We start from the raw sequence: 113,492 nt of genomic DNA on the forward strand, positions 1-113,492 counted from the left end.
GCTCAAAAACCCGCACCCCCCCCACACCGGTCGTCAAAAGAACCATCCCCCACGCCGACAAATTCAAAGAAGGGATTTCCCTCAATCCCCCCGCAACTCCCATCCTGTCCCGTAAACTCCGCGCAAAAGCGCAGCCAAGAATCCGCGCACCAAGGGGATCCGGGGCAATTCCCCCGGCAGATTCAACAAGCACCAGGCCATTCATGTTTGCCGACCTGAAGCACCTCTCGCACCACGCCGCCTGGCGCCGTCAGCTGGAAATGCTGCTCGAATCCGCCGGCGAAGGCATCTACGGCATTGATCTGCGCGGCCGCTGCATCTTCATCAACAGCGCCGGCGCCGACATGCTCGGCTACACCCCAGACGAGCTCGTCGGCCGCAACATGCACTACCTCATCCACCATTCCCACGCCGACCGCACCCTGATGCCGGTCCACGACTGCCGCATCTTCAAAGCCTTCCGCGACGGCCGCGGCGAACGCGCCGACGACGAAGTGCTCTGGCGGCGCGACGGCTCGTGCTTTGACGCCCAATACGCCTCGTACCCCATCCGCAATGATCAGGAAGTCGTAGGCGCCGTCGTCACCTTCTCCGACATCACCGCCCGCAAAGGCATCGAACGCGAACTGCAAAACACCCAGGCCCTGCTCGAACGCCGCGTCGGCGAACGCACCGCTGAACTCAGCGCCGCGCACGAATCCCTGCGCCGCCTGTCCTCCCACCTGAGCACCCTGCGCGAAGAAGAACGCGCCCACATCGCCCGCAACATCCACGACGACCTCGGCGCCTCCTTCACCGCCCTGCAGTTGGACTTGAACTGGCTGCGTCGCCAGCTAAGCGCCACCCCCGCCCTGCAGGCGCACCTGGACCGCATGCTCGACGTCACCCAGACTGCCATGGGCGCCACCCGCCGCATCCTCAACGACCTGCGCCCCGTCGTCCTGGATCACCTGGGCCTTTGGGCCGCCTTGGAAGCCCTGCTGCAAGACCTGCAAACCCGCAGCGGCCTCCAATGCCGCTACCTCTGCCCCCCCGACACCGAAACCCTGCGCCTGGACCGCAACGCCGAAATCGCCATCTACCGCATCGTCCAGGAACTGCTCACCAACGTGCAGCGGCACGCCCGCGCCCGCAGCGTCAGCGTCAGCGCCGCCTGGGGCGCCGACGGCCTTGTTCTCACTGTCGAAGACGACGGCGTCGGCATGCAACTGCCCGAAGACCGCCACACCTTCGGCATTCTCGGCATGCGCGAGCGCGCCCGCGCCATCGGCGGCGACCTTGCGCTCGACAGCGCCCCCGGCGCCGGCATGCGCGCCCGCCTGCGCCTGAACCCGCTGGCCGCATGAAGGAAACTCTGCCATGCCCCTGAACTTGCTCATCGTCGACGACCACCTCATCATCCGCCGTGGCCTCGCCCGCATCCTGGAAGAAGACCCGCGCGTCGCCCTCGTGCACGAAGCCGCCGACGGCCCCGCCGCCCTGCGCGCGCTGCGCCAAGCCCATTACGACGCCATCGTCCTGGATGTTGCCCTGGGCGAACGCGACGGCCTGGATGTGCTGAAAAGCGTACGCGCCGACCACCCCGGACTCGGCGTCGTCATGCTGTCCGTCTACCCCGAATCCCAGTTTGCCGTCCGCGCCCTGCGCGCCGGCGCCCACGCTTACCTGAACAAAGGCTGCGAACCCGAAGAACTGCTCGCCGCGCTGACCAACGCCGCCGCCGGCAAGATGTACGTCACCCCCACCGTCGCCGAACTGCTCGCCCACACGGTGCGTCAGGACAGCTCCCGCCCGCCGCACGAACTCCTGTCCAACCGCGAGTTTCAAGTGCTGCAACTGCTTGTCGCCGGCCGCTCCGTCTCGGCCATCGGCGAACAGCTCGCCCTGTCCGTCAACACCATCTCCACCTACCGCAGCCGCATCTTCGAAAAGCTCAACGTCCGCACCCTGGTGGAACTGGTCTCCTACGCCAACACGCACCAGTTGGGTGCGATCTGAGCGCTTGCGCACTACCGCGGCGCACCGCGCGCACCACGTAGTAAGCCCCCTACACGCGTTTCGTTGAACCGGCGATACCGGCTGCCGCCGGGCAGCCCCATGATGGCTCCATTCCCGATCGAAGGAGCCACCATGTCCCTCTTCAGCAACCCATTCGACGCCAACAGCCGCCTTGCCTGCGGCTGCGGCCGCCATGCCTCGCAGGCCGAACACGAGCGCGCCGCGCAGGCCGCCGTGGATGGCGACACCACCGGCAACGCCGTCGAACAGGCCGTCATGCGCGCCCTGTTCCCGCAGGATGCGCTGCGCCGCCGCTTCCTGCGCGCCGTCGGCAGCGGCACCGCCATGGCCGCCATCGCGTCGATCTTTCCGCTGGCCGCCGCCAAGGAAGCCTTCGCGCAGACCGCCGGACCGCTGGAGAAACAGAAGCTCAAGGTTGGCTTCATCCCCATCACCTGCGCCACGCCAATCATCATGGCCCACCCCATGGGCTTCTATGGCAAGCAGGGCCTGGACGTAGAAGTCGTCAAGACCGCCGGCTGGGCGCTCATCCGCGACAAGGCCATGTCCGGCGAATTCGACGCCGCCCACATGCTGTCGCCCATGCCGCTCGCCATCTCGATGGGAGTCGGCGCCAGCCGCGCCGTCCCGTGGACCATGCCCGCCGTCGAGAACATCAACGGCCAGGCCATCACGCTGTCCATGAAACACAAGGACCGGCGCGACCCGAAGGACTGGAAAGGCTTCAAGTTCGCCGTCCCCTTCGACTACTCCATGCACAACTACCTGTTGCGCTACTACCTCGCCGAGCATGGCCTGGATCCTGACACCGACGTCCAGATCCGCTCCGTGCCGCCGCCCGAAATGGTCGCCAACCTGCGTGCCGACAACATCGACGGATTCCTGGCGCCCGATCCTGTCAATCAGCGCGCGGTCTACGACGGCGTCGGCTTCATCCATACCCTGTCCAAGGCCATCTGGGACGGCCACCCCTGCTGCGCGTTCTCCGCCAGCAAGGAGTTCGTCACCACCATGCCCAACACCTACCAGGCCCTGCTGAAAGCCATCATCGAAGCCACGGCGTACGCCCGCAATCCCGCCAACCGCAAGGAAATCGCCACCGCCATCGCCGCGCCGAATTACCTGAACCAGCCCGTCACGGTGGTCGAACAGGTGTTGACCGGCACCTACGCCGACGGCTTGGGCAAGGTGCTGACCGATCCCAACCGCATCGACTTCGATCCCATGCCCTGGCAGTCGTTCGCCGTGTGGATCCTGACGCAGATGAAGCGCTGGGGCCAGGTCAAGGGCGACGTCGACTATCAGAAGATCGCCAGCGACGTCTTCCTGGCGACCGACGCCGTGCGCCTGATGCGCGAGGCCGGGCTGACCCCGCCCGCGGAAACCGGCAAGACCTTCAGCGTCATGGGCAAGCCCTTTGACCCGAGCCAGCCCGAGGCCTACCTCGCCAGCTTCAAGATCCGGAGGACCTGATGGGGTCCGTGCAACACTGGCGGGCCACGTTCCTGTCCATCGCCCTGTTCCTGGCGTTCCTGCTGCTGTGGCACGCCGCCACCCGCTCCGATGCGGGCGAGGCGACGGTGGACCCGGCCTACGCCGCGCTGGTCGGCAATGCCGCGGCCAGCGGGTCCAAGACGCCGTTTCCCGGCCCTGCCGAAGTCGGCGCGCAGTTGTGGCAGCACCTGAAGGATCCCTTCTATGACCGCGGGCCGAACGACAAGGGCATCGGCATCCAGCTTGGCTACTCCGTGGCGCGCGTGCTGACCGGCTTTGGTCTTGCCGCGCTGGTGGCGATACCGCTGGGATTCCTGATCGGCATGTCCCGAACGGTGTACCGCGCGTTCGACCCGTTCATCCAGGTGCTCAAGCCGATCTCGCCGCTGGCCTGGATGCCGCTGGCGCTCTACACGATCAAGGACGCCAACACCTCCGCCGTCTTCGTGATCTTCATCTGCTCGCTATGGCCCATGCTGGTGAACACCGCGTTCGGCGTGGGCGCCGTGCGGCAGGACTGGCTGAACGTGGCGCGCACGCTGGAAGTGTCGCGCCTGCGCACGGCGCTGCAGGTCATCCTGCCCGCCGCCGCGCCCACCATCATGACCGGCATGCGCATCTCGGTCGGCATTGCGTGGCTGGTCATCGTGGCGGCCGAGATGCTGATCGGCGGCACCGGCATCGGCTACTTCGTCTGGAACGAGTGGAACAACCTGTCCATCTCCAACATCATCTGCGCCATCGTCTTCATTGGACTGATCGGCATGCTGCTGGACAACCTGCTGGCGCGCGCCGCCCGGCTGGTGAGCTATCGGGAGTAACGCGCATGAGCCAATCTTTCCTGCAGGTCCAAGGGCTGGGCAAGCGTTACCCCGGACGCGATGGCCGTCCGCAGCCGCCCGTGTTCGAGAACATCGACTTCCAGATCGACAAGGGCCAGTTCGTCTGCGTCATCGGCCACTCCGGCTGCGGCAAGACCACCATCCTGAACGTGCTGGCCGGCATCGACGACAGCAATGAAGGCATCGTCATCATGGACGGCCGCCAGATCGCGGGGCCGTCGCTGGAGCGTGGCGTCGTGTTCCAGGCGCACGCGCTGCTGCCGTGGCTGACGGCGCTGCAGAACGTGGAATTCGGCGTGCGCTCGCGCTGGCCGGCCTACAGCCGCGAACAGGTGCGCGTGCACAGCCAGCGCTACCTGGACATGGTCGGGCTGGGCCACGCGGCCGGCAAGAAGCCCTGCGAACTGTCCGGCGGCATGAAACAGCGCGTCGGCATCGCCCGCGCCTTTGCCATCCAGCCCAAGATGCTGCTGCTGGACGAACCCTTTGGCGCGCTTGACGCGCTGACGCGCGGCGCCATCCAGGATGAGCTGCGCGCCATCGTCCAGGAAACCCGCCAGACCGTCTTCATGATCACGCACGATGTGGACGAAGCCATCCTGCTGTCCGACCGCATCCTGCTCATGAGCGCGGGCCCGTACGCCCGCATCGCCGAATCCGTCACTGTGGACCTGCCGCGCGACCGCACGCGCGCAAGCCTGCATCACGAACCTCGTTATTACGACATCCGCAACCATCTCGTCGACTTCCTGGTCGACAAGGCCATCCACAAGGAGTGAATCACCATGATGTCCCGCGCTGAAGTCACCGAACTCGTCGTCACCCGCAAGCTGGAAAAAAAGCTCTCGTGGGGCGCCATCGCCGAAGCCGTCGGCCAGAGCAAGGAATGGACCACCGCCGCGCTGCTGGGCCAGATGACCATGACCGAGGAGCAGGCGCTGGCCGCTGCCCGCGTGCTGGATTTGCCGGCGGACGCCGTCGTGCAGCTTCAGGTCGTGCCCTACAAGGGCTCGCTGCCGTCCACGGTTCCGACCGATCCGCTGATCTACCGCTTCTATGAACTGATCAACGTCTACGGCACCACCTTCAAGGCGCTCATCAATGAAGAGTTCGGCGACGGCATCATGAGCGCCATCGACTTCAAGATGGACCTGTCGCGCGAGGCCGACCCCAAGGGCGACCGCGTGCAGATCGTGATGAGCGGCAAGTTCCTGCCGTACAAGACGTACTGATGCGGGTAAGGCGGGACGCGTCCCGCCCTTGGCTAGCCTTCGGCGGCCAGCTCTTCCCAGCCCAGTTCACGGGTGCGCTCCAGCGTCACCGTGACCTGGGCCGCCGCTTCGCGCACCGCCTCGATGAGGTCCTTCCCGTTCAGCAGCCGCGACGCGACGCCCGCCATGAACACGTCGCCCGTGCCGTGTACCGACGGCGGAATCGCGATCTCCGGGTGCGTCACCACGGTGGCGTCGTCGCGCGTCACGGCCACCAGTTGCAGCGTGCCGGGCGCGGCGGCCATCGGCGCGGCGCTGGTCGCGACGATCCATTGCGGCCCGCGCGCGATGAGCTCGCGCGCCGCGGCCACGACTTCATCCACCGACGACAGCGGCCGCCCGACCAGCAATTCCAGTTCGAAATGATTGGGCGTCATGCCCTCGGCCAACGGCACCAGCAGATCCCGGTACTGCGCGACCAGCCCTTCGTTCACGTAGAGCCCGTCATTGCGGTCGCCCATCACGGGATCGATGAACACCCGCAGTTCCGGACGCGATGCCCGCACGGCCGACAGCCATTGCGCCAGCAGGTTCGCCTGCCCCGGCTGCCCCAGATATCCGCAGACCACCGCGCGCGCCACCTGGCTTACGCGCCGTTCGTCCAATCCCTGCAGCAAGCCCTCGAACCAGTCCAGCGGCACCGCCCCGCCATGCAGCGTCGGATAGTGCGGCGTGTTGCTCAGGATGACGGTCGGCAGCGCGATCGCGCGCAGTCCCGCCTTGCGGAACACCGGCATCGCGGCGTTGTTGCCGACATAGCCATAGACAACTTGGGATTGAATCGAGACGACATCCACCTGCGCGGTGCGGGCGGGCAGCGCTGCGCCTGGGGCGGGGGCAGCGGTAGTTGCGGTCATGAGGATTGCTCCTGGGTATGGGCCGAAGGCTTCAGGCCATCCGAGTAATGAAATAGATCTTCTTGACGAACTGGTCCACTTCCCAGCGGCCCGTATAGCCTTCGGGCATGACGAATGCCTCGCCCACCGTCAGTTCATGCACCGTGCCGTCCGGGTCCACGAGGCGCGCCGCGCCTTCGACGATGTAGCCAAATTCGATGTAGCCCGTGGTGTTGGACTGGAAGGAGCCAGCCGTGCTTTCCCACACGCCGGCCTCTGCCTTGCCCGCGTTGCCTTCAAAGGCGGTCACGGTGCGAAAGGCCGCATCGCCCGACAGCGGACGGCGCGGCTTGCCGGGCACGGGGTTCTTCATGGGGCCGGCGTCGATGCGGACGAGCCGCGATTGATCGTTTTTCATCGGGGTTCCTGTGTCTTCCAAAAGCAATTCGATACGCCGCTCGCTCAGTGCGCCGCCACCACCAGCACTTCGGCCATGGCGCGGCTGACGGTGCGCATGCGGTGCGGCAATTCGGAGTCGAAATAAACGGAGTCGCCGGTTTCCAGGCGGAACTGGCGTTCGCCCACGTGGACCTCGATGGCGCCCTTGAGAACCAGCAGGAATTCCTCGCCCGGGTGCGGAAAGACCGCGGCGGCGTCCGGAAACTCGCGCGGCGGATGCACCACGAACGGCTCCATCGCCTTGACCTTGCGGCGGCCGGCCAACGACTCGTAATGATATTCGCTGCCCAGCCCGCGCCGCTGCAGGGCCTCGCGGTCAGCCACGCGCACCACGCTTACCACCTCGTCCTGCGCGGCGTCGTCGGCGCCGACCAGTTGCGACACGCCCACGCCATAGGCCTCGGCCAGGCGCAGCACCGTCGAGATGGAGGGCTCGCTCAGGCCCCGCTCCAGCTTGGAGAGATAGCTCTTGGTCAGTCCCGTGCGCTGCGCAAGCTGTTCCAGGGACAAGCTTTGCTGGCGGCGCAAGGTGCGTAGGCGGTGCGGCAGGTCGATCATGGGGCGGAAAGGCGCAAATACAACCGGTAAGAATGCCCGAAACGGGCGCTTCCGTCGAGCGCCCCCGCCCCATGCGCGTCAGCTCAGCACATTGGCGTGCGTCCGCAGCGCCCGGCGCGCGTAGTACGAAAAGCCCACCTGCGACCGCTTCGGCGTCAGGATCCAGTCGTGCGCCTCGTGTCCCAGTTCGGGCGGAATCGGCTGGATCTTGCCGGCGGCCATCGCCAGCAACTGCATGCGCGCCGCGCGCTCGAACTGCAGCGCCAGTACGCAGGCCTCTTCCACCGACCCGGCCGCGATCAGCATGCCGTGGTGCGACAACAGGATGGCGCGCTTGTCGCCCAGCGCTTTGGAAATGATCACGCCTTCCTCGTTGCCCACCGGCACGCCAGGCCAATCCTTCAGGAAGGCCACGTCGCCGTAAAGCGGACAGTTGTCCATGTGCGAGACCTCCAGCGGGACCTCCAGCATCGACAACGACGCCACATGCAGCGGATGCGTGTGGATGATGCAGTTCACGTCGGGACGCGCGCGGTAGATCCAGGAATGGAAGCGGTTCGCCGGATTGGGCATGCCGCCGCCTTCCTGCACCACCAGGTCCTCGTCGACCAGCAGCAGATTGCTTGCCGTGATCTCGTCGAAGCCCAGGCCCAGGCGCTGCGTGAAATATCGGTTGGGTTCGGGCGCGCGCGCGGTGATCTGACCCGCCAGGCCAGAATCATGCCCGCCGTCGAACAGAATGCGGCAGGTCAACGCCAGCCGCTCGCGCAGCGTCCATTGTGGGGTCTCGAACTGGCGCTGCATCTCAGCCTGCGCGCGCGCGATCAGTTCATCCTTTCCCAGGTGCATCGTATCGGCCATCATGTCTCCGTCATGCCGTTTCGATCAACGGCGTAAATCCCGGCAGACTGCGCATGCGCGCCAGCCAGGCAGTGATGTGCGCAAAGCCGGACAGGTCGTAACCGCCCTCGCCCGCCATGCTCGTGTAAGGGTACAGCGCGATATCCGCGATGGTCGGCGCGGTACCCACCAAGTAGTCGCGGCCCGCCAAATGCGCGTCCATCAGCGCGGCGGCCTTCATGCCGGCCGCGCGCCACGCCACCATCGCCGGGTCGTCCGCCTTCGCCGTTTGGCGTAGATGGATCAACAGGCGCGGCTGCGCGAAGGCGTGCATGTGCTGGGTCTGCTCGAAGCTCAGCCAGCTCGACACCTGCGCCTGCGCCAGCCGGTCTTCCGGCAGCCAAGGCGTGCCCATGCCCAGATACCAGAGAATGGCCTGCGATTCCGCCAGCCATTGTCCCTCTGGCGTCAGCAGCGCGGGCACCTGCCGCCATGGGTTGATGCGCGCGAAGGCGTCGGTTTCCAGGTCGCCCTGGACGATGTCGAACGTTTGCCGCTTGACCGGCAGGCCCATCAGCCCGCAGGCCAGCCGGATCTTCCAGGCATTGCCCGATCGCAGCGTATCCGCCAGCTCCAGCGGCTTGCCCGCCAGCGGGTGCGTTACCCGAATATTCATGCGTGGCTCCATTTCATGTGCGCGGTTGCTAATCCATTCTGATGTTGGCGCGCTTCACGATCTCGGCCCACTTGCTCTTTTCGCCGCCGATGAAGCGCTGGTACTCGTCGGGCGTGCCCGTATAAAGCTGCGTACCCTGTGCCGCCAGCTTTTCCTTCAGCTCTGGCGACGCGAGTGTTTTCTGCAACGCCGCGTTCAGTGCGGCCATGACCTCGGGCGGCGTGCCCGCCGGCGCAAAGAACGCGTTCCACGAACTGATTTGCAGGCCCGCATCGCCCGCCTCGGTGCTGGCGGGCACGGCCGGAGCAGACGGCAGCCGCTTGTCGGACGCCACTGCCAACGCGCGCAATTTGCCCGACGCCACATGGGGCATGATGACCGGACTGGCGTCCATCACCACGTCCACCTGCTCGCCGATCGCCGCGTTCACCGCCTCGCTGCCGCTCTTGAACGGCACGTGGACGATATCGACGCCAGCCGTCAGCTTCAGCAATTCCAATCCGAGGTGCGGCGAACTGGCGTTTCCTGCCGAACCGAAATTCAGCTTGGCCGGATTGGCCTTGGCGTATTTGACGAACTCAGCAAACGACGCGGCGGGCACGCCCGCCCGCACGGCCAGTAGATACGGCGACCCGGACACCATGCCCACCGGCGAAAACTTGTCCGCGTCGTAGCTGAGCTTGGCGTAGATCAGCGGATTCACGACCTGCGTGCCCACCGTCCCCATGAAGATCGTGTAGCCATCGGCCGGCGCCGCGGCCGCCACCTGCGCCGCGATCACGCCACCCGCGCCGGGCCGGTTCTCGATCACGATCCCCTGCCCCAACACGTCCCCCATTCCCTTGCCCACCTGCCGGGCGACGATATCCGTGATGCCGCCAGCGCCAAACGGCACCACCAGCCGGATCGGCCGGTCAGGATATGCGGCCTGCGCGCCTCCTGACATACCTGCGGTTATCGCCAGCGCGGCTACCAAGCTCAAGACCTTCATGCCATTCCCCTTGTGTGCGCCGTCGTGGCGCTATGACACAAAGTGTCCTATAGAGCATTGATTTTCCGCAAGAGGAATTTGATTAGGGAAATCCTTGAGCAGCAGGAATAGAGTTCGCCCTTTTTTGTTGAAGTTCGCGTTTCGGCTTTGATGGGCATCACCGGCTATTTCGCGCCCATCTTCTCTTATTCTTCGCGGATGGACGGCCTGCAGGCTGAAGAAAGGCGAACTTTGCAATAAACGCTATTGAACTAGCGCGACAATCCAAGCCGGCAGATTTGGGGCATGCCCGTACGGGCATTGGGGAAGAGACACGGGCGTTTCGAGCACTCCTGCTATAGGTTGGGAGCTGTAAAAGAAGAAAGCCGTGCGTTGTGTGGACGGCCCGGGGGCCCTGTGGTCAGTGGCCGCTTCCGGCCAGAAGCGGTCTGTCGCCGTAGCGGGCTCCAGACTAAGAACGACCATCGCAAGTGCTTCAAGCGACGGCCGTTGTAGGCTGAGTGCGGTGCGGCCGGTCAGCGACATATTCCGCTATCCACCAGCCGCTTCGGTCGATTCGACCGACACAGTGCGACCTCCTGCAGGTCTGCCCCTTCTCGCAAGGCGTTATGGTTGTGTCCTGTGTCCGTACCTACCCTGCGCCAGATTTGATCTGAGGATCCGTAGAGACTGCAGCGCCCCCAAACGTTCAATCCTGGCCGCACGAGCTGAACGGCAAGCTGGATGAACTTCTCGAACAAATGTTCAACCTGGATGCACTTTATGGCTAGAAAACCAACTGAGGTATTCGGGTCCGTTATCGCACCGAATGGCCAGGGGGTTTCCCCGCCAGCCGATGATCTGCTTGAGCGTGCGGATCACGCGCTCGGACGGCAACGAGAAGTCAACCTCAATGCCCAGTGCCTCGCGGTTGAAGTCGTCGATCACCTTGAACACGCGGATTTCAGTTCGAGTTCGCGATAGATCCGGTACACGCGCTTATGGTTCCAGCCGAAGCATCGCACATGGCGCAGATACAGGAAGCACAGACCAAAGCCCCAATTGCGGTGGTTGTCAGTTGGGGCCGCTCCTGAGTTGGCCGTAGCTGAGCTGGTCCGCGGCGTAGCAATCGCACGCCACCTGCTCCAGGCCTGGCCTGTTCAGGATCTCGATGTTTCCGCGGCGATACGCGATCAGCTTGCGGTGCTGAAGGGCCGAGGCCGCCACCGTTACGCCGACCCGCCGCACACCCAGCATATAAGCCAGGTATTCATGAGTGAGGTGAAAGCTGCCCGAATGCGCGCGGTCTTGCGTCATCAGCAACCAGCGCGCAAGCCTGCCCTCGAGGACATGGGAATGCATGCAGACCGCGGTCTGGGCGAGCTGCTGCAGGATTACCACGGTATAGCGGCCGATCAGGCCGCGCAGCGCTGCGCTGGCGTCCAACTCCTGCCGGAACAGATTCGCTTTCATGCGCAAGGCGGACCCGGCGCCCTGCACGACGGCGCGCAATTGCGAGGTATCGGCGCCCAATGAAACGTCGACGCTCCACATTCCTTCATTGCCGACCAGGCCCACCTCCAGGGAAGCTCCGTGCTTCTGCGGCAGAATCAGGGAGATATAGCTCCCGCGCGGAAAGTAGACGTCGTTGATGCGGTCGCCGGGCTGAAGCAGGCATTGCCCGAAGTCCAGGTCAACGGACTCGAAGCGATCCAGCAAACGGGGCCGCTCCCGGCTGGGCAACGCGGCGAGCAGGCGGTTGGGAACATCGGCGATCGCGGGGCGCGGCAAGTTCTGCTCCTGGTTCCATCTCAGGCGCGGACCGCGCCGCCAGTTTGACTCAGCAGGCGCTGATACTCCTGCCGCACGACCATATAGCATTCGCAGACACGCGCCTCCAGCGCTGCGCGATCCAACACGGTGATATGGCCGCGGCGATACCGGATCAGACCGGCCTCCTGCAGGTGGCCGGCCGCCTCGGTGACGCCTTCGCGCCGCACACCCAGCATGTTGGCGATCAGTTCCTGCGTCATGGCGAGTTCGTCGGATTGCAGTCGGTCCAGGCTGAGCAGCAGCCAGCGGCAAAGCTGCTGGTCCAGCGAATGATGTCGGTTGCACACCGCTGTCTGGGCCATTTGCGTGAGCAGCGCCTGGGTGTATCGAAGCAGCAGGTGCTGCATGGCCCCACCTCGGTCGAACTCGTCTTTCAGCGCCTGACCCTTCAACTGATAGGCGGACCCCGCGCTTTGGACTATCGCGCGGCTGGGCGTGGTTTCTCCGCCCATGAACAAGGAAATGCCAACGATGCCTTCATTGCCGACCACGGCAATTTCGGTGGAGGCGCCATCTTCCATGACGCACAGCAGCGAGACAATGCAGTCGATCGGGAAGCAGACATGCCGCATTCGGCCGCCCGGTTCGTACAAGGCTTTTCCCAACGGCAGGGAGACGCGTTCCAGAAGCGGAAACAATCGTTCCATCTCCTGCAGGGGCAACGCCGCCAATAGTTGATTCTGGGGGGGATCGCGTGAATCAGGCATGAAGAGTCCCTCCAACAAGCCCAGTTGCAACGGCCCTATCCGGGGCCGCAATCCGAAAATCCTCCGGCACACTTTGCCCACTCGGCAGGGGCAATCGCCACGCGCTATGTGCGGTGGCGAACGGAGTCCTGCCCAGAGTAGCGCACTATTGGTCGCTGGCCCCGCTACGCGGCCCGGCGCGGCCAGGTCAGGAATCCATCCCTGCGCTGACCCTGTCACGCTATGGGAAGCCCAGACTCAAGTCCGTTCGCTGGCGCACATAGCGCCGGCGGCCTTGGCATCCAGGTATTTCTGCACCAACGCGCGCGTGGAGCTGTCCAGCCCCTGTGCGTGGGCCTGCCCGGCCCCAAGCGCTTGCGCGATATGCGCGGCTAGCGTCTTGCCTAGCTCCACGCCCCATTGATCGAAGGAGTCGATGTCCCAGATTACGCCCTGAGTGAACGCGCTGTGCTCATAGAGCGCGACAAGCGCGCCCAATGTCCGGGGCGTGAGCTTCGCGGCCAGGAGCGTATTGCTGGGGCGGTTCCCCTGCACCTGCCGGTGCTTCCCTCGAGCCTGCGCGTCGCCAGGGCCGCCCCCCTCGTCCAGAGGGCGTCCGAAGGCCAGGGCCTGGGCCTGGGCGTACATGTTCGCCAGCAGTTCTTCATGGCCGCCCGCCGATGACGGCAGCGGCGAAAGGAATCCGATGAAGTCGCAGGGCACGATCTGGGTGCCCTGATGCAACAACTGATGGAACGAATGCTGGCCATTGGTCCCGCAGGCCCCCCAGTAGACCGGACTGGTTATGCTGCCGACCGGGGCTCCGTCTTGGGTTACGGACTTGCCGTTGCTTTCCATCATCAATTGCTGGACATAGGAGGGGAAACGTCTCAGATCATGGGCATAAGGCAGAATCGCAACGGATCGCGCCCCGAGAAAGTTGTTGTTCCACACGCCCATCAAACCAAGCAGAATGGGAAGATTCTGTTTCATCGGCGCGGACAGGAAATGGGTGTCCATGTCGTGGAAGCCGGCCAGCATCTCGCGGAAGGCGGCGGGCCCGATGGCGGTCAGCAGCGCCAGGCCCATGGCGGAACACAATGAATAGCGGCCGTTGACCCATTCCCAAACGTCGAATACATGCTCCGGCGCGAAACCGGCCTCGATGGCGGCGTCGCGATTGCCCGTTACCGCCACGAAATGCGCCCGCAGCGCGCCCTCGTCCTGGATGTCTTCCAGGCACCAGGCTCGCGCGGCGGCCGCGTTTCGCAAGGTTTCGGGTGTGTGGAACGTTTTCGAGCAGACGATGAACAGCGTTTCGCGGGGGTCCAGATCACGTGTTGCCAGAAAGAAGTCGGCGCCGTCCATGTTGGACACGAAACGGAACTGCATGTCCCGCCGTCCGTAGTGCTGTAGGGCCGCGCAGGCCATTCCTACGCCGATCGCGGAGCCGCCTATGCCCAGGTTCACGATATTTCTGATATTTTTGCCGGTCCCGCCGAACCAGGTGCCGCTGCGCACCTTGCCGGCGAAATTTTCCATGCGGCGCAATACGCGCTGAACGTCAGGCACCACATCCCTGCCATCCACCCGCACGCTGGCATCGGCCGGCATGCGCAATGCGACGTGCAATGCCGCGCGGCCTTCGCTGGAATTGACCGGATCGCCGTTGAACATGGCGTCTATCTTCGCCGGCAGACGGCTCGCGCAGGCCAGGCGCAACAACAGCTCGAGCGTCCTGCGGGTGATCCGGTTCTTGGAGTAATCCAGGTACCAGCCGGCGGCTTCCTCGCTGAAGCGCTGCCCGCGCTCCGGGTCAAGCTGGAACAGGTCTCGAAGGTGCCGCGGGCGCACTTCGTCCAAGTGCTCGGCCAGCGTCTGCCAAGTGTGGGAGAGCGACACGTCGCTCGGGCCGCCCGTTGCTCGTCTGACCATTGCGCTGTTCCTCCAAGCCGCACGACCGGCCCCACAAGAATGCGGGGCTCGGGTCGCTTATGCCACAGGCTGTGAAGGGAGTCCGTGCGGTAGCGTACAGAGCCTGCGGTCGTGCTTGGTCAATCTATGGCCATGAAACCCATTGATTGGCCCTCGCTCGAAGCCGCGCCCGAGTGGATAGACCTGTTTACCCGAAGCAAGGCCACGCCGCACTCCGCCGAAAGCGAGCCGCCGTTGCGCGCGGAGTTGTTCAGCGCCCTGCAGATGGAGCAGCACGGCCAGGCCTTGGCCGGCGCGCATCTGGTGGGTACATCGCGACCGCCGGACACTTTGCTGCCGCGGTTGACTGAAAACCAGAAGTTGCTGGCCCAGGCCTGCGCGCTGCTGATGGAGTCCATGCGGCAGAACCGCCGGATCACGCCGGCCGACGAATGGCTGCTGGACAATTTCTACCTGATCGAAGAGCAGATCCGGCTGGCCAAGCGGCACTTGCCCAAGGGCTACAGCCGCAGTCTGCCAAAACTGGACGCGGGCCCCTCCAAAGGGCTGCCGCGGGTGTACGACATTGCGTTGGAGATGATTTCCCATAGCGACGCGCGGATCGATGCCACGGGCATCCAGGCGTTCGTGGCCGCCTATCAATCAATTGCGCCGCTGCAACTGGGGGAATTGTGGGCGGTTCCCATCATGATTCGCCTGGCCCTGATCGAGAACCTGCGCCGCGTCGCCATCCGCCTAGCGTACGCGAACATGAACCGCGGGCTGGCGGACACGTGGGCCGACACCATGCGCAAATCTGCCGAGGAGGATCCCACCGGTCTGATACTTGTCATCGCGAACATGGCGCGATCGAATCCCCCCATAGACGGTTCGTTCGTCGCGGAACTGGTCAGACGGCTCCAAGGGCACGGCCCGGCGCTGGCGCTGCCCCTGACGTGGTTCGAACAGCGGCTTGCCCAGTCAAACCTGACCATTGAACAAATGGTCCTCGCCGAGAATCAGCAGCAGGCCGCCGACCAGGTGTCGATCAGCAACAGCATCGGCAGCCTGCGCACTTTGTCGAAGACGAACTGGAACGACTTCGTGGAAGCCGTCAGCATCGTGGACCGGACCCTGAGCCAGGATCCCGCCAACGTCTACCGGAGCATGGACTTTCCCACCCGAGACCACTACCGCCATCGAGTGGAGCGGATGGCGCGCAATTCTGACCATGCCGAAACCGAGATCGCCGCCATGGCGATCGACCTGGCCGCCGCAGCGGCGGCCGATCCGACCCCTGGCGTCGATCCGCGTCGCGGGCACGTGGGCTTCTACCTGATCGACCAGGGCCAGGACGAGCTGGCAAAACAGGCCAAGGTTAGATCCAGCATGGCGGAAAGGCTGGCCCGCATCTCCCCCCGCGCCGCGCTGCGCCTGTATGCGGGCGCCATCATCCTCCTGACGGGCGCGGTCAGCGCGCTGCTGCTGACGATGGCCCATGGGGCGGGAGCTGGCCCCTGGGCCATGGCGTGCTTCGCCTTGCTGTCCGTGCTGGCCGCCAGCCATCTCGCCGTGGCGATCGTCAACTGGTCCTTGACATGGCTGGTGCGCCCCCAGCGCCTGCCGCGCATGGATTACGCCAAGCGAATCCCCGACGATGCCCGCTGCCTGGTCGCCGTCCCCACGATGCTGATCGACCTGGATGACGCGGATACGCTCGCCGAAGCGCTGGAGATCCGCTTCCTGGCGAATCCCGGGGACAACCTGAGCTTCTGCCTGCTGACGGATTTCGCGGATGCCGCGTCGGAGCATCTGCCGTCGGACGCCCTGCTGCTGGAGCGCGCCAAGGCGCAGGTCCAGGCCCTGAACAAGAAATATCGGACGCTCGGACGCAGCCCGTTCTACCTCTGCCACCGCCCCCGCCGCTGGAACGAACAGGAACGGATCTGGATGGCCTACGAAAGAAAAAGAGGAAAGCTGGCCGATCTGAACGGCCTGCTTCGCGGCCAGGGCGCTGACGCATTTTCCTGCGTGGTGGGCGACTTGGCGGCGCTCGCCGGCACCAGGTACGTCATCACGCTGGACACCGACACCGACTTGCCTCGGGAAACCGCCTGGAAGCTGGTTGGCGCGATGGCCCATCCGCTCAATCAGGCGCAGTTCGACCCAGCGACGCGTCGGGTAACGCGCGGCTACGGCATCCTGCAGCCCCGGGTGACGGTAAGCCTGAACGACCTGTCGGCGTCGCCGTATGCACGCCTCAATGGTGGCGATCCGGGCATCGATCCCTATACCAACACAGTCTCGGACGTTTACCAGGACATCTTCAAAGAGGGGTCCTTCATCGGCAAGGGCATCTACGACGTGGACGCCTTCGATGCGGCATTGAAGGACTGCTTCCCGGACAACCGGATCCTGAGCCACGACCTGCTGGAAGGCTGCTATGCACGCTCGGGCCTGCTAAGCGACGTCCAGCTATTCGAAGGGCAGCCCGCCCGCTACGTCGCGGACGTCAGCCGCCGGCACCGTTGGATACGGGGAGACTGGCAGTTGCTGGGCTGGCTGTTCGGCCGCGCGCCCGCAGCCCCGGGCGCGGAACGCGGACCGCCCCTGCCTGCGCTGGCGCGCGCGAAGATCCTGGACAATCTGCGCCGCAGCTTGGTCCCGGCCAGTCTTGTGCTTTTGCTGGCGCTGGGCTGGATGCTGTTGCCGACCCCGTACCTGTGGACCGTCGCCTGCGTGATTATCCTGTTCCTGCCCGCCCTGTTCGCCTCCGCCTTGAGCGGGGTAAGGAAAGAAGAAGACGTCGAGCTGTCACGGCATCTGGTCGGCTGGTTGGCGCCCACGCTGCAGCAATTCACGCGGGCGGCGTTTTCCTTGACCAGTCTGGCTCACGAAGCCTTGTACAGCCTGGACGCGGTCATCAGGACGCTGTACCGGCTGATTTCGCGCCGGCGGTTGCTGGAATGGAAGGCGTCAAGCATCACCAACCAGGACAGCGGGACGCGTTCCGGTCCGTTCCTGCTTTCCGTCTGGGGCTCGCCCGTGCTCGCCGCCGCCATCGGCGCAGGTGTGATGCTGCTGAACCCATCGGCCTGGGTGGCTTCCTTGCCGGTGCTGGCACTATGGGTGGCGATGCCTGCCATCGCGTGGCGCTTGAGCCGCCCGCCGGTGCTTGCCCGGATCGACTTGTCTCTCGACCAAAACCAGTTCCTGAGAATGCTGGCGCGCAAGACCTGGTCATTCTTCGACGGCCACGGCGGCGCGGAAGACAACTGGCTGATACCCGACAACATCCAGGACCAGCCGTCCCCGGCCATCGCCCACCGCACCTCGCCCACCAACCTGGGGCTGGCGCTGCTGGCCAACCTGGCCGCTTACGACTTCGGTTACCTGCAGGCGGGCCGTCTGCTGGAAAAGACGCAGGCGTCGCTGGGCACCATGGCGACGCTAGAGCGCTATCTGGGCCACTTCTACAACTGGTACGACACTGTCACGCTGAAGCCGCTCGCCCCGCTCTACATTTCGACAGTGGACAGCGGCAACCTTGCCGGCCACCTGCTCACCTTGCGCCCCGGCCTGCTGGAACTGGCGCATGCGTCCATCCTGCATCCCCGAACATTCGAGGGTTGCGCCGACGCATTCGCGGTCTTGCGGGAAGCCGTCCCGACCGACGATTCGCCCGAATTGGAGGCGCTGGCCGACGCACTGGCGTCCGCCACCCTGGCAGGTCCCGCGACATTGGGGCAAGCCAGGCAACATCTCGACCGGCTATGCCAACTGGCCGCCGGCCTGACCGCACGCTACGCGGCGCCGGAATTCGCGCAGGCGCTGTGGCACGGCGAGGCGTTGTTGCGCCAATGCGAGGCCGCGCGCGATGAGCTGGCTCTGCTTGCACCCTGGCGAGCCTCGCCCGCCGGCGTCGGATGGGGAGACATGCCCGAATTGAACGCCGTGCCGACCTTGCAGCAGGTCGCGGGTCAGGCCACGGGATTGCTGCCCGCCTTGCGCGCGCGGCTGTCGCTGCCGGAGACTTCCTCCGACGAGCGGGCATGGCTGCTGGAGACCGAGCTTTCCGTGGTCGTGGCGAGCGAGCGGGCCCGCGAACGCCTCGCCTTGATTGCCCTGCTGGCCGACACGCTGGCCGAGATGGCGGTGGCCGATTACGGGTTCCTGTACGACAAGGGCAGCCGCCTGCTGGCCATCGGCTACAACCTGACCGAGCGCAGGCGCGACGAGGGCCTGTACGACCTGCTGGCCTCCGAGGCCCGCCTTTGCAGCTTCGTGGCAATCGCGCAAGGCCAGCTCCCGCAGGAAACGTGGTTTGCCCTGGGCAGGCAGCTCAGCAGCGCCGCGGGCGGCACCGTGCTGTTGTCGTGGAGCGGCTCGATGTTCGAATACCTGATGCCGCGGCTCGTCATGCCGTCCTACGCGCATACTCTGCTGGAGCAGACCTGCAAGTCGGCCGTTCGCGCCCAGATCGAGTACGGCGACAAGCTCGGCATTCCCTGGGGCATGTCCGAAAGCGCGTACAACCTGTTCGACATCGGCATGAATTACCAGTATCGGGCGTTCGGCGTGCCGGGCCTCGGTCTGAAGCGGGGGCTTGCGGATGACGTGGTGGTGGCTCCGTACGCATCCATTCTGGCGCTGATGGTGTCACCCGACGAGGCGTGCAGGAACCTGCAGCGCCTGGCCAAGGAGAACCTGCTGGGTCGCTACGGGTTCTACGAGGCCATCGACTACACGCCTCGCCGCCTGCCGCCGGGCAAGACCGGCGCCATCATTTATGCCTACATGGCGCACCACCAGGGAATGGGGTTCCTATCGATCGCGAGCGTGCTGCTGGGACGCACGATGCAAGCGCGCTTTGAAGCCGATCCGTCCTTCCAGGCCACTCTGCTCCTGCTGCAGGAGCGGATCCCTCGCGCGGCGGCGGCCCACACCAAGGCCGTGGAACTATCGGTCATCCGCAGCACCGCGTCGGGACTGCCAGAGGCATCGGTGCGCGTGTTGGATACCGCCGACACCGCCATTCCCGAGGTGCAGCTCCTGTCCAACGGACGCTATCACGTCATGGTCACCAACAGCGGCGCGGGCTCGAGCCGTTGGAGAGACCTGGCCGTGACCCGCTGGCGCGAAGACGGTACCTGCGACAACTGGGGCACGTTCTGCTACCTAAAGGACAAGGACAGCGGCGCCATTTGGTCCACGTCGCACCAGCCTACCCTGACGCGGCCGAACCACTACGAAGTCATCTTCTCCGAGGGACGGGCAGAATTCCGCCGCACCGACCATCAGATCGACACGCACACCGAAATCGTCGTGTCGCCGGAAGACGATATCGAGCTGCGGCGCTGCCACCTGACGAACCGGAGCCGCGAACGGCGGACCATAGAAATCACCTGCTATGCCGAGATCGTCATCGCGCCGCCCATGGCGGACGAACTGCATCCGGCGTTCAGCAATCTCTTTGTGCAGACCGAGATCGTTCCGTCCGAACGCGCCATCCTGTGCTCGCGCCGGGGCCGCAGCCCGGCGGACAATCCGCCAAGAATGTTCCAGCTTCTGGCGATCCATGGCGGCAATCCTGGTACGGCGTCCTATGAAACCGACCGGTCCATCTTCCTGGGCCGAGGCCGCTCGGCGGCTGATCCCCAGGCGCTGGAGGGCGACGCGCCGTTGACGAACAGCCAGGGGTCGGTGCTGGACCCGATCTCCGCGATTCGCTGCGAGATCACCCTGGAGGCGGAGGAATCCGCGGTGATCGATCTGGTGCAGGGCGTGGGCGACAGCCGCAGCGCCTGCATGAACCTGATCAGCAAATACCGGGATCGCCACCTGGCCGACCGGGCCCTGGAACTGGCGTGGACGCACGCGCAGGTACTCGTGCGCCAATTGAACGCCACCGAGGCGGATGCCCAGCTCTATGCGCGGCTTGCCAACGCCATCGTCTACCAGAACCCGGCCATGCGCGCGGAGGCGGCGACGCTGCTGAAGAATCGCCGCGGACAATCGGGTCTGTGGGGATACGCCATCTCGGGCGACCTGCCCATCGTGCTGCTCCGGATCAAGGATCCGGCAAACTTCGAGCTGGTTCGCCAACTGGTCCAGGCGCATGCCTACTGGCGGCAGAAGGGCGTGGCGGTGGATCTGGTGATCTGGAACGAGGATACGGGCAGCTACCGCCAGGCGCTTCAGGACCGCATGATGGGTCTGATCTCCGCGGGCGTGGAGGCGCACATCATCGACCGCCCGGGCGGTATCTTTGTGCGCCCCGGCGACCAGATATCGGAAGAGGACCGCACGCTGCTGCTGGCGGTGTCGCGCATATCGCTCAGCGACGCGCTGGGTACGCTGGCGAACCAGGTGAACCGCCTGGGCCTGCCGGAGATCCGCACTCCGCCCATGGTGATCTCGACGCCGCCCCTGCCGCCTGCCGCGCAAGCGGCCGCCGCGCAGGAGCAGTCCGAGCTACTACATCACAACGGGCTGGGCGGTTTCACGCCCGACGGAGAGGAATACGTGATCACCACAAGCCGGGGCCAGCGCACGCCGGCGCCCTGGGTGAACGTCATTGCCAATGCCGGCTTCGGCACGGTCGTGTCCGAAAGCGGACAGGCCTATAGCTGGAGCGATAACGCCCACGAGTACCGCCTCACTCCCTGGCACAACGACGCGGTTAGCGACGCCTGCGGAGAAGCCTTCTACCTGCGCGACGAGATCAGCGGCCACTGCTGGTCCCCTGCGCCCTATCCGGCGGGCGGCGAGTCCGCCTACGTCACGCGCCACGGCTTTGGCTACACAGTGTTCGAACACTGGGAAGACGGCATCGAATCTGAACTGTGCGTCCATGTCGCCCAGGATGCACCGGTGAAGTTCTACGCGTTGACGCTGCGCAACCGGTCGGGGCGGCGCCGTCGCCTGTCGGCAACCGGCTACGTGGAATGGGTGCTTGGCGACCTGCGCGCAAAGACCTCCATGCACGTCACGACCGAGATCGATCCCGACACCGGTTCACTGCTGGCACGCAACAGTTTCAATACGGATTTTGCCAGGCACATCGCGTGGTTCGACACCAGCAGCGCGAGCCGGACCATGACCGGCGACCGCAAGGAGTTCATCGGCAGGAACGGCACCCTGCGCCACCCGCAAGCGTTGCGCCGCAGCCGGCTCTCGGGCAGGACGGGCGCGGGACTCGATCCCTGCGCGGCCATCCAAGTCCCCGCCACGCTGGAGGACGGTCAGGACGTGCGAATCCTCTTTCACCTCGGCGCGTCGGCGCAGGGTATCGAACAAGTCAGGCAACTGGTGCGCCAATACAGCGAGCCGGGCGCGGCCGGAAGCGAACTCCAGGCGGTCAGGCGGTATTGGCGGGACACGCTGGGTGTCGTGCGAATCGACACCCCGGACGCGGCCGTGAATACGCTGGCCAATGGCTGGCTGCTCTACCAGACGTTGGCCTGCAGGCTGTGGGCGCGCAGCGGCCACTACCAGTCGGGTGGCGCCTACGGCTTTCGCGACCAACTGCAAGACGTCATGGCGCTGGTGCTCGCCCGCCCTGCCCTGGCACGCGATCACCTGCTGCGCTGCGCGGCCCAGCAGTTCGTGCAGGGGGACGTGCAGCATTGGTGGCATCCGCCCACGAACCGCGGCGTGCGCACGCGCTGCTCGGATGACTACCTGTGGCTGCCGTTTGCCACCTGCCACTATGTGAAGGTGACGGGGGACACAGGTGTGCTGGCTGAAGAAGTGGGCTTCATTGAGGGCCGCCTGCTTAACCCCGGCGAGTCTTCCAACTACGACCACCCCATTGCGTCCAGGGAGTCCGCAAGCCTGTACGCGCACTGCGCCCTTGCCTTGTCGCACGCCTTGAGCGCCGGCGGCGCGCATGGCTTGCCGCTGATCGGCTCCTGCGACTGGAACGACGGCATGGACAAAGTCGGAGAAGCCGGGCGCGGCGAAAGCGTCTGGCTCGGCTTCTTCCTTTACGACACGCTGACGCGGTTCGCGCCAGTGGCCCGTGCGCAGGAAGACCTGGCGTTCGCCGCGCACTGCGAATCGGAAGCCGCGCGGCTCCGCTTGTGTCTTGAAGCGTCCGGCTGGGACGGCGGGTGGTACAGGCGGGCCTATTTCGACGACGGCAGCCCCTTGGGGTCCGCCGAGAATCCGGAATGCCAGATCGACGCCATCTCCCAAAGCTGGGCCGTGCTGTCGGACGCCGCCCGGGAGGACCGAGCCCGCCTGGCCATGCAGGCCGTGGACGACCGGCTCATCGACAACGCCCGCGGACTGATACGACTGCTGGATCCGCCTTTTGATTCCTCTGGCCTGAATCCCGGCTACATCCGAGGCTATGTGCCTGGCGTGCGCGAGAACGGCGGCCAGTACACCCACGCCGCCATCTGGACCGCCATGGCATTCTGCGGCCTTGGCGAAGATGCGCAAATCGGTGACCTGCTGACGATGCTAAACCCCATCAGCCATTCCGACTCCCCCGCAAAAGCTGCCGTCTACAAGGTGGAGCCTTATGTCATGGCCGCCGATATCTACACCACGCCCGGGCAACGAGGCCGTGGCGGCTGGACCTGGTACACCGGCTCATCGGGCCTGATGTACCGCCTGATCCTGGAATCGGTGCTGGGGATGCGCCGGCGCGGCGCATCCATGAGCTTTCACCCCTGCCTGCCCGCAGACTGGAACGCCTTCAAGCTGCACTACCGGCACGGGGCTACGGTGTACTCCGTGACCGCCCTGCGCGGACAGTCCGAGAATGGCGCGGGGTACGTGACGCTTGATGGAGTGCTGCAGAAATCGGGTGAAATCCCCTTGCTGGACGACGGAAGGGATCGCGAGGTCATGATCGTGTTACAGGCGTGATCTCCCCGCCGTTGCACCGTAGAGCGCACCAATAGATACCTATTAGTGTGTTGTGGAAGATGCCACGTGCCTGCCTGGATACCGTGAGGCGTTCAAAACGGTTGATGGCTCAATCAATTGGGAATGGCCGCTCTATTCCGGGACATGTCGCGCGCGCAAAACGACAGGCCGCTTAGGGCTCCAATCCCGCCACCGGCAAAGCGAACAGCACGATCCCCGGATTCGCCACGACAAACCCCGTGCCCGCCAGGAAGATCACGGGCGACAGCGCGCGCGCCATGTCCGCGCTACCTTGCGAATCTTGCACCGTAATGCGATACGACTGGTCCAGCGCCGTCTCCGTGGATCCGCCCGCCTGCGCCGCACCCGGCGTCGCCGGCCGGGCAAGATAGCGTTTGCCCTTGAGGTGGTGGGTGTAATAGACCATCCCTTCCTTTGTGGTCTGAAAGTGCATGGCCAGCGCCTGCTCCCGATCACGCGGCGTCGCGTTGTCCTTCAGTTGCAAGCGCACGTAGCCCCACGTGAAGCCGTCGGCCCCGACATAAAAGTTACGCGGAATCCCTGCGGTCAGGCGGGTGCGAAAGTCGGCTTTCATCGCCTGCGCCATCGCGGGCGGCATGTCGAACAGATAGTGATACTGCGGGCCCAGCACCGCAAACGTCTTGCCGTCCGACGACACCATCAAAGTGGAGACGTTTTCGGTGTAGGTCTTGGTCGACGCGCAGCCCGCCATCAGAAGGGCAAGCGCGGAGAGAAGCAGCGTGGTCAGAAAGCGTTGCATGGATCCATTGGTGCGTGTATTACCCGAGCACTACACGAACCAGCGCAACGTGTAGGCGTTGTACTCATCGCGTCAGATTGTAGACGCCAAAATCAAGCTGGTTTGTGCATTGCGCTCACCTGCGCGCTGACAGTCGAACAAGGTAAGAAATGGGACGAATGATTCGATGACTTCCATAGTCTGGCTCCGCTCGCCGGCCGACTGGCGCGGGGCGGTATAAATCCGTCACCGCGTTCATCACGATGTTCAAGAAGGCGCCGGGGAAGTATGCCTATCCCGAGGCAAGAAAAACAGCACCAACAACGAGCATGCTCCGGCGCAAAGGAACGCGATATCGTACCTGCCGCTGATCGCCACCGTCGCCGCGAAAGCAGCCGGCGCCACGATGTTCACCAAACTGACCAATATCGAGGCGCCCGCAGCAGTTTCCGCGATTTGGTGGGCCGGCGAGCGCCGGGCAACCTCCGCAATTTGCACACCGTTCCAACTTGCCGCGGAACAGCCAGCGACAAAGGCTAGAACCATGAGAGACCACAGCGGCCATTGCGCAGTGGTAAATCCCAAGAGAATTGTCGTGCCTGCAGAGAACAGGGCAGCAATCGACAGGCTTCCCGTGGCCGAACCCAAGCGGTCCGAGAGCCAACCCAACGCAATTCTGCCGACGACCCCGCCTACCTGCATCACGGCAAATATCGCACCCGCCAAGCTCAAGGAAAAGCCCAGCCTGTCCACCAGATAAACCACGGTGAATGCGAACCAGCAGCTTTGGGATACGGCAAACAGGCTGCCCACAATCGACATCTTCAACAAGCCGGGATTGTTTCCTAGCGACGCCAACGGCACGCTGAGCATGCGTAACGAGTGCAGCGTAGGCACGATGGATGTCCGCCGCCTCTTCGCCGAACCTCTCACATCCAAGATCTCGCTCAATCGCCAGGTCAGCGCGGTTGGTACCAATACAATCACCGCACAGACAATGAGGGCCAAACGCCAACCGATAAGGGCGATCACTACGGGAATGCACAGCCCCGCGATCATTCCGCCCAGAGGAACTCCCGCCTGCTTGACCGAGAACATGAGATTGCGCATCTCCGGCGGCGAGAATCTCTGCAGCACCTCACTGCCCGCCGGGTTCGCAGCCCCGTTGCTCATACCCATGGCAAAGCAGGCCACCAGGGCTACGGCCATGCTCGGGTAATAGAAAAGTCCCATGCTTGCCGTTCCCAAGACCAGCGCAAGCTGCAGACTGCGCGTTCCTCCAATTTGCCGAAGCATGGACGAGCCGACAACGAGAATCATCAGGCCGCCTAAAGCGTTGCTCGCAGTCAGGTAACCGATGGAACTACCGCTCCATCCGAACTCTTCGGACATTGCAGTGGCAACGATCGGGATGAGGCGTGAAAGAAACGCGGAGACAGTCTGTAGCGTAAAAATGGCGACTACAGGCATGACCCATGCGGTGGAAGAGCTCTTCATGGCGGTGGGACCCAAGATGGTGACGAGGGTGATCTCTCGTTAAAGCCAGGCGAAATGATACCTACTGCGCGGCGTCTGATTCGCCGATGGGACCGTCGCCCGTGACTATCTGCATGTTCAGGGCGACCTCAAAGCCCGCCCCCGGCCGAGATGGTCCGGGCCTGGTCGTCGAACTTGGCGCTCGCGGAATCGTTCGCAAACCCAGGTCGAGCCCGGAAGCCCCCCGAAGCACCAAGATAAGGCTGCGTGCCAGGCTTCGCGATAATTGGCCAGACACGAGAAATCCATCATTGATTTCGTCTTAAATCTGTGTAGCCTTTCGAAGTAGCAACCAAGCCGCACCGCTTTGCCAGATCGCTAGCCAGCGTCTATTGCGTCTTCCGGGATGCTCGCTGGTTTGCCCGTCCGCATGTCACTCGTACGTATTTCCTTAAATACCAGAGGGCGAAAATGGTTGAACCCCAAACCCTGGCGGAGCGGAAAACGGTAGGCCGGCAGGCGCGGCGCCGAGCGAAGCGATCTCAACATGCGCAGATCGGCAACACGGCGCGTGATCCCATCGAGTTTCTGAAAGCCAATAGTGCTGGCCGCGTCGAGGCACTGATTCCATTGCGTTATGGGCGCATGGCGGTGTCGCCGTTCACCTTCTTTCGAGGCAGCGCGATCCTCCAGGCCCACGACCTTGCGGGGACCGTCGATTCCGGCATCGTCTTTCCGATCTGCGGTGACGCCCATCTGATGAACTTCGGTGGCTTTGCAACACCGGAACGACAACTTGTCTTCGATCTGAATGACTTCGACGAAGCCGCGACGGGTCCATGGGAGTGGGACGTAAAGCGCCTTGCGGCGAGCTTGGCGATCGCCGGTCAACATGCGGGCGCTAAAAAAGGCACGATCAGCGACTTCATACACACGGCCGTCCTCGAATACGCTGCGCGCATGCGCGAGTACTCCAGCTTCAGCGCCCTCGAAATGTGGCACGAAATCCTTTCGTTCGAACGGTTGCGGGACAGTGCAGCAACGGACGAGGGGCGCAAACTCATCGACAAGACGATTGCAAAGGCCGGAACCCGTACCCACGACAGCGTATTGAGCAAAATGGCCGTGCAGCGCGACGGCGCCTGGACAATTCAAGATGCCCCGCCCGCCTTGTTCCATCCGGCGGGCCCGGCCTCGTTGCTCGGCCCCGCCAGCAACTGGACCGATACACATGCCTGGCGAGGCAAGCTGGCCAAGGCATTCGAGGCTTATACCGAGACGCTATCTGCCGACCAGCGCACCTTGCTACGGCACTACACGCTGAACGACATCGCCTTCAAGGTCGTCGGTGTAGGCAGCGTGGGAACTTTCTGCCTGGTGATGCTGTTCATCGATGGGCATGGGAAACCCTTGTTCCTGCAAGTCAAGGAAGCGCGCAATTCGGTGATCGCCGACTACTACCCCGCGTCAGGGGAGAAGCACCAGGGCGAGCGCGTGGTGGTCGGACAGCGGCTGCTGCAAGGCGCAAGTGATGCCTTTCTTGGCTGGACGTCCGGGCCTGCTGGCCGGAACTTCTATTTCCGGCAGTTGCGTGACATGAAGGTGTCGGCGGAGATCGAGCGTATGAGCAATACCTTGCTCCTGGGCTATTCCCGCTTTTGTGGCTGGGCGATGGCGCGAGCCCACGCCAAAGCCGGCGGGAAGGCCGTTGAGATTTCTGCCTATCTGGGGCGTGGAGAGGGCTTTTCCGACGCGCTGAACAAATACGCATTGGCTTATGCAGATCAGAATGAAGCGGACTATACGGCCTTCATTCGTGCGTGCCGCTCTGGAAAGCTGGAAGCCAGAAGCGACGAAGACATGGCAGCGGATTTCCGCATTTGAAGTCTTCTTTCAGACGCCCTACCCGCAGGCACGCATTTCGCTATCGCTCAGCGTATCGGGAAGTACATACCAGCCAAGGTTCCATTCGCGCCGCAATAGGGCGGACCCGATGCACCCGCGCCGGGCGGCTGCTCCTCGACGACCAGCCCATCACCCTGGCGCTTCAGGTTCAGAACCCAACCCTTGGTGTCGACGCTCTTGACCTGCAGGCGCTCGCCCTTGGCCTTGCCGGAGGCTTCCACGTTGCACGACCAGCTTCCGGTGCGAGGCTGGTCGGCCGAACCTTCATACAGGATGTCGCCGTCGGGCTTCTTCCAGAGCGTGATCTCGCCCGAGATGTTGCGCCATCTGCCGGTAAAGCCCTTGCGTTCGCCCAAGTCCAGCGAGGCGAGGAACGCGTCTCGATGTTTCATGCGGGTCGCGATTTCCTCGACGGGCTTGTTTTTGTCGAACGGCTTCTCGAAGGCGTCGTCGCGCACCTTGGTGAAATCGCGTTGGTCGCGCAACAACGCTTCGGCCGTCGCGGAGTCCAGGGATTTGCGCGCTTCGTTGTAGCGCTTGGCGATGCTTGCATCGAGCGCCGCGAGTTGCGGATTGGCGCAGATGGCTTTTTCTGCTCCCGTGCGTGCCTTGGCGCAGTCAAACGAAGGCGAGACCTCCGTCGCCGCCGCGGCGGACAGGGAAAGTGCGCACAGCACAGCGGCGCAGGCGGCGGGGAGTATCGTTTTGGTCAGCATGGTGTCGTGGATGATAGCGAGAATTTGCCCTGCCCGTCATCACTTCCCACAAGCGGAAAACGCTCATCGAGCCATCCCGTGATACCGCCGCGCATCACCTTCACCGGCCGCCCCAACTGAGCAAGCCGTATTGCGCCCCGTGTCGCGCCATTGCAATGCGGACCCGCGCAGTACGTCACGAAAATCGTGTCCATCGGATAGCTGGCCAACTTCGACTCGACGATTTTTCCATGCGGCAGATTTACCGCGCCTGGCACATGGCCCTGCGCGAACAGCGCAGGGCTACGCACGTCCAGCAGCACAAAGCCCGGTGTTCCGCCAGCGAACGCGCTGGAGACATCTGAACAATCGGTCTCGAATTGCAGCTCCGCGCGAAAGTGGGCGAGCGCGGATGCGCTGTCTGCGGCGGGGATGGCGGTGACGGGATTGGTGGTCGGCATAAGAGAACCTTGAACAATAGGCCTAAGGAAGAGATTCGCCCGGAAAGATCGATCCAGGAGCCTCATTCTGACGTCGCACCGCGATCCGGATAAGTGGCGTAAATGCCATTAACCGGTAACATCACGCCATGCACAAACATCTCGTCGTCGCGCTGGCCTATGACCGGCTGTGTACTTTCGAATTCGGCTGCGTGACCGAGCTGTTTGCGCTCGAGCGTCCGGAGCTTGGCGTCGATTGGTATCGCTTTGCAGTCTGCGCAAGCGAGCCCGGCCCGCTGCGTGCGGCAGGGGGCATCACGGTTGCCGCGCCCTACACCCTCAAGCTGCTCGATCAGGCGGACACGATCGTGGTCCCCGGCTGGCGCGATGCGGACGAAATGCCGCCATCGCCGTTGCTGAAGAAGCTCCGCAAGGCGTACGAGCGGGGCGCGAGGCTCTGCTCGATTTGTTCCGGTGTGTTCGTGCTGGCGGCGGCGGGGGTGCTCGACGGGAAAACTGTCACCACCCACTGGCGATACGCCGCAAAGCTGCAGCAACGCTACCCGCAAGTGCGGGTCGAGCCGGATGCGCTGTATGTCGATGAAGGACAGATCATCACGTCGGCAGGCTCGGCAGCCGGTCTGGACATGTTGCTTCACCTCGTGCGACGCGATTACGGGGGAGCCGTGGCAAACCGGGTCGCGCAGCGGCTCGTGGTGGCGCCGCATCGGGAGGGTGGTCAGGCGCAATTCGTGCCGCGCCCCATGCCGCATGACGAAAGCGGGCGCGTGGCCAAGCTGATGGACTGGATGCGCCGACATCCCGCTTTGCCGCACACCTTGCGCTCACTGGCAGAGCACGCCGCCATGAGCCCGCGCACGCTGCAACGGCAGTTTCATGACGCGACGGGCATGGCGCCGTATGAATGGCTTGTCCGGGAACGGGTGGCGGCCGCCCGGGACATGCTCGAAGCCAAAACGCCCTTGCCGATTGGCCGCATTGCCGAACTGGCCGGGTTCGGCTCGGAAGAGTCCATGCGCAGGCACTTCCGGCGCATCGTACTGACGAGTCCGACCGCTTACCGGGACAAGTTCGGCAACGGCGTGTAGGCGGTTTCGGGAAGACCGCTCAACTCTTGGCAGCCGTCGGCCCTACCAGCGGATCGTATACGGCCTGTCCCCCAGCCCCCACACGCCGTCTTTCCGTTCCAGCATGATGTGCCGGGTTTCCCACTCGTCCGGCTGATCCTTCGAGGGAAAGCCGCTTATCTGAGGATAGAACGCGGGGTCCGCCGCCCAATCCGCGGTGGCGCGATCCAGCCGCCATTCGAACTTCACCGCCGACACCGCGTTGGGGTTTTCGTCGAACGGATTCTTGCCCGGCTTGGTGTAGTTAAGAATCTTGCCGACCTGCAGGCCAGGGGCGCAGAACTTCGCGGTGTAGAGCAGTTTGGAACCGAAGAGGGCTTGGCCGTCGGTATAGTACGCGCGGCCCTTTTCGGTCAGCGCCATGTGGCTAGTGGCGTCGTCGGGATCCTCATCCGGTTTTGGAGGTGAACCGTCGCCATCGGCGCTGACGCGCTTGACCGTGATGAGTTCGTGCTTGATCAGCGCTTGCACGATTTTGTCCTGCTCTTGCAGAAAGACAGTGTAGACATCGGTCGGCAAGGGCCGCACACCCACCACGTTGACGCAGGCGCTGCCTGGCGCATTGGTGGGCGTCGCCATGGCGTCGACCAGGATGTTGTGTATCTTGCTTTCGGTCAGGCCTGGGCCCAGCGGGGATTCCTTCCAGGCATAAAACCCCACGGCTGCGACGATCGCCAGACCCAAGGCCCAGACCTTGCGCGGAATTCGGCGGCGTTTGGGCGTGCGCGACTGCTGATTCATTCCCTTCCTTGCGGCTGGTGGTCTCGCGATAGTAACGCGGGACGCAGGGGGCTTGCAGCGCGCCCGGCCGCGTCCCGCGGGTGGACCCATTCCGCCGTCAGGGCTCGTACTTCGAGATCTTCGTGCCCTCGAGCGATACGCCTGCCATCAGGCCTCCGTTGTTCATCACGAAGCCAACAATCGGCTGCTTCGCGGTGTTCGTGTCGATGCGTCCGTTAGCGCCAATATTGACGATCGCCACCGTGGCATCGGCGCCAACGGTCCAGCCGCTGCTGTTGCGAAACTTGTTCAAGGCGTCATCCGTCATGAACAGCAGGACCATGGCCTTCGATTGCGCACCCGCTTGAAAGCCGATCGACCCGGATGTGGTGTGGTAGTAGCCTACCGCCGACTGCCCCACGCGCAGCACACCTTTGCCATGCTCGGCGCCGACAATGAAACTTCCGCTGAGCACATCCGGGAAAATCAGCACGCCCCTGGCACGAGCGACCAGTTCCCTGGACGACGGTGCGGCTTCGTAAAGCTTGGACAGGGTCGCGTTGGCCGCGTTGTTCAACGCTTCCCGCGTATCGGTTTTCGGCGCGGCGGACGGCTTGGACGGCGGCGTCGTGGTACAGCCGCCAAAAACAAGGCCAGCCGCAACGATGGTGAAGAGGGCCATACCTGTCCGGCAGACGGCAGAATATTTATGAGACATGACGTTCTCCTTTTGTGGTGTGTCGCACGGGAAACTAGGCAAGACATGAAGAAAGCAAGGGGAAAACCGGCGCCGGGAAGGACGCGCGGGCCACGCGATCGCTACGGTATGACCATGCGCGTTCAGGGTGCGACCTGATAGCCGCGCTGCTGCATGCAAGCGGCATAGGCCGACGATGCGTTCGTAGTCTGCTGCGCCTGGTCCGCGCGATCCTGACGCCGGTCCTGGCGTTGGCGCGACCCGCCCACCACCATGCCCGCTGCGGCGGCGTCCTTCGCCTGGTTCTGTCGGTACGCCTGCTTGGTGTCGTCATCCATGCGGTCATACACCTCTTCGTGCTGGCGGCCACGCGCGCCCGCGACGGCAGCGCCCGCTGCGGCACCGGCTGCGGCGCCGCGGGCTCGTCCGCCCGCCGACGGCGTGTCGGCGCCCGCCGCGCTCGTCGTGTTGGCCGACTGCGCCTGGCACGCGGCGATGTCCTGCTGGGTCAGTTCGGGAGTCTGACCTTTGAGCGGCGTAACGGTCTGGGCGGTCGTTGACAGGCAGACGCCTGAGAGCACGATCGCCATACAAGGGAAAATCGACTTGTTCATGAGAATCTCCAGGTCCACATCGCCCGGGTCGCCAGCGCTCATGTCCCGTTTGGCGGACACCAGCACCAGCCCGGCTTTCAGGCTTCCAAAGGTGGAAAGCTCCGTGTCATGCAGTTCAGGGGTACAAGTTCGAACAGCCGTAGACGAGCAGCGTGTTTCGCGGGCCCAGCGCGAAGCACGAAACCAACTCAAACGGGAAAAGGCGGGGTAGATGAGACGTATCGCGGATATTCATTGCGGCCTCCGATGCATAAGACAACGGTCAATGAAGATGCCTCTTGCGCAGCTCCTAAAGAGCGGCAAGTGCCGAATTGCGATTCGTCACATGGGACTTGTTCTGGTCAGGCGCCAGGCGCAGCGCACCATGATTGATGCGACAACTACCCCTTGCGGGTGATCGTCCCAATAGTCTCAAAGATGCTGATTCTGCAGATGAATATACTGCGCCGAATAAAAAACGACACCATCGTTTTTACAGTGACGGAAGACACCTCGGCCGGTTGGTGGTCGCCTTGCGGCTGGCGGTCGGGCGATAGTAGGGCTGCCGCGCGGCAGCCCCGGTTTCAATGGCGGATTTCCGCCAGAAACTTCTGCGCGCGGGCAGTCTGCGGCCTGTTGAAGAACGCGTCCGGCGTTCCGGTTTCCACAATGCGCCCGGCGTCCATGAACCACACGCGATCCGCGACTTCCCGGGCGAAACCCATCTCGTGCGTGACACACACCATGGTCATGCCGTCCTTGGCCAGGCCCTTCATCACTTGCAGGACCTCGCCGACCATTTCCGGGTCCAGGGCGCTGGTCGGTTCGTCGAACAGCATGACGGGCGGGCTCATGGCCAGCGCGCGGGCAATGGCCACGCGCTGCTGCTGACCGCCGGACAATTGCGCGGGGAAGGCGTCCGCCTTGTGGGCAAGCCCCACCCGTTCCAACAGTTGCATGGCGCGCTCGCGGGCTTCGGGGCGGCGGGCGCGCTTGAGCTGCAGCGGCGCCAGCATCAGGTTGTCCATCACGGACAGATGCGGAAAGAGATTGAACTGCTGGAACACAAAGCCGATATGGCTGCGCAGCGCGTCCAAGTGCACGTCCTTGCCGTAAATGTCCTTGCCGTCGACTTCAATGACGCCCTTCTGGATGGGCTCCAGCCGGTTGACGGTGCGGATCAGCGTGGATTTACCCGAGCCGGACGGCCCGCACACCACGACGACCTCGCCTTTGCCGACCTGCGCCGTCACGTCGGCCAGGGCCTGATATTCGCCATACCACTTCTGCACTTCGGAAAATCGGATCATGTCGGCACCACTTTCTGGGTAGGCGCAAGTCCGGCGCGCCGTCGGCCAATACGGCGTTCGGTCAGGTGCACCAGGGAACTCAGGCCAAAATTCAGGACGAAATAGGTCAGCGCAAGCAGCCCGAACACTTCGAACGGCTTGGTCAGCAACACGCTGTTGATCTGGTTGGCGGCGTAGGTCAGCTCCTGCACGCTGATCACATAGGCCAGCGAGGTTTCCTTCACCGTGGAGACAAACTGGCTCAGCATGCTGGGCAGCATGTTGTAGAGCGCCTGCGGCAGGATGACGCGACGCATGGTCTGCATGTAGGACAGGCCCAGCGCCCGGCTGGCTTCCTGCTGCCCTGGCGGCAACGCCTGGATGCCGGCGCGGATGATTTCGGCCAGATAGGCGCTTTCGTAGCAGACCAGCGCCACCACCATCGTGGTTGTGCCGGCGACGGGGCGGCCGATGATGATGGGCACGAAGAAGTAGGCCCAGAAGATGAACATCAGCAGCGGCAGGCCGCGAACCAGGTAGACCACGGCCGACGAGGGCCAGTAGAAGATCCGGTATGGGCTGATTCGCCCCAGCGCCAGCAGCACGCCGCAGGGTAGCGCCAGGGCGAGGCTGATGGCAGCCAGACCCAGGGTGGCGGCCAGTCCGCCGATCGGACCATGCGGATACTGGCCGATCAGAAGCAGCAGCCAATTGTCTTTGAGGATGTCCCACATGGTCAGCGCACTCCCAGCGGACGGTAGCGTCGTTGCAGGATCGCGCCGCCGCCCATGATCAGGAACGAGAGCACGAGATAGATGGCCGTCACCGCCGCATAGGCCTCGAACGTGCGAAACGTGTTGTTCTCGATCTCGCGCCCGGCCGCCGTCAGCTCGGTGACGCCGATGGCCATCGCCAGGCTGGTGTTCTTGAGCAGCAGCAAGGTCTGGTTGAGCAACGGCGGGATCGCAATGCGGAAGGCCTGCGGAAGCACCACCTTGCGCATGGTCTTCAGGAAACTCAGGCCCAACGCCCGCGCGGCCTCGACCTGCCCGGGCGGGATACCGCGCACCGCGCTGCGCAGATCTTCACAGACGTAGGCCGACATCACCAGCCCGATAGCGATGCAGGAAAGGATGAACTCGCTGCCATGACTGTTGAGCCAGTCCGTGACAGGGGCCGGCAGCAGCGCGGGGACGCCGAAATACCAGAACATGATGTGCACCAGCATGGGCACGTTGCGGTGGAACGCGACATACGTCGCGATCAAACCATTGGCAACGGGCGAGCCCGTCAGGCGGATCACCGCCAGCAGGCTGCCCACGAAGAACGCCAGAATCCAGGAAAGCCCGGCCAGCGCCAAGGTGGTGATCAACCCCCTGAGCAGCCAGTCCGGGTACTCGCCTTGAAAAATGGCGCCGAAGTCGAAGATGTAATGCATCGAACCAGGCTCCAGCGCGCGCGGCGCATCAACCCTTGATGGCTTCGATATGGAAGTCGCGCTTGATGTTGAACTGGGTGCCGGTGCCGAACCACTTATCGAAGGTCTTAGCGGCCTGTCCGGAAGCCTCCATACCGTCCAGCACCTTGTTCACCTGATTCAGCATCGCCGTGTCGCCCTTGCGCACGCCGACGCCCCACGGTTCGATGAACAGCGCGGGCTCCAGGATCTTGACCGGCACGGCGCTCGAGGCGGCCTGGTTCTGCAGCTTGACCAGCATCAGTTCCGAACCGACGAAGCCGCTCACCTTGCCCTGCTGCAACGCCAGGAACGCGCCGCTGGGATCCTTGAAAGTGACGGGTTCGACGTTCGGGATGTTCTTGCGCGCGCCCTGCTCCGACGACGATCCGCGCACGGCGCTGACCCGCTTGCCGGCGAGATCGGCGGGCGCTTTCAGATCCTTGTCCGATTCACGCGACAGGATCTTCTGCGGGCTGACGAAATGCTGGTGCGAGTAATCGATCTGCTTGGCGCGCTCCGGCGTCCAGCCCAGATTGGCTGCCACCACGTCGACGCGGCCGGCGATCAGTTCGGGGATACGTGCTTCGACGGCGATCAGCTTGAGCTCGAGCGGCACGCCCAGGCTGTCGGCCAGCGCCTGGCACACGTCGACTTCATAGCCGACGATGCCGCGGGTCTTCGGATCCTGGAAGCTGAACGGCTCGGCCGTGCCCATGGTGCCGCAGATGAATTTGCCGCGTGCCTTGATGTCCTGAAGCGTGTCGGCATTGGCAGCGGGAGCAAGCGTCGCGGCCAGGCCAACGATGGCGACGAAGGAGGAGATGAACGTCTTCATGGAATTCCCTTGATATGTAGGTATGGATGCTGCAAAAAAGCCGGTGTCAGGCCAGCCGCGCGCACGCGTCGCTGATCCGGCGGCAACCCTCTTCGATGTTTTCCATCGACGTCGCGAAGCTCAGCCGCAGATACGGCGACAAGCCGTACGCCGTGCCGTCCAGGCAGGCCACGCCAGCCTCGTCCAGCAGGTACATCACAACGTCGAGATCGCTGCCCAGCTTGTGGCCGGCAGGCGTGGTCTTTCCCATCAAGCCTTCGACTGAGGGATAGACGTAGAACGCGCCCTCCGGCACCGGGCAACGGATGCCAGGCACCGCGTTCAGCAGCGCCACGATGCGGTCGCGCCGATCATGGAACAACGCGTTGGCGTCATGAACGCACTGCTGATCGGCGGTCAGCGCGACGCGCGCGGCCGATTGGCTGATCGCGCTGACGCAGCTCGTGCTTTGCGAGATCAGCGTGGCCATGGCCTTGATCAGCGCCTTCGGGCCGCCCGCGTAACCCAGACGCCAGCCCGTCATCGCGTAGGCTTTCGAGACGCCGTTGATGGTCAGCGTGCGCGCGGCCAGCTCCGGTACCACTGCCGCGGGCGACACATGCCGCGCGCCGCCATAGGACAGGTGTTCGTAGATCTCGTCGGTCAGAAGCCAAACATGCTGATGCCGTGCCAGCACCTGCGCCAACGCGCGCAACTCGTCCGCGCTGTACATGGCGCCGGTGGGGTTGCTGGGCGTGTTCAGCAAGACCCACTTCGTGCGCGGCGTGATGGCGCGCTCCAAGGCGGCCGGGGTCAGCTTGAAGCCGTCCGACTCGGGACAGATCACCACGACCGGCGTGCCGTCATTGACCAAGACCATGTCGGGATAGGAGACCCAGTACGGCGCCGGAATGATCACCTCGTCGCCGGCCTGCACGGTGGCGGCCAGCGCGGTGAAGATCAGCTGCTTGGCGCCCACGCCGATGATGAGTTCGTCCGTGCCGTACTCCAGGCCGTTCTCGCGCTGAAATTTGGCGCGCACGGCGTCAAGCAGCGGCTTGGCGCCGACAGAAGCCGTATAGCGGATATCGCCGCTGTTGAGCGCGTCTATGCCTGCCTGGACAATATGGCCCGGCGTGGGCAGGTCGGGCTCGCCCACCGTGAAGTCCACGATGTCGCGGCCCTGGGCGCGCAGTTGGTCGACCCGGCTCTTGGCCACCATGCTGGGCGACGGTTTGATGGCGCGGGTGCGTCCGGCCAGGAAATCCGCGGTTACGGCGCTCATGCGAGCCCCCGCGCGGCAAACGCAGCCTGCATCCAGCTCTGGCTTTTCTCGCCGGTGGCGATTTCCGCCATGATGCGCGCTTCCTTGTCGGCATGCGCACGGGCGGCGGCGATCAGGGCCTCGGCGTCCGACGCCGCGAAGCTGACCAGCCCGTCCTCGTCGCCCACCAGGATGTCCCCCGGGTTGACGACTTGCCCGCCGATCGAGACCGGGACGTTGACCTCGCCGGGGCCGTCCTTGTAGGGGCCGCGGTGGATGTGGCCGCGCGCATAGCAAGGGAAGCTGTCGGCTTCGAAGGCAGCAACGTCACGGATCGCGCCGTCCACCACGACGCCCGCGCAGCCATGAACCTGCAGATAGCGCTTCATGATTTCGCCGAGCACGGCATTGGACAGATCGCCGCCGGCGTCCACCACCAGTACGTGGCCCGGCTGGATCTGCATCATGGCCTTGTAGATCAGCAGGTTGTCGCCGGGGCGGGTCTTGACCGTCAACGCGGTGCCGACCAGCTTGCCGCTTCCGTTGTAGCGGCGCAGTCCGCAGATGCCTTCGCGGCGTGCAAGGTTGTCGCTGAGGTGCGGGGTGACGATGCCTGCAAGCGCTTCGCGTATGGAAGCGGGCGCAACGGGAGGTGCGGGCAATTGGCGCGCGCCGGTGGAAATGGAAGCCATGTCGGTCTGCTTGTCCTAAGTCGAAGGACGCTCCGTATTTCGCGCTGTCGCTAGCGAGGCGGGGCGGCCGGTAATGAATCAGACCGAATGGTGCGAGCTTTTGCGATTCCGAAAAAGGGATTAAATTTCAGCGAACTTCATCACTTCTTAGAATATAGGGGTTACCCCCTATCGGAACTTTCGGAATGAACCTCATGCCCTGCTGCACGCCCGCATGCTGACTTTCAAACAGATCGAAGCGCTTTACTGGACCGTGCGGCTGGGGACTTTTTCTGCCTCGGCGCAGAAGCTGCACACCACGCAATCGGCCATCACCAAGCGCATCCAGGAACTCGAAGCCGACTTCGACATCGCCCTCTTCGACCGGTCAGGCCACCGGGCCGAGCTGACGGCGCGGGGGCATGAGATCTACGCCTTGGCCGAGCAGATGCTGGGTCACCGCGACCGCTTGCTGGCTCGCCTGAAGGGCCAGCACACGCTGACGGGCACCTTCCGGTTCGGCATCACCGAGATCACCGCGATGACGTGGCTGCCCGCCCTCATCCGTCTGCTGCGCGTGCACTATCCGCGCATCACGCTGGAACCGCACATCGACCTGGGCGCCGATCTGCTCAAGCGTCTGCAGGCCGGGCAACTGGACATGGCCTTTCTTCACGGTGAGTTCGCCGAACCGAATTTGCAGGTCGTCGCGCTGCAGCGCCTGGAATTTGCCTGGATGGGCAGTCCCGACCTGATCGACGCCAGCCGCATCTACACGCCGGCCGAAATTGCCCGGCTGCCGCTGCTGCGCCAGAGCCGCGAGTCCGGGCTGAACATGATCTACGACGGCTGGCTGCGCCCGCACACGGCGGCGAGCAACATCTTCACGATCAACAGTCTCATCGCGATGGCCGGTTTGACCGCCGCCGGGTTCGGCGTGAGCTGCCTGCCACGCGACTACTTCGCGGACATGGTCAGCGCGCGGCAACTCGTCATCGCGCGCACCACGGTCGCGCCGCCTCAGTCGGTGTACAGCGCGATGTTCCGCCGGGATGCGGATGTGGCGTTTTGCGAGAGCGTGGCGGAATTGGCGGAAAGCTGCTGCGAGTTTTCAACGGGCTGGCGTTTGCGTTAAGGCGGGAAAATGGCCGCATGCGCGGCCGCTTCAACCGGGGTCGCGCTGGATCAATCGACCTTTGCGCCCGACTGCCGCACCAGCTCCGCCGCCGCCGGCATCTGCTCTTTCACGAACGCCCAGAACTCGTCCGGCGTATTCGGTTTTCCGGGAAACGCGCCCTGCTCGACGAACTGCTTCTGCATCTCGGGCTTGGCGATTGCCTTGTTCAAGGCCGCATTCAACGTTTCCAGCACCGGCTTCGGCGTGCCCGCCGGGGCGACAAGACCGTACCAGTTATCCGTGTAGAGCTTCGTGCCCTCTTCTTCAAAGGTCGGAACATCCGGCATGGCGGGATGGCGCTCCCTTGCCGCCACGGCCACTGCGCGCAGCTTGCCGCTTCGCACGTACGGAACAGGCCCTGTCGTAATGGCAAAGTCCATGCGGCCGGCCATCAGATCGACCAGCATCGGGCCGGAACCCTTGAACGGAATATGCGTGATATCGAGGCCGGTGAGCTTGATGAACTGGGCCGCGGCCAGATGCTGGGACGAGCCCGAGCCGCCGGATCCATAGTTCAGCTTTCCAGGCTGCGCCTTGGCCGCCGCGATGATGTCCGGGACCGATTTGAACGGCGAGTCATTCGGGACCAGCAGCGTGCCCGGGGATGTGTTGATCTGGCCGATTGGCGCGAAGTCCTCGATCGGCCGGTAGGGCAGCTTGGAGAACAGCGCGGAATTGAAGCCATGGGACGCGGAAGTGGCGAGCATGATCGTGTAGCCGTCGGGCTTGGCTTCGGCGACGAGCTTGGACGCAATGTTGCTGCCCGCGCCCGGGCGGTTGTCAACGATGACCGCCTGCTTCAATGTCGCCGCCATTTCGGCGGCGACAAGCCTGGCAAGCACGTCCGCGGATCCTCCCGCGGCCCAGCCCACAATCAGGGTGATGGGGCGCTCCGGAAAGGCGCCTTGGGCGAGGACGGGAAGGTGCGCACCCGCCAGACTCGCAAGGGCGAGGCAGAGCAGGCGGCGCCGGGTGGCGGCCGAGGTCTTCATGGTTTGTCTCCTGGTGGTTTTTTTTGGGGGTGGTAAGAATCGTGGCGCTATGGCGATCTTCCATCGACGACGATGACGTCCGGGGGCAGCGGCTGGCCTTGGAGCGCAGCCACCACGCACTGCGCGGCGCGTCTGTTGGCGCGCGCCAGTCCTTCACGGCTCGAGCCGCCGGTGTGCTGCGTGCAAATGACATTCGGCAGCGCCAGCAACTCGCGGGTGACCGCCTCAAGCGACGCGTCACGTTCCGATCCGATGACATCGAGCCCCGCGCCAGCAAGCCTTCCGCGCCGTAGCGCCGCCAACAATGCCCCATCCTCGACCAGTTCGCCGCGTGCGGTGTTGATGAGTATCGCGTCGGGCTTCATGCGGACCAGGGCGTGCTCGTTGATCAGGTGCCGGGTGGAATCGGTCAGCGGGGCGTGCAGGCTGATGAAGTCGCTGTTTGCCAGGACAGTATCCAGCGTAGCCAGTTGCACGCCGTGCAGGTCCGCTTCATCTTGACGCAGGTAGGGGTCATGCGCGATGACGCGCACGTCGAACCCTGCCAGCCTGCGTGCCACCAGCCGCGCGATACGCCCCATGCCGATCAATCCAACCGTCTTTCCCGACAGCTCCGTCCCCACGAGAACGCCCTTCTCGCCGGACTGCATGCGCCGGTGCGACTCGACGTAGCGTCGCCCCACGGCGAGCATCAATCCGACAGCGTGGTCGGCCACGGTCGCTTCATTGCTGCCGGGTGTGATGGTCAGTAGCCTGCGGTGCGCCTTCACGGCGGCGGCATCGATCGTGTCGTACCCAACGCCCCGCCGCGCGAGCACTTGCAGTTTGGGGTAGCGCGCCAGGAGGTCCGACGAAACCGGGGGGATTCCCATGATCCAGGCGCGGCAACGTGCGAGCGCATCGTGCATATCGCCCGTGATCACCGAATCGACCGCGTCAGGCGCAATGCCGCCCGTAAGCACTTGCAGACCCGCATCGCGCAGGATGTCCGCCGCCTTGTCATCAAAGAAGCGCGCGGTCACGAGAACACAGGTTGTTGGAATCACGGCATCTCTCGTTGGTGCTAGGAACGCAGCCAGCGCCGCGCGCGCTCGACGATGGGGCGATCGATCATTCGACCGTCCAGCGTCACCACCGCAAGCCCTTGGGCATTGGCCTCGTCATCTGCCGAGAGCACCCTGCGCGCCCAAGCGAGTTCATCCTCGGACGGGCCAAACCCAACGTTGGCCACAGGCACTTGCCGGGGATGTATGCAGGCTGTGCCACTGAAGCCGACATTGCGCGCAAGCCGGATCAGACTGGCGAACGCCGCCATGTCGTTGATTTCCGCGATGCTGCCGGGCAGGCCCCAGCACGCCAGCCGGTATGCGCGTGCGCAACACGTCACGGCCTGCGCCGCCCACAAGAGGGACTGCGGATCCGCTGGCACGCCCATCTCGGTTGCGTAGTCCTCGGCGCCGAACCCCAGCGCCGCCACCCTGGGGTGCGACGTGGCGATGCGTTGCGCCTGCATCACGCCCAGCGGCGTTTCAATGAGGGCGGCGATGGGAAGGCCGGCAGCATCCGGCGCCTGACGCCCATCGATACATGCCGCAAGCGCCTGCACGTCTTCCGGCGACTCGACCTTTGGCAGCAATATGCCGTGCAACCGCGATAGCGGCAGTGCGTCAATGTCCAGCGCAAACAGATCCCTGGACGCATTCACGCGAACCATTACGGGAATCACGTCGGCCAGCGCCTCGATGGCGCGCCGGGCCATGACGCGCGCCTCGCCTTTCAGCGCGCCGGGGACGCCATCTTCGAGATCAATGATGATCGCATCGGCGCCGCGCGCCGCCGCCTTGGCCCACAGATGCTCCGAGGTGGCGGGAACGAATAGCAGGGAACGCACGTCATTCAGTTGCACTTGATTGCTCCGCGCGCTGAGAGTTCTTCGATATGCGCGTCGTCCAAGCCCGCCTCCCGCAGGACTTGCGCCGAGTGCTGTCCCAACAGCGGTGCGGCATGCCTGATCTGGCCGGGCGTGTTGACAAGGCGCGGCATGACGTTCTGCATGAACGTGCCGCCGGCTTGAGATGGCGTCACGTAGCAGGCGCGATCGACCACGTGGGGATCGGCAGCAAGCGCGGCGGCGTCATGAATCGGCCCCGCAGTCACGCCTTGAGCGCGCAGATGCGCCAGGCATTCGTCGCGGTCAAATTTGGCGATGGCATCGGCGATGAGGGCATCGAGCTCTGCATCATTGGCGAGGCGCGCGGCATTGGTGGCGAAGCGCGCCTGCCCGGCGAGATCGCCGCGGCCGATGGCCTCCAGCACCCGGCGAGCCATGGCGTCCGTGGATCCCGACAACGCCACCCAACCGCCGTCCTTGCACTGATACACCCCGCGGGGAGACGCGATTTTCACGGAAGGTCCCGTCACCCGGCCGGTAGCCGAATATGTGGTGACGTCGGGACCCATGATGGCAAGCATCGGCTCAAGCAGGGAGAGGTCCACCACCTGCCCCTGCCCGCCTTTTACTTCGACCTCGCGGACCGCCGCCACGGTCGCAAACGCGCCAGCCAGGCCGGCCACCATGTCGGCCAGCGCCAGGTTGGGCAGCTGGGGAACGCCATCGACAGCGTGCTTATGCGCAAACCCGCAAAAACCTTCGAGCAGGCTGCCGAATCCCGGCAGATCCCGATACGGCCCCGTCTGGCCCCAACCGGAAATGCGCACGATCACGAGCTGACGGTTGATGTCGTGCAACGACGCCGGCGCCAGTCCCATGGCCTCCAAGGTACCGGGCCGGAAGCTCTCGATCAGCACCTGCGCGCCTGCCACAAGCCTGCGCAACAATTCGATGGCCTCATGATCACGCAGGTCCAAGGCGAGGCTCTTCTTGTTGCGGCCATACACCTGCCACCAGGCGTCCAGGAAGGCGCCATCGCCCAGATCTTCACGCCAATGTCGCAACGTATCGCCTTCGCGTGCGGACTCCACTTTGATGACGTCGGCGCCGAAATCTGCCAGTTGCATGGACAGCATGTTTCCCGCAACCAGCCGTGAAAGATCCACGACCCGTACGCCGGACAGCGGGCCCGCCGAAGCGCTATTGGGTGGGGTAGTCGAATTGCGTTCCATAGAATCGGGCAGAAGCTGTTGATGGGCGGGCGGCTGGCATGAACGATGCGGGCGCGCCGACTTGCACGTGCGCGGCAACGCGGCCCTTTAGAATGCAACCACCGTTCAGCCTTGATCCATCCTAACGTAGACTATGTGCTATGGCAAATAATGATATAGCAAGGAAAACCCTACCCGCTTCCGGACCGAAGCGTAAGCCGGCGTCCAAAAAGGACGTGGATTCGCACCGGCCCGAGGTGCTCATCACCTATCGCGTTTCCGTCCTGGCGCAAACGCTCTCGCGCCTGGTTGATGCGTCGGTTCGCGCGAATCTGGATCTGACAAGCCGCCAGTGGCGCGTGCTGGTGGTGTTGAGCCGGCTAGGAGGTTCGTCCGCGTCCGGGGCAATCGCACGGATGGCCAGCTTCGACCACAGCCAGGTCAGCCGGGTCACGATGGAGCTGGCCGAGAAAGGCTTGCTGACCATGTCGAACGATCCGGATGACCGCCGCAAGCAGATCCTTACCTTGACGCCGGATGGGATCGAGCAGCTCCGGCTCGGCCTGCCTCATTCCCTGGAACGGGAAGCGCGGCTACGAGGCCGCTTGACTGAAGACGAGTACGCCAGCTTCATGAAGGTGCTCGGCGTGCTGGAGGACGAGGCAAACAACCTCCTGGAAGAGGTCAAGCGTGGCGGCTGACATCCCTTCCGCGAGCAGATCCGCTTGCCGGCCATGCACGAGCGAACGCGCCCGGGCGTAGTCGACCGGAACAATCTCGCCCGGGCTACAGCATCCTTTTTTCGACGTGCGAATAGCCAAAGTTGTAGAAGCTGCCAACCCGGGACAGCATCTCGGGTTCTTTATCCCGCTCTGCCCAGATGCGCGCCAACCGCAGCGTGTCCAGCTTGGTGACTTGAATATCCACACAGATCAAGGAGATCGCATTGGTGCTGAATTCAGGCTGGCCGCGCGGCGGCGCGCGATTCGTTGCGATAGACTCCCGGCTTGTTTGGCATTGAATCAGCAGGAGTTCACGCAATGAGCAGCATTTTCCCAGACGATATGTGGGCGGTCGGCGAAGCCCGGATCAACGGTCTTCCGGTTGTCATTCGTTTTCGTACCGGGCTGCCGCCCGAGTCCGATCGCCAGGTCAACGACAACCTGATCATCATCACCTGGGCGTATCAGGGCATCGAGACCGGCATGCCGAATGACGAAGACAAGCAGCGCACCAACGCGTTTGAAGAAGCCATCGAAAAGGGCTTCGAGAATTCGGACGCGGGTGTGCAGGTGGCTTGCCTGACCGGCAATCATCAGAAGGAATGGCGTTACTACACGCCGAATGTCGAAGCCTTCCTGGAAGCGTTCAACACGTGCCTGGCGGGGCATCCGGCCTATCCGATCGAACTGCGCATGTTCAAGGATCCGGACTGGAATGCCTTGTCTGGATTGCAGCCCGAAGGGTCGGACCAACTGCATTGATGGTCGCGGGCGTCGGTCAAGCGCTGCGGCAGGAGCCACAGCGCGATCGTTCTACTCTGTTTGCGCCGCTTCACTCAGCGATTTCAGCACGGTCCAGCCGGACTCGATGTGCTTGCGCATGGCCAGCATGGCGGCCGAGGCGTCGCCAGAAGCGAAGGCCTGCAGGATTTCCTCGTGTTCACGCACGGCGTCCGCGCCACGCCCCGAGGCCGAGTTGATCAGGTCGAAGGGATAGCGCGCCCAAAGGATCTGCACGAAGTGCAAGGTCTGCGGCAATTGGGCGATGTCGTAGAGCTGGCGGTGGAAGCGGTAGTTGATGCCGCGCGCGGTGGCACGGTCGCCGCTTGCAAAGGACTTGGCGAAGTCGTCGGCCAGGATGCGCAGTTCGGAGATGTCGTCGGTGGTGATGCGTTCGATGGCAGCGCGCACAAGCTGTGATTCGAGCAGCAGACGCAGTTGCAGGATCTCGGCCGACGCGCCGGCGTCGAACGGCACTACGCGCGCGCCCCGGTAGGAATCGCCGCTGATGTAGCCCTCGGCCTCGAGCAGCTTCAGCGCCTCGCGCACGGGCGTGATGCTCAGACGCAATTGCTCGGCGATCTCGGCCTGCTTCAAGCGCGAACCCCGGGGAAAGACGCCCGAGATGATGCGCTCTCGCAGGTAGTCAGCGACCTGTTCCTCTTTTGTTCGGTATTCCATCGATTAAGCCTGAGTGGCCCGGACGAGCCGGATAAACCTGCTTGCAGGCCGCGAAGCCCCTGTGGGCCCGATTCTACCCGTTAAGTCATGGCTGCACCCGCCGCTTCGGCCACGATGCGGCGCGCCTGTTCGACCACCGGTCTGTCGATCATTTTTCCGTCCACGGCCGTGGCAGCCCCGCCGCTGACGGCGTCGGCGGCCAGCACCCGCTCCGCCCATTCCCGCTCGGCCTCGGTCGGCAGCCAGGCGGCATTGACGTGCGGCACCTGGCGGGGATGTATGCAGAGTTTTGCGCCGAAGCCCAGTTGGCACGATCGGACCGCGTCTAACCGCATCTGCGCCGGATCGGTGAACTCCAGGCTGACGCCGTCGATGGGCGGCGGCAGGCCGGCATGACGGGATGCCAGCACGATCGCGGTGCGCACGGGCGTCATGGCTTCACCCTCATCCGCAATGCCGCTATCCATGGCGAAGTCCACACTGCCAAAAGCAATACGCGCGAGGCCCGGCATGTGCGCCAACGCGGGCAGATCCATGTGGCCCCTTACAGTTTCCAGCAGCGCGATGATCCGTCGCCCCGGCAGGACCCTGAGCGCCGCCGCGAGCGTGGCGGCATCCGCCTTGGGCAGCATGACACCTGCGCCGGGCAGCCCGCGTAGCGCGGCCATGTCGCATTCGTGCCAAGGCGAGTCGGCGGGATTGATGCGCACCCAGGCCTGGCTGCCCCGAGCAAGCCAGGCGGCCACCTCTGCGCGAGCCCGGTCCTTGGCGGCCGGTGCAACGGCGTCCTCCAGATCCAGGATGACTTCGTGCGCGCCGCTGGCGACGGCGCGGTCGTAGCGCTCGGGACGGTCTCCCGGCACGAAAAGCAGGCTGCGGACAGGAGGCTTCACGGCTGGCTCACTCGAAGACGACGTCGTTGGAGTTGGTGGTCCGGCAAAAGCGTTGCAGGCTCTTGATCGCGTTGTCGTGCTCTTCGGCGGTCAGGCCGCAGCAGCAGTCTTCCAGCACGATCATTTCGTAATCGCGGTCGTGGCCCTCGCGAACGGTGGCCTGCACCACGGCGTTGGTGGAGATGCCCGAGCAATAGATCCGCTTGATGCCGTTCGCGCGCAGGATGGCTTCCAGGCTGGTGCTGTAGAAGGGGCTGACGCGGTGCTTGACGATATCGAAGTCGCCGGGCTGGTGGCCCAGGTCGGGGTGCACCTGGGTGCCCCACTCGCCCAGCTTGAAGATGCCGTTCTTGCGCGCACCGGAAAAGATCGGCGAGTTGGGCGGGCATTCGCGGTAGTCGGGCGAAAAGCCCACGCGCACGAAACCAATGGGCAGACCGGCAGCACGCGCCTTGTCCACCGCGCGCCGCGTGTTTTGCAGGATACCGCGGCTACGCACCTGCTCGCCGTAGCCGGCGCGGCCGTTGGGTCCGTCGGCGTGGACGAGATCGTTCTCCATGTCCAGCACCAGGAAGATGGCGTCTTTCATCGGGCTTTCCTCAAGGTTGTTGTCGGGGGTTGCGGGTGGCGTGGACAGCCGCGCCATGCCGGTGCGTGGCGCGAGGGCGCAGTGGCGCGGTCACAGGATTACCTCCCGCGCCTGCAGATCGGCGCGCTGGGCAGCGTCCAGTCCAAGGAGTTCGCCGAACACGTAATCCTCGTCCTGGCCCAGGGCGGGCGTCAAGCGCCGGATTCCGATCTGGTCGGCTTTGCTGAAGCGGGCCGGCGCGCCCACGGCCAGACGGGCCGGGATGCCAGGCGCCTCGACGGAAGAGACGGCGCCGCGCGCCTGCAGATGCGGATCCGACGCGATGTCCTGCATGGTCCAGGACACGTGCGCGCTGATGCCGGCCTGCTGCAAGCGTTCGGCGGTGGCGTCGGCGTCGCAGGTCGCAAGCCACTGCGTGACGAGGCGGTCGACGTCCTCGCGATGCCTGATCCGCGAAGCCGCGTCGGGATACCGGTCGGCGCCGCCCTCCCCGCCCAGCAGGCGCGCAAGGGTGCGCCACGCTTCGTCCGTCCGCACGGCCAGCGTCAGCCATCGGTCGGGATGCGCGGTGGGATAGACGCCGTGGGGCGACATGGCCAGATCTGCGTTGCCCGGACGTTGCGGCGTGATGCCGAGACTGGCCAGGACCAGCGCATCGCCGATCATGGCCGAGGCGACCTCGCGCGCGGCCAGGTCGACATGCTGCGCCTGTCCGGTTCGACGTCGCTGGTTCAAGGCGGCGATCGTTGCCAGCGCGGCGTGCACGCCCGCCGCGTGATCCATCACGTGCCGCATCTCCACCGGCGGGCCATCGCTATAGCCGCTCATCCAGCCCAGTCCGCCCCACGCGCCAAAGAGCGGCGCATAGCCGGCAAAGTGCGAATCCGGCCCGCTCTGGCCGCAGGAAGACAGAGACAGCAGCACGAGATCGGATTTGACCTCACGCAGCGCGTCAAAGCTCAATCCCAGACGCTTCATGACGCCGGGCCGGAAGCTTTCCGCGGCGACATCGGACAGCGCAACGATCCGCTTGGCCAGCGCCACAGCTTCAGGCTGCTTCAGGTTCAGACGCACCGACAGCTTGTTGGCCGACACCTGGTCAAACGTGGCGGCGGACATGCGGCCGTAGACAGCGTGCGGTTTACGAAAGGCGTCCGGGCGCGTGAGGCTCTCGATCTTGATGCACTCGGCGCCCAGTTGCGAGAGCAGGTGCGTGCAGAATGGGCCGGCCGCGTGGATCGTGAAATCGGCGATGCGCACGCCAGCCAGCGGCGCTCGGAGCGCGCGGGTGGACGGCGCCCCCGCGTTTTCAGATTGCGTCATGCGGATACCTCCTGCGCCATCTCGTCCAGGACCGGGACGCGCCCCGGTCTGGGCAAGGGCGTGCAACGGAATTGAAAGGGCGCGACCAGAATGCTGGCCGCTAGGCCACTGGCCAGTTCGGCCGGCGCGAACAGGCCGCGCGCAGCCTCCTGTTCACCGCTCACCACCTCGGCTGGCAGGCGGTACTTGGCAGCGGGGACTCCCAGCTCCTGCGCGCGCCGCACGATGTCGTCGACAGGATGACGCGCCATCCATTCGCGCACATGGGCGTTGATCTCGTCCCCGCGGCGGCTGCGCTCCAGCGGGTCGCGCAGGCCGGGATCAGCCGCCCAGTCCGGGCTGCCCAGCAGTTGCACCAACGCGGCCCACTGCCTGTCCTCCAATGTCAGCAGTTCGATGTAGCCGTCCTGCGCCTCGAAGACGCCACCGTAGCGGAAGCGGCGGCTGGTGCGATGTTCCAGCGAGCCGTCGCCCAATCGCTGCAAGGCGAACGCGCCCACGGACAGCACGGCGTCCTGCACCGACACATCCACGTATTGCCCGCCGTTCGCCGGCACGGCCCACCAGGCCGACAGCGCGCAGAAGGCCGCCATCGCCCCGCCCTGGTAGCCGCCGAAATGGCCGTAGATCTTCAAGGGCGGCCGGTCGGGAAACAACTCGTGAGACAGGCCATTGGGAAGCAGAAAGCCTTCGCCACCCGCGTGCAGCAGATTGACTTCCTCGCCTTCCCATTCGGCCTTTGGGCCGTCCGCCCCAAACGGCAGCACACTGACATGCACGAGGTTCGGCCAGCGGCGGCCTACGTCGCGCGGCGCCAGGTCCAACGATTCGCGCTCGCGCACGGGTGTGTCGTCAATCAGGATGTCCGCCTGCGCCAGTTGCTGCGCGAGCAGCGCCCGTCCCGGCGGCGACGCCAGGTCCGCCGCCAGGCTGCGCTTGCCCACGGCCAGATACGCGAAAAGCGCGCTCTCGCCGTCGCCGGTCATCGGCGGCGCCTGCCGCAACCGCGATCCGCCTGGCGGCTCCAGCATCACGACCTGCGCGCCCAGGGCAGCAAGCATTCGACCGGCGTACGCGGCCGCCACCGTGTTTGAACGCTCCAGGACGCGGCATCCGGTGAGGGGCAGCGAGGCGGTTTGTGGCGTTTCGTTGGACTGCATAGGGCTGTCTCGTCAGGGTTGCGGCCGCGGGCCGATCAGCGCGTCACGGGCAGTTCGAGGTCGACGCCCGATCCGTCCAGGAAGGCCGGCAGCCGGACGTCGCGCGATGGCAAGGCCACTGTGGCAATTCCCGGAGTGGTCAGCTCGCCCCGTTGGTTCTCCGCCGCCAATTCGATGTCGACCAGGCCGGTCTTGTCCTTGACGTATTTGCGCACCACCTTGCCCTTGCAGAACGTCGTGTCGCCCATGATGTTGAAGCGCCGCATCTCCGTGCGCACGCGCTTGATCACGCCGGCGTCGCCCATCCAGTTCGTGACCAGCGAGCACATCCAGGACGAGCGCTGGGGACCGTAGTCGTAGGTGCCCGGCACGCCGACCTCCTTCGCCACCGATTCCCGGTGATGGCCGATGCCGGTGTACTCAACGCCGCCACCCGCCTCGGGGTTGCGGAAGAAGTGGCCCGGATGCTTGACCGCGGCCTGGAGCACGACGCCATGAGTGTGACCGCGGCCGCAACCGACCAGGAATCCCATCGTGTCCATCAACGACAGCGGACCGCGCGCAATCGTCGGCAATTCCTCGCCCTCCTGCACATCCTCCCAATAACGCACATTGGCGCCGCGGATGTTCTTGGGCTCGTCCAGCACCATCATGTCGATGCGATCGCGTTCTTCGTCCGTGTATTCGTGCTGCACGATCTCCTTGTATTTGCCGGTTTCGCGCGCAGCCTTGCGTTCGTGGCGCGTGCACGTGCCCAAGGCGCGGGCAACCAATTCGCCGCGCTGGTTGTAGTAGCTGGCCTCCACGTACTGCAGCACCAGGCGGCCGGAAAACTTGCTCTCTTTTTCTTCCACGCCTACCACGCGCTCGATCGCGGTGATGCGGTCGCCGGGGCGTACATGACGGAAAAGTTCCCAGTCGTTACCCGCATAGAAACCGTGCACGCCCGGCAGTCCCCAGCGCGTGCGGCCCAGCCAGCCGAACGCCATGGGAAACATCGGATGGCCGAGCAGCGTGCCGTAGCGCGTGCCCGAGGCGTAGCCGGAATCGCGATACAGCGGATTCAGGTCGCCGATGCCGTTGCACCAATTGCGCAGGGTGTCCGCGGTCGCGTCCTGCAGGTACGGCCCTTCGGGCCGCAGATGCAGGCCGATCATGGCGCGGGCGGCGGTGACTGCCTCGTCCGTGATGCGGCCCTCGGCGGGCGCGTTTCCGACATCGGCTTGGGGAAGGCTCATGACGTTGCTCACTTTGATGCTCCTCGACTTTTGAATGCAGAATGCATTCTTTAAGAACCGAAAAAAAGGGGCGCACGTGGCGCAGGGGTTGAACTGCTATTCAATGCGGATGCCGGCGGCCCTGATGATGTCGCCCCACTTCTTGCGTTCGTCCTCGACGAAGGCATCCAGCTGCGCGGGCGGCATTACCAGCGGCTCGACGCCAATGTCGAGCATCTTGCGGCGCATATCCGGCTGTTCCAGAACCTGACGTATGTGTTCGCCGAGTTCCCGCACGATCGTGGGTGGCGTGCCCCGCGGCGCAAACAATGCATCCCAGGCAACGACGTCGAAACCCTGCACGCCCTGCTCCGCGACGGACTGAACGCCGGGCAGCATCTCGCTGCCCTTGAGCGACGTGATGGCCACCGCGCGCAGCTTTCCGCTGGCCAGATGCGGCCTTGCGGCGGTCACGGTGTCGATGACCAGCGGGATCTGGCGGCCCATGGTGTCGGTGAGGGACTGGCCCGAAGCCTTGTACTTGACCGCGAACAGCGGCGCCCGGGCCGACTTCACGAATTCCGCGAACACCACTTGCGCGGTGGTGCTGGGCAAACCCACGTTCAGCGCGTTGGGCTTGGCGCGCGCGCGTTCGATCAGCGCGGGCACGCTGTTGACAGGCAGATCCGCGTCGGACGTGCAAATCACCATGGGCAGCAGTCCGATCATGGCCACGCCGGAAAAGTCGGCGGCGGCGTCATAGCCCGGATTGGCGTACAGGAATTCGTTGGCCGCATTGGTGGCGTTGGTGCCGAACAGGAACGTGTAACCGTCGGCAGGCGCGCGTGCCGCGGCGGCAGAGCCGATATTGCCGCCCGCGCCGGCGCGATTCTCGATCACGACGGGCTGGTTCAGGCGCTTGCCCACTTGCTGGAACACCAGGCGGGCCAGCACGTCCGCCCCCTGCCCCGCTGCATACGGGACGATGATGCGGATGGGCTTGTCGGGCCAGGCCTGCGCGGCGCCCGCCTGCGGCAGCGCGCATAGCGCTGCCGCGCCCAGCATCGCCTTCAGGGCCGCGCGGCGGCCAAGGTCTCTCATGCGCTTCATCGATGCGTCCTTTCGAAGAAATGTCATGGTGATTCAACCGTTGAGCGCCAGGCCGGCGCGAGGCCAGCGCGCAGCGAACAACTGTCCGCGGCCCGACAACGTGATGTAGGCGCTGCGGCGGTCGGGGCCGCCGAAACAAATGTTGGTGCAATAGCCCTCCGGGGCCTCGTGAAACTCCAGCAGCTCACCGCCGGGTGAAAACACGCTGATGCCGCCTCGCACCAGCGTCGCCACGCAGATGTTGCCGTTCTCTTCCAGAGCCAGCGAATCGAAGCGCTGATAGCCCGCCAGGCCGTGCACCAATCTGCCGCCGTTGGGCGACGGCCAGGGCGCTGTCCCGAGGACACCGCGCTCGGCCCCGCCATTCAGGATCGGATACGACCACAGCCGGCTGGTCTCCGTTTCCGCCACGTAGAGCACGCTGCCGTCCGGCGCCAGGCCCACGCCGTTCGGCGTCAGCACCGGATGCGCGGCGCGGCGGATATGGGCGCCATCAGCGCGGGCGTAGTACACCGCGCCACGCAGGATCCGATCCTCGAACGTCTTGCCGAAGTCCGTGAACCAGAAGCCGCCGTGCGCATCGAAAACGATATCGTTGGGCCCGTGCAGCGGCACGCCATCGCAGTGCGTATAGAGCGTCCGGACCGCGCCGGTCGACAGGTCCACGCGCTGGATGCTGCCGCCCGCATACCCGGCTGCCGGGCCCGTCGGACGCGTGAAGCCGTCATCGGTGCGCCAGCTGAAGCCGCCGTTGTTGCACACATAGAGGTGGCCGTCCGGGCCCAGCGCGGCGCCGTTCGGCCCACCGCCCAGGTCGGCCACCTTGCGCAGCTCGCCATTGGGAAGGACGCGCGTAAGGCGTCCCGCCGCAATTTCAACCACCAGTACGCTGCCGTCGGCCATCGCGACGGGACCTTCCGGAAATTCGAGCCCCGAGGCAATGACCTCGCCTTGCAGTTTCAAGTGTTCCATCGAGTTCCCCGGTTATGCGTGAGAGGCCGCTGCCCCGGCCGGCTGCGCCTGCGCGCGTGCACCGAGGTAGGCGTCGATGGCGCGTTGCCGTCCTTCCCGGCTGCGCAGCGCCTGCTCGTCCAGTTCGCCGACGATGTGCCCGTGCCGCAGCACCCAGGCGCGTTCCGCGAGCTTGGCCGCGACATGAAAGCTTTGCTCCACCAACAGCGCAGCCAGCTTCTGCTCGCGCTGAATGGCAGCGAGCCGTTCGTACACGCGGGCGACCAGCAGTGGCGCCAAGCCGAGCGACGGCTCATCAAGCAACAACAGGCGCGGCCCGGACATCAGCCCGCGACCGATCGCCAGCATCTGCTGCTCGCCGCCGCTGAGCAGGCCAGCGGGCGCGTTGCGCCGCCCGGCTATTTCGGGGAAGAAGTCCATGATCATCTGTTCGCGCCGGGCACGCGTGCGCGCATCCACGAAGTACGAACCCAGGACAAGGTTCTCGCCGACCGTCAGGTCCGTCACGATCGCACGTCCTTCCGGCACATAGACGATGCCTCGCCGGAAGCGCTGCGCGGCAGACAGGCCGCTGATATCGTCGCCGTCCAGGCGGATCCGCCCCTGCGCGGGCTCCAGTCCGGCGATAGCGCGCAACGTGCTTGACTTGCCCGCCCCGTTCGCCCCCAGCAGCGCGACGACGGACGCAGCGCCCACCGTCAGCCCGATGCCGTGCACGACCGGACCGGCGCCATAGCGCACGGTCAGCCCTTCCACCGCCAGCAACGTCGTCGCCGCGTCACGCATCTTCATCTCCCAGGTAGACCCGCACGACGTCGGGATTGCCCCGCACGGCTTGCGGGTTGCCGGACGCCAGCAGCCGCCCGACGTTCAGCACGTGAATCGTGTCGCACACATCCATGATCAGATCCATGTCGTGTTCGACGACGACCAGCACCAAGCCTGGCGCGCGCAGTCGCTTCAAGGCGCGGGACAGATCGTGCGTCTCGATGGAATTCAGGCCGGCCGCGGGCTCGTCCAGCAGCAAGACCCGCGGGTCACCCGCAATGGCGCGGGCGATTTCGGCCAGCCGCAGCACGCCCGGCGGAAGCTGCGCGGGGTATTCCTCGGCCACATGCCGCACGCCCAGTCTTTCCAGCGCGGCCAGCGCGCGGTCACGGTTCAGGCCGCGCTCGGCCCGGCCGCGCGGCAGCGGCAGGAAGGCGGCCAGCCATCCCGCCGACGACTGCCGGTCCAGGCCGATCATCACGTTCTCGGCCACCGTCAATTCGGGGCACAGCGCCACATGCTGGAAGCTGCGCGAGAACCCCAGTGCGGCGCGCCCGGTGGGCGGCACGCCCTCCAGCCGGCGCGCGCCCAGCCGGATGCTTCCCTGCTGCGGGGAATACAGCCCGGTCAGGCAGTTGAAGAAGCTGGTCTTGCCGGCGCCGTTCGGTCCGATCAGTCCGGTGATCTCCCCGGCCTCCAGGCGCAATCCGATGTGCTGCAGGACCTGGATGCCGCCGAATGCCAGCGACAGGTCTTCCACCACCAGCGGATCGCAATCCAGCGTGGCGTGTGCGCTCATGGGTTGCCTCCGTGCAGCCGGGCGCGCACCGTGGCGGGCAGCGCGTTGACGCCGAGCACCACCGCCAGCAGCGCCGAGCCGTAGAGGATGGGCACCCAGTCGCCCGCGCCGGCGAGCAGCAGCGGCATCAGGGTCAGGAACAGGCCGCCCAGCAGGCTCCCCAGGATCGACATCGAATACAGACTCACCACCGAGCCGACCAACAGGAAGATCGATGTCCAAAGCGTGAAGCTGTTGGGCGACACGGTGGAGGAACTGAACGACAGCAAGGCGCCGGCGATGGCCGCGATGCCGCCGCTCAATGCCATGCACGACAGCCGCGCCCAACTCCTGCGCACGCCAAAGGACTCGGCCGCGTGTGGCGACGCGCGAATCAGCAGCAGCGCCATGGCCTGCCGCGAGCGGCGGAAGTGGCGCAGTAGCAGCGCCACGGCCACCAGCCCGGCCAGCGGCAGGTAGTAGCGCTGCGCCTCCTTGGCGATGCCGGGCAAGGCATCCAGTTTCACGTACACGCCTTCGTAGCCGCCCGTGACCGACGAGAAATGCAGCAGCACCTCGGGCAAAGCCAGGGCCAGCGCCATCGTCGCAACGGCGAGGTAGATGCCCGATAGATACCGCGAGGGATAGGCGAAGACGATTCCAAGGAAAGCGCCGGCGACTGCCGCGGCCGGCAGGCTGGCCAGCAGCGACACACCCAGGTATTTCTCCATCAGCGCCACCGTATAGGCGCCCGCCGCGACGAAGACACCGTGGCCGATGGACACCTCGCCGCCGTAACGGACCAGAAAGCTCACCGAGATGATGGCAATGGCGTTGGCAAAGCACAGGCCGAGGGTGTAGGTCCAGTACCCGCCCGCCACGAGGGGGAGCAGCGCCAGGCCCAGCACACCGGTCACGCCGAGGCCGGCCATCAGGCGCCGGGGCGCCGCAGCCGGGGCGGCCGGCTTCGCGTCCGCCGCGAGACGGTTGGTTGACATGATCACGCTAGACACGGGCACCTCCCCGGATCGCCATCACGCCCTTCGGGAACACGTTGAGCACCAGCAGGATCGTGAGCAGCAGATAGGTGTTGTTGAACTCGGCCGATACATAGAAGGACAGCAGGTTCATGATGGCGCCGATCAGGATGCCGCCCAGCACCGCCCCTGGCAGGCTGTTGAAGCCGCCCACGACGGCCGCGGCGAACGCCTGCAACATGAACGAGGACACGCTGGTCGACGACAGGAAGGTGGTGGGCACGATCAGCAGCGACGCGATCAGTCCCAGCACGCCTGCGGTCACCCACGAGAACAGATGCACCCGCCGCAGATTCAGCCCGCACACCCGGCTGGCAAAGGGGTTGGCGGACACAGCGCGAAATGCGATGCCGATGCGGGTGCGCTCGATCAGCAGGTAAAGCAGGCCAATGGCCAGCCCGGTGGCGCCCAGCACGGCCAGGTCATAGGCCGTGACGTGGACCGGCCCGATCTGGCTGCGCCACGCGGGCAGCGGCAGGTCCAGCGACACGACGTTGGAACCGAACAGGAGCTGGGTTGCGCCCTGAGCGACCAGGCCCACGCCCAGCGTCGCGATAGTGCTGGTCAGGTCAGATTTGAAGACGAGCGGCGCGATCAGGAAGTAGCTGACCGCCATTACCGCCACCATGATCACCAGCGTCAATACCACGGCTGCACCCCAAGCCATGTTCGCGAAAATGCCCGCCGTGAACCCGAACACCAGAAACGCAGCCAGGCCCGCCAGATTGCCATGGGCGAAGTTCACGACGTTGGAGCTTTTGTAGATCAGCACAATGCCGATCGCGCCCATGGCGTAGAGGCAGCCGCTGACCACGCCCGCCCAGATCAGGCCGATGAAGTCATCCATGGGCGCGACCCCGCTGCGCGAGTGGGGCCGCGTCCACCGCCGCACCCTCGTCGATGAGTTCGATCACCGACGGAAAATACCTTCCGCCCCATCCGCCGCCAGCGCTCGCCGCGTAATAGCGCTGCGCCAGTTCGGTGACGCGCGCCGCAAGACCTGTCTGCGCGGCCAGTTCCAGCACATAGCTCAGGTCCTTGAGCACGTATTCCGGCGGAAACGACTTCTCCGGAAACTCGCGAGGCAGCATGGCCTTGCGGCCGTGATTGCGCAGCACGAAGCTGTCACCCGATCCCTTGGACACCGCATCCAGCAGCACCGCGGGCTGCACCCCCGCGCGCTCGCCCAGCACCATCATCTCGGCAAGCGCCACCGTGTTCTCGAACACCAGCGCATTGTTGATCAGCTTGACTACCTGGCCGCAACCCACTTCGCCGCAGCGGGTCACGTCCGAGCCGATATAGCGCAGCAGCGGCTCGATGCGCGCGTAAAGCGCTTCGTCCGCGCCGGCCATGATGCTCAGTTCTCCGCGCTGTGCCGCTTCGCGGGTGCGTGCGACCGGCGCATCGGCAAACGCGACGCCGCGCTCGGCAAGCCGCGCGGCGACGGCGCGGGCGGACGCGACGGTGGTGGTGCTGAGATCGACGATCACGGCAGGGCGACGCGCGCCGTCCGCCAACCCGCCCTCGCCCAGGCACACTTCTTCCACCTGCGGTCCGCCGGGCAAAGACAGAAAGACCACGTCGGCACGCCCGGCCACCTCGGCGATCGATTCCGCACGGCGCGCGCCGGTCCCTTCCAGCAGGGCGTGGGCCTGCGGGCTCATATCGAAGGCGATGACCTCGCCGGAGTGCTTGACGGCCATGTTGCGGCACATCGGGCCGCCCATCACGCCCAGGCCGATAAAGCCGATCACGGGTACGGAATCTGGATTCATGCTTGGCTCCTGTCAGCAATGACCGTTGTCAATCCATCCACATGCCACCGCTGATATCCAGCGACGTGCCCGTGATCCAGTTCGACGCGGGCGAGCAAAGGAACAGCGCCGCCTGCGCAATGTCGTCGGCGTTGCCGTAGCGGCCGAGCGGAACGGTGCCGTTCGCGGATGGCGCGCCGCCGCTCGTGACGCTGGCCCACATGGCGGTCTCGACCGGTCCCGGGGCCAGCGTGTTGGCGTAGACGCCGTGCGGGGCGCCTGCCTTGGCGATCCAACGCATCATGCCGTGTACGGCGGCCTTGGACGCGACATAGGCGGGGCCGGACGCCACGCCCCCGTTCTTGGCGGCGATCGAGCCGGCGGCCAGGATCTTGCCGAAGCCCTGCTTGCACATCAGCGGGAACAGCTTGCGCGCCGGATTGACCACGCCGCGCACATTGACTGACATCACCGCATCCCATTCGTCGTCGGTGCTTTCCCCCAGCGGCGTGCGGGCGATGATGCCGGCGCACAGCACCAGGATGTCCACCTTGCCGTACTCGGCCAGGACCGCGTCGATGACCTGGTCAGTCTCGGCGCGGGACGTCACGTCGTAACGGCGGTAATCGATGCCGCCCCCAAGCTCCTGCGCGTCGACGCGGTCCGTGGCAACCACGCGCGCGCCCGCCTGCCGGAAGGCCTTGGCGATTGCCTGCCCCATGGCGCCCGCGCCGCCCGTGATCAACGCTACCTGGCCCTCGAGATTCGCGGGACCGCTCAAATGCTGTGCCATCTTCTCTTGTCTCCTGTCGTTGTTCATCCGTGGCCGCGCCACCTGTCAGCGCAACACCGCCGTGGCGGACATCGCCAATTCACCGCCGGGTCCGCGCGCCCACAGCGCTAACGTTCCGTCTTCCTGCATGTGACCTTCGATGCGAAAGGCGCGTGATACGAACAGCGGGCTGACGCCGCGAAACTCAAAGCGGGCCAGTTGCCGTCCTTCCCCTTGGTCCAGTGCAAGCTGCTGCAGTAGCGTCGCCGTCAGCGGGCCATGCACGACCAGATCGGGATAGCCCTCTTCATCGCGGGCGTATGCCTGGTCGTAATGGATGCGATGGCCGTTGAAGGTCAGCGCGGAATAGCGGAACAGCAGCGTCGTGTCGGGGCGCACCTCACGGCCCCAACGGCCTTCAGCCTCGTGCCGCGCGGGCGCCGCGGCCGACGAGCCCGGCGGCGGCGCTTCGCGATAGACGATGTCCTGTTCCTCGACAATGCACGTCGTCCCCTCGCTTTGCGTCGTGTGCTCCACCGTCACGAACCACAGAGAGCCGCGCTTGCCAACCTTGTTCTCGATCTTGGCGATGCGGCTGCGCCGCGTGGCTTCCGATCCGATCGGCAAGTCCGCGGGGTATGCGATCCGGCTGCCCGCCCACATGCGGCGCGGCAGTTCAATGGGCGGTAGAAAGCCGCCGCGCCGCGGATGCCCATCGGCGCCCAGCCCGCTGCGTCGCGCTGCCGGGTTGAAGAACAGCCATTGCCAGCCGGGTGGCAGCGGCTCGCCCACACCGGGCGCGCGCGCCAGGTCCAACGTAGCCGCCATGGCCTGCACGGCCGCCGCGTCGATGCGCTGCGTATGCGTCTCTTCGCGGCCAATCCATTCGTCAAATGCGTTGCTCACGCGGGCACTCCTTCAATGTGTACCGGCCTAGGCCGGTTTTGCGTCGAAGACGTCGGCCGGATAGGGCTTGAAGTCCCGCACCAGTTTGAAGCTGCCGCCGGACACGGCCTGGATGATCCCCTCCTGACGCGCGCCGCGGTGGTCGCCCGGCTTGAACGTGACCCGCCGCGCCCCGCCGACGGTCTGGTCCGTCATGGTCTCCATCACGTCCACCATGTTCGCGCGTGTCAAGGGCTTGCCGCTGGCCAGCAGCATCTGGAAGCCCTTGGCGAAAAGCGCGGCGTTGCTCCAGCCGTTCAGGCCGAAGACGCCGATGGGATCGTTCGGGTAGAGCTTGGCGACGGTTTCGCGGTAGGCCTTGATGTTGGCGTCGTCCGCATCAACGGGCATCAGCCACGACGAGAAATAGGCGCCGTCCAGCAGCGGGCCGGCCAGCTTGTACGTGGTGGGATCGGCGGTGAAGAATGGCGCCATCCATTTGCCCTGGTAACCCAGCCGGTCGGCGGTCTTGAGCGCGGCAGCCAGGTTGGCGTTCGACCCGAACAGGATCACGACGTCCGCCTTCGCGTTGGCGATCCGGCGCACGTGCGGCGTGAAGTCGGTGCTGCGCACCTCAAAGGGAATTGATTCGGCGGCCTGCTTGTTGTTGGCGGCCATGAGCATGTCGAAGCCGCGCTTGGCGGACCGGCCCAGTTCGTCGTTCTCCCATAGCAACGCGACGCGGCCGGCGTTCAGGCCCGTGAAGGCATATTCCAGGTTGGACGCCGCGGACCAGCCGTAATCGGGCAACAGCGGAAACACCAGCCGTTCGGCAAAAAGCGCCGTTGCGCCGCCGATGGGGCCGATCATCGGCAGCCCCACTTCCTTGGCGTAGGGAATCACCGCCACCGATTGGGCGGTGCCCACCGGCGCAGCCAAGGCGAAGATCTTGTTCTCTTCCACCAGCCGGCGCGTGACGGCCACGCTGCGTGCAGGTTCGTAGCCATCGTCATAGGTGACGAATTTGATCTTCCAGCCGTTCAGCGCGTCGGTTTCATTAACCCATTTGAAGCAGGCGTCCGCGGCGCGGGAAAGAATTGCATAGAACGGGACGGGACCGGTAATGGGGGTGAAGGCGCCGACGGTGACCGTCTTGCTGGCCGCGTCGATGCCGGGCGATGCGGACTGCGCGCGCGCCCAGCTCGGAAGCGAAATCGACGCTGCCGCGGCGCAGCCCGAAAGGAATGTCCTTCTGTGCACGGTTGTCTCCTGGTGGATCTTTAGGTGCCGCCGTCTGCTGTGCGACTAAGAATGCATTCTATATATTTGTGCGGGCTGAAAAATACGGGCTTTCCCTAGCAAAAACGCTTCGCCAGCCCAAACTTTCAACATATAGAATGCATTCTTTCACGAACCACGCCAGGAGACACCATGCACACTCCACCCCTTGCGGGCCGCCGCGTCATTGAATTGGGCACCATGCTGGCCGCCCCGTTTGCGTCCCATATCCTTGCCCAACTGGGCGCCGAAGTGATCAAGGTCGAGCCGGCGCGCGGCGATCCCACGCGCAGCCTGGTTCGGGGCGGCCCCAGCGGTACGTTCATTGCCTACAGCCACGGCAAGAAGAGCGTGTGCCTGGACCTGGCGCATCTCGATGGCCACGCCGCCTTTCTCAGGATGCTGGAAACCGCCGATGCGTTCGTGCACAACCTGGCGCCCAAGGCGGCTCGCAAGCTGAAACTCACCAAGGCCGAATGCCAGGCCATCAATCCCCGTCTGATCTATTGCCACATCCGCGGCTACGCCGAGGGCCCGCAGGCCGACGACCTGGCCTCCAACCCGGTTGCCGAGGCGTCGACGGGCGTCATGGAAGCCAACCGCATCAATGGCCGTCCCAGCCGGCTGGGCCCGTCCTACCACGACCAGTTCGCGGGCGCCTATGCCGTCATCGGCATCCTGGCGCGCATGCTGCAACCCGAAGCCGCGCAGGAAGGCGGCCACGTGGAAATCGGCTTGTACGAGACCGGCCTGCACGTCGCTTCGCGAGACCTTGTTGGCGTGCAGCTCAAGACCCAGTTGCTGGGTCGGCCAGAGCGCGAACCGCACGGCGAATTCAGCATGCCGGGTTATGGCGCCTACCTGACCGCCGACGAACGCTGGATGTACCTGCTGATGCTCACCGACGCACACTGGCTCAAGTTCTGCCAAGCCATGGCGCTGCCGGAGGCGGCGGACGCCTCGCTGGCTGCGCTGAAGGATCGTAAGAAGGCGCGCGAGCGCGTCGAGGACATCGTGCGAACCGCCATCGGCGCGCATACGTTCGACGACGCTACCGCGCGGCTTCGGATGGCTGGGGTGGGCAGCACGGAAGTCCTGCCGCTGGAGCGCGTGCTGGACGCGGACCAGGCGCGCCAGCCGGGCAAGCTGCGCAACGTCCGATACCGCGACTTGGCTTTCGACGTGCCGGAATTTCCTCGTCTGCATGCTGCCGACGACGGCGTGGCGACCCTGCCGCCGCCGGACCTGGGCGAACACACGCGGGACGTGCTGATGGCAGCGGGCCTGACCGGCGAAGAATGCGGCGCGCTGATCGACAGCGGCGCCGCTTGCGCCGGCCAGCCGGGCGATTTTGCCTGGGCGCCGGTACGCAAGCAGGCGTGAGGCGCGTATAAAGCGCGTTGCACGCCGGACCGAACAGGGCGCGACAGACCGCCCGACCAGAATCGAGGAGACTGCAAATGCTGAAGCTCAAGATTATGCCGGGCCTGTTCAAGGCCGCCATCGCCGGCATGCTGTGCGCCGCCGCTCCCGCCATTGCCGCGGACTATCCCGACCGTCCCATACGGCTGATCGTGGGCTTTCCGCCGGGCGGAGGTGCCGACTTCGTGGCCCGCCAAGTCGCGCAGCGCCTGGGCGATGCGCTCAAGGCCACCGTGGTCGTCGACAACAAGGCCGGCGCCAACGGCACCATCGCCGCGGCCGAAGTCGCGCGGGCCGCGCCGGACGGCTACACCCTGCTGCTGGGCGTCACGGCGTCCCAGTCCATCAGTCCGGCGCTCTCGCCTAAGCTGCCCTATGACCCGCTGCGCGATTTCACCCCGATCACGCAGGTGGGCTATACGCCCCTGGTGCTGGTCGTAAACCCGAAGCTCCCTGCCAGGAATCTGGACGAATTCCTGCAGTACGCGAAGAGCCGCAGTACGCCGGTCCCCTACGGCTCCGCCGGCATCGGCAACATCACGCACATGGCGGCCGAACTCTTCGTGCAATCGTCGGGCGTGCCGAACTTCCAGCACGTTCCCTACAAAGGCAGCAGCCAGGTCATCACCGACCTCATCGGCGGCCGTGTCGAGGCGTACTTCGACACCCTGCCTTCTTCGCTGCCGCTGATCCAGAGCGGCCAGTTGCACGCCCTTGCCGTCACGGGCCCCGCGCGGTCGAACACCGCCCGCGACATCCCCACCGTCCAGGAAGCCGGCGTGTCGGGATTCCAGACCACCACCTGGTTTGGCGTACTGGCACCGCCGAAGCTGGACCCCGCGCTAGCCGATCGGCTTTATGAGGCCATCAAACGCGGCATGCAGGCGCCCGAGGCACGGCAAGCGCTCGTCACGCGCGGCGTGGAACCGGTATTGGACACACCGGCGCAATTCAGCGCCGAACTGCAGGAAGACCTGCAGCGCTGGCGCGAGGTTGCGCGCAAGGCGGATATCAAGTTGGAGTAAGGGTCAGGCGCGCAGGCGTCCTGATCTGGCGGCGCAAACAGCGGGGCCGGTCCCATGCCGCATCCCGCCGGCCCGGCTGACGCGTCGCTCCAAGGCTTTAAGGCGCGGCCGGTTTGATGTTCTGGTTATGCCGGAAGAGGTTGTGCGGATCGTAGCGGGTCTTCACCTGGACCAGGCGGTCGAAGTTTTCGCCATAGGCCGCGCCCACCCTTGCCGTCTCGTCCTGCGTCAGGAAATTCACATACACGCCGCCTTGGGACCAAGGCTCGGTGGCCTTGAAGATGTCGCGTGCCCAGGCGATGCACCGTTCATCGTCCTTCGGATCGTCCCAGCGTCCGTGCACGTTCATGGCGAACTGCGCGGACCGGTGCGGATACGCGGTGGCGGACACCGGCACCTGCATCGCCGCGCCGGCGATGTGGCCAAAGAAGATTTCGCACTGCGGCGACGGCACGTTCTGGACCGCTGACACGACGGCGTCGATCAGGCCGTCCTCCAATTCCGCGATGTTGTGAGACTTCCAGTAGTTGCGCGCGCCAGGGGTCAGCAATGGATCGAACGCCTTCTGCCAGGCCGCGTAAGGCATCGGCCCAAGGTGTTCGCCGTAGGGTTCGCCCAGGCCGCGCACCACTTGCAAGGCATCCGGCCCCTTGTCCACGCCGCCGGTGTAGCACGATGCGAAGGCGACGATGGGTTTGCCGTGCACGGATGCCGGCAGGAACGGCAGCGGCGGCGCCTGCCGCAGCACGGCCCACACGGTGAGCTCCGGCGGCATGGAGCGCAGCGCATCGCGGTATCGCGCCAGTGCCTCGCGGCCCTGTTCTAGCGGCACCACCACCAATCCGCCGTAGACCTCCGGACCCACGGGATGCAACTGGAATTCAAACATCGTGACCACGCCGAAATTGCCGCCGCCGCCGCGCAACGCCCAGAACAGGTCCGGGTTTTCGGATTCGCTGGCGTGCAGCAGCTGGCCGTCCGCCGTGACGACATCGGCGGACACCAGATTGTCGACGGTCATGCCGAACCGGCGCGTCAACCAGCCGAAACCGCCTCCCAACGTCAGGCCGGCCACGCCGGTCGTGGAATTGATGCCCAAGGGAACGGCCAGGCCGAACGCCTGCGCTTCGTGATCCAGGTCCGATAAGGTGGCGCCCGGCTCCACAAAGGCCCTGGCGCGCACGGGGTCGATGCGCACCGATTTCATGGGTGACAGGTCGATCATCATGCCGTCATCGCAGACGGCGGTGCCCGCGATGTTGTGGCCGCCGCCGCGCACGGAAATCACCAGTTGGTTTTCGCGTGCGTAATCCACGGCGCGGCGCACGTCGGCGGGCCCCGCGCATCGCGCGATGACAGCGGGCCGCCGGTCTACCGTGGCATTCCAGATCTTGCGGGCCTCGTCGTAGCCGGGGTCGCCGGCGGACAGGACCGGGCCCCGCGCCGAGGTGCGCAGGCTTTCCAAGGTGCTGCTGGACAGTTTGTTCATCACACATCTCCTTGAAGGCGATGTATTTACAAACAGCGTCTAAAGCAAGCCGTCTATCTGCTGGGGCGCGACATGGGATTTGCCTCCTTGGAAAAGGGGCCATGACCCTGTGCACATGATTGCCCGGCGAACGCCGCGCGGGGGAAGGCGGCAGACGCCCTGTGCCGTGCGCCGGAGCGTGCGTGATGGGGAAAAGTATAGGCCTTTGGCCGCGCGGGCAGGAACCCTATGGGTCGTTTTTCAGGACGCCGCGCACGTTCAGGATCGCCAGTCCCAGTTGCAGCGCAATAAGCGCCCAGGCGTCATCGTGAAGCCCCCAGGCCACCCACAGCACGTTACTGGCCAGGAAGACCCAGAAGCCCGCGGTGCGGCGCCCGGCGCTGCGGGACGCGACCAGCCAGGCGGCGGCAAGCGACGCCGCCATGGCCGGCCACTGCAGAAAATCCCACAATGCGTCAGGCGTCATCGGTTACCGTCCGCACGCGAGCGGCGCTGCGAGGTCACGGCTTGGATCGGGCGCCCTGCCCGCGATTGCGCTGGCTCTGCTGATCCTGGCCGGTGCCGATCTGCGTGGTGTGGCCCTCTTTCTTGGTGCGGTTCTGCGTATCGCCGTGACTTGCCTGCGATTCGCGGGGCGTGTCGTCCTGGCTGCGGTCCGGCTTATCCGTTTCGCGGGTGCTGTCCTTGTGTTTAGTCATGGTCTGCTCCTTTCGTCAGGGTCATCGTGGTTCGTATCGGAGACCGGTCATTCCTTCGCAGTTCCGACGTTGCCGGTGCTGCCAGGGCCCGAGCTGCTCGCGCCTGAATTCGAGCCCATTCCGCCCCCAACGCGGATGCGGTTCTCGACATCGTTCACCCCCGCGCACTCCACCGTGCAATCCTCGACGTGGTGCTTGGTGCGCCGGTTGGGAACGGTGCCCTCCAGCACGACATGGCCGTCCAGAACCGCGACCGAGACGTCGCTCACGTCCAGGCCGCTATGGGCCAGCGCTTCGCACACGTTCTCGCGAATGCGATCGTCCGAACGGATGTAGCCCTTGGGATCGGTCCGGCGCGATGCACGATCCCGCCACGCGGTCGGGCCGCGGTTGTAGCCGCCCCGTTCGGCGGTCTCGAACGACATGGATTCTTCGCGCCATGCCGGACGATCGCCGTAGTAACCGCCTTCGTCATCGCCAAAGGACGTGGGACCGTCGTAGGCCTGATCCCGGCCGCCATAAGCGCGGTCCCGGCCACGATCCTCACGGCCATAAACCTGTTGACGCTGGAACGAGGGATCTTCGTTCGAAAAGCCGCCGTAGCTGCTTTGGCCGGGGTCGGCACTACGGCTGCGAACCGGCTCGCGGGTGTCGCGCGCGCCGCCTTGGCGCGTGCCTTCGCCCTGATATCCGTACGAGGGCGCGGGGTCCTGCCACGGTTCCCGGTCGCCGCGATAGTTCGACGTATTCCTCGGGTCTCTGCTCATATCGTCTCTCCCGTTGCAAGTTGCGAATCAAGCAGGCTGGGTGCGAGCCGAAACGCGCACCTATAGCCTGCCCGTCCGTTCTTCGCAGCAAGTGTTGTGCCGGGCGCACATCGTGCAGCGGGCCGCGGCGGGTCCACGCTGTATGGCCGATAGGCCAAAGGCCGCCGCGATGCTAAGAATGGCCCATGCGGTCAGAACGCCGTGGCAAGGCAGAACAACCGCATCCGGCATAACGACACACGACATTCAGGAGATCAATATGGCTTCAGGATCCAGGCTGTCCGATGTAATCGTAAAACTCCCCGATCGCTCCACATGCCGCGTAGAACGGCGTTTGATCGCAAGGAGAAGCAAGGAAGCATCCGGCGTCCCCATCTATGTCTGCACCCTGCCGACGGGCGAGCCCGTCACGTGGCTGGGAGGCGGCAAATACCGATTGCCGTGCGGGTCGGTGGGCGTGGCTGTGGCCCACAAACCCCCGGATAGATGACGCGGCAGGCGGCACGCGGCTTGCTGGGCGCGGGTGTTCACTCAGGAGGGACGGGCATGAATGCCATCGAACGAGTCGCCGCCTACATGCATGAGCATTCGTTGAAACTGGTGACGGCCGAGTCCTGCACGGCGGGGCTGATTGCCGCCACGCTTGCCGACATCCCAGGCGCGGGCGCGCTGCTGGACTGCGCGTTCGTTGCCTACTCGCCGGGATCCAAGCAAAAGTGCCTGGGCGTGACCGCCCGGACGCTGCAACGCCACAATCTCACGAGTGAAGCCGTGGCGCGGGAAATGGCCCTGGGCGCGGCCCGCAACAGCCCGGCGAATGTGGCGATTTCAAACACGGGCGTCACCGACGATACCGACCCCGACGTTCCCGCCGGTACGCAGTGCTACGCATGGGTGTTCAAAGCGGGACCGGCCGACGCCTCGCCCGCAATCTATGCCGAGACGACGCGCTTCGACGGCGACCGCAACGCCATTCGCCGGGCCAGCGCAGCGCACGCCTTGGCGCAGCTGATCGCGTATCACAAGCAATGGCAGGACGGTGAACGCCCCTCCGCCTCCGGATCCGCCTGAGTGCCGGGGCCGATCGCCGCTGCGTCCCACTCCCCGCGCAGTGCGGTGGCGAAGCCGCCGTCGACGCGCGAGTATGGCCGGGCGCTCGTGGTGACGCGTGGCAGGCAGGTCCATGCAATGTGCGCCCCGCCGGCTTCCAGCTTGTCGACCAGGGCCTGGTCTTCGCTGCAGTTCAACGCCGCAAATCCGCCAATGCGCCGGTACGTGGGCGCTGCGACGCCGAGGTTTGCGCCATGCACGTGCCGGTGGCCGTCGCGATCGTGGTAGTGCGCCGCGAACGCCCGGCGTGCGCGTTGCGCAAACGCGCCGTGCGCTTCCCATCCCGCGACTGAAACCGTGCCGCACACCACTTCCGCATTCAGCGAAAGCTGGTCGGCCAGCCAGCCGGGCGATACGCAGGTGTCGGCGTCGGTGAAGGCAAGCCAGCGTGCGCCGGCATCCAGCAGGTGCTGCGCGCCCGCCGCGCGCGCCAGGCCGACGTTGCGCGCCTGGACCGTCAGCAGATCCACCGGCCAGCCCGCCGCGCGTTGCGCCGTCCCATCCGCACAGTGATCCAGCACCACGACGATACGCACCGCTTCGCGGCCAAGACGCGAATGGCGCGAGGCGCGCGTGACGGCCCGCAGGCATGCGCCGATATAGCGCTCCTCGTTGTGCGCAGGAATGCATACGCCGATCATGAATGGCTTCCTTGGGGTTGTCTGCGCCAGAGGTCCAGGCGGAACGCGTCCTCTTCGTGATGCACTTCCCGCGCAAGGCCGGACAGCGCGCCAATCGCCGCGTGCAGGGCGTCCGTGGGTTGGAGGCGGTCCGCAAAATCCGGACGCCAGTGGCAGGCGACGATCTCACCATGCTCTGCAAGCGATGCATCGACACCGCTCAGGAACAGGGAGAGCGCGGCGTCGTCCAGGTAATACGCCACTTCCGACACGACAATGAGGTCAAAGCCGCCCGCCGGGGTGTCGGGCCACTGCCGCGGCAGGTCCAGCGCCAGGACCTGCACGTGGTCCATGCCCTCGCCGTCCATGCGGGTTCGGCACTGCGCGGCCGCGGCCGGCGCGACGTCGACCGCGCAGACGCGCGCACAGCGCAGCGCAAGGCACCGGGTCATCTCCCCCGTGCCGCAGCCCGGCTCGAAGGCGTGGCGATAGCGTTCGCGGCGCAACGCCGCCAGCACGAGACCGCGCTTGCGGCGTTCGTACCAGGCGCTTGCCACGCGCCAGGGATCGGGGTCGGCTCGATACAGACGCTCGAAATGGTCTGCGGCTACAGCGCCCATGGCACGCCTCCATGATCGAGGACGGCTTGGCCGTGCGCCGCCTGATCGCGTTCCGCATGGCTCTGCCGGAGAAAGACCGGCAGATCGGCCATCACCTGCGCAAAGTCCGGATCGCGGCATAACGGCCCCGCACCCAGCGCGCGCGCAGCCCGTCCAATTACCTCTGCCGCAGCCGACTCCACCGCCAGACGCGCGCGGGCGCAAGCCAACCCGCACGGCTGCCGCGGGTGCGCATCGATCTCAGCGGCGGTCGCGCGCAACACCGCCCGCGCCTGCACCAGCGCCACATCGACGGCGCCCAGGTGCGCCAGCCGGTGAGGATCGGCGGCATTCAGGGGCAATGCTCGGCGCAACGACTCCGCGATGTGGAGCAGTCCGCCATACCAGCAGGCGGCGATGCCCGCCCCGCCCTGCAAAAATCCCGGACGATGCACGTAGTCGCCCGGCTTGCCCACGAGCGTGCACGGCGCGTCGCGAAAGACCACGTCGACGCTCGCCGATGCGCGCATGCCCACGGCATGCCAGCCGGAATCGGTCACTTCGACGTCGTCCTGTTCGATTGCCACGGCAACCAGACACGCCTCTCCCGAGGGATTCCAGCCGCTCACCAGCGCGTGCGTCACCACTGCCGCGCCCGAACACCACGCCTTCACGCCTTGCAGCACTACCGAGCCATCCGGCCGAGGCAGGATCTGGACGCGGTGGTCCGGCGGCTCCGCGCACCACACCGCCCAGCGGCTGCGGGCCGGTGGCGCGGGCGCACGCAGTTCCGCCAGGATGGCGAGGGCATCGGTGTGGCCCTCAAATAGCTTGGCCAGGCTGAGGTCAGACGCCGCCACGCGAGCCAGCGCCTGCCAACGGTCCAGCGTGCGGCCCGAGCCGGGCAGCGGCAGTTGATCGCATCCCTGCTCCACGAGCGCGCGCAGCCACCGGCCCGGATCAATCGGCGCGTGCGCATCGGCCAGCATCTCGCCGATCAGTTGAAGCGGGAAATTCGGTTGGGATAACAGGCCTGGGCGTTCGGTCATGGTGCGGGTCACAGACGGGATGGGCGAGTGCACGCGGGGAGTGCACCCCTACGTAGCAAACGCCGTGCCCGTCACGCCACGTTCGGCGGCGTCCATCCCAAGGGCAACGCATCGCCCTCCACGCACGCGACCAGCGACGCGCCCTGCCCGCCCTGCACCGCATGCCCGCCGGTGAAATCCGAGAAGGCTGGCAGCACGGTGATCCCCGGACGCATCCAGAATGCCGGCCAACTGCGCGGCACGCCCGGCACACGCGTTTTCGGATGCACGTGGCCGGCGATCACGTGCCGGCCCTGCGCGTCCGGCGTCGGCAGGTGGCGGAACAGGAACGGGCCATCTGCCCACCCCTCGCCCAGCTGGCGCATGCCCAGCGCCGGGGCATCCAGCGCGCGGTCGTGGTTACCGGCCAGCACCGCCACGTCCACGGCCGGATTCGCCTCGCGCCACGCGATCCACGCATCGCGCCAGGCGGCCTGCGCGGCGGGGCCGTGCAGGACGTCGCCGACGATCAGCAATTCCGTGGCGGCCGTGGCGGTGAGCAGGTCCGACAAGCGCCGCAGGTCGTCCATCGTGGCGCCGCGCGGCACGGCGATCCCCGCCTGGCGAAAGACATGGCTCTTGCCCAGATGCAGGTCCGCGATGACCAGCCGGGACCGCGCCGGCCAGTGCAAGGCGCGCGCGCCCAGCAGCACGACGGGCTCGCCGGCCAGCGCCAGCGCAAGCCCTGCCTCAGGCGATGCGTGCATAGCGCTTCTCCAGTTGTTCGGCGGCGCGTTTGACGCGTGCCTGCCAGGTTTCGGTGCTGAGCTGCCCGCGCAAGCTTTCCGTCCACAACGGAAACGACAGCGGCGTCAGCGCGCGCGGCTCGCACAAGGCCAGTTCGCGGCGCTGGCAGTCCTGCAGCGCGGCCAGGAGGCGCGGCGCCTCCAATTGCAGCTCAAAGACTTCCCGCTCTGCCTGCGCCAGCAAGAGATGGTCGGGGTCGTAGCGGCGCAGCACGTCGTAAAGCAGCCCGCTGGACGCCTGCACCTGCCGCAGCGAGCGCGCCGCCTGACCAGGTAGCGACGGCGTCAACAACCCCGCAACGCGCGCGATCTCGCGGAACTGGCGGCGAGCCATTTCGCCCAGGTTGACGCCGTCGCGCAGGTCGTCCGCCATGTTGTCGGGACTGAGCAGCGCGCGCAGCAACGTGTCGTCCAGCGCGGCGGGTTCGGCCAGCGTCAGCATCAGGCCGTAATCGTTGACGGTGTAGGAGATGGTGTTGGGCTGCCGCCGGCCCCAGCGCAGCGCGACGATCGCGGCGATGCCTTCGTGCACGGCCCGGCCGGCGAATGGAAACAGGAAGAGATGCGAGCCGCGCCGCGTCTTGATGAGTTCGGCTACCAGCCGGCCGTGGTCGGGCAGCGCACTGGCCTGTTCCTGGATACGCAGGAGCGGCTCGACGGCGCGCATTTCCGGATGCGCACCCGGATGGGAATACAGGCTTTCGACCTCGCTCGCCAACTGCGTGGACAAGGGCATGCGGCCGCCCTGCCACGTGGCCACGGGCCCGTCGCCGCCCTTGGCGCGGCGCACGTAGGCGATCATGCCTTCCAGCCGCACCAGTTCCAACGTGCGGCCCGCAAACTGGAACCGGTCGCCGCGCCGCAAGCGCGCCAGAAACCCTTCCTCGACCGACCCCAGGCTGCCGCCGCGCAAATACTTCACGGCCACGGCCCCGTCCGACGTGATGGTGCCGATCGACAGCCGATGCCGGAACGCGATGCGCCGGTCGTGCACGCGGTAGCAGCCGTCTTCATCGCGCACGACGCGGTGGTAGTCCGGATACTTTGCGAGCGCGCGTCCGCCCTGCACGATGAAATCCAGCACGGCCTGCCAGGTATCGGCGTCGAGCGTGGCGTATGCATGCGTGCCGCGAACCTCTTTGTACAGCTCGCCGGCCTCGAAGCCGCCGCCCAGCGCCAGCGTCACAGCGTGTTGCGCCAGGACGTCCAGGCTGCCGATGGGCGGCTGCCTGGACTCGATTTCGCCGCGCGCGATCGCCTGCCGGGCCGCGGCATACTCGATCAGTTCCAGCGCCTGCGCGGGCACGCAGACCACGTTGCCGGACTCGCCGGGCCGGTGCTTGGCGCGGCCGGCGCGTTGCAGCAGGCGCGCGACGCCCTTGGGGCTGCCGATCTGCAGCACCTGATCCACCGCCGGAAAGTCCACGCCCAGATCCAGGCTGGACGTCGCCACCACGCAGCGCACCGTGCCATCGCGCAGCCCTTGCTCGACCGCAGTGCGCAACTTGGGATCCAGCGAGCCGTGATGCAGCGCCAGCGTGCGCGGATCCTCCGGCCAGATCGATTCCAGCGCGCGATGCCACAGTTCGGCTTGCGCGCGCGTGTTCGTAAAGAGCAGCGTGGCGCGCACATCGAAAAGACGCTTGAAGACGCGTTCGAGCTGCGAGAGCCCCAGATGGCCTGCCCACGGCAGCGCACGGCTGCGTTCGGGCAGCAAGGTGGAGATCTGGATCTTGCGGGGCTTGGCGCCCGCCACCAGCGCGCTGCCGGGCGCCTGCGGCAGCAGCACCGCACGGGCCTCCTCCAGGTTGCCGAGCGTGGCGGACAACCCCCACGTGCGCGCTGCTGGCGACAGCTTGCGGACCCGCGCCAGGCACAGTTGCAGCAGCACGCCGCGCTTGTTGCCCAGGAGTTCGTGCCATTCGTCGACCACGATGCTGCGCAGGGCGCGAAAGCGCAGCGAGGCATCGGCGTAAGACAGCAGCAGCGCCAACGATTCTGGCGTGATCACCAGCACGTGCGCCTTGCCCTGCCGCGCCAGCCGCTTGTCGCGCGCGCTGGCGTCGCCGGTGCGCAACGCCACGGTCCAGTCGATGCCCAGCTCGCTCGCGGTCTGCGTCAATGCCCGCGTCGTGTCCGCAGCCAGCGCGCGCAGCGGCGTCACCCACAGCACGCGCGGGCCCTCGCCCGTGGCCGCTGTCGCCCGCGTGATTTCGGGTGTTCCTTCGGGTGTTCCTTCGGGTGTGCCTTCGGGTGTGCCTTCGGGTGTGCCTTCCTGAAGCGCCTCCAGCAGCGGACCGCCAAATGCCGCCAGCGTCTTGCCGCTGCCTGTCGGCGTGTGCAACAGGCCCGACTCGCCATCCAGATAGCGGCGCCACGTCTCGCGCTGAAATGGCGCGGGCTTCCAGCCGCGCGCCGTGAACCACGCAACCAGCGGCGCGTCCCAGCCCCGAGCCGCGCCGCTCATCGTGCCAGCGCCTTCAGCGTGTCGAGCTGGTCGGCCTGATCCGCCGGCTTGTCGTGCCGCCAGCGCAAGATGCGCGGAAAGCGCACGGCGATCCCCGACTTGTGCCGTTTGGACACGTTCACGCCTTCGAATCCCAGTTCAAAGACCTGCACCGGTTCGACCGAACGCACCGGACCGAAGCGCTCGCGCGTGTGCGCGCGCAGCCAGCGGTCCAGCTCCAGGATCTCCTTGTCGTCCAGGCCCGAGTAGGCCTTTGCAATGGGCACGAGCGCGTCGCCTTCCCACAGCCCGAAGGTGTAGTCGGTATAAAGCGTGCTGCGGCGGCCGTGGCCGGATTGCGCATACAGCAGCACGGCGTCGATGGTGAGCGGGTCGATCTTCCACTTCCACCAGTCGCCGCGCCGCCGGCCGCTTTGGTACGGCGCGCTGCGGCGCTTGAGCATGAATCCTTCAACGCCGCGCTCGCGCGACTCGCCGCGCAGCGCGTGGGCCTCGTCCCAGCTTGACGGCGCGACGGCCGGCGACATGCGCAGCCGCGGGTCGGAATGGCGGCGCAGCAGCGCTTCCAGCCGCGCGCGCCGTTCGGCCTGCGGCAACTCGCGCAGGTCGGCGCCTTCGAGTTCGAGCAGGTCATATGCCAGCAACTGCACGGGCGCCTCGGCCAGCCACTTGGGCCCGGGTTTCAGGCGTTGGATGCGGGTTTGCAGCGCCGAGAACGGCATGGGATCCGTGTTGCCGTCCTGCCAGGCCAGCAGCTCCCCGTCGATGACGCAGTCCACGTCCAGCGCAGCGGCCGCCGCTTCAACCTCCGGAAAGCGGCCGTCCAGCCGCTCTTCGCCGCGCGACCAGATGGAGACCTCGCCGCGCCGCCGGATGAGCTGCGCGCGGATGCCGTCCCACTTCCATTCGAGCAGCCATTCGTCGATGGGCCCGAGCACGGCGGGATCGCCTTCGAGCGGTGACGCCAGGAAAAACGGATACGGCTGCTGACGGTCGCCGGGAAGCTCCTCGGTGCTGAGCAGATCGCGCAGGAACGCCGGGCTGGGCGACCACACGCCCAGCATGCGCTGCGCAATACGGGCGATGGGCACGCCCGACATTTCGGCCAGCGCTTGCTGCACCATGCGCTGCGACACCCCGACGCGCAGCGCGCCGGTCAGCAGCTTGTTGAAGACCAGGCGCTCTGCGTAGGGCAATCCCAGCCAGGCCGAGACGACGACCTCGCGCCGCTCGGACTCATCGCGATTGGCGATGGGCAAGAGAATTTCTTCGATCCAGTCAGCCAGGCCGCGATCCGGCGCGGCGACCTCCGGATCCGGGACCAGCAGCGCCAGCGTTTCGGCCAGATCCCCGACCTGGTCATAACAGGCGTCCAGCAGCCAGGGCGCGGTGCGGGATGCGTCAGCGGCCCAGGCCCGCAACTCGCCCACGCCAGCGATCTTCTTGCGCGTGCTCGTGATCTTTCCGCCTGCCAACAGATACAGCGCCCAGACCGCGTCGCGCGGCGGTGCATCGCGGAAGTACGCCACCAGCGCCGCGCGCTTGTCCAAGGTGGCGGTGCTGCGGTCAAGCTCCTGATACAACGCCGCGAATCGCTTCATGCCTGCGTCCGTTCCCCTGTCGATCTTGAAGGCGTTCGATGCCCGCCCTAGTCGTCTTCGCCATACTGCGTCACCAGCGTCTCCGCGGCGATGCCCGACTCATTCAGCGTGCGCACCAGCGCCTCGGTGTCGCCGTGCGTGGCGATGACGCGCTTGGCGCCGGTGTCGCGGATGGTGCGCAACAGGTCCGGCCAATCCGCATGGTCCGACACGACGAAGCCGCGATCCATATTGCGGCGGCGCCGGTTGCCGCGCAGCCGCATCCAGCCCGACGCAAAACCGTGCTGCGCCTTGCGAAAACGCCGCAACCATGCGCTGCCCGCCGCCGACGGCGGCGCCAGGATCAACTCCCCAGCAAATCCCGTTCCCGAGGCTGCAGAAGGACTGTCCGCGTCGATGACCAGACGCGTGTCGGCGAGCGGCACGCCGGCCTTGCGATAAACATCCACGCCCGCCGCGATCGCGCCGTGCAGGTACACGGGCCGATCCGCAAAGGGCATCAATTCGGCCAGCACGCGCTGCGCCTTGCCCAAGGCATAGCAATAGAGAATGGCGGCCTCACCGCGCGCGGCGCAGTGGTCGCGCCATTGCACGATATCGCGCGCCACGTCCGAGGCGCTGGGCCAGCGGTAGATGGGCAGGCCGAAGGTGGCCTCGGTGATGAAGGTGTCGCAGGGCACGACTTCAAACAGGCTGCATGTCGGATCGGGCTGGCGTTTGTAATCGCCGGACACGACCCAGACCTCGCCATCGACTTCGATGCACACCTGCGCCGATCCCAGCACGTGGCCCGCCGGATGCAGCGACACGCGCGCATTGCCCAGCGTGAAGGCTTCGCCGTATGCATGAACCCGGTAGTCCTGGTCGCCCAGCCGCCATTGCAGGATGGGCAAGCCTTCGGCGCTGGTGTGGTAACGACCCATGCCCGGGCGCGCATGATCGCCATGGCCATGCGTGAGCACGGCGACTTCGACCGGCCGCCACGGATCGATATGAAAGCCGCCGGCCGGGCAATACAGGCCTTCCGGACGCAATTGCACGATGTCGCGCATGGCACCTCCCGATCGGCGCGGCGCGACGATTTCGCGGCCGCATGATCTTGGTTATACCCCGCGAGGACGCATGAAAGTGCTCGACAAACACGCCGCTAACATCCGATGAGAAATTAAAAGTTCAGTTGCAGACGGCGGGCAACGTAAGACGGTAGTGTTGCACGGTGGCTTAAAGGAGAGAATATGCGTACAAATCACATCCTCACGATTATTGTTGTGGTCGTCGTCGCTTCGGTCGCCCTGTCGATCGTTCCTTGGTAGCGAGGCCGGACATGACACGGAATCTTCATGCCCTCTGCTTTGCCGCTTTCCTTGCTGGACCAAACGCTGCGCGCCATCCCGCGCCGCTATTGCGTGGGGCCACTGCCCGCGGCCCCCAGCGGGCTTGAAGATTCCGACCCGGCGACGGCGCTTGCCATCGCCATCGAACAGGCCCGCGTTGCACTAAGTGCTGGCGCGGCGCCGCCACCGGCTTCTGAGCGCCTGTTCTTAGGCGCACTGTCGCAACTGATTCGGGACGCGTTGCGCGAACGCGGCGGAGACTCTGCGTTTCAGGCCATGGTGCTGCGGCATCAATCCCATCTGGTGCGCGAACACGCATCGCTATCGGCACACGCGCAGGCAGACAGGCGCGCGGTGCGTACGGCCGTGGATGCGTTTGCGCATCCGGGCAAACGGCGGGGGATGCCGGCCGGGCCTTTCGTGCAAGCGCTTGCGTCATTGCATGCGGCGGCTGCGGCGGAGGACTGGGACGCATTGACGCGAGGCGCGCAAGCATTCCTTGCCGCGCCATCTTCAGACACTGCGGCGGACCCGGCGATTGCCGGCCCGCTGAACCGGCTGTTGCACGATCCCGCGTTGGCGCGTTTGCGGCGGCTGGACGCGTTGGCGTCGGATCCGCTGGTCCAGCGCTATCAAACCCTTTGGCAACGGCAAGGTCCCCGGCCCGGCACGCCGCAGGCCGCCGCGCAGGGTCTGGACGCGCGCCGCCGCGGCATCGCCGTCGAAGCGTTGGCCGAGCAGGCTATTGCCGCGCTGGCCACGCATCTGGCTTCCATCACGGGCGATACCTATCGGGTTGCAACGTCAATGCGCGTGCCCGCGTCGATACCCGGCAATGCCGACCGAGCCAAGACCGAATGGGACGTGGCGCTGCTGCGCCAGACCACCGGTGATGCATCGGATCCCGTTTGGGATGTTTGCCTGTTGGTGGAGGCCAAGGCATCCACGGACGCCGCAACGACCGACCTGCCTCGCTTGCTGCGCGGCCTGCGATTTCTTGCGCACGCGGATGCGCAGACCATCTATGCATTTGAAAGCCACCAAGGGCCGGTGCGCCTGCGCGGCGCGGCGTTGGCGGCGCTATCGGCGGACGAGGCTGGTCTCGCCAGGACGGTCCTGTACTTTTCCGATGCGCCGGCGGATGCCGCACCGCGCCTGCTCAATGCCGCGGGCCGCATGCAACTGCTTTCGGCGCAGGAAAGCCTGGACTACGCCAGCTTGGTAAGCGCAGGCGAGGCGCCCGATGCGTCGGCGCTGGCGCCTGTGTGGCAACAGTTGCTGATTTCGCCCCGCTGGAGTGCGGTGCTGAATCAGCTTGCGCTATTGCGGCAGGTGCGGGAATTGATGGTGCATGGGGATGATGTGCACGCAGCGATTACGAGTGTCACCATGCATACTTCAGGGTGGCCAGCACCAGGCGGCCCGCGCCGTAGGTGCACGCCGTGGCGGTGACGCAGGTGCCCACGTAAGTGCGGTCAAACAGGTTGCTGGCGTTCAGGTCCAGCGTCAGTCCGCGCATGGCTGGCTGCAGCTGGCCGAAATCGTAAGACAGCGCCGCATCGAACAGCGTGACCGCCGGAATCCGCAAGGTGTTGGCCGGGTCGCCCCAATCGGCGCCGATGTAGCGCACGCCCGCCCCCAGTCCCAGCCCTTGCAGCGGGCCGCCTTGCACCTTGTAGCCCAGCCACGCGGCCGCCTGATGGGCCGGCGCGTAGTATTGCTTCTTGCCCTGGCGCGACTCCGGCACACCGTTGACGATATCGACGTTGGCGCTTCGCGTGACGACGGCATCGACATAGGCGTACGACGCGATCAGGTCCCACCCCCGCGCCAGATTCGCCTTGCCTTCCAGTTCTATGCCGCGTGCGCGAATCTGGCCGGTCTGCGTCTGAAAGCCCGGCGGCCGTCCGGGCGTGGTGTCGCTGGTCAGCACGTTGTCCTGCGTGAGCTGATACGCCGACAGCGTGACCAGGCTGTCGCTGCCGGGCGGCTGGTATTTCAGGCCGGCTTCGATTTGCCGGCCTTCGGCGGGCCGAAAGGGATTCGAATTGAAGTCCGTTCCCCCCGTTGGCGCGAAGGACGTGGAATACGCCACGTACGGCGCCAGGCCGTTCGCCATCAGATAGGTCAGGCCTGCGCGGCCCGTAAAGGCGGAATCGTCTTGCGCCGTTTTTGCCGACGTCAATTGGTTCCGCGTCGTGCTGCGCGCCATGTCGTAGCGCCCGCCCAGCGTCAGCAGCCAGTCGCCATAGGCAATCTGGTCCTGCAGGTAGATGCCCGTCTGTTCAGTGTCTTGCCGCGTGTCGATGCGCGGGATCAGATCCCGCAGCCCCGGGCGCGGCTTGCCATAGACAGGATTGAAGAGATCCAGCGCGGGCACCCCGGCAATGACGTTGGCGAATTTATAGGTATCGCGCATGTCGAGATAGTCCAGCCCCATCAGGAATTCGTGTCCGACGGCGCCCGTACGGAACCGCGCGATGGCCTGGGTGTCGACGTTAAGCGTCGCGCCGGTACCCTGCCCGCGCGTCATGGTGCGCGACCACGTCCGCATGTCCACCGGACTCAGCAGATAGCCGACCGCGGTGCGGGCCTCGCCGCGCATGTGGCTGTAGCGTAATTGCTGTTTGACGGTCCATGTGTCATTGAACGCATGCGTGAACAGATAGCCCGCCGAATACTGCTCGCGGTCATAGCGATCCCAGCCGGGTTCGCCGGGAAACCGGTCGCGCGGGATGCGGCCATTGGGATTGCTGTAGAGCGTTCCCGCGGCGGGCAGGTTGCCGTACAGCGGCACCTGCCGGTCCTCCTGGTAGAACCCCAGGAGGCTCAGCGACGTGGCCGCGCTGGGACGCCATGTCAGCGCCGGCGCCACGAAAATGCGATCGTCCTTGGTGTAGTGCGAGGACTGCGCGGCGTCGCGGGCCAGCGCCACCAGGCGGTAGCTCCACACGCCGCCTTCATCGACGGGACCGCTCAGATCCATCGCGGCCTGCGCGCGGCCGTAGCTGCCGGTCTGCAGCGCGATCTCGCGCTGCGGCGTGGCGGTGGGCAGCTTGCTCACCATGTTGATCAGGCCGCCGGGATTGTTCTGGCCATACAGCACCGACGACGGCCCCTTGAGCACCTCGATCCGTTCCAGACCATAGGGCTCGATCTGCAGCATGCCGAAGCTGTAGGCGCCGAAGGGCAGGCGCGCGCCGTCCAGGTTGTTGCGCGCCCCGAAGCCGCCGCGCAGATAGATGTTGTCGTAGCGCAGATCCGTGCTGCCGCCCGGCGCGTAGACGCCCGGCGTGTAGGCCAGCGCCTCGACGATGCTGCGCGCGCCGCGCGAGGCGATCTCGTCACGCGTGACGACGTTGACCGTTTGCGGGATTTCGATGATCGGTGTGTCGGTCTTGGTGCCGGTGGCGCTGCGTAGCGCCACGATGCCCGTCACCGGCCCATAGGCGGATTCGTTCGCGCCTTCCACCCGCACGGCGGGCAGCAAGGCTGTGGGACCCGGCGGCAGCAGCCGAAGCGTGTAGACGTTGGCCGCGTCACGGCGCGCCGCCAGATGAGTGCCGGCCAAGAGGCGGGCCAGGCCTTCCTCCACCGGCCACGTTCCTTGCAGGCCCGCCGTCGCCCGGCCTTCGGCCAGGGCTGGATCAAACGACAGGTTGATGCGCGCCGCACCGGCAAAGGCCGTGAGCGCGGGCCCGAGCGGACCGGCCGGGATGTTGAAGCGGGCGGATGCATCTGCATGCGGTGACGCGGCCGAGGATGGCGCGGCCGCGCCGGATTGCGCGTACGCCTGTGGCGCGTCCACGGCCAAGGCCAACGCCGCACATAGCGCGCTGGCGCCCGCGGCGGCGCGGCGCTGCGGCCAGGCCGCGGAAGGAGTGAATCTTGAAGACATGCTGATCCCGACAGAGTCCAAGCGAAGGTGCTTTATGAACATGTCGGACGAGCGCGCAAAAGGTGACAGGCGCGAAGGGGACAAGCGTGGCGATGACAACGTGCCGGACCGCGCCGCGCCTCAAGCGGGAACGACGCTGACCCAGTATCGGGTCCGGGTCACCACGCGCACCGGCAGGCTTCGCGCCACGGCGAGCAGCGCGGCGTCTGTATCGTCCACCTGAAATCCGCCGGATATCCGCAGATCGGCCACGGCGGGATCGCAGCGCAGCACGCCGGGGCGATATCGGCCCAGCTCCTGCAGAAAATCCCCGAGCCGCTGGTTGTCCGCGTACAGCACGCCGTCCAGCCAGGCCGCAGGGGAATGCGGGCTGGCGGCAGGTGCCTGCACCGCCGCCACGGAGAAATCCGCGCGCTGGCCGGCTTCCAGCACGAGGCCTGCCGTGCCTGCGCGCGGTTGCACCCGGACCCGGCCTTCGATGACAGCCACGCGGGTGCGCGCGTCCATCTGCCGGACCGAGAAGTACGTGCCAAGTGCCTGCGCGCTGCCCTCGGCGGTACGCACCCGCAAGGGGCGGGGATCGGCAGCGCCCGAATGCGCCGAGCGCAGCAGGATTTCCCCTTCCCGCAGCCACACCAGGCGCTGCGCGGCATCGTAGGCCAGATCCACCGCGCTGGCGGTATTGAGCACCAGAACGGCGCCGTCAGGCAGTTCGATCCGGCGCCGTTCGCCGCTGCGCGTGGCGTAGTCGGACGTCCATTGCGCCGGCGCCGCGCGCCACGCCAGCCAACCGGCGGGCGCCGCCACGATCAGGCCGGCCAGCGCCTTCAGTCCCGCTCGCCGCGAGGCCGTGGCGTGCACGGTGGCGCGCCCCAGGCCGGGCGGCAGGCCGCCCAGCTTGGCCAGCACCGCCTGCGCCCGCGTCCAGGCGCGGTCGTGCTCGTCGCTGCGCTGGCGCCAGCGTTCGCACGCCAGACGATCGGATTCGGAGAAACGCCCGGAATGCAGGCGCACCAGCCACTCGGCAGCCTCGCCGGCAATCCGCGGGTCGATCGGCATGCCCGCGCCGGTCATGCGTCCGCCAGGATGCAATGCGTGAACGCCTCGGCCATGTAGCGTTTGACCGTGCGGACGCTGACGCGCATTTCGGTGGCGATCTGCTCGTACGTCAGGCCATCCAGTTGCGACAGCAGAAAGGCCGCCCGCACCTTGTCGGGCAGCGCGGCCAGCAAGGCGTCCACCTCGCGCAGCGTCTGCAGCACGGCGAGCCGCTGTTCTTCGGAAGGCGCATGCCGCGCCGGCATCGCGGCCAGGACCTCAAGATAGGCCTGCTCCAGGGCCAGGCGCCGATACAGATCCACCATCAGCCGCTTGGCGATGGTGGTCAGATAGGCGCGCGGTTCCTGCAGGTCCGGCAGGGCCCGGCGCCGATACGCGCCGAGCAGTCCGACAAAGGTGTCCTGCGCCAGATCCGCCGCATCCGCGCTGTTGCCCAGCCGGCGCCGCAGCCATCCGAACAGCCAGCCGTGATGCGCGTCATAAAGCCGCTGCACGGCAATGGCGGGAGAGGGATCGGGGGTCGGCATGGATCGGCGCCAGGCAAATTATCTAAATAGGAAGCAGTCGCAATTATCCCGATTAAGTGGCGGCGTGACAACGGCGATTGCCGGGTGGGAACGCCGGGTCATCCGCTGGGGTGATCTGCGGGCCATGCCCCGGGCTATCTCCGCGCTATCTCCGGGTTTCCCCCCATAAGCAGCACTCTCCCCCTGGATAAGAATTCAGGGTTGCTTGTCCGCGGCCGCCGCGTGTGTGGCGTGCCAACCAACCCCGAGGTCCCAGGCATGAAGGCGTTCTTCCACGACGATCAAAAGCTTCACCACCCGCAGACCTATTTCTCACGCGGCAAGATGCGCACGCCGCAGGAGGTGCCGTCGCGGCTGGACGGCCTGGTGCAGGCGGCGCGCAAGCTGGGATTCGACGTCCAGGCGCCCGCCGACCACGGCGCCGGCGCGATCGCGGCGGTACACAGCCTGGATTACCTGCGCTTTCTGCAGGACGCCCATGAAGACTGGATGAAGTTGCCCGGGGACTGGGGCGGCGAGGTGGTGTCCAACGTCTTCGTGCGTGAACCCAATGCGCTGCGCGGCGTGCTGGCCAAGGCCGGACGTTTTCTGGCTGACGGCAGTTGCCCGGTCGGCCCCAAGACGTGGCAGTCGGCGTATTGGTCTGCGCAATGCGCCATCGCGGGCGCCGATGCCCTGCTGGCCGGCGACCGCAACGCCTACGCGATCTGCCGCCCGCCCGGCCATCATGCGCGACGCGACGCCGCGGGCGGGTTCTGCTACCTGAACAATGCCGCCATCGCCGCAGAACGGCTGACATCGAGATTTCCGCGCGTGGCCATCCTGGACACCGACATGCACCACGGCCAGGGAATACAGGAGATCTTCTACGAACGCAGCGACGTGCTCTACGTTTCAATCCACGGCGATCCCGAGAACTTCTACCCGGTGGTCGCGGGCTTTGAAGACGAGCGCGGCGCGGGCGCGGGCCATGGCTACAACATCAACCTGCCCATGCCGCACGGCTCGCCCGAATCCGTGTTCTTCGACCGGCTGGCGCAGGCGCGCCGCGCAATCAAGTTGTTCCAGCCTGATGCACTGGTGCTCTCGCTGGGTTTCGACATCTTCGAAAAGGATCCGCAGGCCATGGTCAGCGTGTCCGAAGACGGCTTTGAACGTCTGGGCCGCGAGGTCGGCGAGCTGAGTCTGCCGACGCTGATCGTGCAGGAAGGCGGCTACTACATCGAAGGCCTGGAATCCAACGCCAAGCGGTTCTTCGCAGGTCTGGCGGGCGCTTGACCCGCCGGCGGCCGGGCGTGTTCAAGCCTCGGCCGCCGCTTCCCACATCGTCACCCTATCCCGCCCCGATTGCTTCGACTGGTACAACGCCTGATCGGCGCATTTGATGACGGCCTGCGGCGATACGCCATCCCGCGGCCACAGCGCCACGCCCACCGACACGGTCACGCCGCGCACGCCATCGGGCATCGGGCGCGCCGCCACGGCCGCCCGGATCCGCTCGGCCGCTTGTGCCGCAGTCTGTGCCGCGCCCCGCGCGGCGTCCTGCGTCGCATCCTGCGCGCCAGGCTGCGGCAGGATCATCACGAACTCCTCGCCGCCGATGCGAAAGGCCTGGTCACCGGCGCGCACGTTCTCCTGCAGCGTCCGCGCCAGGGCAACCAGCACCTTGTCGCCGGTCGGATGGCCGTACACATCGTTGACCTGCTTGAAGTGGTCCAAATCGAGCGCAATAACCGCGAACGGCGCCGCGCCCGCCACCAGCTCGTCGATCCGCGCGCGCAGGGCACGGCGATTCATCAGCCCGGTCATGGGATCGGTCAGCGATTCCGTGTTCAGCCGGCCAACCTCGTCCCGATGCCGCGCTTGCGCGGTTGCCAGCGCCTGACGCAGCTTTTCGGCCTCGAAATACCAGGTCTTGAGCGTGCTGGCGCGCAAGGCCGAGGGACCGACCGGCTCGTCGCTCGCAAAGGCGTCGGAAAGCCGCGCGAGCGGCCGCGCGATCGCGTAGGCGCATGCGCAGACGAGCAGCAAGGTCAACGCCACGGCCGGGATGGCGAACTGCAGCGACGCGCCCAGCAGGTCCTTGAGCGGTGACAGCGCACTTTCGAGCGGACGCTGCACCACGACTGCCCAGTTGCCCTTGACCAGCGGCGCGTACCCCGCGATCACCGCCGCGCCGGAAGCGTCCGTCACCTGCTCCACGCCCGGCCCCTTGGCGGGCGACAGGCGCGCCCGGACCGCGCTCGCTATGTCGGCGTCCGCGCCATGCCGGTAGAGCATCTGGCCCTCGCCGTTGACCAGGTACACGGACGTGCCGTCCGCATACGCGTGCTGGCCGACCAGCCGGTCCAGGCCGCTGCCGTGTTCCAGCACGACGACGGCGGCGAGATAGCCCGAGACGGCGTTTTGCGGGCCAGGCACAGGTTCGACCAGTGTCAGCGTCGCAAAGCGGGCGCCGGGCAGGCAGCACGGTTGCGCCCATTGCCCCGCGCGTAGCTCGCGCACGCCCAGATCGTCCAGTTTCCTGATCGCGGCCAGCGGCGACGGGCCGCCTTCGGACCGGCGAGTGATCTGGCCGTCACGATCAGCCAGCAGCACGGCCGTCACGCCCTCTATCGTGCCGGCCAGTTCCGACAGTTCGCCCGGGAGCGCGCCGGGCGCATCGGCCAGCCGCTGGATGCGGTTCGCGCCGGCGGTGAGCTGCCGGTCGCCCGTCTGGATATACAGGTTGATGATGTCGGCCAGCTTCTGCGCGTAGGCCAGATTGGAGTCGAGCGTGTTCTTGACGACCTGCGTCTTCTGCGCCTGGTAGCCCGCATACATGGCATTGAAAAAGCCGACCGCCACGCTGAGCACCGCCAGCGAAATAAGCACGGTCAACAAGCGCACCCTGCGTTCTCTTGCCATGCTGCTCCTGAAGAGGGACCAACCGCGAATCGCCCGGACTCGACGTGGCTGCCGGATGCGCGCACCACGGAGAACGGCTGCGCAGCCGCAGGCTGGCGGGCCGGCGCATCGTGATCACGCAGAATACCCAACAATTTTGGGGTAATCCAGCGGCGCACCAGGTGTCAGACACCCTTGAGACAACCTCTCAAGCCGACGCTCATCTCCCCAGGGTGTCAGACACCGGCCTGCCACAGCCCGCCATCGCCCCACCAGGTGTCTGACACCCTTGAGGCAGCCGCCCAAGCTGACGCTCATCTCCCCAGGGTGTCAGACACCCACCTGCCACAGCCCGCCATCGCCACACCAGGTGTCTGACACCCTTGCGGCAGCCGCCCAAGCTGACGCTCATCTCCCCAGGGTGTCAGACACCGACGTGCCACAGCCCGCCATCGCCCCACCAGGTGTCTGACACCCTTGAGAAAACCACCCAAGCTGACGCTCATCTCCCCCGGGTGTCAGACACCGACCTGACACAGCCCGCCATCGCCCCACCAGGTGTCTGACACCCTTGAGGCAGCCGCCCAAGCTGACGCTCATCTCCCCAGGGTGTCAGACACCGACCTGCCACAGCCCGCCATCGCCCCACCAGGTGTCTGACACCCTTGCGGCAGCCGCCCAAGCCGACGCTCATCTCCCCCGGGTGTCAGACACCGACCTGCCACAGCCCGCCATCGCCCCACCAGGTGTCTGACACCCTTGAGGCAGCCACCCAGGCCGACGCTCATCTCCCCCGGGTGTCAGACACCGACCTGCCACAGCCCGCCATCAGCGCGCGCCATGTTTCAGCCGCCGCGCGAAATCCGTTGTTTAATCGGCGCTCCCTCGCGGGAAACTTCGCTCGGATGGCGGCGCAGGCCGGTCCAGGCGATTCCAACTACAAGATTCAGGATTTCGCACGTGTTTCATGTCATCACAGGGCTTATCGCGCTCTACGTCATCTGGCGCTTCGTCTGGCAATTGAAGTGGCCCGCCTCCGGCAGAGTGCTGCTATCGGTATTGGTCGTGCTGGCCGCCGAGCACCATCTCATCACCCGCACCTTCTTCGGCACCATGGCGTCGCCCGAGGTGCCCGCGGCCGTTTTGATGGCGCTTGGCTGGGCGTTCGGCGCGCTCATTCTGCTGGCAAGCTTTCTCTTCATCACGGATGTGGCGGGACTGATCGTGTCGCTGTTCTCGCGCCGGCGCGGCCGCGCCCTGCTGGGCTGCACGCGGCTGCGCGCCGGGTCCGCCATCGCCGCGCTTGCGCTGTCCGCCGTTGGCGTCTGGCAGGCCGTGCGCGTGCCGGAGGTCAAGACGATCGAGGTCGCCCTGCCCAACCTGCCGCGTGCGTATGATGGCTTTCGCATCGTGCATCTGACCGACCTGCACGCCAGCCGCCTGCTGCAAGGCGACTGGATGCAGGCCGTCGTGGCGCGCACCAATGCGCTCAAGCCGGACCTGACGCTCATCACGGGCGATCTGGTCGACGGCACGCCCGCGGCGCGCGCCGCCGACGTGCAACCGCTGGCCGATCTGCGCGCGCAATATGGCGTGGTGGCGATTCCGGGCAACCACGAGTATTACGCCGAGTACCTGGGCTGGATCGAGGCCTTCAAGAAACTTGGCCTCCGCATGCTGCTCAATGAACACATGACGCTTGAACGCGACGGCCAGCCGCTGGTCTTGGCGGGCATCACGGACAGCGTGGCGGCGCGCGTGAACCAGCCCCTGCCGGACATCGACGCGGCCATGAAGGGCGTGCCGCCGTCGTCGGCGGTGATCCTCTTGAGCCACCGGCCCGTAGGCGCCGTCCGCCACGCGCAAGCCGGCGCCGGTCTGCAACTGTCGGGCCACACGCACGGCGGCCAGATTCTGGGGCCGCATTTCATCACTCAACTAGCCAATGAAGGCTATGTGTCGGGCATGTACCAGGTCGGCAACATGCAGCTCTACGTGAGCAACGGCGCGGGCCTGTGGCCGGGCTTTCCGATCCGGCTTGGCCGGCCGTCGGAGATCACGCAGATCGTGCTGCGCGCCGCGCCGCCCGCCTGACGCTGTCCTGCCACAAACGCGGCGGCGCATTGACAAGCGCCGCCGCGCTGACTTAGCATTCGGCCCTGCTTTTTCAACGCTTTCCGCTTTCTGGGTGCAACCGTGTCTGCCATTCGTCAAATCGCCTGAACGCCGACGAGTACCGTCCTGGTACCGCGGTCAGCCTGCCCGCATTCGCTGCTCGACGCCATGTAATGAGCACACCCCCGCCCGGCAGGCGCGGATCCAGGAAGCGCAACACACCCCATCCCCGCTTCCCCTCCCGTAAAGACTGTGTCGTCGGCTTTTCCCATTTGCTGGAGAAGACCCATGACGCTGGATTTCTGCGCCTACGCGCAATCGCTTGACCTGTTCCGATACCCCCGAACGCCCCACCTGGAAGGCTCGCGCCTGCAGGACGGGGACGAAGGCCATGACCACGTGTCCTATCGCACGCTGGCCGGCCAGACGCTCGTCGTCGAAGAAAAGCTGGACGGCGCCAACACCGGCATCAGTTTCAGCCCGTCCGGCGAACTGCTGCTGCAATCCCGCGGCCACTACCTGGTGGGCGGCGGCCGCGAGCGGCAGTTCAGCTTCGTCAAGGCCTGGGCCGCCGCGCATGCCGACTGGCTGCTGGATCGGCTGGAGGACCGCTATGTGATGTACGGCGAAACGCTGTCGAAGAAGCACTCCGTGTTCTACGACGCCCTGCCGCATCACTTCTTTGAATTCGACGTGCTGGACCGGCGCACCGGCGAGTTCCTGTCGACCGGCGCGCGCCGCGCGCTGTTGGCAGATGGTCCGGTGCTGTCCGTGCCCGTGCTGTACGAAGGCCCGGCGCCCGCGCGGCTGGCAGACCTGAAGGCCCTGCTCAAGCCGTCGCTGGCCAAGACGGATGGCTGGCGCGATGCCTTCGAGGCCACCGTGCTGCGCGAAGGCCTCGACTTGGCGCGCGCCTGGAAGCAGTGCGACAAGTCGGACCTGTCGGAAGGCCTCTACATCAAGGCCGAAGCCGACAGCACGACCGTCGCCCGCTACAAGTGGGTGCGGCGCGACTTCGTGCAGGCCATTCTGGATTCGGACATGCACCATTCGGAGCAGCCATTCATCCCCAATCAGCTCGCCGACGGCGTCGACCTGTACGCCCCGCGCCTCGCGGTGGATTGGGACACCTTGCGCGGCGCCCGCACCGGAGAGACATCATGAATCACGAACAGATCCGCGCCCTCGTGCCTCAGCCGGGGCGCGGCGCCGACTACACCGCATGCCTGACCGCCTTTCCCGCGCTGGAGCTGGCCAAGACCACGCCGCAGGATCCGCGCTACCACGGCGAGGGCGACGTGTGGACGCATACGCAAATGGTGGTGGACGCGTTAATCGCGCTGCCGCAATACCAGGCCGCGTCCCGCGCCGATCAGGAGATCGTGTTTCTGGCCGCCCTGCTGCACGACGTGGCCAAGCACGGCACCACGGTGATCGACCCGGTCACCGGCGCCATCGGCCAGCCCGGCCATTCACGCAAGGGCGCCATCGACGCGCGCATCGCGTTGTGGGATGCGGGCGTACCGTTCGCGGTGCGTGAGGCCATCTGCCGGCTGATCGCCACGCATCAGGTGCCGTTCTTCGCGCTGGAAGGCTCGCGCCGCGGCCGCTCGCCGGAGTTCATCGTGCGCGAGCTGTCGTGGCAGGTGTCCCTTCCGCTGCTGGCAATGCTGGCCGAAGCCGACATGCGCGGCCGCATCTGCGCGGATGCGGGCCGCGTGCTGGACAACATCGCGCTCTTTTGCGAGCTGGCGCGTGACGAGCAGTGCTTCGGTCAGCCCCGCGCCTTTGCCGACGCACACACCGCCGTCAGCTACTTCCGCGGCGCCGACGTGCATCCCGACTACGCGCTGTTCCAGGAGCCGGGCTCGCGCGTCATCGTGATGTCCGGCCTGCCGGCGTCCGGCAAGAACACGTGGGTGGCGGCGCATCATCCGGATCTGCCGGTAGTGTCGTTCGACGATGCGCGCGAGGAACTGGGCCTGCGCCACGGCAAGAACGAGGGCATGGTCGCGCATCTGGCCATCGACCGCGCAAAGACCCTGTTGCGCACCCGTGCGCCGTTCGTCTGGAATGCCACCAACCTCAGCGAGCTGATGCGCAAGAAGACGCTGGACCTGCTGTACGCCTATCACGCGGACGTGGAGCTGGTGTATCTGGAAAAGCCGCGTACCGAACTGCTGCGCCGCAATGCGCGGCGCGACACGTCGCTATCCAACAAGACGCTGACCGGCATGTTGCACCGCTGGGACCTGCCGCTGCCCACGGAGGCCCACCGGGTGGTCTACGCGGTGTAGCGCGGGTCAGGCAGGCACTGTCGCCGGCGCCAGCATGCTGTCGCGCAAGCGCAGCACCGACGCGCACGAGGTGTCGCGATGCGTCACCAGCGACAGCGACAGCGCGCCCTGCGCATCCGGGTCGGTCAGGGGCACGAACGCCACGTGCGGCGTCGAGTAGGCGCGGGTCACGCCGGGCACCAGCGCCACGCCCAGCCCGCTGGCGACCAGGCTGACCAGCGTCTGCACCTGGATCGCCTCCTGGCTGATGCGGGGCGAAAAACCGGCCTTGTGACACAGCGCCAGCGTCACGCCGTTCAGGCCCGGCACCTTGGCCGGCGAATACAGCACGAAGTTTTCGGACCGCATGCGTTCAAGCGCGATCGGGCCGGCGTCGGCCAAGGGGTGGCGGGCGGGCACGGCCAGCATCAGGTCGTCGCGCTCGACCACCCAAGAATCGAGCGCGCTGTCTTCGGCCAAGGGACCGCGCACGAGGCCCGCGTCGATCTCATTGGCGCGCAGCATTGCCACCAGCCCGACCGTGCTGTCTTCGCGCAGGTCCAGTTGCACATCCGGGTACTGCGCGCGGAAAGCCGGCAGGCAGCGCGGCAGCAGCATGTACGTGGCCGAACCCACGAAACCCAGGCGCAGCGTTCCCCATTCTCCCAAGGCCACCCGGCGGGCGGCCTGGCGCGCCTGATCGGTATGGAACAGCGCGCGGCGCGCATCGGCCATCAGGGCGTCGCCCGCCGGTGTCGTGGTGACGCCCTTGGCGCCCCGCACCAGCAGCGGCACGCCCACCGCGTGCTCCAGTTTCTGAATCGACACCGACAGCGCGGGCTGGGCGATGTGCAGCGCATCGGCGGCGCGGCGGTAACTCCCCAGTTCGGCGATCGTGACGAACTGCCGAAGCTGGCGCAAATCTATAGCCATAACAGATTCCGTATCAAGCAATACCGAAGCCATATTAGACGCGTATGTGCGGCGCCGATAGGATTTCCGCCATGACCACACCTCCCCCTTCAAACGGCCCGGCGCTGGATGGCATCCGCGTCCTGGACCTGACTTCCGTCGTATTCGGCCCCTATGCCTCGCAGATCCTGGCCGACTACGGCGCGGACGTCATCAAGGTCGAGGCGCCGGACGGCGACTCCACCCGGCGCACCGGCCCCGCGCAGGAGCCCGGCCTGTCCGCGATCTTCCTGGGCCTGAACCGCAACAAACGCAGCATCGTGCTGGACCTGAAACAGCCCGCCGCGCGCGAGGCGCTGCTGACGCTGGTGGATCAGGCCGACGTGCTGATGCACAGCATGCGGCCGGCCAAGATGGCGGCGCTGGGGCTCGACCCCGCCACGCTGTGCGCGCGCAACCCGCGGCTGGTCTATGCCGGCCTGTATGGCTTTGGCGAAGGCGGCGCCTACGACGGCCGCCCGGCTTACGACGACATCATCCAGGGCCTGTCGGGGTTCGCGGATCTGGTCGGCCGCCAGACCGGCGCGCCGCGCTACCTGCCCACCGTCGCCGCCGACAAGACCTGCGGCCTGGTCGCCGCGCACGCGATTCTTGCGGCGCTGTTCCAGCGCGCGCGCACCGGACAGGGCCAGCAACTGGAAGTGCCCATGTTCGAAAGCATGGCGTCCTTTGCGCTGGTGGAGCATTACTACGGCCGGCATCTGGCGGACGAACCCGGCGACGCCGGCTATCCGCGCGTGCTCACGCCCTGGCGCCGGCCCTGCCAGACCGCCGACGGACACGTCTGCCTAATGCCCTACACCGACGCCCATTGGCGCGATTTCTTCAACGCCGCCGGCCGCCCCGACCTGGCGCAGGATCCGCGCTTTGCCGACATTTCGGCGCGGACCCGGCATATCGAGACGCTCTACGAATTGCAGGCCGGCATCGTCGCGGCCCACGACACGGCGTACTGGCTGGCGCTATGCGAACGGCTGCAGATCCCGGCCTCGCCCGTGAACCGGCTGGAAGATCTGGAGACCGATCCGCACCTGACCAGCGTCGATTTCTTCGTGCCGCTGGAAAGCGCGTCTGGCAGCCATTACCGCTTTCCCCGCAACCCGGTGCGCCTGCAGCACTCCCACGTGCCGCCCGCCATGCCGCCGCGCCTGGGCGAACACACGCGCAACGTGCTGGCCGAAGCGGGCATCGCGCCTGCCCAAGTCGATGCGCTGCTCGGCACCGGCGCCGCCCGGCAAGCCGGCGCCCCCCTTTCCGAAAACACCAAGGACCCCGCATGACCCAAGACCGCAACACCGCACCCATCGCCCAGTTGGGCCAGGGCTTTTACTGGCAGGACCTGACGGTCGGCCAACGCTTCCAGACGTTTCGCCGCACGGTGACCGAGACCGACATCGTCAACTTCATCAGCGTCACGGGGATGTTGGAGACCATCTTCATCGACGCCACCTACGCCCACGGCGCCATCCAGGGCCGGCCCGCGCCGGGCGCGTTGACCTATGGCCTGATCGAGGGACTGATCATGCAGGGCATGGTGCAGGGAACGGGCCTCGCGCTGCTGGAGGTTCACAAGAAGATGATTGCGCCGGTGGTGGCCGGCGACACCATCTGGGCCGAGATCGAAGTGACCGGCGTGCGCCCGACCTCGCAGCACAACCGCGCGGTGGTTACATCCGCCATCGACGTGCGCAACCAGCACGGCAAGCCGGTGATGGCCTACACGGCCGTGCGCATGCTGGCCGGCAGGCCGCGCTGACCACGCTGATCGCTATCGGCGGCAAGCGCCCCGCGAGAGGACGCCGCCGCCAATCCGCAGTACCCATAACAGCACAAGGAGACAACCCATGAAAAAAGCACTGCTGGCGACCACGCTGGCCATTCTGGCGCTAGGAGGCGCCGCCAGCGCCCAGGCCGCGTGGCCCGACCGCCCGATCACGATGGTGGTGCCCTTCCCGCCCGGCGGCCCAACCGACCTGGTGGCGCGCGTGCTGGCCAAGCAGCTGACCGACCAGCTTGGCCAGACCGTCGTCGTCGAGAACAAGGGCGGCGCCAACGGCAACATCGGCATGCAGTACGCGGCCGCGGCCAAGCCCGACGGCTACACCGTGCTGTACAACACCTCGTCCATCGCGCTCAGCCCCAACCTGTATCGCTCGCTGGCCTTCGACCCGGTCAAGGACTTTGCGCCGGTGTCCACCACGGCCGTCATTCCGCTCGTCCTGCTGGTGCACCCGTCCGTGCCCGCCGATACGGCGCCCGCCTTCGTGGACTATGCCCGCAAGCATCCCGGCAAGCTGTCGTATGGGTCCGCCGGCGCCGGCAACGTCACGCATCTGGGCGCGCTGCTGCTTCTGCGGTCGCTGAACATCGATGCGGTCCACGTGCCCTATCGCGGCAGCGCCCCCGCCATGACGGACCTGGTCGGCGGACAGGTTCAGGTGATGACCAACACGCTGAACGATTCGCTGGGCTTCATCCGCGAAGGCAAGCTGCGCGCGCTGGCGGTGACCAGCGAGACGCGCAGCGACCAGCTGCCCGACGTGCCGACGGTAGCGGAAACCGTGGCGCCGGGTTTTGGGATGGGGGCTTGGCAAGGCGTGGTGGTGCCGGCCGGCACGCCCGCGCCTGTCATTGAAAAGCTGAATGCCGAGATCCTGCGCGCGCTGAAATCGCCGGAGATGCAGAAGCAGCTCAAGGTGCAAGGCGCGCAGGCGCTGGGGTCGACGCCGCAGGAATATGCCGCCTACATCAAGAGCGAGATCGCGCGATGGGGCGAGGTGGTGAAGGCGGCGAACGTGAAGCTGGATTGAGGGCCGTACGACTCAGCGTCCCGCAGCCTTGGCGCTCAAGCCATTTGCCACGCCCATGTCGGTCTTGGGCACGTCGCGCAGGATCACGCGGACGTCTTCGCCGGAAATGTCGAGACTGGCACACACCGCCTGGTTCAGCGCCGCGATCAGCGCCGCCTTCTTGGCCTCATCGCGGCCTTCGATCAGGTCCACGTCCACGCGCGCCATGCGCTTGCCGATTTCCCCCGCAACGATCACGTGTTCCGCCGGGATTTCGTGCAGCACGGCGCGCACGCTGGGCAGCGGCGCAGCGATGCTTTCCACCACCGCGTTGGATGCCGCCTTCAGCAGGGCGGCTTTCTGGGCGGCCGAATGGCCTTGCATGATCTGGACGTTCAAGAGGGGCATGACGGTTTCCGAGGGTGCACGAAGAGGAAGGCCATCATATCGTGACTGCGCCCGCGTGCAAGCAAGTGCACGCGGGCGCAAGGGGTCATGCGGGAAACGCTGGAATCAGGCGGCGGCCTTGCCTTCGCGTTCCAGTTCCGGTTGGGCGTCCGACGCGTCCGCGTCCGCCGTGGCCGGGGTTTCAGTCAGGGCTTCGGCCGAAACCGGCGTCTCGGTCAGGGCCGGCGTGACCAGCTCCACGACCTTCTTGCGGGACAGCATGCCCAGGAACTCGTCGTCCTCGCCCGTCACGGCGACCGGCTGGTCGCTGTGCACCAGCTGCGCCAGCACTTCGCCCAGACCCGCGGTGGCGGGCACCGAGGCCAGATCCTCGACAAAACGGGACACATCGCGCGCGCCTTCCTGCATGGCATTGGCGGCCGCCTTGGCGGTCAGGACGCCAGCGAGGCGCTTGCCGTCCAGCACCGGCGCGTACTCGTAGCTGAGCGCGTTCATGCGGTCCACGGCATGCGCCGGGCGCGAACGCATCGTCAGCGTCAGGCGCGCCGGATTCACGGCGTGGGTGGCGTTGAGCACCTTGGTGCGGTTCACGTCCTGCAGGAACGACTGCACGTAATCGTTGGCCGGGTTCAGCAGGATGTCTTCCGGCGTGCCTTCCTGCACCAGTTCGCCGTCCTTCAGGATGGCGATGCGGTTGCCCAGGCGCAGCGCTTCGTCCAGATCATGCGTGATGAAGACGATGGTCTTGTTGAGCTTGGCTTGCAGTTGCAGGAGCTGGTCCTGCATCTCGCGGCGGATCAGCGGGTCCAGCGCGGAGAACGCTTCGTCCATCAGCAGGATTTCGGCATCGGTGGCCAGCGCGCGCGCCAGGCCGACACGCTGCTGCATGCCGCCCGACAGTTGATGCGGGTACTGATTCTCGAAGCCCGACAGGCCCACCTGTTCCAGCCAATCGCGGGCGCGCTTCTCGCGCTCGGCCTTGCCGACGCCCTGCACGGTCAGCCCGTACGCGGCGTTGTCCAGCACCGTGCGGTGCGGAAACAGGCCAAAGCGCTGGAACACCATGCTCATCTTCTTTTGGCGGAAGACTTCCAGGTCGCGCTTGTTCAGGCTGACGACGTCCACGCCGTCGACCAGGATGTGGCCCGCGCTGGGCTCGATCAGGCGGTTGAAGTGGCGGATCAGCGTCGACTTGCCGGAACCGGACAAGCCCATGATGACGTAGATGCTGCCTTCTTCGATGGACAGGCTGATGTCGCGCAGACCCAGCGTGTGGCCGCTCTTGGCCAGCAGCTCTTCCTTGCTCATGCCGCCCTGCGCGGCTTCCAGCCACTTTTTCGGATGCGCTCCGAAGATCTTGTAGATGTTCTTGACTTCGATCTTGCTCATCGCTGGCCTCCCATGCGCATGCGCTGTCCATACGATTGCGTGATCCGGTCGAACAGCACGGCCAGCACCACGATACCCAGGCCGGCCAACAGGCCCCGGCCCACTTCCAGGCGATTGATGCCCAGCAGCACTTCATAACCCAGGCCGCGCGCACCGATCATCGACGCGATCACCACCATCGACAGCGCCATCATCGTGGTCTGGTTGATGCCGGCCATGATGTTGGGCAGCGCCAGGGGCAACTGCACGCCGAAGAGCTGCTGGCGCGGGTTGGCGCCAAAGGCGCGCGACGCTTCCAGCACTTCGCGGTCGACCAGGCGGATGCCCAGGTCGGTCAGGCGGATGAGCGGCGGCACGGCGTAAATGACGGTCGCGATGATGGCGGGGATCTTGCCCAGGCCAAACAGCATGACGACGGGAATCAGGTACACAAAGCTGGGCATCGTCTGCATCACGTCCAGCACGGGCAGCATGCCCGAACGCAGCCAGTTGACCCGCGCCATCAGCACGCCCAGCGGAATGCCGATCAGCACGGACAGACCTGCCGCCATGATCATCAGCGCCAGCGTCTGCATGCCGGCGTCCCACAGGCCCAGCACGCCGATCACGCACAGCAGCGCGCCCATCGCGACGCTCAGGCCGATGCGGCGGCTGACGCCATAGGCGATCGCAACGGTGACCGCGACTACCGCCCACCAGGGCGAGTTGCGCAGCAGCTGCTCCAACCACACCAACGCGTGCAGCACGGGCTGGGACAATTTCTCCAGCGTGTCCGCGTAGTTGGTGACCAGATGATCGACAAAGCCGTCGATCGCCCCCCGTACCTGACGGGCGGGAATAATTTCAGGAAACATGCATTCGACTCCATTCTGGCGCGCTCGCCGCCCGTGTCGCCACCGGGCGCGCCGGCGCAGCGGAAAACAACGAGACTGAGACGGGTGCCTGGCACCTGGACGGATGATGGATCGCGCAGATCACATCCGCATCGGTGCCCTGCACCGGTATCACTGCCACCGCGGGTGGCGGCACAAGCACGCTTGCCGGGCCGGACGCATGCGCCCGGCCGGCGGCCATCCCGGCAAAGAGGTCCGGTCCCTCAAGGGGCCGGTACGCGCCACCGCGGCGCGCAGCCAGGATCACAGTGCTTTACAGCGCGCTTTGGACGCGCCCGGCGACGTCAGCGGGGACCCACTTGGTCCAGACGTCGGGTTTGTTCTTCAGGAACCACTTGGCCACGGCGGTGGACTCATCGCCGGACTCTTCCATGTGGGCCAGGGTTTCGTTGATGACCGGAAGCGGCACCGAAACCTTGGACAGGAATTCGGTCAGCTTGGGCGCATCTTCGGAGAACTTGGTGTTCACTGCCGTAAAGACGGGATTGTCGGGATAGGCGCTGGGCTCGGGCTTGGCGCACTTGGGCGACGTCAGGCACTTGTGCTTTTCGGCGTCGTAGGGCGGCAGGTCCAGCTTGACCAGATCCATGGCGCCAACCAGCGGCGTGGGCGACCAGTAATAGAAGACCACGTTCTGCTTGCGCTTGTAGGCCGACATCAGGGCCGCCTTCTGCGCCGCGCCCGTTCCGGGCGAATACAGCGTGTAGGAGTCGTCAAGCTTCAGGGCATGGAACAGGTTGTTGCTGGTGACTTCGCAACCCCAGCCTGCCGGGCAGCCATAGAAACGGCCCTTGCCGGGCTCTTCCGGATCCTTGAACTGGTCCTTGAACTTGGGCAGGTCGGCCGCGGACTTCAGTTCGGGCAGGCGCTCGGCCGTGTATTTGGGGATGTACCAGCCTTCGGCGCCCATGTACAGGTCACCGATGCGCTTGACCTTGCCGGTCTTCTCGGCGCGGGCCCAGGGGTCGGCCACGCTGTTCAGCCAGATTTCGGTATTGATGTCCAGATCGCCGCGCTCGAGGGCGGCCAGGGCGGGCAGCGTTTCGGTGGGCAGGGTTTCGGTCTTGCAACCGTAGCCCTTTTCCATGATGAAACGTTCGACGTCAACCAGGACCAGATTGGATTCCCAGTTCATGGCGCCGAAGGTTACCGGGCGCTTGATTTCGCATTGCGGGGCGTCGGCGGCTTGGGCCGCACCGGCAAACGCAAACATGACGGCCGCGGCGGCCAGGGTCTTGACAGGGGTAAAACGCATTGGCTTTTGCCTCCATAGGTTCAGGCACGCACGCCAGGAACAAGCCCGGGAGGCACCGTGGAGCTAAGGGGGTTGTGCGGAAGACGGGCTGAACCGCCAATACAAACCGACACTAGCAACAAGACGGCCCGCGAGGGACGCGGCGTCTTGCAAGACAGGGAGCTTCAAAAACGAGTTTTTGAAAACCCAGAGAAAGGGGACAAACTGAACGAAGAAGGCAGCATCTTAAACGAAATTGATATGCAGACCAACCCCGGGGGTGAATGAAACAGATACATTCGCCACGAAAAAGGTACGGGAAAACCCGGTGTCCACCTGGGTGGTTGGCAGTTTTCCCCAGGGGAAATTCATGCGGAGAGGGTCGATACATTTAGTTAACAATATGTTCGGATAAACACATACAGAGCGTTCCAAAACGGGGTTTGGAAACGCGAAACGGCCGGTCGGCAGGGCCGTTTTCATGCGCTTTCAAGGCGGCCCGGCGGGGCGGCTATGCCGCATCTGGGAGGAGGTGTCTGACACCCTTTAGGCAATGCGACAGGTTGAAGGCCGTCTCACCAGGGTGTCAGACACCGGGGCAATTCGGTGCCGCTACTTCCTGGCGAACGACTGCTGATGTGGAGGTGTCTGACACCCCTTTCGGCAATGCGTCAGGTTGAAGGCCGTCTCACCAGGGTGTCAGACACCGGGGCAGTTCGGTGCCGCTACTTCCTTGCAAGCGACTGCTGATGTGGAAGTGTCTGACACCCTTTCGGCAATTCGGCAGGTTGAAGGCCGTCTCACCAGGGTGTCAGACACCGGGTCAATTTGCCGCCGCTACTTCCTTGCGAGCGACTGCTGATGTGGAGGCGTCTGACACCCCTTTCGGCAATGCGGCACGTTGAAGGCCATCTCACCAGGGTGTCAGACACCGGGGCAGTTCGGTGCCGCTACTTCCTGGCGAGCGACTGCTGATGTGGAGGTGTCTGACACCCCTTTCGGCAATGCGGCAGGTTGAAGGCCGTCTCACGAGGGTGTCAGACACCGGGGCAATTCGGTGCCGCTACTTCCTTGCGAGCGACTGCTGATACGGCCCAGCGTCCAGCGCGCCCGCCGGCAGATCCCCCTTCAGCGTCCCGTTGTCCTTGAAAATCTGAAACTCGCGCTTGAGCGTATCCAGGTCCGCCTCGTTCAGCGACACCCGGTAATTCTCGTCCCAAAGGTCCGCGAACACCTGCGCATCCGCCTGCGGCAGATTGCCCGCTTTCTGCACCGCGCTGACCACCTGCGCGGGATTGGCGTGGCCGTATTCCAGCGCTTTGCGCAGCGCCACGATCGCACGCACGACGGCGTCCGGGTTCTTCTGCTGGTACTCCGCGCGGACCAGGCCCACGGCGTTGTAGGGCACGCTGTCGCTCTTGGTCAACGTCTTCCACTGATCGCCAAACGTCGACAAGGTACGCACCTTCAGGTCCTTCAACTGCGCGGTCGTGACGTTGCGCAGCGCGGCCGCGTCCACTTCCTTTTGCGCCAGGAATTGCACCAGACGCGGCTCATTGCCGGGCACCAGCGTGAAATCCTTCTCCTTGATCCCGTGGTTGCCCGCCAGCACGGCGCTGGCGATGGTGGCGGTGGAACTGCCCGCGGGCGACATGCCGATCTTCTTGCCCTTCAGGTCGGCCAGCGTCTTGATCGGCGAGTCCTCCAGCACCACGAAGGACACGTTCGACGGCTGCGTTGCCAGCACGATCTTCACCGGGACGCCATCGGTCGCCAACGCAAACGCGCCCGCGGCCGGGGATCCGAAGGCCAGGTCGATGGCATTGGCGGCGATGGCGCGGGTCGGGCCATTGACGTCCGAGAAGTGCACGTACTCCACCTCCAGACCCTGGTCCTTGAAGAAGGTGCCGGCTTCCAGCACCGCGCCGTAACCCAGCGTCAGCCCGCTGGGCCAGTAGCCGACGCGGATTTTTTCGGCATGCGCGGGCGCCGCGGCCAGGCCGCCGGCCAGCACCGCCAAGAACGCGGCGCGTTTGATCAATTGCAAGGCTTTCATGAGTGCTCCAGTAGTGAGTCCTGTCCGGTCAACGCGCCGGCGGCAGGTGTCGGTAGGTGGGATCGGTGCGGTCCAGTCCGCGCAGCAGCGCCTGCCACAATCGCGGGCTGCTGCGGCCGGCGGCGCGGTCGAAGGTCTGTGCCGCGCGCTGGATGGCGTCGCGGTCGGGCACGGCGACGGCCTGGCCAGTCGCCTGGATCTGCAACTGCGCGCGGCAGGCAAATTCCAGGAAATACATCAGCTCGAACGCCTCGCCGACCGTCGCACCGCAGGTCAGCAGGCCGTGATTGCGCAGCATCAGCGCCTTGTGCGGCCCCAGGTCACGCACTAGCCGCGCGCGCTCGTCCAGGTCCACCGCCACGCCTTCGTAGGCGTGATAGCCAATGCGCCCCTGAAAGCGCGCCGCATGCTGCGTGTAGGGCAGCAAGCCATCACGCAGGGCGGACACCGCCACGCCGGCCAGCGTATGGGTGTGCATCACGCACACGGCGTCCGGCCGAGCCTGGTGCACCGCCGAATGGATGACGAAGCCAGCCCGGTTGATGCCCAGCCCGGTCGGATCGTCCAGAAGCTCGCCGTCCGCGCCTACCGTCACCAGGTTGTCGGCACGGACCTCGTCGAACAGCAGGCCGAACGGATTGATCAGGAACTGGTCTTTAGCCCCCGGCACGCGCGCCGAGATGTGCGTATAGATGAGATCGGTCATGCCGAACTGCGCCGCCAGCCGATGGCAAGCGGCGAGGTCGATGCGCATCTGCGCGCGTGCGGCCGCCAACGCGTCAGGATCGGGCTTGGGTGTCTGCGCCACCTGCGGCCTCCCAGAAGACGATTTTGCGATGCAGCCAGCGCACCGTCTGCGCGCCGGCAACGCCAAATGCGGCCAGCAGGATCACGCCGGCAAACATGGTGCTGACGTTCAGGTTGACCGCGGCCGATCCGATCAGGTAGCCCAGCCCTGCCTCCGACGAGACCAGCTCGCCCACAACGGTGCCGATCAGCGCGAGCGACACGCCGATCTGCAAGCCGGCAAAAATGTCGCCGGACGCCGCGGGCAGCTTCACGTGACGGAAGATGTACCAGCGCGACGCCGAGAACGCGCGGCACGCGTCGATCAGGTCCGGGTCCACACGCCGGATGCCCACGATGGTGTTGATGAACAGCGGGAAAAAGCAGATCAGCACCACCAGCACCACCTTCGACGCCAGTCCGAAGCCGAACCACACGAGGATCAGCGGGGCCAGCGCCACCTTGGGCGTGGCCTGAATGGCCACCAGCAGCGGATAGACAAATTTCTCGAACGTGCGCGATTCCGCCAGCAACGCCCCCAGCACCAGCGCCAGCACGCTGCCGATGGCGTAGCCGATAAGCGTCGCGGCCACGGTGTAGCCGATGTGGCGCCAGATGGTGCCGTCCTGGAATACCGACACCAGCGTGCTGAAGACAGCGCCCGGCGTGGTCAGGATGTAGTCGGGAACCTTGAAGTAGGTCACGGAAAAATGCCAGGCCAGCAACACCGCGGCCAGCGTGGCAAGCGGGTACAGGACAGCGGTCAGTCGTTGCATGGGCTCATCCGATGAAGTGGCGCCGAAGGTGATCGGCGGCGGCGGTAAACGCGGGTTCGGCCAGCGTCGCCATCGTGCGCGGACGGGGGATATCCACCTTGAAGTCCTCGACCACCCTGCCGGGCCTGGCCGACATGACCAGCACACGGTCCGACAGCATCACGGCTTCGGGAATGCTGTGCGTGATGAACAGCACCGACTTGCGGTCGCGCATCCAGATCCGCTGCAGCTCCAGCGTCAGCGCCTCGCGCGTCATCGCGTCCAGGGCGGCGAACGGCTCGTCCATCAGCAGCAGCCGCGGGTCGCGCTGCAGCATCCGCGCCAGCCCCACCCGCTGCTGCATGCCGCCGGACAGTTCGATGGGGTAGTTGCCGGCAAAGTCGCGCAGCCCCACGAGGTCCAGCAGTTCCCGCGCGCGGCGCTCGGCAACGGCGCCGCGCTCGCCCGCGGTTTCGCTGGGCAGCAGAACGTTGTCCAGCACCGAGCGCCACGGCAGCAGTGTCGGCTTCTGGAAGGCGACGCCGATGTCGCGGCTGGGGCCGGCCACCGGCACGCCGCCGACTTCGACCTGGCCCCGCGTGGGGGCCAGCAGCCCGGCAGCAAGCTTGAGCAGCGTGGACTTGCCGCAGCCCGACGGCCCGAGGATCGTGACGAACTCGCCCTCACCCACTTCCAGTTCCACGTCGCGCAGCGCGTCGATGCTGCCGCGCCGCGTCTGGTAGGACACCGACACCGCGCACGCCTGCAGCAAGGGCGCTGCCGTCATTGGACCGCCTTCGCCTGCGCGCGCACGGCGGCGGCGTCGAACGCCGAGAACTTCGGCACGAGCTGGTTGCTGAAGATCTTGTCGACGGGAATGTCGGCGGTGTTGAACTCGCCCGCCTCGTGCATTGCGCCCACAAAGGACCGGATCACCGCCAGGTCGAATTCGCCCGGCACGCGGACGGTGCCATCGGGGCGGCGCAAGGTGCTGTCCATGCGCTTTCTGACCAGCACAACGGCTTCGTCCAGGTGCTTCTGATAGTCGCCGTCCTTGGGCTTGGCTTCCGGCTGGTACTTCCAGAACGTTTCGGCGCACAACCGCGGATTGGCATCGCACGCCAGCACCGCCTTGGTGTACGCACGCCCGAAGCGGGCCAGCAGCTCGGGCTGGTCGCGCAGCGTGTCTTCATGCGCGATGAAGCCGTTGCTGTTGATCTTCTGGAAAATCGGCGGATACGGCAGGCGGCGGACCTTGGTGCCGGTCAGCTCCAGCATCGCGGTCCACGAGCTGTTGTAGTTCAGGGCGTCCACCCTGCCCTCTTTCAGCGCCAGAAAGCCGGATCCCAGCACGCCCACCGCCACGATGTCCACGTCCTTGCCCGGCGCCAGCGACTCCTGCCGCAACAGCGCCCGCGTCGATGGAATAGTGCCCCAGGTCAGCGCGCCGACCCCGATCTTCTTGCCCTTCAGGTCCTTGATCGTCTTGATGGGGCCGTCAGCCAGCACCGCCAGCTCCAGCTCGTTGGACGGAATGGTGTTGTAGAAGTAGCGCACCGGCAGCGGCGTCTTGCCGGTCTCGTAGCTGGCCAGCACGGGCTCCGGCAGCGGCAGGCCGATCGTGACCTTCTTGGACGCCACCTGAGGCAGCAACGCGCCCGCGCCCTGGAACACGATCGTCTTGACCTCGATGTTCTCCTGGTCGAAATAACCCAGGTCCTTGCCCAGTCCGTACACGCCGCCACTGGCGACGGTAAGCGGAATGCCCAGCGCCACGGTGACAGTGTCGGCGGCCTGCGCGGCCGGGAGGGCGGCCAGCGCCACGGCGGCGGCAGCGATGCGCGCAAGGGTTTGTGCGGGTTTGGTCATTGCAGTGTTCCGTTGGTGTTGGGGTGTCTCTCGGGTCGGGCCAGCGCGTTCCGCGCCCGCTGTTTGAGCAGGTTGCGGTCGACCTTGTTGGTGGAAGCCAGCGGCAACGCATCCAGAAACCAGACGCGGCGCGGGTGCTGGTAGGCCGGCGCGTGGGTCAGCACGTACTGTTTGACCGCGTCTTCGGTCAGCACGCCGGGCGCGGCGGGCACGACAAACGCCACCGGCTTGTGGCCCTTGATGTCGTCCGGCACCGGCACCACGCAGGCCTGCTGCACGCCGGGCAGCGTTTCCAGCACTTTCTCGACCTCGCCGGGAAAGATGTTTTCGCCGCCGGACACGAACATGTCGTCGTCGCGGCCCACGAAGTAATAGAAGCCCTGCGCGTCGCGGCGCAGCACGTCGCCCGTGACGTAATAGCCGTCGACGGTGATGGCGGCGCGGATATCGGGACGGTTGTGATAGCCCAGCATGATGCCGGGGCTCTTGACATGCAGCACGCCCTGATCGCTCTCGTTGCCCGCGGCGTCCACGAGCCGCACCTGCACCTGCGGATGCGCATGGCCGATCGACATGTCGGGCTGCGGCAGCCCGCCCGGGTGCGGGCCGAACGTGACGGGGCCAGCCTCCGTGGTGCCATACGAATTGATCACGCGCGCCTTGGGCAACGCGCGGCGGATGGCGGCCTGCAAGGCTTCACTGACGGGCGCCGAGCCCATGCGCACGACCTCCACGCTGCTCAGATCGGCGTGGACGAGCAGATCCTCTTCGCGCAGCACCATCGCCATCATCGGCGGCACGGACGTGAGCCAGGTGGGGCGGTAGCGCGCAATGGCCTCGATGTAGGGCCGCGGCTTGAACTGCGGCAGCAGCACGATGGTTGCCTGCCCGGCCAGCGCAAGCTGGGACAGCGCCAGCGCGTTCATGTGATACATCGGCGCGGCGATCAGGTAGCGCTGCCCGGCCAGGCTTTGGCCGGCGAGCCGCGTGCGCACCACCCACAGGTGGCTGCGATGCGACAGCACCACGCCCTTGGGCTTGCCGGTGGATCCAGACGTGTACAGGAAGAACGCGGCTTCGTCCGGCGCCGGCGTCACGGCCTCGAACGGTCCCGGGTCGAGCAAGGCGTCCAGCCCGGTCTCGCCCGGCGCGCCAAACTCCACGACAGGCAGATCCGACGGCGTCTGCGCGCGCCGCGCGGCATCGCAGAAGACCAGCCGTGCACCGCTGTCCTGAATGACGAAGTCGGACAAGGCGCGCGGAAACTTGTAGTTCACCGGCACGACAACCAGGCCCGCCCGCTGCGCGCCCAGCAGCACCGCCAGGAACTGCGCGCTGTTGGCGGCCAGCACCGCGACGCGATCGCCGCGTTGCAGCCCGCGGCGCAGCAGTCCGCGCGCGACGGCGTTGCACAGGTCTTCAAGCTGCCCGACCGTCAGGCGCGTCTCGTTCTGCTCATCGTCCAGCGCGATCACCGCCACGTTGTCGGGATGGGCGCCCGGCGGCGTGAGGCCGCCCAGGTTGTACGCATGAAAGCCGAGATCAGTGCTCATAGACGAAGTCCAGTAAGGTGTTCAAGCCCGGCAGGGCGACGGCCAGACCGTTCACGCCATCGCGTTGCCAGGGCCGCGCGCGCAGGCCATCGCCCAGCGCCGCGACGTGTCGCTCCAGCGCATCGGGGTTGCCCGCGCGCATGGCGATGGCGCCGAAAAAGCTGTCGCGGCCCAGCGCATCGCAGGCGAGGTCGCCGTAGCGCTGCGCGTAAGCATCGGCATCCAGCAGGTCAACCGAAAAGCCGGGGCTGGGTATCGAAAAGCCGCGCCCGTCCAGATGCACCTGGCCGAACGCCGCCTGCGCATAAGCCTGCGCGTCGGCCTGCGCCCGGGCGGACACCAGCGTCAGGCCCGCCAGGCCGCGCACGCCATTGGCGTGCGTCTGCCACTCCGGCCGCCACACCAGTTCCGGCGTCAGGTGCTGGCAGTAATAGACTCGGCCAGCCTCGAAGGCGCCGGGCTGGTAGCGCACGGTGCGAAAGCTGGCCTCGTGCTGCACACCGTCCAGCTCAAGCGCACGGGTGAACGCGTGCAACGGGGCCACCGCGGCGCCCGCGCGCGTCAGCGCCGCATGCACGGCGTCGGCCGAGGCCGGCTTGTAGACCAGCCCGTCGATGCCCGCGGGGTTGTCCAGGATCTCCTGGCGCAAGGTGCCACCATCGGTCGGCAGGCCGATCAGCTCCAGATAATCGTCCTGAAACACCATCAGGTGATTCACCGACCCGAACGCGTGCCGGCCTTGCGGCGTCAGCGTGAACCCCAGCGCCGCGAACAGGCGCGCGGCCGCATCGGTGCCAAAGCGCGTATTGATCACCAGGTGATCGAGTGGCAGAGCGCTGTCCATGCCCCTTCCCCCTCAGGCCTTGGGCGGCGCGGTCAGGTACACGCCGCGCCCGCTGGCCAGCAGCACGCCTTGCGCGTCCTCGATGCGCGCTTCGGCCACCGACAACTGCTTGCCGGCCTTGACGACCTTGCCGCGGATGGTGAGGTCGCCCTGGATCGCGGGCCGGTGATAGTCGACCCGCAGGTCCACGGTCGGCACGCCACGGCCCGTGTGGGAGACGAGCGCCCAGTCCGCTGTCAGGTCGATCAGCGCGGCCAGAATGCCGCCGTGCGTGTAGGGGTTGTCGGGGTTGACCGACCATTCCTCGCGCCACGTGGCCTGCAGCACGATCTCGCCGTCGCCGACCGACAGCACTTTCAGGCCAAGCCACTGGTGATAGGGACTGCGCAAGAGACGCGCCTGGATATCGGCCGCGGCGGGCAGGTTCTGTTCAGACATGTTCAAGGTTCCGATGGGGTTCAGGGAGCGACGATGATCTTGCCGATGACCTTGCGGTCGCGGATGGCGGCCAGGCCTTCGGCTGCTTCTTCCAGCGGCACCACGCGGTCGATCAGCGGTGCGATCTCGCGGCGGTCGACCTGGTCCAGCAAGGCGAGCAGGTTCTCGTCGTAGAAGCTGTTGGAGCCCTTGACGGTCAGCTCGAAGCTCCAGATGTAGCGCAGGTCTTCCTTCGGGTCGTAGCCCGCGGTGGCGCCGCAGGTCAGCAGAACCCCGCCGCGGCGCAGGCAGCGCAGCGACGGCACCCAGGTGTCGCCGCCCGTAAAGTTCACCACCACGTCCACCCCGCCGGCGGTGCCGCGGCGCTGCGGCTTGCCATACTGCTGGATGGCCCATTTGGAGAAGTCGGTCTCGCGGTAGTCGACGACGTGATCCGCGCCAATCTCACGCAGCCGCGCCAGCTTGTCCGCGCCACTGGCGCAGGCAATCACCTCGGCGCCCAGGCGCTTGGCCAGAATGACGCTGGCCGTGCCCACGCCGCCGCTGGCGCCCAGGATCAGCACCTTGTCTCCGGCCTGCACGGTGCGGTGCGTGATCAGCATGCGGTGAGCAGTGCCATAGGCCACCGGCAAGGCGGCCGCCTGTTCGTACGTGACGTTGGCCGGCAGCGGCAGAAGCTGCGCCGCCGACACCAGGCAGTACTGCGCCATGCCGCCATCCAGCATCTCGCCCATCAGGCCCTTCTCGCGGTTCAGCGGATTGACCAGCACGCGGTCACCGGCCTTCCAGCCCTCGACGTCCGCGCCGACTTCGGCGATCTCGCCGGCCAGATCCAGGCCGATGATCACCGGCAACGGCACCTTGATGCCGGGCATGCCCTGCACCGTGAAGACATCGTGGTAGTTGAAGGACGAGGCGCGCACGCGCACCACGACGTGGCCGGGAATTGCCTGCGGCACAGGTTTGTCTTGGACGACCGACAGTTGGTCCAGGCCGCCGTGCGCGTTGAGCACGAGCGCCTTCATGGTTTGGGACATGGGAATGGATCCGTAACGGGAGAAAAAAAGGGAAGAAGATCAGTCTGCGGCGGCGCGGCGCCAGCGGAACAGGTGCGTCTCCAGCGGCTTGAGCACGCAGAATTCGATCAGCACCATCAGGCCGACCAGCGTGATCGTCCACGCGAACACCTGATCCGTCTGCACGAGGTCGGCCGCCTGCCGCAGCCGGTAGCCCACGCCGTTGGACGCGCCGATCGTCTCGGCCACCAGCGACACCCGCCAGCCGAAGCCGAAGGCCAGGCGCGCGCCGGAGAAGAAGTCGGGCAGGATGGACGGCAGATAGATCGTGCGCAGAATGCGCAGCGGCGACATGCGGAAGCTGCGCGCCAGTTCAACCAGATCGGCGCGCACCGACCGGGCGCCCTGCCAGACGTTGGTCAGGATCAGCGGCAGCGCGGTCATGAACACCACGAAGATGGTGGTGGCGTTGGAGATGCCGAACCAGATGATGGCGAAGATCGCCCAGATGGCCGAAGAAATCGTGTTGGTGACTGCCAGCACGGGTTCGAAGAATTCGCCCAGTTTGCGGCGGCTGCCAAACAGCAGCCCCAGCGCGGTGCCCGCCACGGCGGCCAGCGAAAAGCCCGCGATGACGCGCCAGAATGTCACGCCCAGATCGCGCCAGAACGTATCGCTGGAAACCAGCCGTCCCAGCGCATCGGCCACGCGCGCCGGCCCCGGCAGGATGTACGCGGGCACGCCGCGTGCGGCGAACGCCCATGCCGCCAGCAGCAGCGCCACCAGCAGCAGGCGCCGGCCCGCATTGCCGCCAAGGACACGCCATGCCGACACGCGGACGGCCGAAATCGAAGTCTGGTTCATGACGCTACACCCGCACGCGCAACTGACGGATCAGCTCGGCGACCTCAGGTTGCGACGGCGCGCGCGGCCTGGCCAGCGTCACCGGCGCGATCTCGCGGATGCGGCCCGGCCGTGGCCGCAGGATCACCACCTGGTCGGCCAGCACCGCCGCTTCCTCGACATCGTGCGTCACGAACACCACGGTCATGCCCCGGCTCGCCTGGATTTCCAGCAGCTCGGCGTGCATCTGCGCGCGGGTGCCGGGGTCCAGCTTGGAAAAGGGTTCGTCCAGCAGCAGGATACGCGGCGCGTTCACCAGGCTGCGCGCCAGCGCCACGCGGCTGCGCATGCCGCCGGACAACTCGTGCGGATAGGCCGACGCGAAGCCGGCCAGCCCCACCGTTTCCAGCGCGGCCAGCGCCCGCGCCTGGCGTTCGGCGCGCGGCAGGCGCGTGGCCTCCAGGCCGAAGCAGACGTTTTCCCGCGCGGTGCGCCACGGCAGCAGCCGGTCGTCCTGGAACAGATATCCCACTGCACGCCAGTCCGTGTACGCCGCCGTGCTGGCGCCTTCCACCAGGATGTTGCCCTCGTCGGGATGCGCCAGACCCGCGATCAGGTTGAGCAGCGTGCTCTTGCCGCAGCCCGACGCGCCCAGAATGGCAACCACTTGACCATGCGGAATGTCCAGGTCGATGCCTTCGAGCACCTGCAGGGGCGTGTCGTCGCGGCGCGCAAAGCGCTTGGACACCTTACGCAGCGAGATGGCGGCGGACGCGGGCTGGCGGTCGGGAGATATGCGGCGGACGTGTTGGATGTCGGACAGATCGGTCATGAAAGGCACGGTTGAAGACGATGCCCTGCACGCCACGCTTGGGGCGAACCGACATCAAGCCTCGCAGCTTAAGCGTCATGCACATACATCGGAACGACCGATTTCCCATCTGCAAATGGCGTGAAGTCCTTAGGTGAAAACCGGCTATCGGCATGCGGAAATCTTCGTTGGCAACCTGGATTTGCCCACCTAAGTTCAGGGATTTTCCCGCCCCAATTGGAACCCTCAAGCATGCCAGCCCGTCTTGCCGTCACCCCCGCCACCGCGTTGATCGACGTTCCCCGCGTCTTCACGCTGGAAGGCTTTCATCCGCATTCCGCCGTGACCCTGACGCTGACTTCGCGCCAGCCCGATGGCGAGACCTGGCGCAGCCGCAACACCTTCCTTGCCGACGCGAAGGGGTCGGTCGACGTGTCCGGGCAGGCTCCCGAATCCGGCGGCTACGGGGTCGCCGATGGCCAGGGTCCGATCTGGTCGCAGTCGCCCGCGCGGGCCGGCGATGCTCAAGACGCCGATGACCTGCCCGCCCCCGAAAGCGCGGATGGCGTCATCCATTTGATCGCGGCGGCCAGCGACACGCACGGCAATCACGCGTCCGCCCGCTTCGAACAGCGCCACGCGGACATCGGCGTCACCCGGCAGCCCTTGAACGAGGACGGCTTGGTGGGCGTGCTGTATACCCCCGCCGGCCCCGGCCCGCATCCGGCCATCGTGGTGCTGAACGGATCGGGCGGCGGCATCAACGAAGCGCGGGCCGCCCTCTTTGCGTCGCGCGGCTATGCCGCGCTGGCGCTGGGCTACTTCGGCGCGCCCGGCCTGCCGGACTACCTTTCCGCGATCCCCCTGGAATACTTCGAGCGCGCGCTGCAATGGCTGCGCACCACAGTCAGGCCGGCGGGCGATTTCGTCGCGGTCAGCGGCCATTCGCGCGGCGGCGAACTGGCGCTGCTGCTGGGCAGCCTGTATCCGCAGGCCGTATCGGCGGTGATCGCCTATGTGCCCAGCTCGGTCGTGCACGGCGTGCTGAACGCGGGCAAACCGGGCACGGGCCGCTTCGGTCCCGCCTGGACGCAGGCGGGCCAGCCCCTGGCGCACGTCTGGGAGAACAACGTCGCGCAGGATTGGGGCCTCGTCGACAGCCTGCCCGAGCCGCGTCGCCAGGCGCAGGCGTTCGTGAACGCCCAGCAGGATGCGGCCGCCGTCGCGCGCGCCCGCATTCCGGTGGAACGGATAGCGGGTCCGGTCCTGGTGCTGTCCGCGGGCGACGACGGCTATTGGCCATCGACCCAGTACGCCGCCGACGTGGCAAACGCCCTGCAGGCCGCCGGCCACCCGCACGCCGTGGCGCATCTGGACTATCCCGACGCCGGACACGCCATGCAGGCGCCCGGCGTGCCCACCACCGAGATCGCTCGCGCGCATGCGGTGTCCGGCATCGTGCTGACCGGCGGAGGCGACGCCGCGGCCAACGCGCGCGCCAACGCGGACTCGTGGGCGGCGGTGCAGCGCTTTCTGGTGGCCGCGGTCGCCGAACGCGCGGTGACCGCCGCATGAGCGCGCAGCAGACGCCCGGCGCGGGCGCGCTGGCGGGCCTGACCCTCATCGAACTCGAAGGAATCGGCCCGGCGCCGATGGCGGCGATGCTGCTCGCCGACATGGGCGCGACGGTCCTTCGCATCCAGCGCCGGGAACCCGTGGCGCAAGGCATCCAGCGCGAACCGCGCTTCAACCTGTTGCTGCGCAACCGCACGTCGATTGAACTGGACCTCAAGCGGCCGGAATCCGCGGCGCTCGTGCTGGACCTGGTCGAGAACGCGGACGCCTTGATCGAAGGGTTCCGGCCCGGCGTCATGGAGCGGCTCGGCCTCGGTCCGGACGCGTGCCTCGCGCGCAATCCGCGTCTTGTCTATGGCCGGGTCACGGGCTGGGGCCAGACCGGCCCGCTGGCCCTGTCGGCGGGACACGACATCAACTATCTGGCGATCACCGGCGCCCTCGAGGCGATCGGCCGGCAGGGGCAGCCGCCCACGCCGCCGCTGGCGCTCTTGGGCGACTTCGCGGGCGGCGGGTTGTATCTGGCACTGGGCATCCTGGCCGCGCTGATCGAACGCGCGCGCAGCGGTCTGGGACAGGTCGTGGACGCGGCCATGGTCGATGGCGTGGCGTCCCTGTCCACCGCCTTTCATGGCCTGGCTGCGGCAGGCGTATGGCGGGCCGAGCGCGGCACGAACCTGATCGACTCCGGCGCGCCCTTCTACGACGTCTACGCGTGCCGTGATGGACGCTACGTCTCCGTTGGGCCGCTGGAAGCCAAGTTCTTCAAGACGCTGCTGACCCTGCTGGAACTGCCGGCGGAGCTGGCCGCGTGGCAATCCGACCGCGCCCGCTGGCCTGCGCTGCGCGAGCAGTTGGCGCACGCCTTTGCCGGCCGCTCGCGCGAAGAATGGACCGCGCGGCTGGAAGGAACCGATGCGTGCTTCGCGCCCGTGCTGAGTTTTGACGAAGCGCCGAATCACCCGCACCTGCGCGCACGCGGCACGTTCGCCGAGGTCGACGGCATCGCCCAGCCGGCGCCCGCGCCGCGCCTGAGCCGCAGTACGGCGCCGCCGATCACGCCGGTCGCGGCGCCATTGCGCGGCACCACGGCGCTGGCCGCGCTGGGCCGCTGGCTGCCGCCCGACGCGCTGGAGCGCGCACGGGCGCAGGGCTTGTTCGAGTAAACCCGCTGACCGTCAGCTACCCGCGGCGGCGTGGGCCGGCGCGAAGAAATAATCCTTCCAGCTTTCGGCCTGCCCTTGCAGCACGCCGATCTCGCGCAGCTTGTCGGCATACACCTTGGTCTGCTGCGGCGTGATCGTGAACTGGTTCTCGGGATCGTCCAGGATCTTCTTCACGAAATCCGCCGGCAGCTTGGAATTCTGCTGTCGGATGAAGATCGCGGCGGCCTCGTCCTTGTGCGCGGGAATCCACGCCGCGGCTTCCGCCAGCGCGGCGTAGAACGCCTGATAGGTCTTGGGATTGGCGTCGTGGAATTTCTGCGTGGTGTACAGCACGTTGAACGTCGCGGGTCCGCCCAGAATGTCGTACGAACTGATCACTTTGTGCACCGCCGGATTGCGTTCCAGCGCCTGGTAGTAGAACGGCGCGCTGGAAAAATGCGCATTCACCTCCAGGCCGCCGGAGATCAGGGCGGTGGTGGCGTCCGGATGCGGCAGGCTGATGGAGATATCGTCGAAGCGCTTGAAGTTGTCCTTGCCGTAGCGCTTGGCCGCTTCGATCTGCAAGGTGCGCGACTGGAATCCGACGCCAGCGGCCGGCACCGCGATGCGGTCCTTGGCGCCGAAGTCGTCCAGTGTCTTCACCGCCGGATTGTTGCTCAGCAGATAGTTGGGCAACGACCCCAGCGCCGCCACCAGCTTCACGTTCTGCTTGCCGCGCGTGCGGTCCCACAGCACCAGCGCAGGCGGCACGCCGGCCGACACCATGTCCAGCGCGCCGGCGAGCAGCGCCTCGTTCATGGCCGACGCGCCAGAAATCTGCGCCCATTCCACCTTGATGTCCACGCCGGCCTGCTTGCCGTGCTTCTCGATCAGTTTCTGGTCCTTGACCACATCAAGGATCAGATAGGCGATGCCAAACTGCTGCGCCACGCGCAGCGTGCCTTCGGCATGCGCCGGTGCGGCGGCCGCGACTAGCGTTGCAAAAGCCAGCGCGGAGGTCGCCGCGAAGCGCCGCAGGGGAAAGGGATTGATGGACATGAGGTCGCGGGCTCCTTGGGCCGGTGGGTTCGCCACGCCGCGTCATTCGCTGCGTAGGGTGACCGGCGATCCTAGCAACGCGCGCTCGGCGGCGGAACGAACTATTTCTGCTATCCAAATACCCCCGCTGGCAGGCCGCTTGGCGCGGCCGCCATTCCCAAGCCGCACGCCCCAGCGCGGCCGTAAGAAACAAGCATATGTCCAGATATTCTTTGTCGGCGCAGCCTTCGCTCCGTAGCATGACCCCAAGCTATTTCACATGCATATCGGGGTTTGGAATCATGAGTTCGTACAAGAAGCTGCCTTCCATCGACGCCGCGCGCCGGCGTCTGTTGTTCCATATCGGTTCGGTGGCCGCCGCAGGCGCCGCGGGCGCGCTGACCGGCGTGACGTTCGCCCAGTCCCGCGAGCAGGCCACGCTGGCTTCCGGCAGCGCGGGCTACACCTGGGCGCTGCCGTTCGTCGCCGAAAGCGGTGGCTACTGGAAGGCGCGCAACGTGGATCTGAAGGTGCTGGATTTTCCGACCGGACGGGACTCGATGCAGGCCCTGCTGGCCGGCTCGGCCAACTTCTCGACCACCACGGATACGCCGCTGGTCTTTGCCGTGTTGCAGGGTCTGAAGCCTGGCATCCTGGCCAATTTCAGCCGCTACTCGTACGACATGAAGATCGTGGCGCGCGAAGGCAGCGGCATCGCCGCCGACCAGCCCGCCAGCCTGAAGGGCAAGAAGATCGGCACGCCCGCAGGCACGTCGGGGCAGTACGCACTGGCCAAGTATCTGGAATTCGCAAAGCTGTCCGCCAGCGACATCACGCAGGTGAATCTGGCGCCCACCGATCTCATCGGCGCGCTGGTGCGCGGCGACATCGACGCGTTTTCCTGGACCGCGCAGGCCGGCAACGCGGCGCTGCGCCAAAGCGGCGGCAAGGCGTTCTTCCTGACGCAGGATGGCTACGAGAAATTCTTCCGCAGCCACCAGTTGCTGCTGGTCAACCAGAACACGCTGGACACGCGCCAGGCGCTGGTCAAGGACGCCATCGGCGCGCTGCTCGACGCCGAAAAGCGCATCGCGCAGGACCCGGCGTGGCCCGACTTGATCGCCACGCGCATCCGCAGCACGCCCGCGGAGGTCAAGCAGGCGACCTCGGTATTCGAATTCAAGGTGGGATTCGACGACAGCTTCGTGGACGACCTGGTGAATCAGGCCAAGTGGGCCATCGACGCCAAGCTGGCGCCCGCACCCGCCGGCGACTTGCGCGCGTTGTTCCGCGCCGCGATCAAGGACGCGCCGCTGTCCGCCGCCGCGCCCGACCGCGTCAAACTGGCCTGACGGCATGGGCGCCCTGATCGAATTCCAGCGCGTGTCGCAGTTCTTTGCCACGCGCGGCAACGCGCCCGCGCAGGCGCTGCACGAGGTGTCGCTGGACCTGGCGGCCGGCGAGTTCACGTGCCTGATCGGCCCCTCGGGCTGCGGCAAGACGACGCTGCTGCACCTGCTGGCGGGCTTTCTGCAGCCCACCGACGGCGCGGTCCGGTTCCATGGCGAACAGGTCGAACGCCCCGGTCCCGAACGCGGCGTGGTGTTTCAGGAATATGCGCTCTTTCCGTGGATGACGGCCCGGCAGAACGTGGAATTCGGCCTGCGCGCGCAATCGGTCGCCGCACCGCAACGCCGCCACCGCGCGCTGGCGGCGCTGGAGCGCGTGGGTTTGGCTGCGTCCGCTGACCGCTATCCGCACGAGTTGTCCGGCGGCATGCGCCAGCGCATCGCCGTGGCGCGGTCCCTGGTCGTCGAACCGAAAGTCCTGCTCATGGACGAGCCGTTCGCAGCCGTGGACGCGATGACCCGCGCCGCGCTGCAAAAGGACCTGCTGCGGCTGTGGCAGGAGACCGGCGTATCGGTGGTGTTCGTCACCCACAACATCGACGAAGCGATCTTCCTTGCGCAACGCGTCGTCGTCATGGCGCCGCATCCGGGCACGATCAGCGACGACATCCGCATTGGCCTGGACTATCCGCGGCAGCGCGGGTCCATTGAATTCGCCCAACACTACAACCGGATCGAAGCAGCGCTGGCGGCCGGCGCCCAAAGGCAGGCAGCATGACCTCATTGACCCTGCGCCGCGAATCCGTGGCCGAGACGACCGCTGATGTTCCCGTCCAAGCCGATCACGCGGCCAGCGGCGATGCGCGGCCCGCGCGTGCGGGACTGGCCGACCGCTTCCAACAGGCGCACGCGCGAGCGGAGCGCGCCCGTCGCCGCCGCCGGCTGCTGTTGAACCTGGCCGGCATCGCGCTGTTCCTGCTGGGGTGGGAAGCCATCCCGCACGTGTTCTCGTGGATGAACCCGGCGCTCTTTCCGCCGCCGTCGCGCGTGCTGCAGGCCGCGTTGCCGCTGATCGAATCGGGCGAACTGGCCGGGCACATCACCGCCAGCCTCACGCGGGCCGCGGCAGGATTCAGTATCGCGCTGATCCTCGGCATCACCGCCGGCATCCTGACGGCGCGGATCGCGTTCCTGCATCACCTGAGCGAACCCGTGCTGCATGGCTTTCGCTCGGTGCCGTCGCTCGCCGTCGTTCCGCTGGCGGTGCTGTGGTTCGGCATCGGCGAACTGCCGAAGATCGCGCTGATCGCCTGGGGCGCCTTCTTTCCCATCTGGATCACCACCTTCATCGGCGTGCGCGACACCAACATCGTGTACCTGCGATCCGCGGCGGCGTTGGGCGCCGGCAGGCTGCGCACGCTCTTTCTCGTCATCCTGCCCGCCGCCCTGCCCTTCATCCTGGCCGGCGTGCGCCAGGCCATCGCCGTGTCGCTGATCGTGCTGGTGGCGGCCGAGCTGTCGGGGTCGACCCGTGGCATCGCCTACATGATGTCGCTGGGCCATCAGCTTTTCCAGGTGGAGATCATGTTCATCGGCCTGGTGCTGCTGGGCACATTCGGCTTCCTGGCGGACCGCCTGTTCGTCTGGGCAGCGCGCCGACTATTCCCCTGGTATCAAAGCGCCTCCTGACATGAGCCTTTTTCACAGGCGGGCCGCACCCCGCACGCTGGTGCTGCGCAACGCGCGCATCCATACGTTTCATGACGCCCGCCCATCGGCCCATGCCATCGCGCTGGCAGACGGCCGGGTCGCGGCCTACGACGAGCAAGCCTTGGCGCTGGCGGGCGGCGATGCGCAGGTGCTGGACCTGCAGGGCGCGACGGTAATTCCCGGCATCAACGACAGCCATGCCCACATGGAGCGCGAGGGGTTAAAGACCCTGCGCCCCTCGCTGGCCCACGCGCGCAGCGTTGCAGACGTGTTGCAGGTGGTGCGCGAGCAGCGCGGTCCACGCCGCCCGGCGACTACATCGTCACCATGCCGGTGGGCACGCCACCCTATTTCTTCGGCGGCGCGGCGCAGTTGGCGGAAGGCCGGCTGCCCAGCCGGCAGGAACTGGACGCCGCGGCGCCCGACCACCCCGTCTATATCCCCGCGCCCTTCGGCAACTGGGGTAAGCCGCCCGGAAGCGGCGCGCTCAACAGCCTTGCGCTGGCACGCAATGGCCTGACGCCGGCATCGCAGCCCCGCTGCGGCGGCATCGAACTGGGCCGCGATGCCGCCGGCGAACTGAACGGCAGCATCGTCGAGCGCAACGCCCGCCCCGCCGTCGAATTCGACCTGCTGCCCGACGTGCCGCGTTTTGGCTATGCCGACCGGCTGAAGGGCCTGCGCATCTCGCAGCAGCTTTATCACGCCAAGGGCACCACCAGCATTTACGAAGGCCACGGCTGCGCGCCCGAGACCATCTCCGTCTACCGCAAGCTATGGGAAGACGGCCAGCTGACCATGCGTTCCACGCTGGTCGTCAGCCCCGCGTGGAGCGATCTGGCCGAAGCGGCGCGCGCCATGCGCGACTGGCTGGCCACCGCACGCGGGCGCGGCCTGGGCGACCCGTGGTTCCGGGTCAGCGGCATCCATATCGCCTACGGCGGCGATCCCGTCGTGGCCTGCTGCGCGCGCGCCAACCTGCCGGACACCGGCTGGTCCGGCTTCGTCGAACAGGCCGTTACGCCATCGGACTTCCGGGCGCTGTGCCTGCTGGCGGCCGAACATGACCTGCGCGTCAACGTCATCGTCT

General features: G+C 66.1%; 103 protein-coding genes and 2 pseudogenes (1 of these 105 running past the window's edge). 29 read left to right on the plus strand and 76 right to left on the minus strand.

Features of this window, described 5'->3' with window-relative positions:
- Positions 1-203: 203 nt before the first annotated feature.
- The 6 genes from AC6LJW_RS04070 (at position 204) to cynS (ending at position 5,587) form a co-directional block, all read left to right on the plus strand.
- The gene (locus AC6LJW_RS04070) at positions 204-1,346 is read left to right on the plus strand and encodes a sensor histidine kinase (RefSeq protein WP_056563869.1); all 1,143 of its coding nucleotides are present in this window, start codon (positions 204-206) and stop codon (positions 1,344-1,346) included.
- Between the two features lie 13 nt (positions 1,347-1,359).
- Positions 1,360-1,998: a response regulator gene (locus tag AC6LJW_RS04075; protein ID WP_056563872.1), complete on the plus strand. Its 639-nt coding sequence runs from the start codon at positions 1,360-1,362 to the stop codon at positions 1,996-1,998.
- Between the two features lie 132 nt (positions 1,999-2,130).
- A complete protein-coding gene (locus AC6LJW_RS04080) occupies positions 2,131-3,492 on the plus strand; it encodes a CmpA/NrtA family ABC transporter substrate-binding protein (protein ID WP_056563875.1) in 1,362 nt (453 codons plus the stop codon).
- On the plus strand, positions 3,492-4,334 hold the full coding sequence (ntrB, locus tag AC6LJW_RS04085; protein WP_056563878.1) for a nitrate ABC transporter permease: 843 nt from the start codon (positions 3,492-3,494) through the stop codon (positions 4,332-4,334). Before AC6LJW_RS04080 ends, ntrB begins: the two co-directional genes overlap by 1 nt.
- 5 nt (positions 4,335-4,339) lie before the next feature.
- Complete coding sequence (locus AC6LJW_RS04090) at positions 4,340-5,134, plus strand: ABC transporter ATP-binding protein (protein WP_056563881.1); 795 nt, start codon at positions 4,340-4,342, stop codon at positions 5,132-5,134.
- Positions 5,135-5,143: 9 nt separating this feature from the next.
- Positions 5,144-5,587, plus strand: coding sequence for a cyanase (cynS, locus tag AC6LJW_RS04095; protein WP_056566815.1), 444 nt, complete (start codon positions 5,144-5,146; stop codon positions 5,585-5,587).
- A gap of 32 nt (positions 5,588-5,619) precedes the next feature.
- Here the strand turns inward: cynS and pdxK are convergent, their stop codons facing one another.
- From pdxK to pgi, 10 genes and pseudogenes are all read right to left on the minus strand, one after another.
- The gene (gene pdxK / locus AC6LJW_RS04100; protein WP_056563884.1) at positions 5,620-6,483 is read right to left on the minus strand and encodes a pyridoxine/pyridoxal/pyridoxamine kinase; all 864 of its coding nucleotides are present in this window, start codon (positions 6,481-6,483) and stop codon (positions 5,620-5,622) included.
- 31 nt (positions 6,484-6,514) lie between these two features.
- Entirely contained in the window at positions 6,515-6,880 is a 366-nt protein-coding gene (locus AC6LJW_RS04105; protein WP_056563887.1) for a cupin domain-containing protein, read from the minus strand.
- A 44-nt stretch (positions 6,881-6,924) separates the two neighbouring features.
- Positions 6,925-7,479 carry a helix-turn-helix domain-containing protein gene (locus tag AC6LJW_RS04110; RefSeq protein ID WP_056563890.1) on the minus strand — a complete coding sequence of 185 codons (555 nt, stop codon included), beginning with the start codon at positions 7,477-7,479 and terminating at the stop codon, positions 6,925-6,927.
- Between the two features lie 78 nt (positions 7,480-7,557).
- A complete protein-coding gene (locus AC6LJW_RS04115) occupies positions 7,558-8,340 on the minus strand; it encodes an aldolase (protein ID WP_056563893.1) in 783 nt (260 codons plus the stop codon).
- A 10-nt stretch (positions 8,341-8,350) separates the two neighbouring features.
- A complete protein-coding gene (locus tag AC6LJW_RS04120) occupies positions 8,351-8,995 on the minus strand; it encodes a glutathione S-transferase family protein (protein WP_056563896.1) in 645 nt (214 codons plus the stop codon).
- A gap of 28 nt (positions 8,996-9,023) precedes the next feature.
- Positions 9,024-9,986, minus strand: a complete 963-nt coding sequence (locus AC6LJW_RS04125; protein ID WP_056566818.1) for a Bug family tripartite tricarboxylate transporter substrate binding protein — start codon at positions 9,984-9,986, stop codon at positions 9,024-9,026.
- Positions 9,987-10,763: 777 nt separating this feature from the next.
- Positions 10,764-11,044, minus strand: a pseudogene (locus AC6LJW_RS04130) (DDE-type integrase/transposase/recombinase); the annotation flags it as partial.
- Positions 11,040-11,756 (minus strand): Crp/Fnr family transcriptional regulator, encoded by a 717-nt coding sequence (locus AC6LJW_RS04135; protein WP_498086562.1) that lies wholly within the window; start codon positions 11,754-11,756, stop codon positions 11,040-11,042. The pseudogene AC6LJW_RS04130 and the gene AC6LJW_RS04135, both read right to left, overlap by 5 nt.
- A gap of 20 nt (positions 11,757-11,776) precedes the next feature.
- Positions 11,777-12,505 carry a Crp/Fnr family transcriptional regulator gene (locus AC6LJW_RS04140; RefSeq protein ID WP_175125302.1) on the minus strand — a complete coding sequence of 243 codons (729 nt, stop codon included), beginning with the start codon at positions 12,503-12,505 and terminating at the stop codon, positions 11,777-11,779.
- Between the two features lie 237 nt (positions 12,506-12,742).
- Positions 12,743-14,419, minus strand: coding sequence for a glucose-6-phosphate isomerase (gene pgi / locus AC6LJW_RS04145; RefSeq protein ID WP_498086563.1), 1,677 nt, complete (start codon positions 14,417-14,419; stop codon positions 12,743-12,745).
- Positions 14,420-14,551: 132 nt separating this feature from the next.
- Here pgi and AC6LJW_RS04150 point away from each other — a divergent pair, with 132 nt between their 5' ends.
- Positions 14,552-23,278, plus strand: coding sequence for a glycoside hydrolase family 94 protein (locus AC6LJW_RS04150; protein ID WP_498086564.1), 8,727 nt, complete (start codon positions 14,552-14,554; stop codon positions 23,276-23,278).
- Positions 23,279-23,450: 172 nt separating this feature from the next.
- Here AC6LJW_RS04150 and AC6LJW_RS04155 read toward each other — a convergent pair whose 3' ends face one another.
- Both AC6LJW_RS04155 and AC6LJW_RS04160 read right to left on the minus strand, forming a co-directional pair.
- A complete protein-coding gene (locus AC6LJW_RS04155; RefSeq protein WP_286939949.1) occupies positions 23,451-24,059 on the minus strand; it encodes a hypothetical protein in 609 nt (202 codons plus the stop codon).
- 246 nt (positions 24,060-24,305) lie between these two features.
- Positions 24,306-25,535, minus strand: a complete 1,230-nt coding sequence (locus AC6LJW_RS04160; protein ID WP_056563913.1) for an MFS transporter — start codon at positions 25,533-25,535, stop codon at positions 24,306-24,308.
- Positions 25,536-25,985: 450 nt separating this feature from the next.
- Here AC6LJW_RS04160 and AC6LJW_RS04165 point away from each other — a divergent pair, with 450 nt between their 5' ends.
- Positions 25,986-27,398 carry a DUF2252 domain-containing protein gene (locus AC6LJW_RS04165; protein WP_498086565.1) on the plus strand — a complete coding sequence of 471 codons (1,413 nt, stop codon included), beginning with the start codon at positions 25,986-25,988 and terminating at the stop codon, positions 27,396-27,398.
- Between the two features lie 47 nt (positions 27,399-27,445).
- Here AC6LJW_RS04165 and AC6LJW_RS04170 read toward each other — a convergent pair whose 3' ends face one another.
- Together AC6LJW_RS04170 and AC6LJW_RS04175 are read right to left on the minus strand one after the other, a co-directional pair.
- Positions 27,446-28,135: a lysozyme inhibitor LprI family protein gene (locus tag AC6LJW_RS04170; RefSeq protein ID WP_056563919.1), complete on the minus strand. Its 690-nt coding sequence runs from the start codon at positions 28,133-28,135 to the stop codon at positions 27,446-27,448.
- Positions 28,129-28,575 (minus strand): rhodanese-like domain-containing protein, encoded by a 447-nt coding sequence (locus tag AC6LJW_RS04175; protein WP_427987542.1) that lies wholly within the window; start codon positions 28,573-28,575, stop codon positions 28,129-28,131. Before AC6LJW_RS04175 ends, AC6LJW_RS04170 begins: the two co-directional genes overlap by 7 nt.
- A gap of 128 nt (positions 28,576-28,703) precedes the next feature.
- On the opposite strand from AC6LJW_RS04175, the gene ftrA reads away from it, so the two are divergent.
- Entirely contained in the window at positions 28,704-29,663 is a 960-nt protein-coding gene (gene ftrA / locus AC6LJW_RS04180; RefSeq protein WP_498086566.1) for a transcriptional regulator FtrA, read from the plus strand.
- Positions 29,664-29,705: 42 nt separating this feature from the next.
- On the opposite strand, the gene AC6LJW_RS04185 is transcribed toward ftrA, so the two are convergent.
- The 9 genes from AC6LJW_RS04185 to AC6LJW_RS04225 all read right to left on the minus strand — a co-directional run bounded on the left by AC6LJW_RS04185 (position 29,706) and on the right by AC6LJW_RS04225 (position 37,230).
- A complete protein-coding gene (locus AC6LJW_RS04185; RefSeq protein WP_498086567.1) occupies positions 29,706-30,443 on the minus strand; it encodes a hypothetical protein in 738 nt (245 codons plus the stop codon).
- Positions 30,444-30,540: 97 nt separating this feature from the next.
- Positions 30,541-31,140, minus strand: coding sequence for a BPSL1445 family SYLF domain-containing lipoprotein (locus AC6LJW_RS04190; protein WP_498086568.1), 600 nt, complete (start codon positions 31,138-31,140; stop codon positions 30,541-30,543).
- 122 nt (positions 31,141-31,262) lie between these two features.
- Positions 31,263-31,733 (minus strand): YMGG-like glycine zipper-containing protein, encoded by a 471-nt coding sequence (locus AC6LJW_RS04195; RefSeq protein WP_056566826.1) that lies wholly within the window; start codon positions 31,731-31,733, stop codon positions 31,263-31,265.
- Between the two features lie 563 nt (positions 31,734-32,296).
- On the minus strand, positions 32,297-33,022 hold the full coding sequence (locus tag AC6LJW_RS04200) for an amino acid ABC transporter ATP-binding protein (protein WP_427987548.1): 726 nt from the start codon (positions 33,020-33,022) through the stop codon (positions 32,297-32,299).
- Complete coding sequence (locus AC6LJW_RS04205; RefSeq protein WP_056563934.1) at positions 33,019-33,735, minus strand: amino acid ABC transporter permease; 717 nt, start codon at positions 33,733-33,735, stop codon at positions 33,019-33,021. Before AC6LJW_RS04205 ends, AC6LJW_RS04200 begins: the two co-directional genes overlap by 4 nt.
- Positions 33,736-33,737: 2 nt before the next feature.
- Positions 33,738-34,439: an amino acid ABC transporter permease gene (locus tag AC6LJW_RS04210; RefSeq protein ID WP_400524174.1), complete on the minus strand. Its 702-nt coding sequence runs from the start codon at positions 34,437-34,439 to the stop codon at positions 33,738-33,740.
- A gap of 28 nt (positions 34,440-34,467) precedes the next feature.
- Positions 34,468-35,295, minus strand: a complete 828-nt coding sequence (locus AC6LJW_RS04215) for an ABC transporter substrate-binding protein (protein ID WP_056563939.1) — start codon at positions 35,293-35,295, stop codon at positions 34,468-34,470.
- A 46-nt stretch (positions 35,296-35,341) separates the two neighbouring features.
- A complete protein-coding gene (locus AC6LJW_RS04220; RefSeq protein WP_498086569.1) occupies positions 35,342-36,559 on the minus strand; it encodes an aminotransferase class I/II-fold pyridoxal phosphate-dependent enzyme in 1,218 nt (405 codons plus the stop codon).
- The gene (locus tag AC6LJW_RS04225) at positions 36,556-37,230 is read right to left on the minus strand and encodes an RraA family protein (RefSeq protein WP_498086570.1); all 675 of its coding nucleotides are present in this window, start codon (positions 37,228-37,230) and stop codon (positions 36,556-36,558) included. Before AC6LJW_RS04225 ends, AC6LJW_RS04220 begins: the two co-directional genes overlap by 4 nt.
- Positions 37,231-37,444: 214 nt before the next feature.
- Here AC6LJW_RS04225 and AC6LJW_RS04230 point away from each other — a divergent pair, with 214 nt between their 5' ends.
- Positions 37,445-38,344, plus strand: a complete 900-nt coding sequence (locus AC6LJW_RS04230) for a LysR family transcriptional regulator (RefSeq protein WP_056563946.1) — start codon at positions 37,445-37,447, stop codon at positions 38,342-38,344.
- Between the two features lie 50 nt (positions 38,345-38,394).
- On the opposite strand, the gene AC6LJW_RS04235 is transcribed toward AC6LJW_RS04230, so the two are convergent.
- The 4 genes from AC6LJW_RS04235 to AC6LJW_RS04250 are packed head-to-tail and all read right to left on the minus strand — an operon-like array spanning position 38,395 to position 42,501.
- Positions 38,395-39,378 carry a Bug family tripartite tricarboxylate transporter substrate binding protein gene (locus tag AC6LJW_RS04235; RefSeq protein ID WP_056563949.1) on the minus strand — a complete coding sequence of 328 codons (984 nt, stop codon included), beginning with the start codon at positions 39,376-39,378 and terminating at the stop codon, positions 38,395-38,397.
- Between the two features lie 47 nt (positions 39,379-39,425).
- Positions 39,426-40,424 carry a phosphoglycerate dehydrogenase gene (locus tag AC6LJW_RS04240; RefSeq protein WP_498086571.1) on the minus strand — a complete coding sequence of 333 codons (999 nt, stop codon included), beginning with the start codon at positions 40,422-40,424 and terminating at the stop codon, positions 39,426-39,428.
- 17 nt (positions 40,425-40,441) lie between these two features.
- On the minus strand, positions 40,442-41,284 hold the full coding sequence (locus AC6LJW_RS04245) for an HpcH/HpaI aldolase/citrate lyase family protein (RefSeq protein ID WP_498086572.1): 843 nt from the start codon (positions 41,282-41,284) through the stop codon (positions 40,442-40,444).
- Entirely contained in the window at positions 41,275-42,501 is a 1,227-nt protein-coding gene (locus AC6LJW_RS04250; RefSeq protein WP_498086573.1) for a CaiB/BaiF CoA transferase family protein, read from the minus strand. The genes AC6LJW_RS04245 and AC6LJW_RS04250 overlap by 10 nt, the downstream gene beginning before the upstream one ends.
- A gap of 215 nt (positions 42,502-42,716) precedes the next feature.
- On the opposite strand from AC6LJW_RS04250, the gene AC6LJW_RS04255 reads away from it, so the two are divergent.
- Positions 42,717-43,181: a MarR family winged helix-turn-helix transcriptional regulator gene (locus tag AC6LJW_RS04255; RefSeq protein ID WP_498086574.1), complete on the plus strand. Its 465-nt coding sequence runs from the start codon at positions 42,717-42,719 to the stop codon at positions 43,179-43,181.
- An 85-nt stretch (positions 43,182-43,266) separates the two neighbouring features.
- Here the strand turns inward: AC6LJW_RS04255 and AC6LJW_RS04260 are convergent, their stop codons facing one another.
- A complete protein-coding gene (locus AC6LJW_RS04260; protein ID WP_056563962.1) occupies positions 43,267-43,521 on the minus strand; it encodes a hypothetical protein in 255 nt (84 codons plus the stop codon).
- Here AC6LJW_RS04260 and AC6LJW_RS04265 point away from each other — a divergent pair.
- Complete coding sequence (locus AC6LJW_RS04265; RefSeq protein ID WP_498086575.1) at positions 43,521-43,964, plus strand: DUF695 domain-containing protein; 444 nt, start codon at positions 43,521-43,523, stop codon at positions 43,962-43,964. The two genes, AC6LJW_RS04260 and AC6LJW_RS04265, sit on opposite strands and share 1 nt — an antisense overlap.
- Positions 43,965-44,015: 51 nt before the next feature.
- Here the strand turns inward: AC6LJW_RS04265 and AC6LJW_RS04270 are convergent, their stop codons facing one another.
- The 16 genes from AC6LJW_RS04270 to AC6LJW_RS04345 all read right to left on the minus strand — a co-directional run bounded on the left by AC6LJW_RS04270 (position 44,016) and on the right by AC6LJW_RS04345 (position 59,184).
- Positions 44,016-44,663: a GntR family transcriptional regulator gene (locus AC6LJW_RS04270; RefSeq protein ID WP_498086576.1), complete on the minus strand. Its 648-nt coding sequence runs from the start codon at positions 44,661-44,663 to the stop codon at positions 44,016-44,018.
- 80 nt (positions 44,664-44,743) lie between these two features.
- Positions 44,744-45,556 carry an HpcH/HpaI aldolase/citrate lyase family protein gene (locus AC6LJW_RS04275; RefSeq protein WP_498086577.1) on the minus strand — a complete coding sequence of 271 codons (813 nt, stop codon included), beginning with the start codon at positions 45,554-45,556 and terminating at the stop codon, positions 44,744-44,746.
- 7 nt (positions 45,557-45,563) lie between these two features.
- Positions 45,564-46,145 (minus strand): cysteine hydrolase family protein, encoded by a 582-nt coding sequence (locus AC6LJW_RS04280; protein WP_498086578.1) that lies wholly within the window; start codon positions 46,143-46,145, stop codon positions 45,564-45,566.
- A 90-nt stretch (positions 46,146-46,235) separates the two neighbouring features.
- A complete protein-coding gene (locus tag AC6LJW_RS04285) occupies positions 46,236-47,468 on the minus strand; it encodes a CaiB/BaiF CoA transferase family protein (protein ID WP_498086579.1) in 1,233 nt (410 codons plus the stop codon).
- Positions 47,465-48,628, minus strand: a complete 1,164-nt coding sequence (locus tag AC6LJW_RS04290; RefSeq protein ID WP_498086580.1) for a CoA transferase — start codon at positions 48,626-48,628, stop codon at positions 47,465-47,467. The genes AC6LJW_RS04285 and AC6LJW_RS04290 overlap by 4 nt, the downstream gene beginning before the upstream one ends.
- A gap of 35 nt (positions 48,629-48,663) precedes the next feature.
- Positions 48,664-49,866, minus strand: a complete 1,203-nt coding sequence (locus AC6LJW_RS04295; RefSeq protein WP_498086581.1) for an FAS1-like dehydratase domain-containing protein — start codon at positions 49,864-49,866, stop codon at positions 48,664-48,666.
- Positions 49,867-49,962: 96 nt separating this feature from the next.
- Positions 49,963-50,955, minus strand: a complete 993-nt coding sequence (locus tag AC6LJW_RS04300) for a Bug family tripartite tricarboxylate transporter substrate binding protein (protein ID WP_498086582.1) — start codon at positions 50,953-50,955, stop codon at positions 49,963-49,965.
- Between the two features lie 33 nt (positions 50,956-50,988).
- Positions 50,989-51,927, minus strand: coding sequence for an SMP-30/gluconolactonase/LRE family protein (locus AC6LJW_RS04305; RefSeq protein ID WP_498086583.1), 939 nt, complete (start codon positions 51,925-51,927; stop codon positions 50,989-50,991).
- Between the two features lie 12 nt (positions 51,928-51,939).
- Positions 51,940-52,719, minus strand: a complete 780-nt coding sequence (locus tag AC6LJW_RS04310; protein WP_498086584.1) for an ABC transporter ATP-binding protein — start codon at positions 52,717-52,719, stop codon at positions 51,940-51,942.
- On the minus strand, positions 52,706-53,494 hold the full coding sequence (locus AC6LJW_RS04315) for an ABC transporter ATP-binding protein (protein WP_498086585.1): 789 nt from the start codon (positions 53,492-53,494) through the stop codon (positions 52,706-52,708). Before AC6LJW_RS04315 ends, AC6LJW_RS04310 begins: the two co-directional genes overlap by 14 nt.
- Complete coding sequence (locus AC6LJW_RS04320; RefSeq protein ID WP_105241633.1) at positions 53,491-54,471, minus strand: branched-chain amino acid ABC transporter permease; 981 nt, start codon at positions 54,469-54,471, stop codon at positions 53,491-53,493. Before AC6LJW_RS04320 ends, AC6LJW_RS04315 begins: the two co-directional genes overlap by 4 nt.
- Positions 54,472-54,478: 7 nt before the next feature.
- The gene (locus tag AC6LJW_RS04325) at positions 54,479-55,357 is read right to left on the minus strand and encodes a branched-chain amino acid ABC transporter permease (protein ID WP_105239998.1); all 879 of its coding nucleotides are present in this window, start codon (positions 55,355-55,357) and stop codon (positions 54,479-54,481) included.
- Complete coding sequence (locus AC6LJW_RS04330) at positions 55,350-56,288, minus strand: NAD(P)-dependent oxidoreductase (RefSeq protein ID WP_498086586.1); 939 nt, start codon at positions 56,286-56,288, stop codon at positions 55,350-55,352. The genes AC6LJW_RS04325 and AC6LJW_RS04330 overlap by 8 nt, the downstream gene beginning before the upstream one ends.
- 28 nt (positions 56,289-56,316) lie before the next feature.
- Entirely contained in the window at positions 56,317-57,060 is a 744-nt protein-coding gene (locus AC6LJW_RS04335; protein ID WP_498086587.1) for an SDR family NAD(P)-dependent oxidoreductase, read from the minus strand.
- Between the two features lie 45 nt (positions 57,061-57,105).
- On the minus strand, positions 57,106-57,945 hold the full coding sequence (locus tag AC6LJW_RS04340; RefSeq protein WP_498086588.1) for an HTD2 family dehydratase: 840 nt from the start codon (positions 57,943-57,945) through the stop codon (positions 57,106-57,108).
- Positions 57,946-57,972: 27 nt separating this feature from the next.
- The gene (locus AC6LJW_RS04345; RefSeq protein WP_498086589.1) at positions 57,973-59,184 is read right to left on the minus strand and encodes an ABC transporter substrate-binding protein; all 1,212 of its coding nucleotides are present in this window, start codon (positions 59,182-59,184) and stop codon (positions 57,973-57,975) included.
- Between the two features lie 171 nt (positions 59,185-59,355).
- Between AC6LJW_RS04345 and AC6LJW_RS04350 the strand changes: the two genes are divergently transcribed.
- Together AC6LJW_RS04350 and AC6LJW_RS04355 are read left to right on the plus strand one after the other, a co-directional pair.
- On the plus strand, positions 59,356-60,585 hold the full coding sequence (locus AC6LJW_RS04350; RefSeq protein ID WP_498086590.1) for a CaiB/BaiF CoA transferase family protein: 1,230 nt from the start codon (positions 59,356-59,358) through the stop codon (positions 60,583-60,585).
- A gap of 77 nt (positions 60,586-60,662) precedes the next feature.
- Positions 60,663-61,649 (plus strand): Bug family tripartite tricarboxylate transporter substrate binding protein, encoded by a 987-nt coding sequence (locus AC6LJW_RS04355; protein ID WP_498086591.1) that lies wholly within the window; start codon positions 60,663-60,665, stop codon positions 61,647-61,649.
- A gap of 97 nt (positions 61,650-61,746) precedes the next feature.
- Here AC6LJW_RS04355 and AC6LJW_RS04360 read toward each other — a convergent pair whose 3' ends face one another.
- From AC6LJW_RS04360 to AC6LJW_RS04375, 4 genes are all read right to left on the minus strand, one after another.
- Complete coding sequence (locus tag AC6LJW_RS04360; RefSeq protein WP_498086592.1) at positions 61,747-63,138, minus strand: FAD-binding oxidoreductase; 1,392 nt, start codon at positions 63,136-63,138, stop codon at positions 61,747-61,749.
- A 226-nt stretch (positions 63,139-63,364) separates the two neighbouring features.
- Positions 63,365-63,604 (minus strand): hypothetical protein, encoded by a 240-nt coding sequence (locus AC6LJW_RS04365; protein WP_056563971.1) that lies wholly within the window; start codon positions 63,602-63,604, stop codon positions 63,365-63,367.
- 34 nt (positions 63,605-63,638) lie between these two features.
- On the minus strand, positions 63,639-63,836 hold the full coding sequence (locus AC6LJW_RS04370) for a hypothetical protein (protein WP_056563975.1): 198 nt from the start codon (positions 63,834-63,836) through the stop codon (positions 63,639-63,641).
- A 47-nt stretch (positions 63,837-63,883) separates the two neighbouring features.
- Entirely contained in the window at positions 63,884-64,603 is a 720-nt protein-coding gene (locus AC6LJW_RS04375) for a BON domain-containing protein (protein ID WP_082578878.1), read from the minus strand.
- 546 nt (positions 64,604-65,149) lie between these two features.
- Between AC6LJW_RS04375 and AC6LJW_RS04380 the strand changes: the two genes are divergently transcribed.
- Positions 65,150-65,674: a CinA family protein gene (locus AC6LJW_RS04380; RefSeq protein ID WP_056563978.1), complete on the plus strand. Its 525-nt coding sequence runs from the start codon at positions 65,150-65,152 to the stop codon at positions 65,672-65,674.
- On the opposite strand, the gene AC6LJW_RS04385 is transcribed toward AC6LJW_RS04380, so the two are convergent.
- From AC6LJW_RS04385 to AC6LJW_RS04415, 7 genes are all read right to left on the minus strand, one after another.
- Positions 65,623-66,354, minus strand: coding sequence for a glycosyltransferase family 2 protein (locus tag AC6LJW_RS04385; RefSeq protein ID WP_056563982.1), 732 nt, complete (start codon positions 66,352-66,354; stop codon positions 65,623-65,625). The genes AC6LJW_RS04380 and AC6LJW_RS04385 overlap by 52 nt on opposite strands.
- The gene (locus AC6LJW_RS04390; RefSeq protein ID WP_498086593.1) at positions 66,351-66,953 is read right to left on the minus strand and encodes an SAM-dependent methyltransferase; all 603 of its coding nucleotides are present in this window, start codon (positions 66,951-66,953) and stop codon (positions 66,351-66,353) included. Before AC6LJW_RS04390 ends, AC6LJW_RS04385 begins: the two co-directional genes overlap by 4 nt.
- Positions 66,941-67,981 carry an acyl-CoA dehydrogenase family protein gene (locus tag AC6LJW_RS04395; RefSeq protein ID WP_498086594.1) on the minus strand — a complete coding sequence of 347 codons (1,041 nt, stop codon included), beginning with the start codon at positions 67,979-67,981 and terminating at the stop codon, positions 66,941-66,943. Before AC6LJW_RS04395 ends, AC6LJW_RS04390 begins: the two co-directional genes overlap by 13 nt.
- A gap of 71 nt (positions 67,982-68,052) precedes the next feature.
- Entirely contained in the window at positions 68,053-68,727 is a 675-nt protein-coding gene (gene pdeM / locus AC6LJW_RS04400) for a ligase-associated DNA damage response endonuclease PdeM (RefSeq protein WP_056563991.1), read from the minus strand.
- Positions 68,711-71,233, minus strand: coding sequence for a ligase-associated DNA damage response DEXH box helicase (locus tag AC6LJW_RS04405; RefSeq protein ID WP_498086595.1), 2,523 nt, complete (start codon positions 71,231-71,233; stop codon positions 68,711-68,713). The genes pdeM and AC6LJW_RS04405 overlap by 17 nt, the downstream gene beginning before the upstream one ends.
- Positions 71,230-72,834, minus strand: a complete 1,605-nt coding sequence (locus tag AC6LJW_RS04410) for an ATP-dependent DNA ligase (RefSeq protein ID WP_498086596.1) — start codon at positions 72,832-72,834, stop codon at positions 71,230-71,232. The genes AC6LJW_RS04405 and AC6LJW_RS04410 overlap by 4 nt, the downstream gene beginning before the upstream one ends.
- Positions 72,835-72,881: 47 nt before the next feature.
- Positions 72,882-73,886, minus strand: coding sequence for a ligase-associated DNA damage response exonuclease (locus AC6LJW_RS04415; protein WP_498086597.1), 1,005 nt, complete (start codon positions 73,884-73,886; stop codon positions 72,882-72,884).
- A gap of 288 nt (positions 73,887-74,174) precedes the next feature.
- Here AC6LJW_RS04415 and AC6LJW_RS04420 point away from each other — a divergent pair, with 288 nt between their 5' ends.
- A complete protein-coding gene (locus AC6LJW_RS04420) occupies positions 74,175-75,620 on the plus strand; it encodes a 3-deoxy-D-arabino-heptulosonate 7-phosphate synthase (protein WP_498086598.1) in 1,446 nt (481 codons plus the stop codon).
- On the opposite strand, the gene AC6LJW_RS04425 is transcribed toward AC6LJW_RS04420, so the two are convergent.
- The 3 genes from AC6LJW_RS04425 to AC6LJW_RS04435 all read right to left on the minus strand — a co-directional run bounded on the left by AC6LJW_RS04425 (position 75,553) and on the right by AC6LJW_RS04435 (position 79,652).
- Positions 75,553-78,066, minus strand: a complete 2,514-nt coding sequence (locus AC6LJW_RS04425) for a TonB-dependent siderophore receptor (RefSeq protein ID WP_498086599.1) — start codon at positions 78,064-78,066, stop codon at positions 75,553-75,555. The genes AC6LJW_RS04420 and AC6LJW_RS04425 overlap by 68 nt on opposite strands.
- A 120-nt stretch (positions 78,067-78,186) precedes the next feature.
- Positions 78,187-79,125: a FecR domain-containing protein gene (locus AC6LJW_RS04430; RefSeq protein WP_427987566.1), complete on the minus strand. Its 939-nt coding sequence runs from the start codon at positions 79,123-79,125 to the stop codon at positions 78,187-78,189.
- An 11-nt stretch (positions 79,126-79,136) separates the two neighbouring features.
- Entirely contained in the window at positions 79,137-79,652 is a 516-nt protein-coding gene (locus AC6LJW_RS04435; protein ID WP_056564011.1) for a sigma-70 family RNA polymerase sigma factor, read from the minus strand.
- 258 nt (positions 79,653-79,910) lie between these two features.
- Here AC6LJW_RS04435 and AC6LJW_RS04440 point away from each other — a divergent pair, with 258 nt between their 5' ends.
- Entirely contained in the window at positions 79,911-80,930 is a 1,020-nt protein-coding gene (locus tag AC6LJW_RS04440) for a histone deacetylase family protein (protein WP_498086601.1), read from the plus strand.
- Positions 80,931-80,951: 21 nt separating this feature from the next.
- Here the strand turns inward: AC6LJW_RS04440 and AC6LJW_RS04445 are convergent, their stop codons facing one another.
- Positions 80,952-82,559 (minus strand): GGDEF domain-containing protein, encoded by a 1,608-nt coding sequence (locus AC6LJW_RS04445; protein ID WP_498086602.1) that lies wholly within the window; start codon positions 82,557-82,559, stop codon positions 80,952-80,954.
- A 939-nt stretch (positions 82,560-83,498) separates the two neighbouring features.
- Between AC6LJW_RS04445 and AC6LJW_RS04450 the strand changes: the two genes are divergently transcribed.
- The 3 genes from AC6LJW_RS04450 to AC6LJW_RS04460 all read left to right on the plus strand — a co-directional run bounded on the left by AC6LJW_RS04450 (position 83,499) and on the right by AC6LJW_RS04460 (position 86,950).
- Positions 83,499-84,632 (plus strand): metallophosphoesterase, encoded by a 1,134-nt coding sequence (locus AC6LJW_RS04450; protein WP_498086603.1) that lies wholly within the window; start codon positions 83,499-83,501, stop codon positions 84,630-84,632.
- 309 nt (positions 84,633-84,941) lie between these two features.
- Entirely contained in the window at positions 84,942-85,817 is an 876-nt protein-coding gene (locus tag AC6LJW_RS04455; protein ID WP_498086604.1) for an RNA ligase family protein, read from the plus strand.
- On the plus strand, positions 85,814-86,950 hold the full coding sequence (locus AC6LJW_RS04460; protein ID WP_498086605.1) for an AAA family ATPase: 1,137 nt from the start codon (positions 85,814-85,816) through the stop codon (positions 86,948-86,950). Before AC6LJW_RS04455 ends, AC6LJW_RS04460 begins: the two co-directional genes overlap by 4 nt.
- A 6-nt stretch (positions 86,951-86,956) precedes the next feature.
- On the opposite strand, the gene AC6LJW_RS04465 is transcribed toward AC6LJW_RS04460, so the two are convergent.
- Positions 86,957-87,862 (minus strand): LysR family transcriptional regulator, encoded by a 906-nt coding sequence (locus AC6LJW_RS04465; RefSeq protein WP_056564033.1) that lies wholly within the window; start codon positions 87,860-87,862, stop codon positions 86,957-86,959.
- Positions 87,863-87,933: 71 nt separating this feature from the next.
- Between AC6LJW_RS04465 and AC6LJW_RS04470 the strand changes: the two genes are divergently transcribed.
- The 3 genes from AC6LJW_RS04470 (at position 87,934) to AC6LJW_RS04480 (ending at position 90,711) form a co-directional block, all read left to right on the plus strand.
- Positions 87,934-89,181, plus strand: a complete 1,248-nt coding sequence (locus AC6LJW_RS04470; protein ID WP_498086607.1) for a CaiB/BaiF CoA transferase family protein — start codon at positions 87,934-87,936, stop codon at positions 89,179-89,181.
- Positions 89,178-89,657, plus strand: coding sequence for a MaoC family dehydratase (locus AC6LJW_RS04475; protein WP_498086609.1), 480 nt, complete (start codon positions 89,178-89,180; stop codon positions 89,655-89,657). Before AC6LJW_RS04470 ends, AC6LJW_RS04475 begins: the two co-directional genes overlap by 4 nt.
- 88 nt (positions 89,658-89,745) lie before the next feature.
- Positions 89,746-90,711 (plus strand): Bug family tripartite tricarboxylate transporter substrate binding protein, encoded by a 966-nt coding sequence (locus AC6LJW_RS04480; RefSeq protein WP_056564036.1) that lies wholly within the window; start codon positions 89,746-89,748, stop codon positions 90,709-90,711.
- 12 nt (positions 90,712-90,723) lie between these two features.
- On the opposite strand, the gene AC6LJW_RS04485 is transcribed toward AC6LJW_RS04480, so the two are convergent.
- The 15 genes from AC6LJW_RS04485 to AC6LJW_RS04555 form a co-directional block, all read right to left on the minus strand.
- Positions 90,724-91,098 (minus strand): tautomerase family protein, encoded by a 375-nt coding sequence (locus tag AC6LJW_RS04485; protein WP_056564037.1) that lies wholly within the window; start codon positions 91,096-91,098, stop codon positions 90,724-90,726.
- 105 nt (positions 91,099-91,203) lie between these two features.
- Complete coding sequence (locus AC6LJW_RS04490; RefSeq protein WP_498086610.1) at positions 91,204-92,487, minus strand: quaternary amine ABC transporter ATP-binding protein; 1,284 nt, start codon at positions 92,485-92,487, stop codon at positions 91,204-91,206.
- Complete coding sequence (locus AC6LJW_RS04495; protein ID WP_056564039.1) at positions 92,484-93,341, minus strand: ABC transporter permease; 858 nt, start codon at positions 93,339-93,341, stop codon at positions 92,484-92,486. The genes AC6LJW_RS04490 and AC6LJW_RS04495 overlap by 4 nt, the downstream gene beginning before the upstream one ends.
- Before the next feature lie 292 nt (positions 93,342-93,633).
- A complete protein-coding gene (locus tag AC6LJW_RS04500) occupies positions 93,634-94,635 on the minus strand; it encodes an ABC transporter substrate-binding protein (RefSeq protein WP_105240031.1) in 1,002 nt (333 codons plus the stop codon).
- A 1,042-nt stretch (positions 94,636-95,677) separates the two neighbouring features.
- Positions 95,678-96,670: an ABC transporter substrate-binding protein gene (locus AC6LJW_RS04505; protein ID WP_056564047.1), complete on the minus strand. Its 993-nt coding sequence runs from the start codon at positions 96,668-96,670 to the stop codon at positions 95,678-95,680.
- Positions 96,671-96,698: 28 nt separating this feature from the next.
- Positions 96,699-97,478 (minus strand): class II aldolase/adducin family protein, encoded by a 780-nt coding sequence (locus AC6LJW_RS04510; protein WP_498086611.1) that lies wholly within the window; start codon positions 97,476-97,478, stop codon positions 96,699-96,701.
- Positions 97,450-98,232, minus strand: coding sequence for an ABC transporter permease (locus AC6LJW_RS04515; protein ID WP_056564048.1), 783 nt, complete (start codon positions 98,230-98,232; stop codon positions 97,450-97,452). The genes AC6LJW_RS04510 and AC6LJW_RS04515 overlap by 29 nt, the downstream gene beginning before the upstream one ends.
- Positions 98,233-98,236: 4 nt before the next feature.
- A complete protein-coding gene (locus tag AC6LJW_RS04520; protein ID WP_498086612.1) occupies positions 98,237-98,998 on the minus strand; it encodes an ABC transporter ATP-binding protein in 762 nt (253 codons plus the stop codon).
- Entirely contained in the window at positions 98,995-100,080 is a 1,086-nt protein-coding gene (locus tag AC6LJW_RS04525) for an ABC transporter substrate-binding protein (protein WP_498086613.1), read from the minus strand. Before AC6LJW_RS04525 ends, AC6LJW_RS04520 begins: the two co-directional genes overlap by 4 nt.
- Positions 100,077-101,633 carry a class I adenylate-forming enzyme family protein gene (locus AC6LJW_RS04530; RefSeq protein WP_498086615.1) on the minus strand — a complete coding sequence of 519 codons (1,557 nt, stop codon included), beginning with the start codon at positions 101,631-101,633 and terminating at the stop codon, positions 100,077-100,079. The genes AC6LJW_RS04525 and AC6LJW_RS04530 overlap by 4 nt, the downstream gene beginning before the upstream one ends.
- Positions 101,623-102,477, minus strand: a complete 855-nt coding sequence (locus AC6LJW_RS04535; protein WP_498086617.1) for a VOC family protein — start codon at positions 102,475-102,477, stop codon at positions 101,623-101,625. The genes AC6LJW_RS04530 and AC6LJW_RS04535 overlap by 11 nt, the downstream gene beginning before the upstream one ends.
- A 12-nt stretch (positions 102,478-102,489) precedes the next feature.
- On the minus strand, positions 102,490-102,915 hold the full coding sequence (locus tag AC6LJW_RS04540; RefSeq protein ID WP_056564052.1) for a PaaI family thioesterase: 426 nt from the start codon (positions 102,913-102,915) through the stop codon (positions 102,490-102,492).
- A 20-nt stretch (positions 102,916-102,935) separates the two neighbouring features.
- Positions 102,936-103,940, minus strand: a complete 1,005-nt coding sequence (locus AC6LJW_RS04545) for a zinc-binding dehydrogenase (RefSeq protein ID WP_498086639.1) — start codon at positions 103,938-103,940, stop codon at positions 102,936-102,938.
- A gap of 51 nt (positions 103,941-103,991) precedes the next feature.
- Positions 103,992-104,795, minus strand: a complete 804-nt coding sequence (locus AC6LJW_RS04550) for an ABC transporter permease (RefSeq protein WP_082578880.1) — start codon at positions 104,793-104,795, stop codon at positions 103,992-103,994.
- 4 nt (positions 104,796-104,799) lie between these two features.
- Complete coding sequence (locus AC6LJW_RS04555) at positions 104,800-105,606, minus strand: ABC transporter ATP-binding protein (protein WP_498086618.1); 807 nt, start codon at positions 105,604-105,606, stop codon at positions 104,800-104,802.
- Positions 105,607-105,837: 231 nt separating this feature from the next.
- On the opposite strand from AC6LJW_RS04555, the gene AC6LJW_RS04560 reads away from it, so the two are divergent.
- Positions 105,838-107,160, plus strand: coding sequence for an acyl-CoA thioester hydrolase/BAAT C-terminal domain-containing protein (locus AC6LJW_RS04560; RefSeq protein WP_498086619.1), 1,323 nt, complete (start codon positions 105,838-105,840; stop codon positions 107,158-107,160).
- Positions 107,157-108,326, plus strand: a complete 1,170-nt coding sequence (locus AC6LJW_RS04565) for a CaiB/BaiF CoA transferase family protein (RefSeq protein ID WP_498086620.1) — start codon at positions 107,157-107,159, stop codon at positions 108,324-108,326. The genes AC6LJW_RS04560 and AC6LJW_RS04565 overlap by 4 nt, the downstream gene beginning before the upstream one ends.
- Before the next feature lie 12 nt (positions 108,327-108,338).
- Here AC6LJW_RS04565 and AC6LJW_RS04570 read toward each other — a convergent pair whose 3' ends face one another.
- Positions 108,339-109,364, minus strand: coding sequence for an ABC transporter substrate-binding protein (locus tag AC6LJW_RS04570; protein WP_498086621.1), 1,026 nt, complete (start codon positions 109,362-109,364; stop codon positions 108,339-108,341).
- A gap of 281 nt (positions 109,365-109,645) precedes the next feature.
- Between AC6LJW_RS04570 and AC6LJW_RS04575 the strand changes: the two genes are divergently transcribed.
- The 4 genes and pseudogenes from AC6LJW_RS04575 to AC6LJW_RS04590 form a co-directional block, all read left to right on the plus strand.
- Positions 109,646-110,695 (plus strand): ABC transporter substrate-binding protein, encoded by a 1,050-nt coding sequence (locus AC6LJW_RS04575; RefSeq protein WP_498086622.1) that lies wholly within the window; start codon positions 109,646-109,648, stop codon positions 110,693-110,695.
- Between the two features lie 4 nt (positions 110,696-110,699).
- Complete coding sequence (locus tag AC6LJW_RS04580) at positions 110,700-111,470, plus strand: ABC transporter ATP-binding protein (protein WP_056564059.1); 771 nt, start codon at positions 110,700-110,702, stop codon at positions 111,468-111,470.
- Positions 111,467-112,381 carry an ABC transporter permease gene (locus tag AC6LJW_RS04585; protein ID WP_082578884.1) on the plus strand — a complete coding sequence of 305 codons (915 nt, stop codon included), beginning with the start codon at positions 111,467-111,469 and terminating at the stop codon, positions 112,379-112,381. Before AC6LJW_RS04580 ends, AC6LJW_RS04585 begins: the two co-directional genes overlap by 4 nt.
- A gap of 226 nt (positions 112,382-112,607) precedes the next feature.
- Positions 112,608-113,492, plus strand: a pseudogene (locus AC6LJW_RS04590) (amidohydrolase family protein); it runs 575 nt beyond the window's last position.

Source organism: Achromobacter sp. 1012554356 (genome assembly GCF_059760815.1).

Coding starts and splice junctions, on each gene's coding strand:
- AC6LJW_RS04430 (WP_427987566.1), bottom strand. CDS start 79,125: ATGCCGATCGACCCGCGGATTGCCGGCGAGGCTGCCGAGTGGCTGGTG.
- AC6LJW_RS04550 (WP_082578880.1), bottom strand. CDS start 104,795: ATGAACCAGACTTCGATTTCGGCCGTCCGCGTGTCGGCATGGCGTGTC.
- AC6LJW_RS04520 (WP_498086612.1), bottom strand. CDS start 98,998: ATGACGGCAGCGCCCTTGCTGCAGGCGTGCGCGGTGTCGGTGTCCTAC.
- AC6LJW_RS04290 (WP_498086580.1), bottom strand. CDS start 48,628: ATGCAGTCCAACGAAACGCCACAAACCGCCTCGCTGCCCCTCACCGGA.
- AC6LJW_RS04375 (WP_082578878.1), bottom strand. CDS start 64,603: ATGAGCAGAGACCCGAGGAATACGTCGAACTATCGCGGCGACCGGGAA.
- AC6LJW_RS04545 (WP_498086639.1), bottom strand. CDS start 103,940: ATGAAGGCGCTCGTGCTCAACGCGCACGGCGGCCTGGACCAACTGTCG.
- AC6LJW_RS04235 (WP_056563949.1), bottom strand. CDS start 39,378: ATGAAGACCTCGGCCGCCACCCGGCGCCGCCTGCTCTGCCTCGCCCTT.
- AC6LJW_RS04390 (WP_498086593.1), bottom strand. CDS start 66,953: ATGGGCGCTGTAGCCGCAGACCATTTCGAGCGTCTGTATCGAGCCGAC.
- AC6LJW_RS04350 (WP_498086590.1), top strand. CDS start 59,356: ATGCACACTCCACCCCTTGCGGGCCGCCGCGTCATTGAATTGGGCACC.
- AC6LJW_RS04220 (WP_498086569.1), bottom strand. CDS start 36,559: ATGAGCGCCGTAACCGCGGATTTCCTGGCCGGACGCACCCGCGCCATC.
- ftrA (WP_498086566.1), top strand. CDS start 28,704: ATGCACAAACATCTCGTCGTCGCGCTGGCCTATGACCGGCTGTGTACT.
- AC6LJW_RS04405 (WP_498086595.1), bottom strand. CDS start 71,233: ATGAGCGGCGCGGCTCGGGGCTGGGACGCGCCGCTGGTTGCGTGGTTC.
- AC6LJW_RS04315 (WP_498086585.1), bottom strand. CDS start 53,494: ATGAGCGCACACGCCACGCTGGATTGCGATCCGCTGGTGGTGGAAGAC.
- AC6LJW_RS04580 (WP_056564059.1), top strand. CDS start 110,700: ATGGGCGCCCTGATCGAATTCCAGCGCGTGTCGCAGTTCTTTGCCACG.
- AC6LJW_RS04355 (WP_498086591.1), top strand. CDS start 60,663: ATGCTGAAGCTCAAGATTATGCCGGGCCTGTTCAAGGCCGCCATCGCC.
- AC6LJW_RS04300 (WP_498086582.1), bottom strand. CDS start 50,955: ATGAAGCGCATGAGAGACCTTGGCCGCCGCGCGGCCCTGAAGGCGATG.
- AC6LJW_RS04105 (WP_056563887.1), bottom strand. CDS start 6,880: ATGAAAAACGATCAATCGCGGCTCGTCCGCATCGACGCCGGCCCCATG.
- AC6LJW_RS04535 (WP_498086617.1), bottom strand. CDS start 102,477: ATGGACAGCGCTCTGCCACTCGATCACCTGGTGATCAATACGCGCTTT.
- AC6LJW_RS04125 (WP_056566818.1), bottom strand. CDS start 9,986: ATGAAGGTCTTGAGCTTGGTAGCCGCGCTGGCGATAACCGCAGGTATG.
- AC6LJW_RS04200 (WP_427987548.1), bottom strand. CDS start 33,022: ATGATCCGATTTTCCGAAGTGCAGAAGTGGTATGGCGAATATCAGGCC.
- AC6LJW_RS04205 (WP_056563934.1), bottom strand. CDS start 33,735: ATGTGGGACATCCTCAAAGACAATTGGCTGCTGCTTCTGATCGGCCAG.
- AC6LJW_RS04425 (WP_498086599.1), bottom strand. CDS start 78,066: ATGTCTTCAAGATTCACTCCTTCCGCGGCCTGGCCGCAGCGCCGCGCC.
- AC6LJW_RS04225 (WP_498086570.1), bottom strand. CDS start 37,230: ATGGCTTCCATTTCCACCGGCGCGCGCCAATTGCCCGCACCTCCCGTT.
- ntrB (WP_056563878.1), top strand. CDS start 3,492: ATGGGGTCCGTGCAACACTGGCGGGCCACGTTCCTGTCCATCGCCCTG.
- AC6LJW_RS04270 (WP_498086576.1), bottom strand. CDS start 44,663: ATGGAATACCGAACAAAAGAGGAACAGGTCGCTGACTACCTGCGAGAG.
- AC6LJW_RS04575 (WP_498086622.1), top strand. CDS start 109,646: ATGAGTTCGTACAAGAAGCTGCCTTCCATCGACGCCGCGCGCCGGCGT.
- pdxK (WP_056563884.1), bottom strand. CDS start 6,483: ATGACCGCAACTACCGCTGCCCCCGCCCCAGGCGCAGCGCTGCCCGCC.
- AC6LJW_RS04230 (WP_056563946.1), top strand. CDS start 37,445: ATGCTGACTTTCAAACAGATCGAAGCGCTTTACTGGACCGTGCGGCTG.
- AC6LJW_RS04250 (WP_498086573.1), bottom strand. CDS start 42,501: ATGGAACGCAATTCGACTACCCCACCCAATAGCGCTTCGGCGGGCCCG.
- AC6LJW_RS04460 (WP_498086605.1), top strand. CDS start 85,814: ATGAATCACGAACAGATCCGCGCCCTCGTGCCTCAGCCGGGGCGCGGC.
- AC6LJW_RS04285 (WP_498086579.1), bottom strand. CDS start 47,468: ATGACGCAATCTGAAAACGCGGGGGCGCCGTCCACCCGCGCGCTCCGA.
- AC6LJW_RS04565 (WP_498086620.1), top strand. CDS start 107,157: ATGAGCGCGCAGCAGACGCCCGGCGCGGGCGCGCTGGCGGGCCTGACC.
- AC6LJW_RS04120 (WP_056563896.1), bottom strand. CDS start 8,995: ATGAATATTCGGGTAACGCACCCGCTGGCGGGCAAGCCGCTGGAGCTG.
- cynS (WP_056566815.1), top strand. CDS start 5,144: ATGTCCCGCGCTGAAGTCACCGAACTCGTCGTCACCCGCAAGCTGGAA.
- AC6LJW_RS04385 (WP_056563982.1), bottom strand. CDS start 66,354: ATGATCGGCGTATGCATTCCTGCGCACAACGAGGAGCGCTATATCGGC.
- AC6LJW_RS04080 (WP_056563875.1), top strand. CDS start 2,131: ATGTCCCTCTTCAGCAACCCATTCGACGCCAACAGCCGCCTTGCCTGC.
- AC6LJW_RS04190 (WP_498086568.1), bottom strand. CDS start 31,140: ATGTCTCATAAATATTCTGCCGTCTGCCGGACAGGTATGGCCCTCTTC.
- AC6LJW_RS04585 (WP_082578884.1), top strand. CDS start 111,467: ATGACCTCATTGACCCTGCGCCGCGAATCCGTGGCCGAGACGACCGCT.
- AC6LJW_RS04480 (WP_056564036.1), top strand. CDS start 89,746: ATGAAAAAAGCACTGCTGGCGACCACGCTGGCCATTCTGGCGCTAGGA.
- AC6LJW_RS04070 (WP_056563869.1), top strand. CDS start 204: ATGTTTGCCGACCTGAAGCACCTCTCGCACCACGCCGCCTGGCGCCGT.
- pgi (WP_498086563.1), bottom strand. CDS start 14,419: ATGGTCAGACGAGCAACGGGCGGCCCGAGCGACGTGTCGCTCTCCCAC.
- AC6LJW_RS04530 (WP_498086615.1), bottom strand. CDS start 101,633: ATGAGCACTGATCTCGGCTTTCATGCGTACAACCTGGGCGGCCTCACG.
- AC6LJW_RS04090 (WP_056563881.1), top strand. CDS start 4,340: ATGAGCCAATCTTTCCTGCAGGTCCAAGGGCTGGGCAAGCGTTACCCC.
- AC6LJW_RS04505 (WP_056564047.1), bottom strand. CDS start 96,670: ATGAAAGCCTTGCAATTGATCAAACGCGCCGCGTTCTTGGCGGTGCTG.
- AC6LJW_RS04320 (WP_105241633.1), bottom strand. CDS start 54,471: ATGTCAACCAACCGTCTCGCGGCGGACGCGAAGCCGGCCGCCCCGGCT.
- AC6LJW_RS04440 (WP_498086601.1), top strand. CDS start 79,911: ATGAAGGCGTTCTTCCACGACGATCAAAAGCTTCACCACCCGCAGACC.
- AC6LJW_RS04475 (WP_498086609.1), top strand. CDS start 89,178: ATGACCCAAGACCGCAACACCGCACCCATCGCCCAGTTGGGCCAGGGC.
- AC6LJW_RS04195 (WP_056566826.1), bottom strand. CDS start 31,733: ATGAACAAGTCGATTTTCCCTTGTATGGCGATCGTGCTCTCAGGCGTC.
- AC6LJW_RS04455 (WP_498086604.1), top strand. CDS start 84,942: ATGACGCTGGATTTCTGCGCCTACGCGCAATCGCTTGACCTGTTCCGA.
- AC6LJW_RS04380 (WP_056563978.1), top strand. CDS start 65,150: ATGAATGCCATCGAACGAGTCGCCGCCTACATGCATGAGCATTCGTTG.
- AC6LJW_RS04265 (WP_498086575.1), top strand. CDS start 43,521: ATGAGCAGCATTTTCCCAGACGATATGTGGGCGGTCGGCGAAGCCCGG.
- pdeM (WP_056563991.1), bottom strand. CDS start 68,727: ATGCACGCATCGCCTGAGGCAGGGCTTGCGCTGGCGCTGGCCGGCGAG.
- AC6LJW_RS04360 (WP_498086592.1), bottom strand. CDS start 63,138: ATGAACAAACTGTCCAGCAGCACCTTGGAAAGCCTGCGCACCTCGGCG.
- AC6LJW_RS04470 (WP_498086607.1), top strand. CDS start 87,934: ATGACCACACCTCCCCCTTCAAACGGCCCGGCGCTGGATGGCATCCGC.
- AC6LJW_RS04370 (WP_056563975.1), bottom strand. CDS start 63,836: ATGACTAAACACAAGGACAGCACCCGCGAAACGGATAAGCCGGACCGC.
- AC6LJW_RS04445 (WP_498086602.1), bottom strand. CDS start 82,559: ATGGCAAGAGAACGCAGGGTGCGCTTGTTGACCGTGCTTATTTCGCTG.
- AC6LJW_RS04075 (WP_056563872.1), top strand. CDS start 1,360: ATGCCCCTGAACTTGCTCATCGTCGACGACCACCTCATCATCCGCCGT.
- AC6LJW_RS04435 (WP_056564011.1), bottom strand. CDS start 79,652: ATGCCGACCCCCGATCCCTCTCCCGCCATTGCCGTGCAGCGGCTTTAT.
- AC6LJW_RS04140 (WP_175125302.1), bottom strand. CDS start 12,505: ATGCCTGATTCACGCGATCCCCCCCAGAATCAACTATTGGCGGCGTTG.
- AC6LJW_RS04420 (WP_498086598.1), top strand. CDS start 74,175: ATGCCCTCTGCTTTGCCGCTTTCCTTGCTGGACCAAACGCTGCGCGCC.
- AC6LJW_RS04215 (WP_056563939.1), bottom strand. CDS start 35,295: ATGAAGACGTTCATCTCCTCCTTCGTCGCCATCGTTGGCCTGGCCGCG.
- AC6LJW_RS04540 (WP_056564052.1), bottom strand. CDS start 102,915: ATGTCTGAACAGAACCTGCCCGCCGCGGCCGATATCCAGGCGCGTCTC.
- AC6LJW_RS04115 (WP_056563893.1), bottom strand. CDS start 8,340: ATGGCCGATACGATGCACCTGGGAAAGGATGAACTGATCGCGCGCGCG.
- AC6LJW_RS04110 (WP_056563890.1), bottom strand. CDS start 7,479: ATGATCGACCTGCCGCACCGCCTACGCACCTTGCGCCGCCAGCAAAGC.
- AC6LJW_RS04305 (WP_498086583.1), bottom strand. CDS start 51,927: ATGGAACACTTGAAACTGCAAGGCGAGGTCATTGCCTCGGGGCTCGAA.
- AC6LJW_RS04495 (WP_056564039.1), bottom strand. CDS start 93,341: ATGTTTCCTGAAATTATTCCCGCCCGTCAGGTACGGGGGGCGATCGAC.
- AC6LJW_RS04160 (WP_056563913.1), bottom strand. CDS start 25,535: ATGAAGAGCTCTTCCACCGCATGGGTCATGCCTGTAGTCGCCATTTTT.
- AC6LJW_RS04330 (WP_498086586.1), bottom strand. CDS start 56,288: ATGAATCCAGATTCCGTACCCGTGATCGGCTTTATCGGCCTGGGCGTG.
- AC6LJW_RS04335 (WP_498086587.1), bottom strand. CDS start 57,060: ATGGCACAGCATTTGAGCGGTCCCGCGAATCTCGAGGGCCAGGTAGCG.
- AC6LJW_RS04515 (WP_056564048.1), bottom strand. CDS start 98,232: ATGCAACGACTGACCGCTGTCCTGTACCCGCTTGCCACGCTGGCCGCG.
- AC6LJW_RS04155 (WP_286939949.1), bottom strand. CDS start 24,059: ATGCAACGCTTTCTGACCACGCTGCTTCTCTCCGCGCTTGCCCTTCTG.
- AC6LJW_RS04465 (WP_056564033.1), bottom strand. CDS start 87,862: ATGGCTATAGATTTGCGCCAGCTTCGGCAGTTCGTCACGATCGCCGAA.
- AC6LJW_RS04165 (WP_498086565.1), top strand. CDS start 25,986: ATGGTTGAACCCCAAACCCTGGCGGAGCGGAAAACGGTAGGCCGGCAG.
- AC6LJW_RS04210 (WP_400524174.1), bottom strand. CDS start 34,439: ATGCATTACATCTTCGACTTCGGCGCCATTTTTCAAGGCGAGTACCCG.
- AC6LJW_RS04415 (WP_498086597.1), bottom strand. CDS start 73,886: ATGCGCGACATCGTGCAATTGCGTCCGGAAGGCCTGTATTGCCCGGCC.
- AC6LJW_RS04555 (WP_498086618.1), bottom strand. CDS start 105,606: ATGACCGATCTGTCCGACATCCAACACGTCCGCCGCATATCTCCCGAC.
- AC6LJW_RS04365 (WP_056563971.1), bottom strand. CDS start 63,604: ATGACGCCTGACGCATTGTGGGATTTTCTGCAGTGGCCGGCCATGGCG.
- AC6LJW_RS04560 (WP_498086619.1), top strand. CDS start 105,838: ATGCCAGCCCGTCTTGCCGTCACCCCCGCCACCGCGTTGATCGACGTT.
- AC6LJW_RS04570 (WP_498086621.1), bottom strand. CDS start 109,364: ATGTCCATCAATCCCTTTCCCCTGCGGCGCTTCGCGGCGACCTCCGCG.
- AC6LJW_RS04485 (WP_056564037.1), bottom strand. CDS start 91,098: ATGCCCCTCTTGAACGTCCAGATCATGCAAGGCCATTCGGCCGCCCAG.
- AC6LJW_RS04525 (WP_498086613.1), bottom strand. CDS start 100,080: ATGACCAAACCCGCACAAACCCTTGCGCGCATCGCTGCCGCCGCCGTG.
- AC6LJW_RS04170 (WP_056563919.1), bottom strand. CDS start 28,135: ATGCTGACCAAAACGATACTCCCCGCCGCCTGCGCCGCTGTGCTGTGC.
- AC6LJW_RS04395 (WP_498086594.1), bottom strand. CDS start 67,981: ATGACCGAACGCCCAGGCCTGTTATCCCAACCGAATTTCCCGCTTCAA.
- AC6LJW_RS04500 (WP_105240031.1), bottom strand. CDS start 94,635: ATGCGTTTTACCCCTGTCAAGACCCTGGCCGCCGCGGCCGTCATGTTT.
- AC6LJW_RS04150 (WP_498086564.1), top strand. CDS start 14,552: ATGAAACCCATTGATTGGCCCTCGCTCGAAGCCGCGCCCGAGTGGATA.
- AC6LJW_RS04490 (WP_498086610.1), bottom strand. CDS start 92,487: ATGAGCAAGATCGAAGTCAAGAACATCTACAAGATCTTCGGAGCGCAT.
- AC6LJW_RS04185 (WP_498086567.1), bottom strand. CDS start 30,443: ATGAATCAGCAGTCGCGCACGCCCAAACGCCGCCGAATTCCGCGCAAG.
- AC6LJW_RS04325 (WP_105239998.1), bottom strand. CDS start 55,357: ATGGATGACTTCATCGGCCTGATCTGGGCGGGCGTGGTCAGCGGCTGC.
- AC6LJW_RS04175 (WP_427987542.1), bottom strand. CDS start 28,575: ATGCCGACCACCAATCCCGTCACCGCCATCCCCGCCGCAGACAGCGCA.
- AC6LJW_RS04280 (WP_498086578.1), bottom strand. CDS start 46,145: ATGAAAGACGCCATCTTCCTGGTGCTGGACATGGAGAACGATCTCGTC.
- AC6LJW_RS04410 (WP_498086596.1), bottom strand. CDS start 72,834: ATGAAGCGATTCGCGGCGTTGTATCAGGAGCTTGACCGCAGCACCGCC.
- AC6LJW_RS04310 (WP_498086584.1), bottom strand. CDS start 52,719: ATGAAGATGCGTGACGCGGCGACGACGTTGCTGGCGGTGGAAGGGCTG.
- AC6LJW_RS04295 (WP_498086581.1), bottom strand. CDS start 49,866: ATGAGCCTTCCCCAAGCCGATGTCGGAAACGCGCCCGCCGAGGGCCGC.